Raw genomic sequence first — 113430 nt, 5'->3', positions numbered from 1 at the left:
TCCCAATGCGCTCGCCACCACACAGACGGCCCCGAAGACCCCGGCCCGTGCCAGACGCACCGCATCGACCGCAGAGACGGGGACACCAGACGGCTGGCGCCGGGCCCCGTTCGCTCCGGCACCGCTGCGGTGCCTCCGGGAGTACATGGACGATCTCCTCACAACTCAACGCTCTCCATGTCCCCTTACGGTTGACGGGACGCCCGTGTTCACCCTCCACGCTTGGGCATCCGCCCGCTGATCGAAACCCTTGCTGTCACGCGCGGCACGCACGGCAGAGGGTCGACACGAGCGTGGCCGGCGCAGAGTTCGCGAGGGCCGGACGTCGACAACGAGGCCTCGGGACCCGAACCCGCCTGGCGGGACCGCGCCGCACAGCCAACGGTGTGACCGCGCTCGCGCCGGACGCCCGGAACTCCCTCGGGTACCTCCCCGACTGGCCGGAGCAGGATCCGCAAGGGCTCTGGCCCTCGCGTGTCATGCGGCGATGGCGCTGGGGATGGCGGTCATGTTCGCTGTGGCCGCCGGACCTCGGCCGGGCCGCGGGCGCGGGGCGGGAGAACCGTCGGACGGCCGTTTTCCGGGGCTCTGTGTGGGGAGGTAAGGGTGGAGTCGTCCATGGCCTGAGCGCGGTGGCCCGGACAGCGGCAGGGAATCAGGGGGTGAGGCTCCGTGTCCGCAACACTCGGGAGGCGAGTGACCGTCGCGGAGGGTGCATGGCCTTGGGAACAGCCGGTCCTTCCTGCACACAGGTGCACGGCGGTGGGCGAACTCCTGGCCAGGGCATGGTCCTTGTCCGTGCTGGCCACGGTGGTCCTCGTCGCGGGATACGCCTGGCTGGGCTTCTTCGTCGGAGATGCGACGGGGGCTGCGGTCGGGGCCGCCGTGGGGTTGGTGACCAGCGGAGGACTGCACATGGCGGTGAACCGGGCCGTGTCGGGTCCGCGTGGACACCGTCGCCCCGCTCCGGGCCCCAAGCCCCCTGGCGCGTGCTGACACAAGGCCCTCGCGCGCCCGGCCGCCGAGGCCGGAACCCGCCCAGCCGCCGGGCCCGGCACCCGGCGTCAGGCCGCGGCTGTCCGGGCGACCTCGTACCCCGCCTCCACGATGGCCGCGCGCAGCCGGGCGTCATCCAGGTCAGTGCCGTCGACGGACACCGATCCGGCCGCGATGTCGACGTTCACCTCGGCGACACCCGGGACCTGGGAGACCTCCTCGGTGATGCTCGCCGCGCAGTGCTGGCAGCTCATGCCGGTGACGAGGTACTGCTTGCGTGCCATGGCACAACTCCTGGGTTTCGGTGAGGCGTTGGTACACCTCTGGTTACGGATGCACCGGCCTGCCCGTTCATCCGATGCGGTCCCCCACAGAGTCGCCGCGATGCCGGGGCGGGTTCCCGGCCGGGGCACGTGTCACTCGGACGGACCATGACCACTCTCGCCGGAGGCCAGGTCGTCTTCGCGCGACCGCGCGGCACCCGCCGGGCCGGGCCGCAGGAACGGCCCGGCCCAGGGGGGCCGGTCAGCCCGCGGGGGTGGCGGAGCCGGCCATGCGGCGGCTCCGGAGCGCGCCCAGGGCCAGGTCGACGACGAGGAAGCCGGCCAGCGGGATGCCGAACAGGGGTATCACCCAGCCCACCGCGGCGACCACGACTATGCCGACGGCGACGGCCCAGGACGGCAGGGAGCGCCAGGCACCGCGGGCGGGCGGCGCACCGAGCGGCGCACGGCGGTCGGCGCGGGTGGGGCGGCGCTGCCACCACATGCGGTATCCCCACAGGATCACGCAGATCAGGCCGAGGGCCAGGGCGGCGAGGAGAATCTGGTTGACCAGGCCGAAGAGGGTGCCCATGTGGGCGTTGATGCCCCAGCGAGTGAGTTTGGCCATGACCGGCCAGTCGGCGAAGGCGACCTTGTCGGTCACGCGCTCGGTGGCGGCGTCGACGGCGACGCTGTCACGTCCCACCGGCCAGAGGTTGCGGGTCTGCGTCACGGTCCAGGCGGAGGAGTCGTCCGCGGGCACGGCGATCTCCACCGGGCCACCCACCCCGTCGGCTCGGGCAGCCTTGAGGACGCCATCTATCGCGGCCGGATCGACGCTCTTGGCCGCGCTCTTCGCGGCGCCGGACCCCTCCGTGCCGCTCGTCAGGGTGGCGGCCACGGAGGGTGTGTGGGAGTGCAGCGCGTCCAGCGCCTCGCCGAAGTTGGCGCCGGCGTAGCGCGACCACGTCAGGCCGGTGGCGGAGAGGCCCAGCAGGCCGACGGCGAGCCAGACTCCGGTCGCGGCATGCCAGCTGCGGGTGCGCCGTACGCCCTGTTTCGCGGCCCGGTCCGGCAGCAGCAGGCGTCGCGCGGTCCGTTTGCCGTGGCGGCGGCGCCACCACAGGAAGAGACCGCCGAGGACGAGAACCCACAGCCAACTGGCCGCCGTCTCCGAGTAGTAGCGGCCGGCGGTCCCGAGGTTGAGGTTGCGGTGCAGGGCGTCGAGCCACGTGGTGAGCGGGGTCTCGGCGTACCAGGTGGTCAGCTGTCCCCTGGTCTTGCCCGTGTACGGGTCGACGTAGACGGTGTGGGTCTTCTCGCCGAGTTCGGGCAGGGCGAAGTCCACCTGGGTGGTGTCGTCGCCGCTTCCCGGGCGTACGGCGGTCAGCGTGCCCGCCGGATGCTCGGCGCGGGCGGCGGCGACCTGCCCGGACAGGGGCACGGCGCTGCCCCCGGTGTGGGCGACGTGGAGTTCCTGGCCGTAGACGAGCGAGTCGAGTTGGGGCGTGAAGGTGTAGAGCAGGCCGGTGACGGCCGCGACGAGCAGGAACGGCGCCACCAGGATCCCGGCGTAGAAGTGCAGCCGTGCCAGCAGCGGGCCGAGGCCTTCCGCCTTCCGGGCCGGCGCGGCCGTCGCCCGTGTCACGGCCGTCGTGGTGGCCGTTGCCTCGGCGCCCGCACCCGGTTCGGGCAGGGCGGGTTCTTCGGAGTCGACAGTCGTCATCTTCACCTCGTGCTGGGTCGGCGGTGCACCGGACACCGGATCCGTGCAGGACACTCGACGTCCGACAGATGGATCGCCGCGACGCCGCTCCAGGGGCCGCATTCGGCCGCTGTCCTGAACTAGTCGGACCGAGGGGCGCCCCAGTTCCCGGGAATCCGCACGAATTCCACCGACGCCGACACCGGACGCCGCCGGCCACGAGCCGCGGTACGGGATGACACAGACATGGCCCGGCCCGACCGCACGTCCCGCTGGGGCGGCGGTCGCAGCCGGGCATACGCCGACGACGCGGCCGGGGTTCCGCTCGGAGGTCGTGGGCCGGCTGCCACTGGGCTTCGGGGCGCGGGGATCGCTGCCCTACCCCCGCACCAGACTGCGACTCCGTACACGGGACCGGAGATCCAGGCAACCGGCTGCCGCTCGCTTCCGGTCGGTTCCGCGCGGGTGTCGTGGTGTCGATGAGGGCGGTTTGTCCGGCAGGAAGACCGGCATCAGACGACCACACCGCCCCGGAAGAGCGATCAGAGCGATCGCATCCCCGGGCCCATGGCGCAGCGGCGTCCCACAGACGAGGGGGCTATGCCACTTCGCTGCGTGAGAGGGCGTCCTGACGCACCGACGGGCCGATGAAGTACGGGGGCGGGAGCGGGTTCCGACGGGGCAGGGGAGGCACGGTGCTTGGCCGGGACGCCACCGGGACTCGGACCGGTCGCGCCACCATGGCCGCCGGGCCGGTGGCGCTTACGGCGGGCGGCCGGTCCACTCGGCCGGTCTGCCATCTCCAGCCGTCCGGCATCCCTGGCCGTTGGTCTCGGGGGCACAACGGCCCGGCCCGGGGCGTGGGTCTTCGATCGTGCGCCGTTGGGTCAGGGGGTCACTATGCCGTCCAGTTTCCCGGCCTTCGCCTCCTCCACCAGCGAGCCGAACTGGTCGACGCTCATCTGGACACGCTGTCCGAAGTCGTCGGTGAGCAGGATGCGGCGCTCCGCGGGCGCGTTGGGGTCGACGAAGAGCTGCGGGCACCCGCAGTTGCACTCTCCGCAGAAGGTCGCCAGGGGCTCCAGAGCGGTGATGTCGTCCATCGTGCACTGCCTTTCAACGGAAGGAGGGGGGTGGACGAGGCATACCCCCGTGCGCACGACGACACGCGCCGGCGTACGCACGGGCCGAGGCACATCGAAACGCGCCCGTGCGCCGTTTCACACCCGGTGCCCCAGGTGACTCACCTCCGGCGGGAACCAGATCGAAAGGCTGCACGACTACATGGGAGGGCTTGAAGCGCCGCGTTCCAAAAGCGTCGTCAGGAAGGCGCCTATCGCCCGTGGCACCCCGCGCCAGGGTGTGGCCAGGGACGCCCCCTTGACCATCGGTGTGCTGCTCTTCGACGACGTCGAGGAACTCGACGTCGTCGGCCCGTGGGAGGTGCTCGACGGTCAGGCCGGTGGTGTTGCCGCCCGCGTCCTGGAGGAGCGCGGCGGTACGACGGGCCGCAGCCCGGGGGGACAGTTCCCAGAGCAGTAGACCGCCCGCAACAGGGTTGACTTTCCGCTGCCGTTGGGACCGACGAGGCCGACGATGTCGCCCTTGCGGGCCTCAAGGCTCACCTCGCGCAGGATCGAGGTGCGGTCCAGGGTGAGGTGGAGCCGGTCGACAACGAGTTTCATACGGTCAGTCCAAACCCTAGTTGCGGCGCAGCAGCCACACGAAGAAGGGGGACGCCGAGCAGGGCGGAGAGGATGCCCAGCGGCAGTTCGTTGGGGCGGTTGAGGGTGCGGGAAAGCAGGTCGACCAGGACCAGGTAGACCGCGCCCAGCAGGCCGGGCAGGGGCAGCAGGCGGCGGTGCTCGGCGCCGATGGTCAGCCGTACCAGGTGCGGGATCGTCAGGCCGACGAAGCCGATGCCGCCCGCGACCGCGATGACGGTCCCGGTCAGCAGCGCGCTGAGGACCAGCAGGACGGCCCGCAGCCGGTTGACGTCGACGCCGAGCGCGGTGGCGGACTCGTCGCCGGCCAGCAGGACGTTGAAGCGGCGGCCGAACAAGGACAGCAGGGCGGTCGTGACCGGCACGACCGCGGCGACCTGGTCCCATTTGGCCCCGGCCACGCTGCCCAGCATCCAGAACATGACCGTCCGCAACTCGGGCGGCGTCGCCTGGAGTTGAACGAAGCTGGTCGTGGAAAGGAAGACGTAGCCGATGGCCACGCCCGCCAGCACCAGCCGGACCGGCGCCAGCCGTCCCCGCCGCTGACCGAGGGCGAAGACCAGCGCGCCCGCGGCGCCCGCGCCGAGGAAGGCCGCGGCCGACACCCCGAGCCCGGCGAGGACTGCGCCCCCGCCGAGGGTGATGACGACGACCGGGGCCAGTTCGGGATGGCCGTGGGGGTCATGCCAGGGCGTCGTCGAGGACACCCCGGAAGAATCCACTTGGCCCCGTTCTGGAGCGGGTGACGCCGCGCTCCTCCCCCAGGCTCCGGCATCCGTTCCACGTGCTCGATGGAGTCCGCGCCGTGCGTGCTTCTGATCGCCGCGAAGGCACTCTCTATCCCTGGTGTCATGCAGGCCCCTCCTGGCCACTGCCGCCGTGGTCGGCTGACGAGCCGGTGTCGCAGTAGTAGTCGGGGGAACAAGCCGGGAGTTCCCGCGATGTTCCATCAATTCTTCAGAGCGGCAGGGGACTTGGACCCGCCGCCGGTCGCGAGGGCGAACGGCGTGCGCCGGGGCGGTCGGGCACCCACCCACCCGTCGGTCGCACAGGGCGGTGAGCGCCGAGTCCTCGGTCGCCATCAGGAGGGTCACCGGCAGTTCGGCGAGCAGGAGCACAAGAGCCTCGCGGTCGTCCGGTTCCAGTCCTTCGGCGGGTTCGTCGGCCGGCAGCACACCAGCTCCCGCCGACATACAGCCGATGACCCGGGCCTAATGCAGGCGCTGAATCTCGCCCGGTGTGAGGCTGTGCAGGGAGCGGCCCGTCAGCCTGGCGACGCCCAGCAGATCAGCGGCGAAGGCCGCCGCTGCCGGGTGTGCGCTCCGGGCCAGTACATCGGCTGCCCGCGCCTGCGAGCGGACCGGGACGGGACGCCGGGGGAGCCAGGCGCAGGCCCTGGCGCGCCACGCCCGCTCGGCGGGAGTGCGGCTGCCCCGGCCGCCCTCCGTGATCTGCCCGCCGGCCACCGGGTTCAGCCCGGCCAGGGCGCGCAGCAGCGCCGTGGCCGTCGCCCCGTCCCAGCTGCTCATTCGCCGGCCGCGATGTCCAGGGACAGCTCCTGGGCGGCTGCGAAGGTCACGGCCCTCAGTCCTACGGTCCAGTGCGAGCGGATCGGCCGCGAGCGGCCACAACCGCGGTACCGGAGGGTGGGATCGCTCGCTGGTGACTGTCACGTCCCGGTGGTCACCCGCCCGTGCCGTCGAGTTCCCGGCGGCGCGGCCCGCTTCCCGGGACCGCGCCGCCGGGGTAAGTGACCCGGGGTCAGGCCGTGAGGGCGCTCGGCGCCTCGGCTTCCCGCAGCAGCAGCTCCAGGGTGGCTCGGGCACGGTTGACCCGGGAGCGGACCGTGCCGACGGGGCAGCCGACGAACCCGGCCGTCTCCTCGTACGACAGCCCGACCACCTGGGTCAGCACGAACACCTCCCGGCGTTCGTCGGGCAGGCTCTCCAGCAGGTCGAGCAGGGCCACACCCTCGTCGAAGCCCGGCAGGCCGCGCGGCTGGGAGCGTTCCACCGCCGTCTGCCAGTCGACGGCGTCCGCGATCCGGGGACGGACCGCGGCACGGCGCAGGTCGTCGGCGACCGCGCGCCGGGCGATCGACAGCAGCCAGGTACGGGCCGAGGCGCGGCCCTCGTAACGGTGCAGGCTGCCGAACGCCCGCGCGAAGGTGTCCTGGGTCAGGTCGTGGGCGGTCTGGGGGTCACCGCTGAGGTGAGCCACGTAGCGCAGCACGTCGGCGTGCAGGGCGCGGACGAAGTGGTCGGCCGCGTCGAGGTCGCCACCGCGGGCAGCCAGTGCCCAGGCAGTCGCCGACGCGTCCGCGGCAGCGCGATCCGCGCGGGGAGCGGGCAGGACAGAGATCATCACGTGATGTCCTTCTCAGGTCTTCCGGGGCCGGGCCCGTACGAAGGCACGGCTCACCGGCACATGGGGTGCGTCCGTACGCGAGAGGTACGGCGATGCCCGGGGCCGGTGAGGGACCGCCTGCCCGCGGCGGCACGTGAGCGGGTCACAGTGAGAAGACCGTCGGCAGGCCTGCGCGCGAGTGGGCCGCAGGACGACGCAAGGGGCAGGGGTGGGCCCCGGGTGGTGGATCCGGCTGTCTCAGAGGACAGCGGCACCCGCGGGCGGACCACGGAAGGTGAGAGAACAGCACAGCAGCAGCCGCACCGGAGCCGGACAGGCGAAGTCACGGCGCCTGCGCAGGGACGGGCGGCCCAGTGGGGCGGGCGGGGCCGCCAGCAGCAGTCGCAGCGGGGCCGCCAGCCAGGCCGCCGCGGCCCTGAGGACGCGGAACACTGCGCACTCGCCATGGGCCAGCCACAGCCCGCACAGGACCGCGGCCAGCAGGTGCGCGGCGAACATGCCGACCGAGGCCGTACCGCTCATGCCGGCCATGCCGTGCATGTCGTGCACGCGTTCAAGGCCGGTCATGCCGTGCACCGCGTGCACGGTGGACCCCATGTCCATGCCGCCCATGGAACCCATGTCCATCGATCCCGTCGGGCCCATGTCCATGGTGCTCGTGCCCGTCGGGCCCCCGGCGCCGGGCATGACGGCCGGCTCCGGCGCCGACGCGAGCTTCTGCGCCTGGGTGAACGTCTCGTGGAGCACCGCCTGCGCGGCGGTCACGAACGCGACGATCAGGGCGCGACCGCGCTCCCGGCCGGCCAGCAGCCAGCCGGCCGCGCCGGTGCCGGCCGCACCCGCGGCCATGGCCCACCAGGGCACGGGGATCCCCGACATGGCCGTGTGTCCGAAGCCGGCGAGCAGCACGCAGACGGCGGCGAACACGCCGGCCCGCACCGTGCGGCACCCTCCTCGGACAGCCATAGCCCGCCCATCCTCGCACCCGGCGTCTGATCGTCATCAGTGGGTACGTACGAGCCCCCACCCTCCGACTCACCGGCCGGAAGGTGACTCAAGTCACCACACATGTACGGGAACTCGGGGCCCCGTGGCAACGACTACTGCAACGGGACCGAACCGGGCCGGACCACCACGGCCAGTACCTTGACCCGGCCGCTGCGCCGGAATTCCAGGGTGAACGGCACGAGATCACCCGACCGCCACCCGGCCGAGGGCACGGGCACCATCAGGTCCAAAGGTCCACCCCATTGGGTGACATGGTGAGGCTGTCGCCCGCCGCGACGGAGACTGAGTCGATCGTGGACCGGTAGGCCGCGTTGCCCTGCTGCATGCGGTGCCGGGAGAGCGCTATCTCACCGGGGACGTCACGTGCCGTGATCCGGATCAGGGTGTCGGCCGAGCCGCCCTCGTTGGCGATGTGGAAGAACGCCGCCGTCTCCGGGACTCCGTCGGACGGCAGCAGCACTTTCCCCGCGGTGACCCGGATGGCCGCAGGGCTGCCGGCCAGCGCCACACTGCACGCCGCGACGGGTACGAGAGCGGCGAGCGCCCCGTCCCACAGCCGCCGCCGGTCCGGGCGCTTCAGCGAGGACAGCGGGTACGTGATCCGCTTCATCGGGCACCGGCCTTCGCGCGCCGCGTCCCGGGATGGCTCCGACCGCGGGCGGGAGAGGGCTGCCAGCCGCGTAGCCGCAGGCTGTTGGCGACCACCAGCACGGAACTCACCGACATCGCCGCGGCGGCGAACATCGGATCGAGCAGGCCGGCCATGGCCAGCGGCACGGTGACGACGTTGTAGCCGAACGCCCACACCAGGTTGGCCCGGATCGTTCCCAGCGTGCGCCGGGCCAGCAGGACGGCGTCGACGAGCGCCTCGATGTCCCCGCGCGCCAGGGTGAGGTCGGCGGCGCCGATGGCCACGTCGGTGCCGCTGCCCATGGCGATGCCCAGATCGGCTTCGGCGAGTGCGGCGGCGTCGTTCACGCCGTCGCCGACCACCGCGACCCGGGCACCCTCCTCCTTCAACTGCCGTACGAGGGCGGCCTTGTCCTCGGGGGTGCAGCGGGCGCGCACCTCGTCGATGTTCAGGGCTGCGGCGACCGCTTGGGCGGGCGCCGTGCGGTCCCCGGTGGCGAGCACCGGGCGGATACCGAGCCGGCGCAGCCGCTCCACGGCCCGGTAGCTGCCGGGGCGCACCAGGTCACCGACCGCGATCAGCGCTTTGGCCCGGCCGTCGACCGTCACCAGGACCGGAGTGTGCGCGGCCTCCTCCGCCTCGGCCAGCGCCTTGGCCAGCGCGCGCGGCAGCTTGCCGTCCGGCGCAACCACCTCCACCAGGACGCCGTCCACCCGGCCGCTCACGCCGTGTCCCGGCACCGCGGCGAAGTCCGTCACCTCCGGCAGCGGTCCGGGCGCCTGTGTGCGGTCCGCGTACGCGGTGACCGCCCGCCCGATCGGATGCTCGGAGCCGCGCTCCACCGCCCCGGCCAGCCGCATCACCGCGTCCTGCCCAAGTGAGCCAGGCAGCACGGTGACCTTGGCCACCGTCATGTGACCGGTGGTCAGCGTGCCGGTCTTGTCCAGCACGACCGTGTCCACATGCTGAAGCGCCTCCAGCGTCTGCGGCCCGCTCACCAGCACGCCCAGCTGGGCCCCCCGCCCGGTGGCCGCCATCAGGGCGGTCGGCGTCGCCAGCCCCAGCGCGCACGGGCAGGCCACGACGAGCACGGCCACACAGGCGGTGAGCGCCGCCTGCGGATCGGCACCGGCGCCCAGCCAGAACCCGAGCACGGTCACCGCGATCGCCAGCACCACGGGGACGAACACGCCCGCGACCGCGTCGGCCAGCCGCTGCGCCCGCGCCTTGCCCGCCTGCGCCTCCGTCACCAGCCGCGTGATGCGAGCCAGCTGCGTGTCCGCGCCGACCGCCGTGGCCTCGACCAGCAGCAGCCCGCCGGCGTTGACGGCCCCACCGACCAGGGCCGAGCCGGGAGACACCTCCACGGGCTGACTTTCGCCGGTGACCAGGGACAGGTCAACGGCCGAACTGCCCTCCGTGACGCGCCCGTCGGTGGCGACCCGCTCACCGGGACGCACCACGAAGACCTGCCCCACCCGCAACTGCTCGATAGAGACCGACCGCTCACCGTGCTCGTCGCGGACGGACACCTTCTTGGCGGCCAGTTCTGCCAGCGACCGCAGCGCCGCCCCGGTCCCCCGCCGCGCCCGCGCCTCCAGGAACCGCCCGGTCAGCACGAACAGCGGCACACTGACAGCGGCTTCGAGATACAGGTGCGCCATGCCCTCCGAGGCGGACGGCACCAGACTGAACGACATCCGCATCCCGGGCTCGCCCGCGCCCCCGAGGAACAGCGCGTACACCGACCAGGAGAACGACGCCGCGACGCCGAGCGAGACGAGGGTGTCCATGGTGGCCGTGGAGTGCCGCAGTCCCCGCAGCGCCCTGATGTGAAAGGGCCAGGCGCTCCACACAGCCACCGGGGCGGCCAGCATGAAACACAGCCACTGCCAGTTGCGGAACTGCCACGCCGGCACCATCGACAGCACCAGGACCGGTACCGCCAGCAGAGCGGTGACCACGAGCCGTTCCCGCTCGCGGCGGGCCTCGTCGCTCGCGGCCTTGTCCGCTTCCTCGGTCGGCTCCTCGTCCTCACGCACGGGCAGGGCGGCCTGGTATCCGGCCTGCTCGACCGCGGTGACGAGATCCTCGGGCGCGACGGCGGCCGGGTGGCTGACCCGCGCGAGCCCCGTGGCCAGGTTGACCGTGGCCGTGACGCCCTCCAGCTTGGCGAGCTTCTTCTCCACCCTCCGGACGCAGGCCGCGCAGGTCATCCCGCCCACGGTGACGTCCGTGACCACGAGGCTCGCCATCGGTTCGGCCGCCATCACTCACCGCTCCCATGGCCCATCCCCGGCATGTCGTCCATACCGCCGCCACTCCCGCCGCCCCCGTCACTCCCGCCGTTCCCACCACTGCTCCCGGTTCTCCCGGTTCCGTGCATGCCTGGCGCCACCGGTCCCGCCGCCGACCCGACGGCGTAGGACACCGAGAACACCAGCGCCAGCAGAAGCAGGAACCCGCACAGCGCGGGAGCCGGCAGCAGTCTGCGGGCGGCCCCGCCGACGGAGGGGGGTGACAAGGGAATATCGGCCATGCCCGACCTTCCTGGTCGCATCGAACCGTCCTGCGAAAGACGGCGGTTGTAGCCGTAGCACTCCAGTAGTCGAGTCGGCAGAGCGTCGAGTTCCGGCAGTTAATCGTGATGTACGTCACATGTAAAACGGGCGAGGGTCTGGTTCCCGGAGCGGTCCTGCGCGTGCGCCGCATATGAGTCGACCGCTCGACGAGCTGTGCCCTGCCGACCGCTCGCCATCGGCAGGGCACCCCGCCTCACTCGGGCCGGGAACCGCCGGAGCGGCCACGCACGACGGCGAAGGCCGCCGCGGCCAGGCCCAGTACGCCCACGACCAGCCCGGCGACCCCGAGACCGCGGGCGGTGGAGTCGCTGCCGCCGGAGGCGGCGGACACGGATGCCTTCGAGGGGGACGCGGAGGCGGTCGGCACGCCGGCTTCGTCCGATGCGTTCTTCGCGGTCAGCTTGAGGACCGGGGCCGGGTTCTCCGGCTCCTCGTCGCCCTGCGCCGCCTCCTCGATCCAGCGGACGGTCTTGCCGTCGGAGTAGGTCTGGAGCGTCTTGAAGGTCAGTTCGTCGGTGTCCTCGGGCAGCTGACCGAAGGCGACGTCGAAGTCCTCGTAGTGCCCGGGGTCGATCTTGCCGCCGGTCCAGGTGACCTCGGAGACGGCGTCGGTGATGGTGCCGTCGTCGGTCTTGACCGGCGTCTTGAGCTTCGTGTTCGTGACCTTGGCGCTCCAGCCGTCGCGCGGGGAGACGAGGACGCCGAGGACGGGGTGGTCGGTGGGCAGGAAGACCTGGACCTTGGTGGTGGAGGCGGTGTCCTCCTCGTTGGGGACACGGAAGGTCAGGACTCCGTCGGTGGCGCCCTTGGCGTAGCTGTCGGGGTGGACGGTGACGTGCGCGGAGGCGATGCCCGCGGCGGCGAGGACTCCGGCCGCGGCGAGAGCGGTGACGGCGCCGACGCGGCGCAGCGTGATGCGTACTCGGTACATGGGTGGGTCGATCTCCGTACTGGAAGGGCGTGTCGGGGTCAGATCGGGGACGCGCTCCCAGGCGGCGGCCCGCGCCTCTGCACCGCGTGCCGCAGCAGGAGGCGTCCGAGCAGGCGCGGCCCGTCGGCCCACCGGCACGGTCCTACCACGTCCCGTGCGTCCGGCACCAGCCGTACCCCACCGCTCACCCGCCACCAGGCCACCAGACCCGGCACCAGCGCGGCGGCCCGGCGCAGCAGCGACCACAGCGCGGCTTCCCCGCGCCGCAGCCACCAGGTCAGTACCAGGGCCGCGGCGACGTGAGCGGCGGTGGCGTGCGGGGTCACGGCGTGCACGTGGGACATGCGCCCGCCGTGCATGCCGATCGTGGCGTGCGGCCGTGCGGCGCCGAACGCAAGGTGCAGTGCGCCCTGGGCGGTGACCGTGCCGGCGCCGATGGCCGCCAGCGACCGCTCCCGGCCGCCCAGCAGGTACCCGGCGCCGAAGACCGGCACGAACCCGGCGGCCTGCACCCAGATGGGCGGTGCCGTACCGGTCGCCAGCGCGTGCCCCCCAGCGGCGAGCAGCACGCACAGCGCGGCGAACACCGCCGCGCGCAGGCTCCGTACCGCCGGGGACGCGCTCATGCCCCGATGCTGCCATGCGCCCGCCGGTTCTCCTCTCCCGCCCGGGCAGGAACACCACCACCGCGTCCGGTCCGGCACGGCCCGCCTTCGTTTGAGCAGTCGGACCTGGATCCCGTCCTGTTCACGGCTCTGGCACCATGCCCGGGGTGTCAGCCGCCCTCGGCGCAACGGGCGGCCCACCTCTGCTCCACCTTGGCCAGCCGCCAGTACACCAGCGCCGCCGCCCACACGAGCACGAACAGGCCGACGATGATGTAGCCGACGTTGCCCAGGTCCAGGCCGGCGATCCAGCCGGTCACCTCGTCGCGCAGACCGAGCTTCTCGTGCAGCACCCCGACCAGTTCGATGGTGCCGATCAGGAAGGCGACCGCGATGGACAGGCCGGTGATGGCGAGGTTGTAGAACACCTTGCGCACCGGGTTGGAGAACGCCCACTGGTAGGCGAAGTTCATGAACGTCCCGTCGAGGGTGTCGAACAGGCTCATCCCCGCGGCGAACAGCAGCGGCAGGCACAGGATCGCGTACCACGGCAGCCCGGCCGCGGCACCGCTGCCCGCCATCACCATCAGCGCGACCTCGGTCGCCGTGTCGAAGCCCAGCCCGAACAGGAAACCGATCGGGTACATCTGGCCGGGCCGGGTGATGGACTTCGTCAGGCGGCCGAGGATCCGGTTCATGAACCCGCGTGAGTCCAGGTGCTGTTCGAGCTCCTTCTCGTCGAACCTGCCTGCCCGCATGGCACGGAACACCTTCAGGATGCCCATGAGGGCGACCAGGTTGAGCGCGGCGATGATGTAGAGGAAGGACCCGGAGACGGTCGTACCGATGACGCCCAGTGTCTGGTGGGTGCTGGAGTCGTCGTTGACCAGCGTGCCGGCGATGGCGGCGCCACCCGCCACCAGCGCCGCCATCGCGACCACCACGCTGGAGTGACCGAGCGCGAACCAGAAGCCCACCGACACCGGCCGCTTGCCGTCGGCCATCAGCTTGCGGGTGGTGTTGTCGATCGCGGCGATGTGATCGGCGTCGAACGCGTGCCGCATCCCGAGCGTGTAGGCGGTGACGCCGAGCCCGATCCCGTACGCCTTGGAGCCGATCTCGTAGTGCCCGGGGACGACGAGCAGGAAGAGGATGCCGAAGGCGACGACATGCAGGGCCGCGATCACCGCCATCAGCCCCACCGTCTTGACAGTGTCCTCGCGTCGCCAGTGGAAGGCGGCGGTCTTCGTTTCGGGCAGGCTCATCAGGTCACGCTCCAGCACCTCGTGGATCACTTCGTGAGATGCCGTGGCCGGTCTCCTGGCTTACGGGTGCCGCGTGTCCGTCCCGGCCTTCCCGTCCGCCAGCCGACGGACAGTGACCTACAACCCGTGGGACGGGAACTCCCCGATCACAGTGGCGGGGGCCGCTTCGGCCTGGGCCCCTCACCGTACGAAGGGCCGTCACCGGTCTTCCCGAGCACCACGGCCCGCCAACGGTACGGGGACCGCATGCTCCTTGCATACCTGCGCAGCCACGCAGGTATGCAAGATCACATCGGAGCACCTGGGAAGATGACCCTCATGCACCTCGTCCCCGCCGACCGTGCCGACCGCCGCACCATCGACGGCCACCGGGTCTGCGACGCGATCGCCGCCATCGGTGATCCCGACCACGTCCGCGCCTGGGCCGAGCGGTTCTCCCTGCTCGCCGACCCCGGACGCCTCGCCCTCCTCCTGGCCCTCCACCACACGGGCCCGCTCGCCGTCTCCGACCTCGCCGTCGCGACCGGCATGAACGACCCCGCCGTCTCCCAGGCCCTGCGCCTGCTGCGCGCCGCCGGCGTCGTGGCGGGCGAGAAGGAGGGACGTGTGGTGCGCTACCGGATCGTCGACCCCGTCACCAGCGGGCTGCTGGGACAGTGCACCACCGCCGACACCGACTGAGCGTCCGCGACCGCGCCGAAGGACACAACCAGCCGCGGATGTGGGGCTAATGGGCTCTGCGGTGGAGGAGGCCCACACCGCGCAGGATCTCGCGGTACACGAGGAAGCCCGCCGCCCCTGCCACCGACCCGGGCTGCAGCGGGACATGTGAAACAACCCCGCACATCCGGAGCCACGTGTCCCGGATCCTGGACACCGCAGCAGGAGCAGACCAGACCCACAGGCACTACTGCATATCATTCGCAAGTGCTTGACTATCGCATCCAGACAGCCACGCCCGCGGACCTCGGCGAAGCGCGGGCGGTGATGCTCGACACCGTCTACCGCGACTTCGGCACCGGGTACGTCCCGCGCTGGCACGCCGACATCGTCGACCCCGAGTCCTTCTATGTCGTTCCGCCCCGGCACACCCTGCTGGTCGCGGTGGACGAGCGCGACGGGACGGTGGCCGCCACGGCCGCGCTCGACGCGCGTGGGCCGGCGCATCCGCCGAACCCGCGGTGGCTGGCGGAGCGGTACCCGTCGGGCGGGACCGCCCAGCTGCGACGGGTGTACGTGCGGCCGGAGCACCGCCGCCGCGGACTGGCCCGGCGACTGGTGGACGGGCTGCTGGACTTTGCCCGGGCGGACGGCGGCTACCGGGCCGTGTATCTGCACACGTATCCGCACTCGCCCGGCGCGATGGGGCTGTGGCAGACGCTCGGGAAGGTCGTCTGCGACGAGCGGGAGGAGGTGCCCGGCGGCGGCAGTGGTGTTGTGCACTTCGAGATCCCCTTTACCAAATGAAAACCATATTCATATGATGCCGGTCGGTGCCGACCACCACGTCCCACCCCGAAAGACAGAACGAGGACCATGAGAACTCCCCGCCCACGCCTGATAGCCGGCCTGCTGCTCACACCCCTGCTCGCCGGCTGCTTCTCCTCCTCCGGCAACGACTCGTCCTCGGACTCCTCCGGCTCCGGTTCCGGCGGACGTCTGAGCGTCGCGCTCGCCTTCCCGCCCGCGGAGAACTACTCCCCCTACGGCCAGGACGCCTTCGACCTGTCCCGGCTCGGCGTCGCCGAGGGACTGACCCGGCTCGACGCCAACGGCACCGCGGTACCCGCGCTCGCCGAGTCCTGGAGCAGCGAACAGGGCGGCAAGAACTGGGTGTTCACGCTGCGGGACGCGAAGTTCCAGGACGGCACCGACGTCACCGCGAAGGCTGTCTCCGCCGCCCTCACCCGCGCCGCCGCGGCCGATCCCGCACCCGCCGCCCTCTCCGGTGTGAAGCTGACCGCCCAGGCCGTCGGCGAGGACCAGGTCAGGGTCGCCACCGCGACCGCGGACCCGGTGCTGCCGCTGCGACTGACCAACCCGAGCCTCGCGGTGTTCTCCCCCAAGGCGTACGGCAAGGACGGCAAGGTGAACCCGGTCGGCACCGCCACCGGTCCCTTCGAACTCACCAGGATCAGCGGCGATACGGCGGCCACCCTGGACCGCTTCGACGACTACTGGGGCGGCCGTGCCCAGGCGTCCGGCATCGACGCCAAGTTCGTCTCCGACGGCACCGCCCGCGCCAACGCCCTGCGCACCGGCGACGTCGACATCGCCGAGGCCGTCCCCGTCGCCCAGGTCGCCACCCTCAAGAAGACCACCGTCCACGAGATCAACACCGCCCGCAACACCAGCCTGTTCCTCAACACCCAGGCCGGCGTGTTCAAGGATGCCGGGCTGCGCGCCGCCGCTCGGGAGGCGATCGACACCTCGGCCGTCGCCAAGGGCGTCTTCGAGGGGTACGCCGAGCCCGCCCAGGGCATCTACGGTCCTGCCCTGACCTGGGCCTCCGGCAAACGGACCGAGCCGACCGGCCGGGCGAAGGCCACCAGCCCCAAGGGCAAGAGCATCACCATCGCCACCTACAGTGACCGGCCCGAGCTGCCGGAGACCGCCCAGGTGCTCCAGCAGCAGCTTCAGAAGGCGGGGTTCACGGTCAAGCTGGAGGTGCGTACCTACGCCCGGCTCGAAAGCGACCTGCTGGCCAAGAAGTTCGACGCGGCCGTGGTCTCCCGCAACATGATGCTCGACACCGGCGACCCGGTCACCGTCCTCGGCAGCGACTTCACCTGCGACGGCTCCTACAACCTGGCGTTCCTGTGCGACAAGAACGTGGACAGGCTGGTCTCCGCCGCCGGGGCCGAGTCCGACCCGGGCAAGCGGCAGGACGCGGCGATGAAGGCGGAGGCCGCGATTCTCGGCACCGACGCGGTGATCCCGCTCGTGCACCTGAAGGTCGTCACGGGCATCGGAACGTCGGTCAAGGGTGCTGTCCTCGACCCGTACGAGCGGGAGTTCGTCGGCACTGGGACCCGGCGCTGACCGCCCTGGCCAGGTCCGCCGCCGCCCTGCGCCGAGCGGCGCGGGGCGGCGGCCCCACGCTGCTGTGGCGGGCGGTGCTCACGGCCTCTCTCGTCTGCGCGATCGGTCTGCTGCCGTGGCTCTCGCGCACCGACCCGGCGCTGACCGTGCTCAAGGCCCGCTCCGCCGAGCGCACCCCGACACCCGAGACCCTGCGCGCCATCCGGAACGAACTCGGCCTGGACGAGGGCCCGTTCCACCTGCTCGGGCAGTGGCTCGGCGGGTTGCTGCGCGGGGACGCGGGCCAGTCCTGGGTGTCCGACACCGACGTCCTGCCCGCCGTCACCCAGGCCCTCGGAGCCTCCCTGCTGCTGATGGCCGGCGCCGTCGTCGTCGCCGTGCTGACCGCCGGGGCCGTGTGCGCCCGCACGCTGTACCTGGGCGCGCGGCGCCGGCTCGGCGCGCGCGGAGCGGGCGGCACCGGATCGGCGGTGCTGGCCGCGCTGCCCGAGTTCCTCGTCGCCTCCGTGCTGGCGTCCGTCATCGGCGTACAGCTCGGGTGGCTGCCCGCGCTCGGCTGGTACGGCCCACGATGGATGATCCTGCCCGCACTCGCCCTCGGCCTGCCCGCCGGGGCGGTCCTCGGGCGGATGCTGGACGACCTGCTTCCGGCCGCGTTCGCCGAGCCGTGGGCGCTGGCCGCCGCCGCCCGCGGGATTCCGCCGGCGTCCGTGGCCCGGAAGGCACTGCGCCGCTGCGTGCCCGGACTGCTGCCCAACCTGGGTCTGTTCGTGGTCGGCCTGACCGGCGGAGCGGTCGCCGTCGAGCAGATCTTCGACATCCCCGGCCTCGGACGGCTCACCCTGCGCGCCGCCCTCGCCCAGGACCTGCCCGTCCTGCAGACCGGCACCCTCGCCCTCGTCGCCCTCGCGGCGCTGGCCGCCCTGCTGGCCAGGCTCGGGGTGCGCCGACTGACCGGGCCGGCGCTGCGCGACGGCGCCCTGCACTCCCTGCACCGGCCCACCCCGCCCGCGCCCCGTGTCGTACCCCTCCTGTACGGGCTGCTGCTCGCCGCCGTCATCGCGCTCGGCCTGCCCCGCGACCCGCTCGCGCTGGACACCACCGCCCGCCTCCAGGCCCCCTCCGCCGCGCACCCGTTCGGCACCGACGCCCTCGGCCGGGACGTGCTGGCGCGGATCGCGCACGGCGCGCTCAGCACCCTCGGCACCGCTCTCGCGGTGAGTGCCGCCGTCCTGCTGGCCGGAGTCCTGCTGGGGCTGCTGCCCCGGCTGTCCGGACCGCTGGTCGACACCGTCAACGCCGTACCGCCCGTACTGGCCGCGCTCCTGGTCACCGGCATCGCGGGCAGCGGACCGTGGACCCCGGCGCTCGCCGTGGCCGTCGTGGCCTGGTCCCCGCTGGCCACCCACACCTCCGCCCTGCTCCGGCAGGAACGCGCCACCCTGCACCTGACCGCGACCCGCGCCCTCGGCGCCGGACCCGGGTACCTGCTCCGGCACGAACTGCTCCCCGCCGTCCTGCCGCCCGTCGTCCGCCACGCCCTGCTCCGGCTGCCCGGGATCGCCCTGAGCCTGGCCGCCCTCGGCTTCCTCGGCCTGGGCGCCCAGCCGCCGTCCCCCGAGTGGGGCCTGCTGCTGGCCGAGAACCAGCCCTACATTGAACGCGCCCCCTGGGCCGTCCTGGCCCCAGCCACAGTCCTTGCCCTGCTCGGCGCACTGGCCGTCACCGCCGCGGGCGGCACCCGGCTGCCCCGGCGCAGGCGGAAGCGGTCAGCCGTGGTGGTACGGCCCGAGAGTCCGCCACCCGAACCCACCCCGCACTCCGTCCTTGCCACCGTCCCCGCCGACTCCCCCTGACGGATCCGATCCCCTGATGAGTGACGTGTTCTCCCGCCTCCTGTCCAGACGCGACGCCACCGGCCCGAAACCCGCGCGCGAACACACCTGGCGGAACCTCTCCCCGCTGCTGCGCCTGCTGATCCTGACCCAGCTCGCCTTCAACATCGGCTTCTTCGCCGTCCTGCCGTTCCTCGCCGAGCACCTCGGCACGGCGATCGGCATGGCGGGCTGGCTGGTCGGCTTCGTCCTGGGGCTGCGGACGTTCAGCCAGCAGGGACTCTTCGTGATCGGAGGCTGGCTCGTCGACCGGTACGGGGTACGGCCCGTCGTCCTGGTGGGCTGTGTCCTGCGGATCGCCGGGTTCGCCTGGCTGGGTTTCGCCGAACAGACGTGGGCCGTGATCGGCTCGGTGCTGCTGATCGGCTTCGCCGCCGCACTGTTCTCCCCGGCCGTGGAGTCGGAGGTGGCCCGCCAGGCGGTCGTGTGGGAGGCGGACGGCCACGGCTCCCGCACCCGGGTGCTGGCCCTGTTCTCCGCCGCCGGGCAGGCCGGCGCCTTCGTCGGACCGCTGCTCGGCGCCCTGCTCCTCGCCGTGGACTTCCGCACCGCCTGCCTCGCCGGGGCCGCGGTGTTCGTACTCGTCCTCGCCGGACACGCCTGGCTGATGCCCCGCCACATCCCCGGCCGGGCGCGGGTCCAGGCCGGAGGCGGGATGCGCGAACTGCTGCGCAACCGCCGGTTCCTGGCCCTGTGCTGCGCCTACGGCAGCTACCTGCTCGCCTACAACCAGCTCTACCTCGCCCTGCCCGACGAGGTGGAACGCGCGACGGGATCCCAGGCAGCGCTGTCCTGGCTGTTCGCCCTGTCGTCCCTGCTCGTGGTGTTCGCGCAGCTCCCGGTCACCCGGTGGGCGGGCGACCGGCTCGACCTGCGCCGCTCCATGGCCGCCGGGCTCCTGCTGGTCGCCGCCGGGTTCACGGTCGTCGCGGTGGCACGTCCGGCGGGCTGGACGGGCCTGGCGGGTCTGCTGCCCGCCGCCGGGTACGTCGTCCTGCTGACCCTCGGCCAGATGCTGATCGTGCCCGCCGCCCGCGCCTGGGTGCCCGACCTCGCCGCGGAGGGGCGCATCGGCCTCTACACGGGCGCGCTGTCCTCCGTCTCCGGCGTGATCGTGCTCATCGGCAGCTCCGCCACCGGGTCCCTGCTCGACGCGGGACTTCCGGCGGCTGTCCCCTGGGCGCTCCTCGCCGCCCTGCCCGTGCTCGCGGTGATCCTGCTGCCGCGCAGGGCCTCGACGGACACGCAGACACAGGCCGCGTAGATCCGGGCTGCAGGAGGCAGCGGCACGCGGCACGCCGTGGACGGTCTACGCCGTCTTCGCGGCCAGCCGGGATTACCGGTTGCCCCACGGAAGGGACGCCGCCAACGGCAGAAGGGCTCCCGCAAGCATCCGGCCTGCGGGAGCCCTTCGTCCTACCGCCTGCAAGTGAAGGTTGAGAAGACGATCACGAGCAGGACGTCTGTGGTGACGTGGTTACGGCGTCACGGCCGCAGCAGCAGGCTGTCGCCGCGCTCCTTGGCGGCGGCGTAGCGCTTGGCCACGTCCTGCCAGTTGACGACGGCCCACATCGCGTCGATGAAGTCGACCTTCTGGTTCTTGTACTGGAGGTAGAAGGCGTGCTCCCAGGCGTCGAAGACGAGGATCGGGGTGGATCCCTGGCCGACGTTGCCCTGGTGGTCGTAGACCTGCTCGACGATCAGGTGACCGGAGAGCGGCTCGTAGGCGAGGACGCCCCAGCCTGAACCCTGGGTGGTCGCGGCGGCCTTGGTCAGCTGCGCCTTGAAGCCCGCGTAGGACCCGAAGGACTCGGCGATCGCGTCCGCCAGGTCACCGACGCCGTCGGCGGCCAGCGGCTCGCCGCCGCCGTCACCGGTCATGTTGTGCCAGTAGATCGAGTGCAGGATGTGCCCGGAGAGGTGGAAGGCCAGGTTCTTCTCCAGGCCGTTGATCGAGCCCCACTGCTCCTTGTCACGGGCCTCCGCGAGCTGCTCCAGCGTGTCGTTCGCGCCCTTCACGTACGCCGCGTGGTGCTTGTCGTGGTGCAGCTCGACGATCTGCGGGTTGATGACCGGTTCGAGCGCCGCGTAGTCGTAGGGAAGCTCCGGGAGCGTGTAAACCGCCATGTCCAACGTCCTCCGACATTATTGCCACTGATGTGCAGTTGCACGCTAGCAGCAACGCACCTTACTGGCCGCTCCGGCATTGGTCCTAGGACCGGAGGCGGGTCGCGACGGACTCATGGGACCTCTTTTGCTGTTGCAAGAGGCTCGCAATAACCTTTGTGCGGCATTCTGGTGTCATTCGGCAGTCGATGGGCCGCGCCCTGGCCGTTCGTGCGCGCAGGCCCCGGCCCGAGAGAGGCAGCAGCGTGAGCGTGGCCCTGCAGACGGAGCACGACCGTACGGCGACACCGGACGAACCACGGGTTCGGCTGAGGCGTCACGGGCTGCGGTGCACTCCGGGTCGACTTCAGATGCTGCGACTGCTCATTGCTTCCGGGCGTCACCTGTCCATCACGGAAGCCTGGGAAGAACTCGCACGGTCCGAGAGCGCCATCCATCCCGCCACGGTCTACCGCACGCTGGAAACCCTGACCGCCGCCGGACTGGTGCACGTCGTGCACGGTCCCGGGCCCGCGCGCTACGGCATCACCGGAGAACCGCACCACCACACCGTGTGCCGGCAGTGCGGTCACGTCGAGGGCCTGGCGAGCCGACACCTCACGGAAGCGGCGGAAAAGATCGAGGAGCTGACGGGGCTACAGCCCGACTCCTCGGGATCGCTGCTCGTCTACGGCCGGTGCGCCGACTGCGGCGACTGACAGACGGCCGACCGGGTGCGGGGCGCCGTCATGGAACGGACGCTGTCAGGCGGGACGACGCCCCGCACCTGGTCTGTGTCGGCAGGGTCCATGGGATTCGACCGCCGCACACTTATTGCAACCTACTCGTTATTGCCAACTGCTCGCAATAGCGTCCAGTGCCGTCATCCGTCGCCTTCGAGGTCTCCCTCCGTCTCCAGGTACACCTGCCGCAGCGCGTCCAGCACCGCCGCGTCCGGCTTCTCCCACATACCTCGCGATTCCGCCTCCAGCAGCCGCTCGGCGATGCCGTGCAGGGCCCAGGGGTTGGCCTGCTGGAGGAACTCGCGGTTGACGGGGTCCAGGACGTAGGTCTCGGTGAGCTTGTCGTACATCCAGTCGGCGATCACACCGGTGGTGGCGTCGTAGCCGAACAGGTAGTCCACGGTGGCGGCGAGTTCGAAGGCGCCCTTGTAGCCGTGGCGGCGCATCGCCTCGATCCACCTGGGGTTGACCACGCGGGCGCGGAAGACGCGGGAGGTCTCCTCGACGAGGGTGCGGGTGCGGACGGTCTCGGGGCGGGTGGAGTCGCCGATGTACGCCTCGGGCGCGGTGCCGCGCAGGGCGCGGACGGTGGCGACCATTCCGCCGTGGTACTGGAAGTAGTCGTCCGAGTCGGCGATGTCGTGTTCGCGGGTGTCCGTGTTCTTGGCCGCCACCGCGATCCTCTTGTACGCCGTCTCCATCTCCTCGCGGGCCGGGCGGCCGTCGAGTTCGCGGCCGTAGGCGTAGCCGCCCCAGACGGTGTAGACCTCGGCGAGGTCGGCGTCGGTGCGCCAGTCGCGGGAGTCGATGAGCTGGAGCAGTCCGGCGCCGTAGGTGCCGGGGCGGGAGCCGAAGATGCGGGTGGTGGCCCGGCGTTCGTCGCCGTGGGCCGCCAGGTCGGCCTGGACGTGCGCGCGTACGTGGTTCACCGAGGCCGGTTCGTCCAGGGAGGCGGCCAGGCGTACGGCGTCGTCCAGCAGCCCGATCGTGTGTGGGAAGGCGTCCCGGAAGAAGCCCGAGATGCGCAGGGTGACGTCGATGCGCGGGCGGCCCAACTCCTCGTACGGGATGGGCTCCAGGCCGGTCACCCGGCGGGAGGCGTCGTCCCAGACCGGGCGGACACCGAGCAGCGCGAGGGCCTCGGCCACGTCGTCGCCGGCCGTGCGCATCGCGCTCGTGCCCCACAGCGACAGGCCCACGGAGGTGGGCCACTCGCCGTTGTCCGCGCGGTAGCGCTCCACCAGCGAGTCCGCGAGGGCCTGGCCGGTCTCCCAGGCCAGGCGGGAGGGGACGGCCTTGGGGTCGACCGAGTAGAAGTTGCGGCCGGTCGGCAGCACGTTGACCAGGCCGCGCAGAGGCGAGCCGGAGGGGCCCGCGGGGACGAAGCCACCGGCCAACGCATGCACAGCGTGGTCGAGTTCGGCGGTCGTGGCCGACAGACGCGGGACCACCTCACGAGCCGCGAACTCCAGGATGGCGGCCACCTGTTCGCCGTGCGAGGCGGGCACGGCGGCCAGGTCCCAGTCCGCGTCCTCCATCAACTGGACCAGGGCGCGGGCCTGTTCCTCCGCCGCGTCGGCCGTCGTGCGGGTCGCGGCGGACTCGTCGAGGCCGAGGGCCTCGCGCAGGCCGGGCAGGGCGGTGGTGCCGCCCCAGATCTGGCGGGCGCGGAGGATGGCGAGGACGAGGTTGACGCGGTCGGCGCCGGCGGGCGGGTTGCCCAGGACGTGGAGGCCGTCGCGGATCTGGGCGTCCTTGACCTCGCAGAGCCAGCCGTCGACGTGGAGGAGGAAGTCGTCGAAGCCGTCGTCCTCGGGGCGGTCGTCGAGGCCGAGGTCGTGGTCGAGCTTGGCGGCCTGGATGAGGGTCCAGATCTGGGCGCGGATCGCCGGGAGCTTGGCCGGGTCCATGGCGGCGATCTGGGCGTGCTCGTCGAGGAGTTGCTCCAGGCGCGCGATGTCGCCGTAGGAGTCGGCGCGTGCCATGGGAGGGACAAGGTGGTCGACGAGGGTGGCGTGGACGCGGCGCTTGGCCTGGGTGCCCTCGCCGGGGTCGTTGACCAGGAACGGGTAGATCAGGGGCAGGTCACCGAGGGCCGCATCGGGGCCGCAGGCGGCGGACAGACCGGCGTTCTTGCCGGGCAGCCACTCCAGGTTGCCGTGCTTGCCGAGGTGGATCATCGCGTCGGCGCCGAACCCGCCGTCCTCGGCCCGGGCAGCGATCCAGCGGTAGGCTGCCAAGTAGTGGTGGGAGGGCGGCAGATCGGGGTCGTGGTAGATCGCGATCGGGTTCTCGCCGAAGCCGCGCGGGGGCTGGATGAGGATCAGCAGGTTGCCGAAGCGGAGGGCGGCGAGCACGATGTCGCCCTCCTTGTTGCGGCTGCGGTCGACGAACATCTCGCCGGGCGCCGGGCCCCAGTGCTCCTCGACGGCCGTGCGCAGTTCGGCGGGAAGGGTGGCGAACCAGCGCCGGTAGTCCGCCGCCGGAATGCGCGCCGGGTTGCGGGCCAGCTGCTCCTCGGTGAGCCAGTCCTGGTCGTGGCCGCCGGCCTCGATGAGCGCACGGATCAGCTCGTCGCCGTCGCCGGACTCCATGCCGGGCACGTCCCCGAAGACATAGCCCTCCGCCCGCAGCCTGCGCAACAGGGCGATCGCGCTGGCAGGCGTGTCCAGACCGACCGCGTTGCCGATCCGGGAGTGCTTGGTCGGGTACGCGGACAGGACGAGGGCCACACGCTTCTCGGCGGCCGGGATGTGCCGAAGTCGTGCATGGCGTACGGCGATTCCGGCGACGCGGGCCGCGCGCTCGGGGTCGGCGACATAGGCGGGAAGGCCGTCCTCGTCGATCTCCTTGAAGGAAAACGGCACGGTGATCAGACGGCCGTCGAACTCCGGCACGGCGATCTGGCTGGCGGCGTCCAGCGGCGAGACGCCCTCGTCGCTCTCCTCCCAGGCGCTGCGCGAGCCGGTCAGGCACAGGGCCTGGAGGATCGGTACGTCGAGGGAAGTCAGGGCGCCCGCGTTCCAGGACTCGTCGTCACCGCCGGCGGACACCTCGGCGGGCTTGGTGCCGCCCGCGGCGAGGACGGTGGTGACGATGGCGTCGGCGACGCCGAGCGCGGAGATCAGCTCGGGCTCGGGAGCCCGTAGCGAGGCGACGTACAGCGGCAGCGCCCGGCCGCCCGCGTCCTCGATCGCGTCGCACAAGGCGCCCACGAACGCCGTGTTGCCGCTCATGTGGTGGGCGCGGTAATAGAGCACGGCGACCGTCGGGCCGTCCGCGGGCCGGGACTCTCGTGCCAGCGGGCCCCAACTCGGCGCGGGCGCCGGTGCGTCGAAGCCGTGACCGGTCAGCAGGACCGTGTCGGACAGGAAGCGGGCGAGTTGCTCCAGGTTGGCGGGACCGCCGTGGGCGAGGTAGGCGTGCGCCTCGGCGGCGATGCCGACGGGGACCGTGGAGGCGGCCATCAGCTGGGCGTCCGGGGCCTGCTCGCCGGTGAGGACGACGACCGGGCGGCCGTCGGCAAGAAGCAGATCGAGGCCGTCCTGCCAGGCGCGCAACCCGCCGAGAAGGCGTACGACGACCAAGTCGGCGCCGTCGAGAAGCGCGGACAGGTCGTCGAGCGGGAGCCGGGACGGGTTGGCGAAGCGGTAGGGCACCGGGCCGGTCGCCGCGCGGGCGCTGAGCAGGTCGGTGTCGGACGTCGACAGCAGAAGGATCATGCGGCGTCGGCCTTCCTCGGGGTGTCCGCGCCCCGGGCGGTGTCGGACGGCGGGAGTTCCTGACTCGCCCGGCCCTCGCGGGACGGGCTCACAGTGGCGGGACCGCGCCGGACTCGCACCGGCTTCCTCCCCTGTCGCCGTCGTGGCGTCGGCGGACCTGATGATCCACCGAGAAGCATAGTAAGGGCCGCCGCAAGGGGCAGGGGCATACACATCGCGAGCCGATAGGTATGCTCGCGGCCGTGTCCACGCCGTCCTTCCGTCCGTCGTCCCAGGCCACAGCGGCCTCACGGGACCGCGATGACGCCTGTCCGGGCGCGCTGCGGCTGCACACGGCGGACGACGGCGCGCTCGCCCGGATCCGGATCCCCGGCGGCGTATTGCGGGTCGATCAGGCCCAGGCACTCGGCCGTGCCGCACGAGATCTCGGGGACGGTGAACTCCACCTCACTTCCCGGGGCAACGTGCAATTGCGAGGACTGGAGTCGGGCTGCGGCGCCGAGTTGGCGCAGCGGCTCAGTAATGCCGGGCTGTTGCCCTCCTGGCGGCACGAGCGCGTGCGCAACGTCGTCGCCTCACCCTTGTCCGGGCTCGACGGACGCGGCTTCGTCGACGTACAGCCGTGGCTGCGGGAACTGGACGCCCTGGTGTGCGCGAGCGAGGCCGCGGCCCGGCTGTCCGGGCGGTTCCTCTTCGCCCTGGACGACGGGCGCGGAGACGTTGCCACACTCGGCGCCGACGTGACGGTACGGGCGGCACCTGGCGGAGGCGCGTGGCTGCGCGTCGGAGCATCGGATGCCGTGGTGTCCGTGAGATTCGAGGAAGCGCCCAGGGCAGCGCTCCTGGCCGCAGAGGTCTTCCTGGAGGCCGCCGACGGCCGTGCGTGGCGGATGTCCGAACTCACCGGTCAGACGAGCGTTCTGGTGTCCGAGACCGTACGGCGACTTCAGGCAGCAGAGCCGACGGCCACACCGGCCTGGCGCGTAACCGCCGAACCGCCGTCCGGACCCGTCACCGCCGCGAACGGCACGACGAGCCTGTCCGTCCTCGCTCCTCTGGGCCGCCTCACAGCTCCCCAGTGGTCCGAACTCACCGCATCCGCTGTACACGAACTGCGCCTGACCCCCTGGCGGGGCGTGATCCTTCCCACAGCCCCGACGTCACGTCTCTCACATCTGGCAGCCGCGGGACTGATCACAGACCCGGCCTCCCCATGGGCCGGGGTCGGAGCCTGCATCGGGCGGCCCGGTTGTGCCAAGTCGCACGCGGACGTGCGGGCGGACGCGGCCACGGCCCTCGGGCCGACCGGCGGACTCCCTGTGTACTGGTCCGGGTGCGAGCGCCGCTGCGGCCGCCCGCGCGGCGACCACGTGGACGTCGTCGCCGAACAGGGCGGCGGCCACCAGGTGTCCGTCGTACGCGACGGCCTCGCACAGGCCATGCCCCGCAACCCCTCACAGCTTGCCGCCACCGTGGCGGCGGCCCGCACGCAGGACCACTCCCATGACCAGTAGGAGCACGGTGTTCGAGTACGAGAAGGACGGCGCAGCGATCTACCGCCAGTCCTTTGCCACCATCCGCGCGGAGGCGGACCTCGCGGGACTGCCCGCCGACGTCAGCCGGGTCGCGGTCCGGATGATCCACGCCTGCGGGATGGTCGACCTCGTCCGGGACCTGTCCTACACGCCCGCCGTGGTGGCCCGCGCCCGCGAGGCCCTGCGCGCCGGAGCGCCCGTCCTCACCGACGTCCAGATGGTGGCCAGCGGGGTGACCCGCAAGCGGCTGCCCGCCGACAACGACGTGCTGTGCACCCTGTCCGACCCGGCGGTTCCGGAACTGGCGGCGAAGCTGGGCACGACGCGCAGTGCCGCCGCCCTGGAGCTGTGGCGGGACCGGCTGGAGGGCGCGGTGGTGGCGGTCGGCAACGCGCCCACCGCACTCTTCCGCCTCCTGGAGATGATCGAGGACGGCGCGCCCCGCCCGGCCGCCGTCATCGGCGTCCCCGTGGGCTTCGTGGGCGCCGCCGAGTCGAAGGACGCACTCGCGGCGCACCCTTCCGGCCTTGAGCACCTGGTCGTCCGCGGCCGACGCGGTGGCAGCGCCCTCGCCGCCGCCGCGCTCAACGCGATCGCGAGCGAGGAAGAGTGAACGGGAAGCTGTACGGCGTCGGGCTGGGCCCAGGCGACCCGTCCCTGATGACCCTGCGAGCCGTCGAGGTCATCGCCGAGGCGGATGTGGTCGCGTACCACAGCGCACGTCACGGCCGGTCCATCGCCCGTTCCATCGCGGCGAAGCACATCCGCGCCGACCACATCGAGGAGCCGCTGGTCTACCCCGTCACAACGGAGACCACCGACCACCCCGGCGGCTACAAGGGCGCCATGGAGGAGTTCTACGCCGAGGCGTCCGCCCGACTCGCCGAACACCTCGACGCCGGCCGCACGGTCGCCGTGCTCGCCGAGGGCGACCCGCTCTTCTACGGCTCCTACATGCACATGCACAAGCGGCTCACCGACCGCTATGACACCGAGGTCATCCCCGGTGTCACGTCCGTGTCGGCCGCCGCGGCCCGCCTCGGCACCCCACTCGCCGAGGGCGAGGAGGTGCTGACGATCCTGCCGGGCACCCTGCCCGAGGAGGAGCTGACCGCCCGGCTCGCCGCCACGGACGCCGCCGTGGTGATGAAGCTGGGCCGCACCTTCACCAAGGTCCGCAGCGCGCTGGAGAGTTCGGGACGGCTGGGCGAGGCGCGGTATGTCGAGCGGGCCACCATGGCGGGCGAGCGACTGGCCGAACTGGCCGACGTGGACGCGGAGTCGGTGCCGTACTTCTCCGTCGCGGTGCTGCCCAGCCGGGTGGACGCCGAGCCGGTCCCGCGCGAACGGGGTGAGGTCGTGGTCGTCGGCACCGGACCGGCCGGGCCGCTGTGGCTGACGCCTGAATCGCGGGGTGCGCTGGCCGCCGCCGACGACCTGGTCGGCTATACGACCTACCTGGACCGCGTCCCCGTACGCCCGGGGCAGCTTCGCCACGGCTCGGACAACCGGGTCGAGGCCGAGCGTGCCGAGTTCGCGCTGCAACTCGCCCGGAAGGGGCGGCGGGTGGCCGTGGTGTCCGGGGGCGATCCCGGCATCTTCGCGATGGCCACCGCCGTACTGGAGGCCGCCTCGCAGGAGGAGTACAAGGATGTGCCCGTGCGGGTGCTGCCCGGGGTGACGGCGGCCAATGCGGCGGCAGCTCGGGCGGGTGCCCCGCTCGGCCACGACTACGCGACCATCTCGCTCTCCGACCGGCTCAAGCCCTGGGAGGTCATCGCCGAGCGGCTGCGCGCGGCAGCCTCCGCGGATCTGGTCCTCGCCCTGTACAACCCCGGCTCACGCAGCCGCACCTGGCAAGTGGGCAAAGCGCGCGAGCTGCTGCTGGAGCTACGGGCACCGGAGACACCGGTCGTGGTAGCACGGGACGTCGGCGGCCCGGAGGAGCACGTACGGATCGTCCACCTGGCCGACCTCGACCCGGCTGAGGTCGACATGCGCACCATCCTGTTGGTCGGCTCGTCACAGACCCGGACCGTACGGCGCGGCGACGGCGAGGAGATCGTCTGGACGCCGCGCCGGTATCCAGAGGCGTGACGTCCTCTGGTCACAAGTGCGACGTGCGGGGCGTCGGAGGATTCACCGCACGCCCCCGCCAGGACGGCGGAACCGCCACCGCGTCTCAGCCGGCTCGGCCGAGTCGCTCCCTGATCCAGCGGGCCGCCTCCTCGGGGCCGGACACGGCCGCGACGCCCTCGGGCACCGGTGGTCTGCGTACCACGACCACCGGTACCCCGGCCTCGCGGGCGGCCGTCAGTTTCGGTGCGGTGGCCGTTCCCCCGCTGTCCTTCGTGACGACGACGTCGATGCGGTGGCGGCGCAGCAGCTCGCGCTCGCCGTCGAGGGTGAAGGGGCCCCGGTCGAGCAGCACCTCCATCCGGGCGGGATGCGGAGACCCGGGCGCGTCGACGGACCGGACCAGGAACCACATCTCGTCCAGGTGTGCGAAGGCGGCCAGGCCCGTCCGCCCGGTGGTCAGAAACGCCCGCCGGCCGTACAAGGGCAGCAATTCCGCCGCCGCCTCCAACGAGTCCGCCTGGTACCACTGGTCGCCCGGGACGGGGGCCCAGCCCGGTCGGCGCAGGGCGAGCAGGGGAACCTGGGCGGTGGTTGCGGCCCACGCCGCGTGGAAGCTCATGCTTCCGGCGAACGGGTGGGTGGCGTCGACGAGCGCGTCGACCGCGTGCTCGCGCAGCCAGGCGGTCAGTCCCTCGGCCCCGCCGAAGCCGCCGACGCGCACACCGCCCGGGGGCAGCCGGGGGCCGGCCACTCGTCCGGCGAGGGAGCTGGTCAGGTCGAGGCCGGGGGTGGCGTACAGCAATTCAGCCAGGCGGCGGGCCTCCGTGGTTCCGCCGAGTATCAGTACGTGCATGGAGGTCCGGGTCCGTTCATGAGCAGTGAGAATCGGTCGTCGGTCAGCGGCGAGCCACGGGGCGGGCGCGGCGCCCAACTCAAGCACACCGGCCTGCGACCCGGCTGGACCACGGGGGCCTGTGCGACGGCGGCCACGACCGCGGCGTACACCGCGCTGTTGACCGGGTCCTTTCCCGACCCGGTGACCATCACGCTGCCCCGGGGGCAGACGCCGTCGTTCGCGCTCGCGGCCGAGGAGCTGACCGGCGGGACCGCGATGGCGGGGATCGTGAAGGACGCCGGCGACGACCCGGACGTCACGCACGGCGCACTGGTGCGGACCACGGTCCGGCGGCTGCCGGCCGGCGCCGGAGTGGTGTTCCGGGCAGGCCCCGGCGTGGGCACGATCACCCGTCCCGGCCTGCCGCTGCCCGTCGGCGAGCCGGCCATCAACCCGGTCCCCCGGCAGATGATGCGCGACCACGTGGCGGGCATCGCCGCGCGGCACGGCGGCAGCGGGGATGTCGAGATCACCGTCTCCGTGGACCACGGCGAGGAGATCGCCCGCTCCACCTGGAATCCGCGCCTCGGCATCCTCGGCGGACTGTCCGTCCTCGGCACCACGGGCATCGTCGTGCCGTACTCCTGCTCGGCGTGGATCGACTCGATCAGGAGGGGCGTGGACGTGGCGCGGGCTGCCGGTCGGACCCATGTCGCCGGGTGCACCGGGTCGACCTCGGAGCGGACCGTCGTCGCCGAGTACGGCCTGCCCGAGGACGCCCTGCTCGACATGGGGGACTTCGCCGGCGCGGTGTTGAAGTACGTCCGCCGCCACCCCGTCGACCGGCTGACGATCTGCGGCGGCTTCGCCAAGCTGTCGAAGCTGGCGGCCGGACATCTTGACCTGCACTCCGCCCGCTCCCAGGTGGACAAGCACTTCCTGGCCGCGCTGGCCCGGCGCGGCGGAGCCGACGGAACCCTCACGGACCAGATCGTCCACGCCAACACGGGCCTGGCGGCGCTCCAGCTGTGCCTGGCCGTCGGCGTCCCACTGGGCGATCTGGTGGCGGTGGCCGCACGCGACGAAGCGCTGAGCGTGCTGCGCGGCGCGCCGGTGGTCGTGGATGTCATCTGCATTGACCGGGCGGGCACGGTCGTGGGCCGCAGCCCGGTCCGCTAGCGGCGGACGCACGGGAGTGTTCCGCGGTTGCGCGGCTGCCGCAATTTGCGGAAAGTTGGTTGTTGCATTATCTGTGCAACAAGGACCATGGGTGTGCGCAACGGCCAGAATCAGCCGACCACCGCGCTCTCGTCCTCACACCGGGTGGAACGATGCACATACCTGACGGATACCTCAGCCCCCAGACCTGCGCGGTCGGGTACGCGGTCTCCGTGCCGGTCCTGGCCGTCGCGGCCGTGCGCGTCAAGCGCGTGGTCCGCAACCGTCATGTCCCGACACTGGCGGTGTTCTCGGCGGTGTCGTTCCTGGCCATGATGTTCAACGTGCCGATCCCGGACGGGACGACCGCCCACGCGGTCGGTGCAGCGGTGATCGCCATCGTGCTCGGTCCCTGGGCGGCGGTACTGGCCGTCAGCGTGGCGCTGGCCTTCCAGGCACTGCTGTTCGGCGACGGCGGTGTCCTCTCCTACGGCGCCAATGTCTTCAACATGGCGATCGTCCTGCCCTTCACCGCCCTCGTGGTGTACCGCCTGATCGCCGGGCGGAGCGAGCTGACCAGCGGGCGCCGGGTCGCTGCCGCCGCCATCGGCGGATACGTCGGCATCAACCTGGCCGCACTTGCCGCGGCGATCGAGTTCGGGATCCAGCCGTCCCTGTTCCACGACGCCTCCGGCACCCCGCTGTACGCGCCCTACCACCTCAGTCAGACCATCCCGGCGATGGCCCTGGCCCACCTCACCGTCGCGGGGGCCGCCGAGGCGATCCTCACCGGCGGGGTCGTCGCCTACCTCCAGCGCGCCAACCTGCCGCTGCTGCGCCTGAACCACCCGGGCGTCCCGGAGACGGCCGAGGAGAGCGCCACCGCAGGCCGTAAGCTCCGGCCGGCCACGGTCGCCACCGCTGCCGTGGGCCTGATGGTGGTCCTCACCCCGCTCGGCCTGCTGGCTCCCGGCGGTGCCTTCGGCGAGGACGCCCCCGGCGACCTCGACCTGTCCAAGGTCCACCTGGGCGCCGTGCCGACCGGACTGAACAAGTACGCCGGCTGGTGGCACCACGCGATCTTCGACGGCTATGACTTCAGCAACGACGCCCACCCCTGGGTCGGCTACATCATCTCCGCTGTCGTCGGCATCGCGGCCATCGGCATCGCGATCTTCCTGATCGGTCTGGCCGTCCAGCGGCTGTCCCGTCGCGGGACGGACGGCGCCGACGAAACGGGCGACCGGCCAGGGGCTGGATCCTCCGCGGTGAGCACCCCGTGAGCCAGATCACCGGACAGGACGCCCCGCTCCGCACCCCGCAGTGGCTGCTCCAGGGCGAACTGGCCATGTGTCCCTGCGGCTGCATAGGGAAGCGGACCAAAGGCAGCTATCTGCGCAAGACCATCACGTCCGGCGCGCAGTTGCTGCAACAAGTCATGTTCACCGAGGACACCGCCGCCCGCGCGGGCCTGCTCCAGCGGATCGACCCCCGGGCGAAGGTGGTCGGCACGGTGATGCTGCTCGTCGCAGCGTCGCTCCTGCGCACCGTCCCGGCCCTGCTGCTCCTCTACGTCGCCACGCTCGCCGTCGCCACGGCATCCGCCCTGCCCCTGGGATTCTTCGTCAAACGGGTCTGGCTGTTCGTACCCATCTTCACCGGCATCATGGTGCTGCCCGCGACCCTCTCCGTGGTCACCCACGGAGAGGTCGTGTGGACGCTGTGGCACTGGAACGGCCATCCCGAGGGCTTCACCCGGCAGGGTCTGCTCGGCGCCGCCCTGGTGGTCAGCCGGGTCGCGGTCTCCATCTCGCTGGTGGTGCTGCTGACCCTGACCACACCGTGGGTGCGGTTGCTGGCCGCGCTGAGGGGCCTCGGCGTGCCGAAGATGTTCATCATGATCATCGGGATGGCCTACCGCTACATCTTCCTGCTCCTCAACGGCGTCACCGAGATGTACCAGGCCCGCACCGCCCGCACCCTGGGCTCGGCCCGCCACGACCGGAGCGCCCGCGCCTTCCTCGCCGCCTCGGCCGGGGCGCTGATCGGACGCTCGCACCAGCTGTCGGAAGAGGTGCACCAGGCCATGACCGCGCGCGGCTACACCGGCGACGCCAAGGTCCTGCACCGCTTCACCCTGCGCCCGGCCGACGGCCTCTACCTCGCGGCCGCCGTCGCGGTGTCCGCCCTCGTCGTCACGGGAGAACGTCTCCTTGTCCACTGAAGCCCACGACCACTGCGGCCACGATGCGGCCGACTCGCCGGACGCGCTGCTGGTCTGCAAGGACCTGCACTACTCCTACATGGAGCGCTACCCGGCCCTGGACGGAGTCTCACTGACCGTGCGCAAGGGCGAACGCATCGCCCTGCTCGGCGCCAACGGCTGCGGCAAGTCCACCCTGCTGAAGGTGCTCGCCGGTCTGGTCTTCCCGGACCGGGGCAGCTACCTGGCCTTCGGACACCCGGTCACCGAGGACACCCTGGAGGACGAACAGATGAACCGGGGCTTCCGCTCCCGGCTCGGCATCGTCATGCAGAACTCCGACGCCCAGGTCTTCTCCCCCAGCGTCCGCGAGGAAATCGCCTTCGGCCCCCTCCAACTCGACCTCGACCGCGACCAGGCGGCTGCCCGGGTGGACGAGGTCATGGCGCTGCTCGGCATCGCCGACCTCGCCGACCGGGCGCCGTTCCAGCTGTCCGGCGGCCAGAAGAAGAAGGTCGCCATCGCCAGTGTGCTGTCAATGAACCCCGAGGTCCTGCTCTTCGACGAGCCGACCGCGGCCCTCGACCCACGCACCCAGGTCTGGCTGATGGAGCTGATCGAGGAGCTCGGCAGGGCGGGCAAGACCATCGTGCACGCCACCCACGACCTGGACAGTCTCGACCGGCTGGCCGACCGCTGCGTGGTGTTCGGCGAGGACCACACCCTGGTCGCCGACGGAACCCCGCACGAGGTGCTCGCCCGCCGCGACCTGCTCCTGGACGTCAACCTCATCCACGCCCGCAGCCGCCTGCCCCTCCCGCACGACGCGTCCGCGTGACCCGGTCGGAACATCGGGAAGCCCGAAGTACCGGGGTCTCAGGACACCGTGACCTGTTGCGGGCAGAAGGCATGAAGCCCGTCGACACGGCGACCGGATCGGAGGGTCTCCACAGGTGCGGGTCCCGCACGCCGGGGGCCGGTCTCCGGCTCCCGGCATCACCGCGCGCGAAGCCGGTGACCGGGCACGGCCCGCTCCGCCGGGAGCCGCGCCGCCCCCGCGTTCAGCAGACGTGCCGTTCCCGCTCCGCCGAGTACAGATGGCTGTCGCCGAACTGCTCCGCGCCCAGCGTCCGGCCCACCATGATCACGGCCGTGCGCAGCACACCCGCCTCCTTCACCTTCCCGGCGATCTCGTCGAGGGTGCCGCGGATGATCAGTTCGTCCGGACGGGAGGCGTAGGCGACGACTGCGGCCGGACAGTCGGCGCCGTAGTGCGGCAGCAGCTCGTCCACCACGCGGTTCACGTACTTGACGGCGAGGTGCAGCACGATCAGCGCGCCGCTGCGGCCGAGCGTGGCCAGGTCCTCGCCCTCGGGCATGGCGGTAGCGCGGTTGGCGACGCGGGTGAGGATGACGGTCTGGCCGACGGTCGGCACGGTCAGCTCCCGCTTCAGGGAAGCCGCGGCGGCCGCGAAGGCCGGCACACCGGGCACCACCTCGTACGGCACCCCGGCAGCGTCCAGCCGCCGCATCTGCTCGGCGATGGCACTGAACACGGACGGGTCGCCCGAGTGCAGCCGGGCCACATCGTGCCCCTCCTCGTGCGCGCGGACCAACTCGGCCGTGATCTCGTCGAGGTTGAGCTGCGCGGTGTCCACCAGCCGAGCGTCCGGCGGGCATTCGGCGAGCAGCTCACGCGGCACCAGACTGCCCGCGTACAGGCAGACCTGGCAGGCGGCGAGCGTCCGGGCGCCGCGCACCGTGATCAGGTCGGCGGCACCGGGGCCGGCGCCGATGAAGGACACGGTCATCTGTCGTCTCCTGGAAGGGGGTTGGGTGCTTTCTCCACTGCCCACTGGGTGACCGGCATCGCCTGCCGCCACCCCGTGAAGGCGCCGACCGGCACGGCGTGCGCCACCGCGAGCTTCACCAGCTCGCCGCCGAGGCGCCGGTGGGCGTCGGCGAGCAGGGCCTCGGACTCCAGCGTCACGGTGTTGGCGACCAGGCGGCCACCGTCCGGCAGTGCGGCCCAGCAGGCGTCGAGAAGGCCCGGCGCGGTGAGTCCACCGCCGATGAACACGGCATCGGGAGAAGGGAGTTCGGCCAGTACGGCGGGCGCCGCGCCGGTGATCACCCGCAGGCCCGGGACGCCCAGCCGCTCGGCGTTGCGCACGATGCGTTCCGCGCGCACCGCAGCCCGCTCGACGGTGACCGCCCGGCACGACGGGTGCGTCCGCATCCACTCGATCGCGATCGAACCAGAGCCACCGCCGATGTCCCACAGCAGCTCGCCCGGCGCAGGTGCAAGGACACCCAGTGTGGCGGCGCGGATGTGGCGTTTGGTGAGCTGTCCGTCATGTTCGTACGCGTTGTCGGGGAGTCCCGGTACGGCGCCGAGCCGCGGGGCATCCGGAGCGCGGCGGCACTCGACGGTGACGATGTTGAGGGGGTCGCCGGGCGGCCGGGTCCAGTCGGCGGCGCCGGTCTCGTCACTGGCGCGTTCCTGCGGGCCGCCGAGTTGTTCGAGCACCCGCATCCGGCTCGGACCGAATCCCCGGTCCCGCAGCAGGGCGGCCACCTCTCCGGGCGTGGCGGCGTCCGCGCTGAGCACGAGGAGCCGCCGGCCGTGGTGCAGGACGGCGGCGAGGCGGGCGGCGGGTCTGCCGACGAGCGTGACCACCTCCACGTCCTCCAGCGGCCAGCCGAGACGGGCGGCGGCGTAGGAGACGGAGGAGGGGTGGGGAAGGACGGACAAGGCCGCGGTTTCCTCGGCGAGGGCGCGTCCGATGCCGTAGAACATCGGGTCCCCGCTGGCCAGGACAGCGATCCGACGGCCGGCGTGGGCGGCGAGCAGCCCGGCAACGGCGGGCCGCAGCGGCGAAGGCCAGGTGACCCGTAGCCCCGCGCACTCTCCCGACAGCAGTTCCAGCTGGCGGGGGCCGCCGATCAGGACCTGGGCGTCCCGCAGTGCGCTGCGGGAGGTGTCCGTAAGCCCCGCCCAGCCGTCGGCTCCGATCCCGACGACGGTGACGGAGTGGTGCGGTCCTGGTCGTGCGGGGGCCACTGCTGGGTACCTCGGGTTTCGGAACGGGTGTCGGGGCGACGGGGGCGCACTTTACCGGGCGCCGACCTGGACGTTCGGACGCGGGTGGTCACGGCTGGGAGGAAGACATGCCAGCGCCGGCACCCACCGGGTCGGGGCCGCCGGTCCGTGCCGGAGCCTCTCCGACGGGCTTGTGCGGATCTCGTACGGATCACCTATCAGGCGGTGACACGGCGGGCCGCTTCGGCGGCGCGGGCATCCTCACCGGCCCGGCAGTGTATCGGTCATGAATGCTTCCGGTGACGGGCCGAGAGGTCAGGCGTCGTTTTTGGTCTCCAGTCGCTTACGAGCCCGGTAGGCGGCCACGTTGGCCCGTGTGGCGCAGCGTTCGGAGCAGTAACGGCGGGACCGGTTGGTCGAGCAGTCCACGTAGGCGTTGCGGCACGGCACGGCTTCGCACACTCCGAGCCGGTCGGGACCGAACTTGGTCAGATGAAAGGCGAGACCCATCGCGGACATGGCGGCGTAACCCGCGGTGGCGTTGGACGGGTGCTCGGCGAGATGCATGTGCCACCGGGGCCGCCCCTCCTCGTCCAGGTAGTCGTGGCCAGAGATCCGGGGGCTGACCGGGAACTCCATCAGCAGCGAGTTCAGCAGGTCCACCGTCAGGGTGTGATCTCCCTCGTCCGCGGCGGTGAACACCGCGCGCAACCTGGACCGCACCGACCGGAACCGGGTCACGTCGGCGTCCGTCACCCGCCGGGCCGCTCTGGAGGCTTCACCGAAGAGGGCACGGACCGACTCGACGGAGGTGAGCCGGTCCATGTCGCGGGCCGACTGTTCGGTGTTGACCAGACGCACGGCGTAGTCGGAGTACTCGGCCAGTTCCACGAGCGGTCCTCATTCCGGCGCACTGGGACAAGCGAAAGCGGTAGGTGAGCAATACGTGACCACCGAGCCTATGACGGACGTGGCGTGAGCATGAAGCCCCCCGGGCGCAGCCCTGCCCCGCGGCCAGCCGCGGCGCTGCTTCACGACTGCAGGACGTCGGGCCCGCGCAGTGTGCCCGGACAGGCTGACGATCCGCCTCACCTCTTGCACACATCATGCAGATACATGCTAATGGCAGGATCGGACATCGCGACCACGCACCGCCCCAGGCATCCGCCTCACCCACCTTGCCGCACCGGTCGCGCGACGGCAGCCGCGGCCCGGGTTCCTCGACCATGACGCGAAAGGCAGGCTCGTGACCACGATTGCGACACCGGACCTACCAGCACTGCTTCGACACCACGGCCTGCGCTGCACGCCAAGCCGGCTGAGCGCCCTGAAGTTGCTTTCCGTTTCCGGCAGCCATCTCTCCAGCGCCGAGGTCTCCGCGGAACTGAAGCGACTCGGCCTGCCCATCGACCAGACAACCGTCTACCGGACCCTGGAAACCCTCACCGAGACCGGGCTGGCCCACGCGATCCACGGCCCGGGACCCAAGCGATACGGCGTGAGCTCCGAGCCGCACCACCACACCGTCTGCGAGACGTGCGGCCAGGTGGGCGAGCTACCAGTCGAACAACTGAGGGAGGCCGTGGCACGAATCGCGGAACTCGCCGGGCTGCACGCCGACGCATCCGCCTCGCTGCTGATCTACGGCCGGTGCACCCGCTGCAGCACATGACCGACAGGAGCCACCGGAGAGAAAGGGCCCGTCACCCCCTTCAGCGCCACCCACGAGCGTGAACCCGACTTCACACGCCACGCCTCCCTATTGCACACTTCTCGCAATAACGTATGTGTCGCAGGAAGGCGGGCCATGGTTTCTCCGATCGTGCTGGGCATCGAGTCGTCCTGTGACGAGACCGGCGCCGGGCTGGTCCAGGACGGGCGACTGCTGGGCCACGTGGTGGCGTCGAGCATGGAGGAGCATGCCCGTTACGGCGGTGTCGTGCCCGAGATCGCCTCCAGGGCGCACCTGCACGCGCTGCGCCCTGCGGTCCGGCAGGCGCTGGACGAGGCCGGGTTGCGACTGGCCGACATCGGCGCGGTGGCGGTGACCACCGGTCCGGGTCTGTCGGGCGCCCTCCAGGTGGGGCTGGCGGGAGCGAAGGGGATCGCCTACGCGCTGGGCGTCCCGCTCCACGGGGTCCATCACCTCGCCGGTCATGTCGCCGCCGACACCCTGGAGCACGGCCCGCTGCCGAACCCGTGCATGGTGCTGATCGTCTCCGGCGGACACACCTCCCTCCTCCTCGTCCGGGATCTCGCCCGCGATCCGATCCTCCATCTCGGCGACACCCTCGACGACGCGGCCGGGGAGTGCTTCGACAAGGTCGCGCGGGTCTTCGGGCTGCCCTATCCGGGCGGTCCTGCCATCGACCGGGTGGCGCGCGAGGGGAATCCACGCGCTGTCGCCTTCCCGCGCCCGCTCCCGGGGTCGTACGACTTCTCCTTCTCGGGCCTGAAGACTGCGGCTGCGCGCTGGGCGGAGGGGCACGTGGGCCGGGAGCTGCCCGTGGCCGACGGGGCCGCGTCCCTCCAGGAGGCCGTGGCCGACGTACTGACCCGCAAGGCCGTCGCGGCCTGCCGTGAGCACGGCGTCGGCACGCTGGTCGTTGTCGGCGGGGTCGCCGCCAACTCACGCGTGCGCTCGCTGGCGGAGGAACGCTGCCGGGCTGCCGGGATCGAGCTGCGCGTACCGCCGCTCAGGCTGTGCACAGACAACGGCGCGATGATCGCCGCCGTGGGCGACCTCCTCGTACGGGCCGGCGCCGAACCGGCACCCCTGGACGTGTCGATCGACCCGTCGGCGCCCCTGGAGTACGCGGCCCTGCACCCGGTCGGGGCCGGAGCGGTGGCGGCCTGATGGACATACGGATCCTCAGAGGCGACGCCCTGCTCGCCCATACAGCTGCCCTGCACTCCGTGTACGTGGACGCGTTCTGCGCACCGCCCTGGAACGAGGACGAGGAGCGGGCGGTCGAGTTCGCGGGACGGCTGCCGGGGAACGTGCGGCGGCCCGGTTTCACGGCCGCGCTGGCCTTCACTGGAGAGGACCTCGTCGGGTTCGCGACCGCGTGGACGACGCTCGCCCCGTTCCCCACCGACCGCTGCTACCCACAGGCGGCGGCCGGACTGGGACCGGACCGCACCGTGGAGTGGCTGTGCGGTGCCCGCGAGATCGACGAACTCGCCGTCGCCCCCGCGGCTCGGGGCACGGGGCTGGCCGGGGAACTGCTGGAGGCGGTCACCGCGGACGCCCCCGACGGCCGCTCCTGGCTGCTGACCTCGGTGCGGTCGGGCCGGGCCATGTCCTTCTACCGCGGTCAGGACTGGACCCAGGCCACCCATCCCTCTCCCGACGGCAAGGGAATCGTCGTCTTCCTCGGTCCCCGCCACCCCGCCCGCGCCCTGGCCGCCCAACCTCTGTGAGCCCCCGTTGCGTACCTCCGAGATCCGCCGCCGCTTCCTCGACTTCTTCGCCGAACGCGGCCACACCGTCGTCCCCAGCGCCCCGCTGCCCACCCCCGACCCGACGCTGCTGTTCGTCAACGCCGGGATGGTGCCCTTCAAGCCGTATCTGACGGGGGAGGCCCAGGCGCCGTGGCCGCGGGCGACCAGCGTGCAGAAGTGCGTGCGCACCCTGGACATCGAGGAGGTCGGCCGCACCACCCGGCACGGCTCCTTCTTCCAGATGAACGGCAACTTCTCCCTCGGCGACTACTTCAAAGAGGAGGCCATCGCCTTCGCCTGGGAGCTGTCCACCGCACCGGTCGCGGACGGCGGCTACGGCCTGGACGCGGACCGTATCTGGGTGACCGTGCACCACACCGACGACGAGGCCCGCGCCCTGTGGCGGCGGATCTCCGGCCTGCCCGACGAGCGGATCGTGGCGCGTGGCAACGAGGACAACTTCTGGTCGATGGGCGTGCCCGGCCCGTGCGGTCCGTGCTCGGAGCTGTACTACGACCGTGGCCCGGCCCTCGGCCGGGCGGGCGGTCCCGCGGTCGACGAGGACCGCTACATGGAGTTCTGGAACCTGGTGTTCATGCAGTACGAGCGCGGTGAGGGCCCGGGCAAGTCCGGCTACCCGATCCTCGGCGACCTGCCCCGCCGCAACATCGACACCGGCATGGGCCTGGAGCGGATGGCCACCCTGCTCCAGGACGTCGACAACCTCTACGAGATCGACGAGACCCGCCCAGTCCTGGACCGCGCGGCCGAGCTCGCAGGCGTCCGCTACGGCGCCGACGCGGAGGCCGACGTCCGACTGCGCGTGGTCGCCGACCACGTCCGCACCGCCCTGATGCTGCTCGCCGACGGCACCGCCCCCGGCAACGAGGGCCGAGGGTACGTGCTGCGCCGCATCCTGCGCCGCTCCGTCCGCTCGATGCGCCAACTCGGCTACTCCGACCCAGCGTTGCCGGACCTCCTCGCGGTCGCCCGGGACTCCATGGCCCCCAGCTACCCGGAGGTCGCCGAGTCCTACGGCCGTGTCGTCGACCAGGCAGCCGGCGAGGAGGACGCCTTCCGTGCCACGCTGCGCCAGGGCACCACCGTCCTGGACACCGCGGTCGCCGGGGTCAAGGCGGACGGCGGGAGCCGGCTCCCGGGCGCGCAGGCATTCCTGCTGCACGACACGTACGGCTTCCCCATCGACCTGACGCTGGAGATGGCCGCCGAACAGGGCGTCGAGGTCGACCGCGAGGGCTTCACGGCACTGATGCGCGAGCAGCGTGAGCGGGCCCGCGCCGACGCCCGTGCCCGCAAGTCCGGCGGTACGTCGGACACTTCGGCCCTGTGTCCGGTCCTCGACGAGCACGGCCCCACCGACTGGCGTGCCTGGGACACCGTGACGACCGACTCCCGCGTCCTGGCCCTGCTCGGCCCGGCGGGCCCCGTCCCGGTGGTCCGGGAGGGCGGGATCGCCACGGTCGTCCTGGACCGCACCCCGTTCTACGCCGAGTCCGGCGGCCAGGAGAGCGACACCGGGCGTCTCACCGGCACCTCGGTGGAGGCAGACGTCCTCGATGTGCAGCGGCCGTTGCCCGGACTGGTCACCCACCAGGTCAGAGTCACCTCCGGCGATCTGGCGGTCGGTGACGCGGTGCATGCCGCGGTCGACCCCGAGTGGCGGCTCGGCGCCCGCCAGGCCCACTCCGGAACCCACGTCCTGCACGCGGCCCTGCGCCAGATCCTCGGCCCGAACGCCCTCCAGTCCGGCTCCTACAACCGCCCCGGCCACCTCCGCCTGGACTTCCCCTGGCGCGGCGCCCTCTCCGCCACGGCCCGCAGCGAGATCGAGGAGGCCGCCAACCAGGCCCTGCGCCGCGACCTCCCCGTCGGCGTGCGCTGGATGACGCTCCCCGAAGCCAAGGAACTGGGCGCCCTCGCCCTGTTCGACGAGACGTACGGCGAGAAGGTCCGCGTCGTCGAGATCGGCGGCGCCTGGTCACGGGAGCTGTGCGGCGGCACCCATGTCGAGCACGCGGCCCAGATCGGTGTCCTCGGGCTCACCGCGGAATCGTCGGTCGGCGCGGGCATGCGCCGACTGGAGGCCGCGGTCGGAGCGGAGGGCTTCGGCCACCTCGCCCGCGAGCGCGATCTGGTGACCCGGATCGCCGAGCAACTCCAGGCCCCTCGCGCCGAACTCCCCGACCGGATCGGCGCGTTGCTCGACCGGCTCAGGGAGACCGATCGCGAGAACCAGCGGCTGCGGCAGCAGGCCACCCTCGCCCGGGCGGCGGTACTGGCCGCCGAAGCCCAGGACGCGGCCGGTGTCCGCGTCGTCACCGCGACGACGGACGGCGGAGCGGACGGAGCGAGGGCCCTCGCCGTCGCCGTACGGGATCTCCTGCCCGCCGACCGTCCGGGCGTGGTCGTGGTCGGCGCGGAGTCCGAGGGACGTGCCGTCCTCGTGGCAGCCGTCAACAGCGCGGGCCCGACAGCGGCACAGGACGCCTCCGCTCTGGTCAAACGGCTGCTGAACGGTCGTGGCGGCGGTTCACCCGAACTGGCACAGGGCGGCGGCCTGCCCGCCGCCCAACTCCCGGAGACCCTGCGGTCCGTGCCCGGAATCGTCGCCGGCGGGTAGGACGGTCCGCTGATCCAAAGGGAGGAATGTCTGCCTGCGTGTGCCATCACCAAGCCGAGTAAGGGGAGAAATACGCACATGACCGTTACAGCACAGATCGACAGCTCCCGTGCGGTGGCCACGCTCATCAACGTCTTCACCGTCTCCCCGGAACGCCAGGACGAGCTGGTCACCCTGCTCGCCCGCGCCACGGAGGAGACGATGAAGCGCCAACCCGGCTTCATCTGCGCCAACTTCCACGTCTCCCAGGACGGCGAGCGGGTCGTCAACTACGCCCAGTGGGAGTCCGAGGAGCACTACCGGGCCATGCTCGCCAACCCCGAGGCCCGCGTCCACATGGACCATGCGGCCACCATCGCGACCGACGTGCAGCCCCGCCTGTTCCGGGTCCGGTCCGCACACGGCAGGTAGGCGTCCGTGCCCCCACCGCAGACAGGTGACGGCGACCGGCGCGGCCGGCATCCCGACTTCGGCCGCCTGATCCGTGACGAGAACGCGGACACCGTGCTCTGCCATGTCTGCGGCAGGGGCTTCCGCTCCCTCGGGGCACACGTGCGCGTGCACGACATGACCGCGGCGGAGTACCGGGAGGAGTTCGGACTGCTGCGCAGCTGGCCGCTCAGCGCGCACTCCTTGGGACAGGAGCAGTCCCATGCCCGGCGCGACAGATACCGCGCCTCGGAGACGACGCAGGCACACCTCGCGGCGGGCCGGGCCATGGCCCGCTCCGGGGAACTGACCCGGAGGCGCTGGAGCGGCACGGACGAAGGCAGCCCCCGGGACGAACTGCTGAAGGTGCGGCGGGAAAGCCTCGACGCGGGCCGCCGCACCCAGTCCCGCGGCGCGGACGAGCGCCTGGCGGACGCGCTGCGAGCCGGCGGCTTCACCGACCTGGAACAGGCCCTTCGGGCCGTGTACGTCGACGGCCAAAAGAGCATCGAGGAGACAGCACGCGTCCTCGCCGTCGGCCGGAACCGGCTACGGCGCCTGCTTACCGCTCACGGCATCGACATCCGCCCGGCCGGCCAGAACTCCGACATCGGACGGCGGGCCCGGATCCGGCTCAACGACCGGGCCGCCGCCCAGCGTGTAGGCGCCCAGGACATCACGGTGTGGCTGCGCGAGAGGGCCGCCCAGGGCGCCACTCTGCGGGAGTTGGCGACGGCCACCGACCGCAGCATCCCCTGGGTGGCGGCCCGGATCGGCCCCCGTTAGACGTTGCGGCCCCGTCGCCTAGGCGACTGCCGTCATGGTGGCGAACACCACCACGTTGTTGGGGTAGTAGTGCCGGTCGGCATCGAACTCGCCGCCACAGGTGACCAGTCGGAGCCCCGCGTGGTCGAGGTTTTTGTAGACCTCCAGCGTGGGGAACTTCGCCTTCTCGTACTCCTCGACACGGTCGACGGTGAATGTGACGGTCTTGCCGTCCTCCCGGACAACCTCGACCGTGTCACCGGCCTCCATCGACTTCAGCCCCTTGAACACCGCGTCGGCACCGTTCCAGGTGACGTGCCCGGCGATCACCGCAGGGCCTTCCGAACCGGGGGTGGGCCCTGGTTCGTACCAGCCCGCCAGATCCGGGTCCCTCGGCGTCGTCATCGCCCCGTCGGCGTTCTGCGACAGCGTCTCCAACGTGCTCGACACACCGAGGGCCGGGATGGTGACCTTCGTCGGCACCGACCTGTCCAGGGCGGCGACGGTCTGACCGGCCCCGGTGCCCGTCGCCGGTGTCCCGCTGCCGGCCGTAGCCAGGGGCGCGCTCTGCCCAGGCGAGCTCTGCGAGGCGCTCGTGTCCTGGCCCGCGCAGGCGGTGAGCAGCAGGGCGGCGGTGGCCGTGGCGATCACAGCCGCGAAGGCACGACGGGCGCCGGTCCGGGTGCGCTCGGCGGTACGGTTCACGAAGCACCCCCGGCCTTCACCGCCACCCGACGGCGTACGACGATCAGCGCGCCGGCCGCCACGGCCGAGGCGGCACCGGCCACGCCGATCAGCGCCCCCGGGGACACGCCGTTCCCGGTGGCTCCGCCGCCGGTCTCGATCCCGCCGACCGGCACGGAGCCGACCGCGGCGCCCTTGACCTCCCCGCAGTTGGTCGGCGCGGTCGCCTCCTGCGGGAGGGCCGGGTCGAGTTCGCTCTTGCCGGCACCCTCGAAGTCGTACTTGTCGTTGTTGTTGGGGTCGATGCCGTGCTGCACGACGTGCAGGTCCTTGATGTGGTCGATCACGTCCTGGGAGACCGGGATGGTCCGCTTGTAGGCGATCTTGCCTTCCTTGTCGGCCACCGGCATCCGGTCCACCGCAAGGCCGCTGGTCGCCGCGTCGGTGTCCCCCGAGACGGTCAGCGCGATGTTGATGTCTCCGTAGTGGACGGTGGCCTCGGTGTTGTTGAGGATGCCGTCGCCGTTGGTGTCGGCGCTGTCGTCCGGGCACACGAAGTCGTGGCCCTCGGTGGAACCGTGCAGGTGCTGCGCAGACGGCTGACCGGGGACCATGCCCTCGGACTTGATCCACACCGTTAGGTCCGTGCCGCGGGCGCTCAGCAGGACCGTCCCCTTGGAGCCGGAGTCGTTCAGCTGCTCCAGGTCGATCTGGTAGGCCGGGGTCTCCTCCTCCGCGAACACCGGTGCCGAGCCCGCGACGGCGAGCAGGGCGACCGGGAGAGCGGTGAGTGCCGCGAGGCGGCCAACACGCTTGGATGTCACGTTCATTCCCCTTATTGCAAATGAGTCGCAGTTACTTATAGAACGCAAGAAGCGGCGCGGGTGTTCAGCGACCGAGCGATCCGCCCGCGGCACCGGGTGAGATCCCGGAAACGACCCGTTCACCACACATGCACCTCCCGGGAAACAAGCGGTTTCTAGCGTGTCCGCTCATGGATTCGAAGCTGTATACGCAGCCGGACACCCCCCTGGATCCGGCTGCGACGCCCACGCCCTCACTCCGCGAGACGGTCTACGCGCAGTTGCGCACGGCCGTTCTCGACGGCGAGTTCGGCCCGCGTGAACGCCTGGCCGAGATGCGGCTGGCCGCCCGGTTCGGGGTGTCGCGGACCCCCGTACGCGAGGCGCTGGCACGGCTGCTGGCGGACGGGCTGATCGAGCGCGGCGACGGCGGCTTCTTCGTCACGATCCCCAACCTGACCCAGCTGAAGGACTTCTACGAACTACGGGTCACCCTGGAACTGCGCGGCATCGCCCGGTCGATCGAGGACCCCGCCGTCCGCCACGACCCGACCGTCATAGCGGCCGAGTTGGAACGCTGGTACGCCATGCGCGAGAACCCGCCCGAGCCGGACCCGCGCTTCGTCGTCCAGGACGAGCTCTTCCACGCCGAACTCTCCCGCGCCTCGGGCAATCCCGCGCTGACCGACGCCCTCGTGACGGTCAGCGAACGCATCCGCCGAGTCCGCATGTACGACTTCCTCACCCGGGACCGGGTAGAGACGACCATCGCCGAGCACATCGAGATCATGGAGCTCGTCCGCGACGGACGGCTCGACGAGGGCTACCGGGCCCTGCACGCCCATGTCGGCGACTCGATGGCCGTGGTGCTGGAACGCGCCCAGCGCGCGATGACACAGATGGCCCTGCACGCCCACCGCCTCTGACGCGGACCGACCGCGCCTGAACCCGCGGGCAATCGGCCCGCCCCTCGACTCCCCGGCCGTCGACGCCGCCGCCGGGGGTGCCCCACCGCTCTCCCCTCCCCCGCTCGCACCCCCGAAGGGCATTCCATGAGTACCACCCAGTCACCGCAGACAGCGACAACACCGGATACCCCGACGGACCAGGCGACGAAGGAGACGCTGGAGGACTACACCCTCCGCTTCGCGCCCCGCAGTTACCGCCGCTGGACCCCCATGGTCGTCGCCACCACGGCACTCGGCGGCATCGCCTACATGGCCGACTTCTCCATCGGCGCCGGCATCGGCCTCGCCCACGGCACCGGCAACGCGCTGGTGGCGATCGCGGTCGCGGCCGTCGTCATCTTCGTCACCGGCTTCCCCCTCGCCTACTACGGCGCCCGCTACAACATCGACCTCGATCTGATCACCCGCGGCTCCGGCTTCGGCTACTACGGCTCGGTCCTCACCAGCGTCATCTTCGCCAGCTTCACCTTCATCTTCTTCGCCCTCGAAGGCTCGATCATGGCCCAGGGACTGAAGCTGGGCCTCGGACTGCCGTTGTGGCTGGGCTACTTGGTGTCCACGCTGATGGTCATCCCGCTGGTGATCTACGGCATGAAGGCGCTCAGCAAGCTCCAGGTCTGGACGACCCCGATCTGGCTGCTGCTGATGGTCGGCCCGCTGGTCTACCTGATCTCCACCGACCCGGGCACGGTCGACCGCTTCCTCGCCTACGCCGGCACCGACGGCGAGGGCGGCGTCAACACCGCCTCCGTGCTGCTGGGCGCGGGCGTATGTCTGTCCCTCATCGCGCAGATCGGCGAGCAGATCGACTACCTGCGCTTCATGCCGCCCAAGACCGAGGCGAACAAGCGCAGTTGGTGGACCGCCGTCATCATGGCCGGACCCGGCTGGGTGGTGCTCGGCGCGCTCAAGCAGGCCATCGGTGTCTTCCTCGCCGTGTACATCCTCGCCAAGGTCGGCCCGGACGTGGCGCCCGAGCCGATCCAGCAGTTCAAGGGCGCCTTCGACGCGATGATGCCGTCCTGGATGGTCCTCCCGCTGGCCGTGGCGCTCGTCGTGATCAGCCAGATCAAGATCAACGTGACCAACGCCTACTCCGGCTCCCTCGCCTGGACCAACTCCTTCACCCGGGTCACCAAGCACTACCCGGGCCGCATGGTCTTCGTCCTGGTCAACCTGGGCTTCGCGCTCGCCCTGATGGAGGCCGACATGTTCAGCTTCCTCAACGACATCCTCGGCTTCTACTCGAACTGCGCCATCGCCTGGGTCGTCACCGTCGCCACCGACATCGGCATCAACAAGTACCTGCTCAAACTCTCCCCGCTCCAGCCCGAATTCCGCCGCGGCATGCTGCACGCCGTGAACCCGGTCGGCGTGGTCGCCTTCGTCGCCGCCTCCGGGCTCTCCATCGCCATGTACTTCCACGCCCTCGGCGACACCCTCCAGCCGTACTCCCCCGTCGCCGCCGCCCTCATCGCCTTCGTCCTCACCCCGCTGATGGCGATCGTCACCAAGGGCCGCTACTACCTGCGCCGCACAGACGACGGCATCGACGAGCCGCTGCTCGACACCGACGGCAACCCCAGCGCGCTCACCCTCGACTGCCACGTGTGCCGTCAGCCCTACGAGCGCCCGGACCTCGCCGCCTGCGCCACCCACGACGCGGTGGTCTGCTCGCTCTGCCTCAGCACGGACAAGACCGGCGACCACGTCCTGCCCGCCACCGCGTAACCCCCTTCGCCTCAGTACTGCGGGAAGCCTCGCCGATGTCCCGCAGTACGGCCCGTTCCTGAGGAGCTGCCGTCGTGTTCGACACCCTGCTCGTCGCCAACCGCGGAGAGATCGCCTGCCGCATCATCCGCTCCGCGTCCGCGCTGGGACTGCGGACCGTGGCGGTGTACTCCGACGCCGACCGCGCCGCACCCCACGTACGGATGGCCGACACAGCCGTGCGGCTGGGCCCCGCACCGGCCGCCGAGAGCTATCTGCGGGCCGACCTGGTCCTGGCCGCCGCCCGCGACACGGGCGCCGGGGCGATCCATCCCGGCTACGGCTTCCTGTCCGAGAACGCCGCGTTCGCCGCTGACGTGGAGGCGGCGGGCCTGGCCTTCGTCGGCCCGACACCCCGCCAGCTGGAGGTCTTCGGCAGCAAGCACACCGCGCGCGCCGCGGCCGAGGCGGCCGGGGTCCCCCTGCTCGCCGGCACGGTACTCCTCGCCGACCTGGACGACGCCCTGCGCGCCGCCGAGGAGATCGGCTACCCGGTGATGCTCAAGGCGACCGGCGGCGGAGGCGGCATCGGCATGCGGGCCTGCGCCGGTCCGGACGAGCTGCGCGAGGCGTACGCCCAGGTCACCCGCCTCGCCCGGGGCAACTTCGGCGACGGCGGGACCTTCCTGGAACGGTTCGTCTCCCGCGCCCGCCATGTCGAGGTGCAGGTCTTCGGCGACGGCACCGGTCGGGTCGTCAGCCTCGGCGACCGGGACTGCTCCCTCCAGCGCCGCCACCAGAAGGTCCTGGAGGAGGCCCCGGCGCCCGGCCTCCCGGCCGCGCTGCGCGAGGAACTGCACCGCAGCGCACGGGAGTTGTGCGCCTCGGTCGGCTACCGTTCCGCCGGCACGGTGGAGTTCGTCTACGACGCCGAGCGCGAGGAGGCCGCCTTCCTGGAGGTCAACACCCGTCTCCAGGTGGAGCATCCGGTCACCGAGGAGATCACGGGTGTCGACCTGGTCGGCTGGATGCTGTGCCTGGCCCGCGGAGAGAAGGACATCCTCGACGGCATCGGCCCCGACGGGCCTCCCGTGCGTGGTCACGCCGTCGAGGCCCGCGTCTACGCCGAGGACCCGGGCCAGGACCACCGGCCCAGCGCCGGCCTCCTCACCCGCGTCCAGCTCCCGGACGGCGTACGCGTGGACGGCTGGGCCGAGACCGGCCAGGAGATCTCCACCGCCTACGACCCGATGCTCGCCAAGGTCATCGCCACCGGCCGCGACCGCGACGAGGCGTTCGCCAGGCTGGCCGAGGCCCTGGAGCGGACCCGGATCGACGGCGTGGAGACCAACCTCGGCCTCCTGCGCGCCGCCTGCCGCACCGACGAGATCCTCGCCGCCCGCCACACCACGAGCACCCTGGCCTCCGTCACGGACCCGCGCCCCCGCATCGACGTCGTACGCGGCGGCACCCTGACCACCGTGCAGGACTGGCCCGGCCGCACCGGCTACTGGGAGGTGGGTATCCCGCCCGGCGGCCCGATGGACGACTTCTCCTTCCGCCTGGGCAACACCGCCGTCGGCAACCCCGAGGGCGCCCCCGGCCTGGAGTGCACCCTGGAGGGCCCGGCCCTGCGCTTCTCCCGCCCGGCCGTCGTCTGCGTCACCGGCGCCCCGGCCCGCGTCACGGTCGACGGCACACCCGCCTCCCAATGGGAGCCCCTCGACCTGCCCGCCGGGGCCCTGCTGGAGGTCGGCACCCCCGAGGGCTCCGGCATGCGCACGTACGTCCTCATCCGCGGCGGCCTCGACCTGCCCGCCTATCTCGGCAGCACCGCCACCTTCACGCTCGGCGGCTTCGGCGGCCACGCCGGACGCGCCCTGCGCACCGGCGACGTCCTCCGTCCTGCCGAACCCGCCTCCGGATCGCCGGCACCGACCGCCGTACCGCCCACCGAACGCCCGCATTTCACCGCCCACTGGCGGATCGCGGTCAGCGAAGGTCCGCACCCCGCCCCCGACTTCCTCACCCCGCGCGGCCTGAAGACGATGTACTCGGCTGAGTGGAAGGTCTCCGCCCAGTCCGCCCGCACCGGCGTACGACTCGTCGGCCCCCGCCCCGAGTGGGCCCGCCCCGACGGCGGCGAGGCCGGGCTGCACCCCTCCAACGTCCACGACACCGCGTACTCCGTCGGCGCCGTCAACCTCACCGGCGACACCCCCGCGATCCTCGGCCCCGACGGCCCCAGTCTCGGCGGCTTCGCCTGCCCCGTCACCGTCGTCGCAGCCGAACGCTGGAAGGCGGGCCAGCTGCGCCCCGGTGACACCGTGCGCTTCGTCCCCGTCACGGAAGCCCGCGCGGACGACCTGCGCCGCTCACCGGCCCTGCTCACCCTCCCCACCGAGGGCCCCGACCCCGACCACGGTGTCCTCGCCCGGCGGCCCGCCACCGACACCACCCCCGAGGTCGTCTACCGGCGCGGCGCGGATGACAACATCCTCGTCGAGTACGGTCCGATGACCCTCGACCTCGCCCTGCGGATGCGGGTGCACGCCCTGGCCGAACACCTCACCGCCCACCGCCCCGCCGGACTGATCGACCTCACCCCCGGCGTCCGTTCCCTGCATCTGCACACCGACCCCGACACGCTCCCCCTGCGCACCCTGCTCCGTCTGCTCCAGGAGGCCGAGGACCACCTTCCCACCGCGCACGAACTCACCGTGCCGAGCCGAGAGGTCCACCTCCCCCTGTCATGGGACGACCCGACCGTCGACGAGGCGATATCCCGCTACCGCACCTCGGTGCGCGACGACGCCCCCTGGAACCCGTCCAACATCGAGTTCATCCGCCGTATCAACGGCCTGGACTCGGTGGACGACGTCCGCCGCATCGTCTTCGACGCCCAGTACCTCGTCCTCGGCCTCGGCGACGTCTACCTCGGCGCCCCCGCCGCCACCCCGCTCGACCCCCGCCACCGCCTGGTCACCACCAAGTACAACCCGGCGCGCACCTGGACCGCCGAGGCGGGCGTCGGCATCGGCGGCTCCTACCTGTGCGTCTACGGCATGGAAAGCCCCGGCGGCTACCAGCTCATCGGCCGCACGGTCCCCATCTGGGGCGGCCTGCGCCCCGGCCGTTCCTTCGCCGACGGCATCCCCTGGCTGCTGCGCTTCTTCGACCGGATCGTCTGGCACCCGGTCTCCCCCGCCGAACTCCTGGACATCCGGGCCGACCTGGACTCCGGCCGCACCGGCCTCGACATCCGGCCCGGCACGTTCTCCCTTGCCGGGCATCAGCGCTTCCTGCGGGAGAACGCCGACAGCATCGCCGCCTTCCGCACCCGCCAGGCAGCCACCTTCGGCGCCGAGCGAGAGGCGTGGGAGGCGTCGGGCGAACTCGCCGAGCGTGCCGAGGCCGCCCCCGTACCTGCCACCGGACCCGTCTCCCTGCCGCCCGGCGGCAGTCTGGTCGACGCACCGCTCAGCTCCAGCGTGTGGAAGGTGGCCGCCGCACCCGGTACCCGAGTCCAGGCCGGGCAGCCGCTCGTCGTCCTGGAGGCGATGAAGATGGAGGTCGTCGTCCGAGCCCCGGCCGACGGCGTCGTCGCCGACGTCCTCGTCACCCCCGGCCAGCAGATCGACGCCGGCACCCCGTTGACCGTCATCCTCCGAGAGGAAGCAGCGTGAACCAGACCCCCACCGCCCCCGTCACGGCCGAGGAGCGCGTGGCCGCCGCCTACGAGCGGATCGACAAGGCCGAACGGCCGGAGATCTGGATCGCCCTGCGCCCCTACGAGGACGTCCTGGCCGAAGCCCGCGTCCTCGACGCCCGTGTGACGGCCGGTGAACTCCTGCCGCTGGCGGGCCTGTTGTTCGCCGTCAAGGACAACATCGACGTCGCGGACCTGCCCACCACCGCGGCCTGCCCCGCCTACGCCTACCGTCCGGACGTCTCGGCCACCGCCGTACGACGGCTGACGGACGCGGGCGCGATCGTCCTCGGCAAGACGAACATGGACCAGTTCGCCACCGGCCTGGTCGGCACCCGCAGCCCGCACGGCCCCGTCCGCAGCGCAGGCCACCCGGAGAAGATCTCCGGCGGCTCCAGCTCGGGCTCCGCCGTCGCCGTGGCCCTGGGTATCGCGGACTTCGCGCTGGGCACGGACACCGCGGGTTCGGGCCGCGTCCCGGCGGCGTTCAACGACATCGTCGGCATCAAGCCCACCCTCGGCCTGGTCCCCAACACCGGCGTCGTCCCCGCCGCCCGTTCCTACGACACCGTCACCGTCTTCGCCCGCACCCTCACCGAAGCCCAGCAGGCGCTCGCCGTCATGACCGGCCCCGACGAGGCCGACCCCCGCAGCCGCACCTGGCCCGACGCCGTACGGCTGGCAGCGCCCGAACGGCCCCGCATCGCCCTCCCCCGCGACGAGGACCTCGCGCCCCTCTCCGACGAAGCCCGAGCCGCCTTCCAGGCAGCCGCCGGACAACTCCGGGAGACCGGCGCCGAAACGGCCGTCATCGACGTGACACCACTGCTGGAAGCCGCCCGGCTGCTCTACGACGGCGCCCTGGTCGCCGAACGCTACGCCGCCGTAGGCGAGTTCATCGCCCGCGACCCCGAAGCCGCGGACCCCACCGTCGCCGGCATCATTCTCGCCGCAGCAGCCCTGCCCGCCCACGCCCTGGCCGGCGACCAGGAACACCTCGACCACTTCAGGACAGCCGCCGCCCGCCTCCTCTCCGGCTTCGACGCACTGCTCCTGCCCACCACCACCGAGCACCCCACCATCGCCGCCGTCCAGGACGACCCCGTCGGCATCAACAAACGGCTCGGCACCTACACCAACTTCGTCAACCTGCTCGACATGGCCGCCGTCGCCGTCCCGGCCGGCGGGGCCGACGGCAGCCCCTTCGGCGTCAGCATCGTCACCCGGGCCTTCGACGACCAAGTGGGCCTCGACCTCGCCGCCCGCCTCATCGGTACGACGGGTGAGGCCGGTGAACAGACCCCGTCTCCCGTCCCCGGCACAGGAATCGACCTGGCCGTCTTCGGCGCCCACCGGCGCGGCCAGCCGCTCAACCACCAGCTCACCGGGCTGGGCGCACGCTACGCCGGCGAGGTACGAACGGCCTCCGCCTACCAGTTGACCGCCCTGGCCACCGAACCTCCCAAGCCCGGTCTGGTCCACGTGGGCCCCGACCACGGGGGAACGATCAGCGGCGAGCGCTGGATCCTCTCACCCGCCGCTCTCGGCCGCTTCCTCGCCGAACTGCCCGCACCCATGTCCCTCGGCCGCATCCGACTCGACGACGACTCCTGGGTCCTGGGCTTCCAGTGCAACTCCCACACCGCAGCCGCAGGAACCGACATCACCCACCACGGGGACTGGCTCACCTATCTGGCCACGGTCTGAGATAGCCGCAGGGCTCCCGCGAGTCGCATCCGCGCGAGAGCCCTGCGTCCATCCGGTTGGCGAGGGCCTACTGGGCACCGATGAAGTCGACCTTCTGGTTCATGTACTACAGGTACATGAGGTAAGCCGTGCCTTGAACCCCGTGAACAACCACCAGGACTCGGCGACGACGGCAACGTGTCTCCGCACGCCGCACTGCGGGTGCACCATCAGTGCGCCAATATCCCCCGAGCCTGCCGACAAGCAGACACCTCGTACATGTACTTCCAAGTGCCCTGGTGCCGAGATGTCTGCTCCCGAGCGGCACCGGACCGCACTCGACACCCGGAATGCCCGGATATGCCGCATGGGCGACGGACAGGAATGACGATACCTACGGGTCGAATTCGCCCCGGATTCGACCCTGAGTGTTTGTTTAGCGAGTAAACATGGCCTCTGACCTGCGGAAATAAAGAGCGGCAGACGAGTCAGGCTGTACGCCGGGTTCTGTTCCCAGGGTTCCTCGCGGCGCCCCGGGCGACGGCCATCCATCTAGGGCCGGCGTTGCCGTCGGCCTCGTGCGGTCTACCCGGGGACTCGGGCGGGCAGCCCTCGAACGTCCCCGCAGGAGCACCCCTTTTTCAAGAGGCGCTCCCTTTTGACCTTGCTCCGGGTGGGGTTTACCTAGCTGCCCAGGTCGCCCTGGGCACTGGTGGTCTCTTACACCACCGTTTCACCCTTACCCGGCGCCGAAGCGCCGGGCGGTTTGTTTTCTGTGGCACTGTCCCGCGGGTCACCCCGGGTGGCCGTTAGCCATCACCCTGCCCTGTGGAGCCCGGACGTTCCTCGGGAAGCCCCCTGTCAGGAGGACTCCACGCGGCCGTCCGCCCGGCTCGTCTGCCGTGTCGACCATGCTACCCGGCGGGTGCCTTCGCCTTGACCAACAGGACCAGAGCCAGTACCAGAGCCAGTACCAGGGCCGGTGCCCGCGCCCGGTCCCGCCGTCGCCAGGATCGAGCCCGCCAGGATCAGGGTGAACGCCGCTCCGATGCCCAGCGTCAGGTCCTCTCCCAGGAACAAGGCCCCCGCCGCCACCGCCACCGCCGGGTTGACGTACGTGAAGACCGTCGCCCGTGTCGGGCCTACCTCCTTGATCAGCTCCAGGAAGGCCACGAAGGCCAGCGCCGTGCAGATTACGCCCAAGCCGATCAACGCCACCAGGACTGATGTCGACGGCATCTCCGTCGGCCAGCTGGCCCCCGCCGCCGGCGCGTACACCAGGGCTGCGAGTGCCAGGCACGGCGCCGTCAGTTGCAGCGTCGGTACGTTCTTCAGCCAGCGCGCCGCTATCAGCGGGGCCGTGGCATAGCCCAGGACCGTCAGCATGACCTCGCCCAGGGAGCGGGCGTCTCCTCCCGTCAGGTGCGGGACGGTCAGGACCCCCACCCCCGCCAGGCCCAGCGCCAGGCCCGTCACCCTTCGCGCGCTCAGGTGCTCCACGTTGCCGAAGAAGCGGGACAGGATCACGCCCACGATCGGGACGCCCGCGATCAGCAGGCCCGCCGTCGAGCTGGACAGGTTGCGTTCCGCGTCCGTCAGCGTGAACCAGGGGCCGACGATCTCTATGCACGCGAAGCCCAGCATCGGCAGCCAGTGCCCCCGGACCATCCTGACCAGCCCGCCCCGGCGTATCGCGAAGGGGAGGAGCAGGAGTGCTCCCAGGGCGCAGCGTGTGAACACCACCATGGAGGGGGACAAAGGAGCGTCCACCGCCACCTTGATCATCAGGTAGGGGATGCCCCAGACGACTCCCATCAGGGAGAACAGGAACCAGCCGCGTGCAGTCATACGGAGAGCTTCAGCCGACGTGCCATCCGCCGTCTTGAACGCTGTTGCGGTACGCCGCCGGCGTGACCCCGAGCACCCGGCGGAACCAGCGCGTCAGGTGCGCCTGGTCCGCGAAGCCGACCAGGGACGCCACCTCGGCCGGGCGCAGGCCCGTGTCCAGCAGGCGGCGGGCCCTGGTCACCCGGTACTGCGCCAGCCAGGCGTACGGCGGTAGACCCATCGTCGTACGGAAGGCCCGGAGGAGCTGGTAGCGGGACAGGTTCAGGTCCGCCGCGAGCGAAGCGAGGGACGGGGGGTCCAGCAGTTCGTCCGCCAGGCGGTCTCGTACGGCCCGGGCGATGCGGTCCGCGCCCGGGATCGCGTCCGGCGTCGGGCGGGACGCCGAGTGGCGGCGGGCCAGGGCCGTCAGCAGCCAGGGGAGGCGGGACTCGGCCTCCAGCGGGTCGGGGCACTCCCGCAGGTCCGTGTGCGTGCGGAGGATCGCGGCTGCCAGTTCCGGGTCGTCGATCAAGGGTTCGCGGAAGTGGGGCAGGCCGTCCGTGAAGACCCCGTCCGTGAGGAGAGTGGGCGCGGCGTACAGCGCCCGGTACGCGTAGCCGTCCGTCGCGTTGCCGGGGCCGCCCGTGTGCATCTCGCCCGGGGCCAGGACCACGATCGAGCCCGGGCCCGTGCGGATGTGGCCGCCCCGGTAGTCGATGATCTCGGAGCCGTCGACGCAGACGCCGATCGTGAACTCCTCGTGCGCGTGCGGGGCGTAGACGTGCTTGTCGAAGCGGGCCGTCAGGAGGTCCAGCGCCGGGCCGCAACGGCCCAGCCGCGCCCTCGTCCACAATGCCTGTTCCATCCGTCGCCACCCCCTTCCGTCGTCCCAGGGTGCAACGCCGGAGGGCTCGGAGAAAGTCCGCGGTCCCCAGGTCGGAGGCGTGGGGTGAGGGGAGAGGGGCCAGGGGAGGGGGGTGGGCGGAGAATGAGCCGCCAGGCCCGCTTCTCGGTCGGGCCTGGCCCTGGTGGAGGTCGCCTCCAGGTCCATCGCGGCACCGTCACAGGGCGTCCCGGAGCGAGCGGCTCGTGGGCCGTGGCGGGCGTGTGGCGCCCCTCCTTCGGTCGCTCGCCGGCCTGGGGCATCGAAGGATCACCCGTTCGAGAGACCGGGACCGTTGCCTCGACCGTGGCGCACGGCCACCGCCCTCCGTGGCGCACGGCCACCGCCCTCCGTGGCGCACGGCCACCGCCCTCGACAGGCGGCGCCGCTCCGCTTGACCCTGCCGCGACGTCAGCCTCTCTACTGGTCCCATGCGGATCGGAGAACTCGCCGCCGCCGTCGGTGTCACCACGCGGACGGTGCGGCACTACCACCACCAGGGCCTGCTGCCCGAGCCCGAGCGGCTCGCCAACGGCTACCGGGACTACACGCTGCGGCACGCCGTCGTGCTCGCCCGGATCCGCCGGCTCACCGAGCTGGGGCTCGGGCTCGCCGAGGTGCGGGACGTGCTCGCCGACGACGCCGGCAAGGACCTCGCCGAGGTGCTCACCGAGCTCGACGAGGATCTGGCGCGGCAGGAGGCGGCCCTCCGGGAGCGCCGGGCGCGGCTGCGCGCCCTGCTGGAGGCCGCCGACGGCATCCCCGCCGAGGGGCCCGTCTCGCCCCGGCTCAGCGCCCTCTTCCACGACCTGGCGCACGTCGCCGCCCGCTCCCCCATGGCCGCCAAGGACCGCGAGTTGCTCGCCCTCGTCGAGACCGCCACCGCACCCGAGGAGCGCGAGCGGCTGAGCGCCGTGCTGGGCGCCGCCTTCGAAGCCCCGGAATCGGTCGCACAGGCCACCCGGGCCTACGCCCTCCTCGACGGCCTCGCCGACGCCGACCCGTCCGACCCCCGCGTCGAGGAGGCGGCTCGCGCCATCGCCGCCTGGATCCCCGCCGACATGCTGCCCGCGGACATGCTCCCCTCGGACATGGGCGACGAGCGGGACAGTTTCCTGCGCGCCTTCTACGCCGACTTCGCCCCGGCCCAGGCGGAGGCCGTCCGCCGCACCGTGCGGATCCTCAAGGGAGAACTGCCATGAGAACGGCCCTCGTTCTCCTCCACCGGCTGCTCCGCCACGAACTCCGGCTCCTCCACAGCCTCGTCCTCTGGCTCACCCGCCGCACGCACGGCACGCAGGGCGGGCAGGCCTTCGGCTACGCCCGCGGCCAGAGCCTCACCCTGTTCGGGTTCGCGTTCGTGTGCGTCGTCGAGACTCTGACCATGTCCGTCCTGCTGCGCGACTACCCCACCGCGCACTGGATCGTCCTCGTCCTCGACGTCTACACCGTCCTGTTCGTCCTCGGGCTGCACGCCGCCTCCGTCGTACGCCCGCACCTGCTCGGCCCCGACACCCTGCGCATCCGGCGCGCCGTCCACGTCGACCTGCGCATACCCGTCCGCCACATCACCGCCGTGCGGCGCGAGTCGCGCATCACCCCGGACGGCGGGCGTCCCGAGGGCGAACTCGACCTCCCCATCGGGTCGCAGACCACCCTCACCCTCGAACTCGCCCAGCCCGTAGCCCACTTCACCTTCCTCGGACGGCGACGCGACGTCCGCCTCGTGCGCTTCCACGCCGACGACGCCGACACCCTCGTACGGGCCGTCCGGCAGGTCGTCACGCAGGCGCGAACCGCACCTTCGCCGCTCCCGGGTCAGCCTGCGTGAGCCGCACCCGCAACCGCTCCCCCAGCGGCAGATCCCCGGCCCCGCCCTCGATCCGGCCGATGACCGCCGGGGAGTCCAACTGCACCTTTCCCACGGTGGGTCGGTGGTCCTCGATCTCCACCACGCAGCCGTCGAACAACTCCCCCACCCGGTCCTGGAGCAGCGCCGCCTCCACGATGTCGACGCACTCCCGCTCGACCGTGCCCGCGCGCCGGGCGCCGTCCGCCATCTCGTGCGGGAGCGCGTCCAGCGCGGCCCCCACCCACTCCGGCAGGGCCTCGCCCGCGACCGCCGCGAGGCAGATCTCCGTGGCGTACCGGTCCGCGAGGCGCCGGATCGGGGCCGTGCAGTGGGCGTAGGGCGCCGCCACCGCGGCGTGCGTGGTGATCTCCGGCAATTGCCCGTCCCGGAAGACCGTGTAACCCGCGCCCCGCAGCAGCGTCGTGCACTCCTGGAGGAACGCCGCGTGATGGGGCTGGTGCGGGTCCAGGGAACGGATCAGCCGGGCGTAGGAGACGTGGTGCGGCCAGTCGATGCGCAGGGCGTGCGCGGTCCGGCGGAGGCGGCCGACCGCGCCGTCCGGGGCCGCGGGCAGGGTCCGCAGCACACCCGTGCCGGCCGCCACCATCAGGTCCGCGGCCGCCATCCCGGTCAGCAGCGAGAGCTGCGCGTTCCAGCCGTCGGCGGGCAGCGGGGCGCGGAAGCTCAGCTCGTAGGCGTGGTTCCGCTGGACGATCTCCTGCTCGGGGACGTTCAGCGAGATCCCGCCCCGCTCCACCTCCAGCCGCTCGCGCGCCTCCCCGATCTCCTTGAGCAGGGCCAGCGGCTCCTCCGCCGTCCCGCCGTCGATCTGCTTCTGCACGGTGGCGTAGTCGAGGCGGGCCCGGCTGCGGACCATCGCGCGGCGGACGCCGGTCGCGACCGTACGGCCCTCCGCGTCGAGGTCGATCGTCCACAGCGCGGCCGGGCGGGTCTCGCCGGGGAGCAGGCTGGCCGCGCCCTCACCGAGCACCGCCGGGTGCAGCGGGACCCTCCCGTCCGGGAAGTACAGGGTGGTCGCCCGCCGGTGGGCCTCCGCGTCCACCTCTCCTCCGGGGACGACGAAGGCGGCGACGTCGGCGATGGCGTAGTGGACGCGGTAGCCGGTGCCCCGGCGGGACAGGTGCATCGCCTGGTCCAGGTCCAGGGAGGTCGGCGGGTCGACCGTGAACAGCGGAACGTCCGTGGCGTCGTACGACGGAAGAGCCGGAGCCTTCGCGGTCCGTTCGGCTTCCGCCGCCACCAGGGGCGGGAAGCTCTCGGGGACGCCGAGTTCGGTGCGCAGGGCGGTGAGGGCGGCCCGGAGGGGGGCTTCGGGGGCGCCGGTCACGCGGATGTGGCGGCGGGGCATACAGCGAGGGTAGGGGGATCGGGGCCCGTACGCTGTCCGGGAGCTCAAACAGAAGGAGATCTTCCGTGCTGGTCCTGCTGCCGCCCTCCGAAGGCAAGGCGACCTCCGGGCGTGGCGCCCCGCTGAAGCTGGAGTCGCTGTCGCTGCCCGGGCTGACCGAGGCCCGCCAGGCCGTACTCGGCGAGCTGGTCGAGCTGTGCGCCGGGGACGAGGAGAAGGCGCGCGAGGTGCTCGGGCTGAGCGAGGGGCTGCGCGGCGAGATCGCCAAGAACGCCGAGCTGCCGGTCGCCGGGGCCCGGCCCGCCGGGGAGATCTACACCGGTGTCCTCTACGACGCCCTCGGCCTGGCCTCGCTCGACGCGGCGGCCAAGCGGCGCGCCACCCGCTCCCTGCTCGTCTTCTCCGGGCTGTGGGGCGCGGTCCGCGTCAACGACCGCATCCCCTCCTACCGCTGCTCGATGGGCGTGAAGCTGCCCGGCCTCGGCGCGCTGGGCGCGCACTGGCGGGCGCCGATGGCAGGCGTGCTGCCCGAGGCCGCCGGGGACGGGCTCGTGCTGGACCTGCGCTCCTCCGCCTACGCCGCCGCCTGGAGGCCGAAGGGCGAGCTCGCCGGGCTCACGGCGAGCGTACGCGTGCTCCACGCTCCGACGCGCAAGGTGGTCAGCCACTTCAACAAGGCGACGAAGGGGCGGATCGTACGGAGCCTGCTGACGGCCGGCGCTGCGCCCAAGGACCCGGCCGAGCTGGTGACGGCGCTGCGCGACCTCGGTCACGCCGTCGAGGTGGAGCCTCCGAAGGGGAACGGGACGGCCTGGATGCTGGACGTGTTGGTCGACGAGGTGCACTGACCTGCTCCGATGCCGGCCGCAGTTGCATTCCGCGCAATGGTCTTTGCACAGGGTGCACGCCTCGGGGCACGATGAGGTCATGACCTCGCAGCCCGCCTCCCTGCCCGCCTCCGTTCTCGATCTGGCGCCCGTCATCCCCGTCGTCGTGCTCGACGACGTCGCCGACGCGGTGCCGCTCGCGCAGGCCCTCGTGGCGGGCGGGCTCCCCGCGATCGAGGTGACGCTGCGCACGCCGGCCGCGCTCGGTGCCCTCCGCGCGATCGCCGGCGCGGTGCCGGAGGCCGTGGTCGGAGCCGGGACCGTGATCACGCCGGAACAGGTGCGGGAGTCGGTGGACGCAGGGTCGCGCTTCCTGGTCAGCCCGGGCTGGACCGACCTGCTGCTGGACGCGATGCAGGCGTCCGGGGTGCCGTACCTGCCCGGGGTGTCCACCACCTCCGAGGTCGTCACGCTGCTGGAGCGCGGGGTGCGGGAGCTGAAGTTCTTCCCGGCGCAGGCCGCGGGTGGGGCCCCGTATCTGAGGTCTCTCGCCGGGCCGCTGCCGCAGGCCCGCTTCTGCCCCACCGGCGGGATCGGCGCCGAGAACGCGCCCGACTACCTCCGGCTGCCCAACGTGGCCTGCGTGGGCGGGACGTGGATGATCCCCGCGGATGCCGTCGCCGCCGGGGACTGGGGCCGCATCGAGACGCTGGCGCGCGAGGCCGCCCAGCTCAGGACAGACGGATGACCACCTTGCCGAAGGCCGCGCCGGTCGCGTAGTAGCGATAGGCCGCGTGTACGTCCTCGTACGGGAACACCCGGTCCACGACCGGGCGCAGGCCGTGGAAGGCGATCGCGCGGTTCATCCGCTCGAAGTGGGCACGGCTGCCGACGAAGATCCGCCGCAGGGTCACCAGGCTCGACGCGAGGGCGTCGGTGGAGATCTCCAGGCTGTGCCGGTGCGGGCTGTTGGCGGCGATCAGGACGATGCGGCCGTAGAGGGCGGTCGCCCGGACCGACTGCTCGACGGTGTCCGGGCCGCCGGTCTCGACGACGAGGTCCGCGCCCCGGCCGCCGGTCCACTCGCGCACGGACGCGGCCCACTCCGGGTGCTCGACGTAGTTCAGTACGTGGTCGGCGCCGAGTTCCCTGAGGCGTGCGGCCTTCGCTCCGCCGGACGTCGTGGCGACGACCCGCGCGCCGAGCGTCTTGGCGAACTGGACGGCGAACAGGGCCAGCGCGCCGGTGCCCAGGGTCAGGACCGTCTCACCGGGGAGGACCGCCTCGGCACCGGTCAGGGCGTTCCAGGCGGTGACGCCCGCGCAGGGCAGACAGGCCGCCTCCTCCCAGGTCAGGTGGTCGGGCGCTCGTACGGCGGCGTTCTCGTCGAGACGGACGTACTCGGCGAGCATGCCGGGCAGGGTCGCGCCCGGCTGGTCGATCAGGGCCGGGCTGATCCGGCCGTCCAGCCAGCGCGGGAAGTAGGTGCTGGTGACGCGGTCGCCCACGGCGAAGCGCGTGACCTCCTCCCCCACCGCGACCACCTCCCCCGCGCCGTCGCTGACCGGGATCACGCCGGGGGCCGCCCTGAGGGGGTAACTGCCCTCCAGGATCAGCAGGTCGCGCTTGTTGAGGGAGACGGCGTGGATGCGGACGAGGAGGTCGCGGGGGCCGGGGGCGGGTGGGCCGCCGGCGGTGTCCCGGGGGACTATGCCGTCGACCGAGCCGGGGGTCTCCAGATGGTAGGTGCGGTAGGTGGTCATGCGGTCATGCTGGTCGGCGGGCGTGCACGCCTCAATTCCCGCTCGGGTATGAGGGTGAATGGAGGAGGCCGTTGTCGTACCCCTGACGTACAACTGAACCCATGACCACCCACGCCGTCGACCCCCCGCCCTTCGCCCGCGAACTGCTGCGCCGGCGCACCAGCCGGCGGATCAGTCAGCTGGAGCTCGCCTCGCGGGCGGGGACGACGCAGAGATACGTCAGCTTCATCGAGCGGGGGCGGTCCGTGCCGGGGCGGGCGGTCGTGATCCGGCTCGCCGAGTCGCTGGATCTGACGCTCCGCGAGCGCAACGCACTGCTGCTGGCCGCCGGTTACGCGCCCGCCTTCGCCGAGTCCTCGCTGGACGCGGCCGAACTCAAGCCCGTACGGGAGGCGTTGGACGGCATCCTGGACGGTCATCTGCCGTATCCGGCCGTGGTGGCCGGGCCGCGCGGCGACCTCGTCGCGGCCAACGCGGCGTTCGACGTGCTCACCGAAGGAGCGGCACCCGGCCTCCTCAAGGCGCCGGTCAACGTCCTGCGGCTGGCCCTGCATCCGGACGGGATGGCCTCACGCGTGGTGAACCTGGACGCGTGGGGGCGGCACATCATCGAGAATCTGCGGGCGCGGTCGCTCCGCAGTCCCGACCCCGCACTGGACGAGCTGGCGGACGAGCTGGCCGGCTACGTACCGCCGCTCGGCGAGCCGGGCGACGACTATCTCGGGTTCGCCGTACCGCTCCGGCTCCGTTGCCCGGAGGGCGAGTTGCGGCTGCTGACCACGCTCACGTCCTTCGCCACCGCCGTCGACGTCACGCTCGCCGAGCTGCACCTCGAAGCGTTCCTGCCGGCCGACGCGGAGACCGCGGAGATACTCCAGGGACGCGCCGCTCAGCGCAGATGAGACGTGTCGTTGAACAGCCGCACGCTCGCGTTCCCGTCCGCGTAGTACGCCACCGCCGACAGTGCGGCCGCCGACAGCTCCATGCGGAACAGGGCCTCGGGCGGTGCGCCCAAAGCGAGTTGGACGAACGTCTTGATGGGGGTGACGTGCGAGACGAGCAGGACGGTGCGGCCCGCGTACGCCGCCACCAGCTTCTCCCGGGTGGCCTCGATACGCGTCCCGGTGGCGGCGAAGCTCTCGCCGCCACCGGTCGGCTCCACCGTCGGGTCGGCCAGCCACCGGTTCATGTCGTCCGGGTAGCGCTCGCGCACCTCGCCGAACGTCAGGCCCTCCCAGGCGCCGAAGTCCGTCTCGCGCAGACCCTCTTCGATGGTCACCTCAAGGCCGAGGTGCCGGGCCACGATGCCGGCGGTCTCGCGGGTGCGGGCCAGCGGCGAGGCGACGATCGCCTGGATCGTCCCGCGCCGGGCCAGTGCGGCTCCCGCGCGCTCGGCCTGGTCCCGTCCGACCTCGGACAGGGACGGGTTCGTCCCGCCGCTCCCGGAGAACCGCTTCTGCGGAGTCAGCGGCGTCTCACCGTGCCGCAGCAGCACGAAGGTCGCGGGCGCGCCCAGGTCGGCCGGCGCCCACCCGGGGCCGGACACGGCCTTGGCCGCCCGTACGTCGGCCTCGGCCTTCGCGGCCGCGGCCTCCAGCTCGGCCGTCGACTGTGCCGCCGACCACTGCTCGCCGCGCCGGCCCGCGTCCATCGCCTCGTTCGCCAGCCGGTCCGCGTGCTTGTTCTGCTCGCGCGGGATCCACTCGTAGGTCACCCGCTCCGGCGGGAAGACCCGTGCCGCCTCCATGGCCAGCGGCTTCATGTCCGGGTGCTTGATCTTCCAGCGGCCGGACATCTGCTCGACCACGAGCTTGGAGTCCATGCGGACGTGGACGACGGCCGTGGGGTCGAGCTCGTGCGCCGCGCGCAGGCCCGCCAGCAGCCCCCGGTACTCGGCGACGTTGTTCGTGGCGACGCCGAGGTACTCGGCCGCCTCGGCCAGCGTCTGCCCCGTCGTCGCGTCGAGCACGACGGAGCCGTAGCCCGCGGGCCCCGGGTTCCCCCGTGACCCGCCGTCCGCCTCGACGATGAACTCCCGCACGGCACAAGCCCCTTACAGACGTCCGCAACGACCGGATCTACAGTCCGGACTCGGCCGTACGCACCAGGATGCGGCGGCAGTTCTCGCAGCGCACCACCGTGTCGGGGGCGGCCGCGCGGATCTCGTTGATGTCGGTGATGGCCAGCTCCTGGCGGCAGCCCTGGCAGGTGCGCTGGTACAGCTTGGCCGCGCCGATGCCGCCCTGCTGCTCGCGCAGCTTGTCGTAGAGCTTGAGCAGGTCGGCGGGGATGGTGCCGGCGACGACCTCGCGCTCCTTGGTCACCGTGGCCACCTCGCCGTCGATCTCCTCGAAGGCGGCGTCGCGGCGGGCGGTCGCGTCGTCGACCTTCGACTGGACGGAGGAGACCCGCTCGGTGAGCTCGGCGACCCGCTCCTGCACGGACTCGATGCGCTCCATGACCTCCAGGACGACGTCCTCGAGGTCGCTCTGCCGCTTGGCGAGGGAGGCGATCTCGCGCTGGAGGTTCTCCAGGTCCTTGGGCGAGGTCACGGCACCGGAGTCCAGGCGCTGCTGGTCGCGGGCGGCGCGCTGGCGCACCTGGTCCACGTCCTGCTCGGCCTTGGTCTGCTCGCGGGCGGTGTCGCTCTGCTCGGTCTGTGCGGCCACCAGCAGGTCGCGCAGCTGGGCGTGGTCCTTGTGCAGCGACTCGATCTCGGCGTGCTCGGGCAGCGACTTCCGCCGGTGGGCGAGCTGCTGGAGGCGGACGTCGAGTGCCTGGACGTCGAGGAGTCGGATCTGGTCGGCGGGCGCGGCGTTCAGTTGGGGGCTCCTGCAGTCGAATCAGGGGAGGCCGCGTGGGCCGTCCAGGGGTCGGTGACCGTCGTGGAGACGTGGACGCGGAGGTCCCATCCGTGGCGGTCGGAAATTTCGTCGAGCTGGGTTGCGGCCAGCTCGCACCAGGGCCACTCGGTGGCCCAGTGCGCCGCGTCGAGCAGCGCGAGGGGGCTGTGGAGGACGGCCTCGGAGGCCGGGTGGTGGCGCAGGTCGGCGGTGAGGAAGGCGTCGACGCCGGCGGCGCGCACGTCGTCGAAGAGGCTGTCGCCGGAGCCGCCGCTGACGGCGACCGTGCGGATCACGGCCCCGGGGTCGCCGGCCACGCGGATGCCCTGCGCGGTCGCGGGCAGACGCTCGGCGGCCCGCGCGGCGAAGTCGCGCAGCGCGAGCGGGTGGTCCAGTTCGCAGACGCGGCCCAGGCCGCGGCGGCCGTCCCGGTCCGTCGGGTCCGGCACGAGCGGCCCCACGACCCGAAGATCGAGGGCGCCGGCCAGCGCGTCGCTGACGCCCGGATCGGCCGTGTCCGCGTTCGTGTGGGCGACGTGCAGCGCGATGTCGTTCTTGATCAGTGTGTGCACGACCCGGCCCTTGAAGTGGCCGGCCGCGACCGTCGTCGTACCGCGCAGATAGAGCGGGTGGTGGGTGACGAGCAGGTCGGCGCCGAGCTTGAGGACCTCGTCGACGATCTCCTGGACCGGGTCGACGGCGAACAGGACCCGGGTGACCTCCTGGTCGGGGTCGCCCACGACCGTGCCGACCGCGTCCCAGGACTCGGCCCGCGCGGCGGGCCACAGGTTCTCCAGCGCGGCGATGACTTCAGACAGACGGGGCACGGACAAAAGGCTACCTGCCTGATCTGCGCCACTGAACCGAAGCCCGCGTCCGTCCTGCCCGCGGACCGAATCCGTCCTTCCGGCGGCCTGTTTCCGTCCCCACCGCGAACGCGGCGGCGCCGGAGCCTCGGTCTCCGCCTCCGGCCCCGCTCAGCACACCCGCGCCCGTTCCCTCAGGCGAATCGTTCCTGGGCCACCCTTATGTGTGAAGCACAAGCTCCGGCGTCCCACGCGTGTGCGTGCGAAAACTAGTTTCGTCGCCGGAGGTGACCAGACCATGACGGCTTGTGCGATCGAGCCCGAGGCTGCCCCCGGGGACGGCGCCCCGCTCTCGGGCTGCACCATCACCGCGAACGGCGCCTACGCCGCCCGTCTCGCCCGGGACGGCGACGCGGGGGGTGACTCCTGGTTCCCGGAGCGCTGGACGCTGGACGGCCCGGAGCCGTACGCCGTGCCGCTGCCCGCGCACCAGCCCGAGGAGGCGGACGCCGAGGTGCAGCCGATGGGCGACGGGCGGGTGCTGATCAGCCGGCCGACGGCCGGGCGGCACGTGTTCTCCCTGCTCTATCCGACCGGCCCGGACACCGGCGAGGTCGTGATCGGCGCGGTCGAGTGCCCGGACGACGGCACCCGGCTACGGCTGCTGCCGCCCGCGCCGGGCGGTGAGAAGGCCTACGCCCTCGCCGCGGGCCGGCACTCCAGCGCGGTGTGGCAGGTGGCGGGCGGCGCGTGCGGACCCGTGCACGTGGCGCAGATCCCGGGGCGCTGCTCGGGCGGGGTGTGGCTGGACCACGCGGGGCGGATGCTGGCGCTCGACCGGGAGACCGGCGGTCGGACCAAGGCGGTCGTGGTCGATCTGGAGCGGGGCGGGGAGACCTCTCCGCTGCTGCAGATCGCCGACGACAGCGACGACCGGCTGCTGCTCGCCGATCCGGACAGCGGTCTGCTGCTGATCGGCTCCGACGCGCCCTCGCCGGGCGAGGAGCGGCTGGGCTGGGGCGTGCTGGGCAGCACGCTGCCGGTGCGCTTCCCGGAGTTCCTGCGGGTGCCGGAGTGCGGCGTCACGCCGTTCGCCATCCAGCCGGGGCAGGTGCTGACCCCGGAGAACTGCTCGGTGGCGCTGCGCGTCGACGGGCCCGTCGGCAGCTGGGTCGGGCTGTGGCGCCCGGACCGGCGGCAGATCCAGCATCGGGCGGCACCCGCGGGCTGGCTGGCGGGTGCCGGGTTCTGGACCAGGGACGGGGTGCTGCATCTGCCCTACGCCACGGCGGAGGTGCCGTGCGGTGTGGCGCGGCTGACGGCGCCCACGGGGGACGCGGAGGCGACGGGGGACGCGGAGGCGACGGGAGACGCGGAGGCGACGGGAGACGCGGAGGCGACGGGAGACGGGGGTCCCCAGGGTGCGGTACGGAGTGGTACGGACGCCCAGGCGCCCGCGGGAGGGGGCTCCCCCGCGCCGGGCGCGCCGCCGAATCCGGATCCCCCGGCGCGTGTCGCACCGCGCCCCGTGCCGTTGCAGGAGGCGCCGCTGGGGCGTCTTGTAACGAAGTAGTGCCGATGGGCGTGCCCGTGTGGATTCGAACAACGGGGGGATGGTTATGCTCGCCGGGCTGTAGGAAAGATCAGTTTTCGACGGGGTGAATACGTCCGATGAGCGACACCAGCACGACGGAGCAGCTGTCCGCCGACTCCCGGGAGGACGCCGGCCACGGCCGGCACCGGGGCCCGGTCTCGGCCCAGGAGAGCGAGTCCGCTCCGCACGGCCGGCACCGCAAGCCGGCCGGGGAGAACGCCGAGGCGGCTGCCTGACGGTTGTTTGCAGACAGGAGGGGGCTGCCCGACGGGCAGCCCCCTCCTTCGTGCGCTCAGCCCCGTTTGAGTCCCAGTACCTCGGCCGCCGCGAACGTCTCCCCCTCCGGCCGCTCCGCGTAGTGCGCGGTGAGCAGCGCGTCGAGTTCGTCGTAGGTGAACGTCTCCTGCTTGCTGTCGAACTGCGCCCGTACGCGCGGACGTTCGACGACCGCGACCATGCCGCCGTGCACGACGAGCAGCTGGCCGTTGACCCGGGAGGCGGCGGGTGAGGCCAGGTAGCCGACGAGCGGGGCGACGTGTTCCGGGGCGAGCGGGTCGAGGGCGTCGGCGGGGCTCTCGAAGCCGGCGAAGACGTCCTCGGTCATCCGGGTTCGGGCGCGCGGGCAGATCGCGTTGGCCGTGACGCCGTACTTGGCCAGCGCGAGGGCGGTGGAGGTGGTCAGGCCGACGATTCCGCCCTTGGCGGCGGCGTAGTTGGGCTGGCCTGCCGAGCCGGCGAGGAACGCCTCGGACGACGTGTTCACGATCCGGCCGTGGACCGGGCCGCCCGCCGCCTTGGACCGCTCGCGCCAGTGCGCGGCGGCGAAGTGGGTGGTGTTGAAGTGGCCCTTGAGGTGGACGCGGATCACCGAGTCCCACTCGTCCTCGGTCATGGAGAAGACCATGCGGTCGCGCAGGATGCCCGCGTTGTTGACGAGGATGTCCAGCTTGCCGAACTCGGAGATGGCCAAGTCGACCAGTTCCCGGGCCTGTTGGAAGTCGGCGACGTCACCGGTGTGTGCCACCGCCCTGCCGCCCGCGGCCCGGATCCCGGCGGCGGCCTCCTCGGCGGGAGTCGCGGAGGCCGCCCCCGAGCCGTCGCGGCCCGGTCGGCCGTAGTCATTGACGACGACGGCCGCGCCGAGCCGGGCGAGTTCGAGCGCCTCGGCGCGGCCGAGCCCTCGGCCGGCGCCGGTGACGATCGCGGACAGTCCCTCGAGTGGCAGTGACACGGACACTCCCGTCGGATTCCCGGTGCGGATCAGATCTCGATGCAGGTGCGCAGGGCCGTTCCCGAACGCATCTGGTCCAGCGCCTCGTTGATGCCGGCCAGCGGCACCCGGTGGGTGATCAGGCCCTCCAGGTCGATGCGGCCCGCCCGCCACAGCGCGATGGTGCGCTCGTAGGAGCGCAGGACGTCGCCGCCGCCGTACATCGAGGGCAGGATGCGCTTCTCGTCGAAGAACAGCTCGAACATATTGAGCTGGAGGAAGTCGTCCATGGCGCCCGCGCCGACGACGACGAGGGTGCCGCCGCGCCGGGTGTTCTCGTACGCGGTGCGGGCGGTGGCGGACCTGCCGACGACCTCGAAGACGTAGTCGAAGCCCTCGCCTGCGGTGACCTGCTGCTTGGCGTCGGCCAGTTCGTCGGGCGAGACGGCCTTCGTGGCGCCGAACCTGAGAGCGGACTCGCGGCGCGAGGCGACCGGGTCGACGGCGACGATCTCGGCGGCGCCCTTGAGCCGCGCGCCCTGGATCGCCGAGATGCCGACGCCGCCGCAGCCGATGACGGCGACGGACGAACCGGCTTCCAGGTCGGCGGTGTTGAGGGCGGCGCCGAGGCCCGTCGTCACTCCGCAGCCGATGAGGGCGGCGATGTCGAAGGGCACGTCGTCGGGGATCGGCACCGCGCAGCCCGCGTCGACGACGACCTCCTCGGTGAAGGTGCCGGTGCCGGCGAAGCCGAAGAGGTCGCCGCCGGGGCGCTTGAAGTTGGGGGTGCCGGCGTTCACGAACCCGGCCAGGCACAGTTCGGTCTGACCGCGTCGGCAGGCGGGGCACGCGCCGCAGGCCGGCAGCCAGCACACGACCACGCGGTCACCGGCCGCCAAGCCCCGTACGTCGTCGCCGACTTCGACGATCTCGCCCGCGCCCTCGTGTCCGGGAACGAACGGCGCGGGCTGCGGCAGCACTCCGCTCATCGCCGACAGGTCCGAGTGGCACAGCCCGGTGGCCCGTACCCGGATCCTCACCTTGCCGGGCCCGAAGCCCGTCGCCTCGACGTCGTCGAGGATCTCCAGCTTGTCCTGGCCGATCTCGTGCAGTACGGCTGCGCGCATGCTGCGGCTCCCCTCAACTGCCATCTACATCAATGGTGTTCGACGATCGTGTCGGCGAGGACGGGCGCGTCGTCCCGCTCGGCGGCGCCGACGGCCACCCGCACCCGCCCCTCCTGCGGCCACATGCGGATGCGCAGGGTCTCGCCCGGGAAGACGACACCCGCGAACCGGGTGGCGTAGGACCGCACCCGGGTCACGTCGCCGCCGAGCAGCGTGTCGACGACCGCCTTCAGCGTCATGCCGTAGGTGCACAGGCCGTGCAGGATGGGCCGCTCGAATCCGGCGAGCTTGGCGAAGTCGGGGTCGGCGTGCAGCGGGTTCCAGTCTCCGGAGAGGCGGTAGAGCAGGGCCTGGTCCTCGCGGATCGGGCGCTCGACGGTCCGGCCCGGCTCGCCCTCGGGTGGGTCCAGGCGGGTGGAGGGGCCGCGGTCGCCGCCCCAGCCGCCCTCTCCGCGTACGAAGATCTGGGCGTCGTTGGTCCACAGCGGGCCGTCGGCGTCGGCGACCTCGGTGCGCATGACCAGGACGGCCGCCTTGCCCTTGTCGTGGACGGCGGCGATCCGGCCGGTGGCGGTGGCGGTGCCCGCGACCGGGATCGGGCGGTGCAGGGTCAGCGACTGGCCGCCGTGCAGCACCCTGGCGAGGTCGACCTCGACGCCCGGCATGGACAGTCCGCTGATCACGCCGGGGGAGCCGGCGCCCGCGACGGTGGCGAAGCTCGGCAGGACGTGCAGCCGGGACTCCAGGGTGTAGCGCAGCTCGTCGGGGTCCGTGGCGGGGACGCCCGCGCCGATACCGAGGTGGTAGAGCTGGACGTCCTTGCGGTCCCAGCTGATCTCGCCGGTGTGCGGCGGGGCGGCGAGGGCCTTCGCTGCGTCGATGGGCATACGGCTCCTGTTCGCTCGGGCGGCGGACGTCGTGCGGCCGCGCACAGGGTGCGGCAAGACCCCGGCGCGGCCGTCCGCACCGTCGGCCGCACCGAGGTCGCTACGGGCCGATCTAGAACGCGTTCCAGTCCGGCGCCCTAGGTATAACCCAGCGCCCGGTACTTGTGAAGTCTCCTGACGGCATGTCAGATATGGTCCGAAGGCGGGCCGTGACATTTGTCCTGCCCGAGTCCGTACAAGCGCATCTGCCTGCCGGGCACCCCGTTTCCGTAGCGTCGTCCCCATGATGAAAACGACGGGGACGACCGGGGCACCACCCGCCGTGTCCTTCACGGGGGCGGTCAAGAACTTCGGCGCCGTGCGGGCCGTGCGGGGCGTGGACCTGCGGATCGGGGCGGGCGAGACGGTCGCGCTGCTCGGCCGCAACGGCGCGGGCAAGTCGACGGCCATCTCGCTGCTGCTGGGCCTGAACGAGCCCGACGAGGGCACCGTCCGGCTGTTCGGCGCACCCCCGGAGCGGGCGGTGCGCGCCGGCAGGGTCGGCGCCATGCTCCAGGAGGGGCGCGCGGTCCCCCGGGTCACCGTGCGGGAGCTGGTCTCCTTCGTGGCCCGCCGCTACCCCGCGCCGATGCCCGTCGCGCGGGCGCTGCGGCTGGCCGGCATCACCGAGCTGGCCGGGCGGCGCGTGGACCGGCTCTCCGGCGGCCAGACGCAGCGCGTGCGGTTCGCCGTCGCGCTCGCCGGGAACCCCTCGCTGATCGTCCTGGACGAGCCCACCGCCGCCCTGGACGTGGAGGCGCGGCACGCCTTCTGGACCTCCATGCGCTCCTACGCCCGCCTCGGCCACACCGTGCTGTTCTCCACCCACCACCTGGAGGAGGCGGACGCCCACGCCGACCGCATCCTCGTCATCGACCGGGGCAGGATCGTCGCCGACGGCTCCGGTGACCAGCTCAAACGGGCCGTCGGCGGCAGCCTGGTCGCCTTCGACCTGGCGGGCCGCGCCACGGCGGGCCTGGAGCTGCTGCCCGGCGTACGGTCGGTGGAGGTGCGCGGGGACCGGGCGCGGCTGCGCAGCGACGACCCGGACGCGACGGTGATCGCCCTGGCGGAGCTGAACGCGATACGCGGCCTGGAGGTCGTACCGGCGTCGCTCGACGACGCGTTCCTGGCCCTGACGGCGGCACCGGTGAAGGAGGCGGCGTGATGTTCGACTACCTGCGGCTCGAGGTGCGCCGGACGGTGCGCGACGTCGGTTTCGTCGTCGGCGGGATCGCGATGCCGGTGCTGATGTATCTGCTGTTCACCAACCTCGGGGCGAGCGACGGCAGCTGGAGGACCGGCGCGATGGTCGGCATGGCCGGCTACGGCGCCGTCGGCTGCGCCCTGAACACCGGCGGCGGCGTGGCCGAGGACCGGGCCATCGGCTGGCTGCGGCAGCTGCGGGTGACCCCGATGACCTCGCGCCAGGTCGTGGTCGGCCGGACCCTGACCGGCTCGGTGACCGTGCTGCCGGCCATCCTCGCGGTGCTCGCCGCGGGCGGCCTGGTCAACGGCGTACGGCTGGCGGTCTGGCAGTGGGCGGCGATCGCGGCGCTGCTGTGGCTGGGCTCGGTGCCCTTCACCCTGCTGGGCCTCGGCAACGGCTACCGGCTGACCGGGCAGACCACCGGCGTCGCGAACATGGCCTGCAACCTGGGCCTGGCGGTGCTCGGCGGCCTGTGGTTCCCGATCACCCTGTTCCCCGGCTGGCTGCGCTCGCTGTCCGCGTACACGCCCACGAACCGCTTCGCCGAGCTCGGCACGTCGGTCGCCGAGGGCCACGCGCCCGCCGTCGGGGCGGTCACCGTCCTGGCCCTCTGGTTGCTGGCCTTCGGTTCGTACGCTGTGCTGTCGTACCGGCGGTCCGGCCGGACCGTCTGAACGGGGGGAGTGAGGACGTGTCCTTGATGCGAGGGGTGAGCTGCCAGGTGCGCCAGTGGCGGCAGGCGCGGGCGCGGTGGCGCGCGGACATGCAGCGTTTCAAGGCCGCGCAGAAGGAGGCCCGCAGGACCGGCGGGAAGATGCCCGAGAACCCGGGCCCGCCGCCCAGCGGCTTCGCTCTGCTGCCCTGGCTGCTGATGGGGATGGGCGCCTTCTCCAACCTCTGGCAGGGCAAGACCGCGAACCCCTGGATCGGGGCGATCGGCCTCCTCGCCTTCAACTCCCTCTACATCTACGTCACCTTCCGCGCCTTCGCGAAGGTGACCCGGGAGGCGACCGCGACCAAGGCGGCCCTGGCCCTGATGACCGTGCTCACGGTGGGGCTCGCCCTCGGCTACGGCGGCAGCTGGCTGTACTTCTTCCCGCTGCTGGGCCTCGCCACCGGCGCGGTGCTGCGCGGGCCCTGGCTCGGCCAGATCGGCCTCGGCCTGACCGCGCTCGCGGCGGCGGTCTCCGTGTACCGGGCGGGCTGGGACGCCGTGAACGTCGCCTACGGCACCTTCCTGTCGACGATGGTGACGGCCGCGATCCTGTCCCTGTCCGAGGCCGTACGGGAGTTGCGCGAGGCCCGCGAGGAACTGGCCCGCCAGGCGGTCGAGAAGGAGCGCCTGCGCTTCTCCCGCGACCTGCACGACCTGCTCGGGCACACCATGTCGGTCATCGTGGTGAAGTCGGAGGCGGCCCGGCGCCTCGCGTCCCGGGACATGGACGCGGCGATCGCCCAGATCACCGACATCGAGTCCGTCGGCCGGCAGGCGCTCACCGAGATCCGGGAGGCGGTCACCGGCTACCGCGAGGGCAGCCTGGCCACCGAACTCGACCGCGCGCGTTCGGTGTTGACCGCGGCCTCGGTCGAGCCGGCCGTCGTCCGCTCGGGCACACCGCTGGCCCCGCAGACCGAGGTGCTGCTCGGGTGGGTGGTGCGCGAGGCGGTCACCAACGTCGTACGGCATGCCGGTGCGACCCGCTGCGAGATCACCGTCGACAGCACGTCCGAGCAGGTCCGGCTCACGGTCACCGACAACGGCGGCGCGGACGCCGAACCCTCCTCCCCTTCCCCGGGCTCCGGCGGCACCGGACTGAAGGGCCTGACCGAGCGCCTCGCGGCGGCGGGCGGCTCCCTGCGGGCCGGCCCGTCGCCGCGCGGCGGTTTCACCGTCACCGCCGAACTCCCGGCGGAGGTGGGCGACTTGGCGGACGTCGTGCTGGCTACGGCGCCCAGGGCGGGCTGACCACCCAGCTCACGTCGTCCGCCCAGGACGTCGCGCTGTCGAAGGCGTTGGAGCCGCCGTCGCTCGCCACGTAGACGGTGAGGTCGTAGTGGCGCAGGAATCTCGTCGGGTAGTTGTACGACGCGAACGAGGTCCCCGTGCCGCTCTTGCCGGTGGTCGGGCAGAATGTCGCGTCGGATCTGAACAGCGCGCTGCCGTCCATGGGCTGGCGGTAGAGCCGGAAGTTGGAGTGGCGCAGGAAGTCGCCGGGGTAGTTGCGCGACTCGAAGGAGACGCAGGAGCCGCTCGCCAGGCCCCGGCGCACGATCCAGGTGGCGTCGTTCTTGTCGAGCGCCGAACTGCCCGACGTGATCGCCGAGACGACCGCGTTGTCGTTCTGGTGGCGGATGTAGTCGGCGGTGCAGCAGGCGGTGGTGGCGCGCAGCGAGATCTCCGAGCCCGGGGTGAGGGAACCGGTGGAGCCGGTCGGGCCGCCGTAGCCGACGGAGACGATGTCGGACTGCACGGCGTTGTCGGCGGCGTCGGTCGGGATGCCGGAGGTCATGACGCCCTCGAAGAAGGACCCGATGGAGCCGTTGCTGTTGTCGCCGCCGGTGCCGAGGACGATCGCGCCCTCCTGGTGCATGGGCGAGTAGCCGCTCGTGGTGGGTTCACCGCCGGAATAGGTCGTGGTGAGCCCGCCCGACTGCGCGTTGCCGTATTTCAGCGCGAAATGGTCCTGACCGTTGTTCTTGAGCAGAGCGGTCACGAACGGCATGGGTCCGGTGCCGGTGTTCGAGGTGTTCCTGCTGTAGCCGGCGTCGGACTGGAACAGGCCGTTCTCCAGGTCGGCCTGCACCCAGGGGCCGCCGCCGTAGCAGGGCGAGAACCAGCATTCCGTACCGAAGTTGATCGCGTCCATGTGGCCGTTTCCGGTGTCCTTGTTGTTCGTCTCGGCGTTGCCGTAGTCGAAGCAGCAGCGGCCGTTGACGTGTGTGCCGGAGGTGACCATGTACATCCCCTCGGCCTGGCCGTCGACCGCCACGCCGGAGGTGGAGTTGTCCCGGTAGCCCATGCCCGCCGAGATCTCCAGGCCGTAGACCTGGTGGCCGCCGGCGGTGACCGGCAGGGCGTCCGCGGGCGCGCCGACGTCGGCGGCTCCGGCGCCGCCGGCCCCTTCGACCGTGAGGTCGTTGTGGCGCGGGGACTGGTCGTAGATCTTGGTGATGATGCAGGTGGTGCCGTTGCAGAAGGAGTCCTGGGCGGCCGCGTCGGCGTAGCCGCCGGCGGTCAGCGGCCCGATGTTCCTGGTGGCGCTGTCGGAGGCCCGCTGCACCTGGTAGAGCGAGCCGTCGTAGGAGGAGTAGAGCGCGCGGGCGAGGCTGTGCGCGGCGACGCAGGGGGTGCCGGCGGCGGCGTAGATGTCACAGGGCAGTGAGCCCGCGGCCTGGGCGGCCTGCGGGACGCCCAACGCCAGTGCGAGGACGGTGACGAGCACGGAGAGCGCGGCCAGGGTCGCCGTTCTGAGCCGGGAGAACACGGTGGACCTCCTTGAATGTCCGACATACCGAACGACGTTCGACCGAAATACCGAACTGAGCCGAACCTATTTCCCGATCGAAATGCCGAACAATTGCGGGTGGGGGCAGAGGCGCAGAAATCACACGGGAGATGAATGGGGAACTCCCAATGCAGAGGCGATTGTTGGGGTGTTCCCGGGGACCGTCAAGACGTGCGGAAGGGAACCGTGACAAGTCTTTGGACGCACCCTGGCTCTACGCTGTTGCCGTGAACGAGATGCCCCGGGAGCACCGGCCGTCGAAGAGTGTGCGGGTCCTGCTCGCCGAGGACCAGGGAATGATGCGGGGCGCACTCGCCCTCCTGCTGGGCATGGAGGACGACCTGGAGGTCGTCGCCCAGGTCGCGCGGGGTGACGCGATCGTGGACGCCGCTCTGCACCACCGGCCCGACGTGGCCCTGCTGGACATCGAACTGCCCGGCATGAGCGGCCTGGACGCGGCGGCCGAACTACGCGAACAGGCCCCCAACTGCCGGGTGTTGATCCTCACCACCTTCGGCCGTCCCGGCTACCTGCGCCGCGCGATGGAGGCGGGAGCCGCCGGCTTCCTCGTCAAGGACGGCCCGGTCGAGGACCTGGCCGCCGCCATCCGCCGCGTCCTGACCGGTGAGACGGTCATCGACCCCGCCCTCGCCGCGGCGGCCCTCAGCGCGGGCCCCAGCCCGCTCACCGCCCGCGAGTGCGACGTCCTGAAGGCGTCGGTGGACGGGGCGACGGTCTCCGACATCGCGACCACGCTCCACCTGTCCGAGTCGACCGTCCGCAACTACCTGTCGTCGGCGATCGGCAAGACGGGGACGCGGAACCGGATGGAGGCGGTGCGGGAGGCCCGGCAGCAGGGGTGGCTGTGAGGAGGAGGGCGGATCGGGGGGCCGGTCACCGCCCGGACGGCCTCCGTGGCAGCCAGGCCAGCATCAGCACCACGCCCGCCACCAGCACCACCGCGCCGACCCGGAACACCAGCGCGTAGCCCTCCGTCAGGGCCCGCGGTGTGGCGCTCCCGTCCGTGCGGGCCGCCGCGATCGTCGACATGACGGCGAGGCCGAGTGAACCGCCCATCGTGCGGGAGGTGTTGACGAGCCCGGACACCAGGCCGGCCTCTCCCGGGGCCGCTCCCGAGGTGGCGAGGGCGGCCAGGGGCGTCGCCATCAGGCCGGCGCCGAGCATCATCAGGATGCCGGGGACCATGATCTCGGTGAGGTAGTCGCCCTCCGGCGTCATCGCCGACTGCAGGCCGAAGCCCGCCGCCGCGACGAGCGCGCCGAGCACGGCCACGTTGCGGGCGCCCAGCGGGGGCATCAGGCGGGGCGCCGACTTGGAGCCGAGCAGCACCGCGAGCGAACTCGGCACCAGCGCGAGGCCCGCCTCCAGCGGGGAGTAGCCGAGCACGTTCTGCGCGTACAGCGTCATGAAGTACCACATGCAGAACATCGCGGAGCCGCTCAGGAACATCGCCGCGTTCGCGGCCGACACCGACCGCGCGCGGAACAGTCCGAGCGGCATCAGCGGCGCCGCCGTACGGGATTCGACGAGCAGGAACAGCGCGATCAGCGCGAGCCCGGCGGCCAGGGGCACGAGCGTGGCGGCGGCCGTCCAGCCCCGCGCCTCCGTCTGCGAGATCCCGTACGCCAGCGTCGCGAGCCCCGCGGTCACCAGCACCGCGCCCGGCAGATCCAGCCGCCGCCCGCCGCCGTTGCGGCTCTCCACCAGCCGGCGCATCGAGCCGGCCAGCACCACCGCTCCGATCGGCACGTTGATCAGCAGCACCCAGCGCCACGACAACCCGTCCACGAGCGCCCCGCCGACGAGCCCGCCCGCGGCTCCCCCACCTGCCCCCACCGCGGTCCAGGTCGCGATCGCCCGCGCCCGGGCCGCCCCCTCGGGGACGGCCGACGTCAGAATCGTCAGGGTCGACGGCGCGAGCACCGCGGCCCCCAGCCCCTGCACGGCCCGTGCCACCAGCAGCTGGCCGCCCTCCTGCGCGAGCCCGCCGCCGAGCGACGCCAGCGTGAACAGGGCGAGCCCCACCACGAACATCCGCTTGCGCCCGTACAGGTCGCCGGCCCGCCCGCCGAGCAGCATGAAACCGGCGAAGGCGATCGCGTACGCGTTCACCACCCACTGGAGCCCCTGCGCGCTCAGCCCCAGGTCCGTCCGCATCGACGGCAGCGCCACGTTGACGACCGACACGTCGAGCACGACCAGGAACTGTCCGGCACAGGCGAGTGCCACGACCAGCCAGGTGGGCGGCGCGCCACGGCGGGATATCGGGGTGACGTCGGTGGCCTCGGCTTCCAGCATGCCGGTCATGCTCTCAACCGGGTTGCACTCCTTGCATCGGGATTTCGCCCGACGAACGCTTCGGCCGCGAGACCTAGGCCGGCAGCGCGGCCAGGCGCCCGAGCCGGGCTGCGCGTCACCGCGCGGACACAGACCCCGACGACGGCCGGGGGGGGATCAGCCGAGTCCGGCGGGGGCCGCCCGCACCACCGTCACCACCGCCGCCCCGCCCAGCCCGATGTTGTGCGCGAGCCCGACCCGTGCGCCCGGCACCTGCCGCTCCCCCGCCTCCCCCCTGACCTGCCACACCAGCTCGGCGACCTGGGCGATCCCGGTGGCCCCCAGCGGATGCCCCTTGGAGATCAGCCCGCCGGAGGGGTTGACCACCCAGCGCCCGCCGTACGTCGTCGCGCCCGACTCCACGAGCTTGCCGGACTCCCCGGCCGCGCACATGCCGAGCGCCTCGTACGTCAGCAGTTCGTTGATCGAGAAGCAGTCGTGCAGCTCGACGACGTCCACGTCCTCGATGCCGAGTCCGGACCGCTCGTAGACCTGCCGGGCCGCCTCCCGGGACATGGGCTGCCCGACGACGTCGACGCACGAGCCGGAGGCGAAGGACTCCTCGGTGTCGGTCGTCATGGCCTGCGCGACGATCTCCACCGCCCCCGTCACGCCCCGCCGCTCGGCGAACCGCTGCGACACCACCACCGCGGCCGCCGCCCCGTCCGAGGTCGGCGAGCACTGGAGCTTGGTCAGCGGCCGGTGGACGGTACGGGCCGCGAGGACGTCGGCCACCTCGTACACCTCGCGGAACTGCGCGTACGGGTTGCGCGCCGAGTGCCGGTGGTTCTTGGCGGCCACGGCGGCGAGCTGCGCCTCGGTCGTGCCGTACCTCTCCATGTGCTCGCGGGCCGCGTCGCCGAAGATCTGCGCGGTGGGCGGCGTCATCTCGAAGCCGTGCCGGGCGGCCATCACGCCGTAGTGCCGGGCCACGGGGGAGGCCGAGAAGTCCCCGCCGTCGGCTCCCCCGCCCAGCGCGCCCTTCTTCATCTTCTCGAAGCCCAGCGCCAGCACGCAGTCGGCCGACCCGCCCTCGACGAGCTGCCGGGCGAGCATCAGGGCGGTCGAGCCGGTCGCGCAGTTGTTGTTGACGTTGTAGACGGGGACGCCGGTCAGGCCGAGCTCGTAGGCGGCGCGCTGGCCGGCGGTGGAGGGCTGGAAGCAGTAGCCGGCGGAAACCTGTTCCACATCCGCGTACGCCACCCCGGCGTCGGCGAGCGCCGCACCGCCCGCCTCCCGCGCCATGTCCCAGTACTGCCCCGCACGCGTCTCGGGCTTCTCGAATCGGGTCATGCCGACACCGGCGACGTAGGCCTTCATGGCGCGCAGATTAGAACACGTTCCAGTTGTCCACCAGACCTGATCGCGGGTCAGATTCCCAACAGGAGGTCAAGAAATGATTAGAGTCCCGAAGCAACGGAATAGTTGCCTGTGCATACGAGGTTTACCCAGCACTTATCCAACGGGAGGCCTCACGCCATGACACACACGACGACTGAACAGCCCGGCCGGAGAGCGAGCGGGACCGTCGTCCCGGTGCTCGCCTTCGCGGGCATCGTTGTCGCGGTGATGCAGACCCTGCTCGTCCCCGTCATCAAGGACCTGCCGCAGCTGCTGGGCACCGCACCCAGCAACGCCACCTGGGTGCTGACCTCGACCCTGCTGTCGGGCGCGGTGGCCACCCCGATCATGGGCCGGCTCGGCGACCTGTACGGCAAGCGGCGCATGCTGATCCTCAGCCTCGCCGTGATGGTGGTCGGCGCGCTGATCAGCGCCCTCACCAGCGATCTGCTCACGATGATCGCCGGCCGCACCCTCCAGGGCTTCGCCATGGGCGCGATCCCGCTCGGCATCGGCCTGATGCGCGACATGCTGCCGCGCGAGAAGCTCGGCTCGGCCATGGCGCTGATGAGCTCCTCCATCGGCGTCGGCGGCGGCCTCGCCCTGCCGCTGGCGGCCCTGGTCGCCCAGCACGCCGACTGGCACGCGCTCTTCTACGGCGCCGCCGGCCTCGGCGTCCTGTCCATCGTGCTCACCCTCGCCGTCGTACCGGAGTCCCCGGTGCGCGCCCAGGGCTCCTTCGACCTGCTGGGCGCGCTCGGCCTCTCCGCCGGCCTCGTCCTCTTCCTGCTGCCGATCACCAAGGGCAGCGACTGGGGCTGGACCTCGGGCACCACGCTCGGCCTGTTCGGCGCCTCCGCGCTCGTCCTGCTCCTGTGGGGCGTGATGGAGCTGCGCAGGACCGCCCCCCTGGTCGACCTGCGCACCACGGCCCGCCCGGCGGTCCTGTTCACCAACCTGGCCTCGATCATGGTCGGTGTCTCCTTCTACGTCGTCTCCCTCGTCCTCCCGCAGCTGCTCCAGCTCCCGAAGGCCACCGGATACGGCCTCGGCCAGTCGATGGTCGTCGCGGGCCTGCTGGTCGCGCCGCTGGGCCTGACGATGATGTTCACGGCGCCGGTCTACGCCCGGCTGTCCGCGAGGTACGGCCCCAAGGTCACCCTCATCCTCGGCATGCTGATCATCGGCATCGGCTACGGCGCCGGTCTCGGCCTGATGAGCGCGCCGTGGCAGAGCGCCGTCATCGCGGTGATCCTGGGTGCGGGCATCGGACTCGCCTACTCCTCGCTGCCCGCGCTGATCGTGGGCGCGGTACCGGCGTCGGAGACGGGCGCGGCGAACGGTCTCAACACCCTGATGCGATCCATCGGTACGTCGGTGTCGAGTGCCGTCATCGGCATGGTGCTGGCGAACACCGCGCACACCGTGGGCGGCGTGGCGATCCCGACCATGCACGGGTTCCACCTCTCCTTCCTGATCGCGACCGCGGCCGTCGCCGTCGGCCTGCTGATGGCGCTGCTCCTGCCCCGGCCGAACCGTGCGCCTCGGCTGCGGATCAGCAGCGAGGAGGAGGCGGGGATCGCTCGCGCGCAGGCGGCTCTGCGGGGCTTTCGCGGGCGAGTCCTCGGCGCTGACGGCGCTCCCGTCGCCCGGGCCAAGGTCACGCTGATCGACCGGCGGGGGCGGCAGGCCGGGGCGACGCTCTCCGAGGAGGACGGCAGTTACGTGATCGCCGTGCCGGCCCAGGGCGCGTATGTGCTGGCCGCACGGGCGGACGGGCACGGGCCGTCGGCTTCTTCCGCGACGCATTCCGGTGCGGAGCGGGCGGAGGATCTGGATCTTTCGTTGCCCGGGGAGTCGGTGTCCGCGTGACGCCCGGTGCGGTGCCGCGACCCGTCGTACGGCGGGTGCGGCGGTGCCGTGGCCGGCCGCGCGGCTCCCCGCACCCCTCGAAGCAGAAGGCGTGCCGCCCGCACCCCCGGTCGAAGCCTCGGCCGGGGGTGCGGCAGCATGGGGCGCCGAGACGCACGTACGACCGACTGGCACGACCGGAAGGACCCCCATGAGCGCGGCCGTTCCCCAGCCCGAGATCCTGGCCGCGTTCGAGGCGGCGAAGGGGTTCATGCCCGCGGACGAGGGACTGGCGCTGCATGCGGCGGCCGTGGAGGCGGGGGCGCTCGGGCTGCCGCTGCTGGAGGTCGGGACGTACTGCGGCCGCTCCACGATCCTGCTCGCGGACGCCGCCCGTGCGGCCGGGGTCCTGGCGCTGACCGTCGACCACCACCGCGGGAGCGAGGAGCAGCAGCCGGGGTGGGACTACCACGATCCGGAGACGGTCGACCCGGAGACCGGCCTGATGGACACGCTGCCGTCCTTCCGGCGGACGCTGCACGGGGCCGGACTGGAGGAGCACGTGGTCGCGCTGGTCGGGCGCTCGCCCCAGGTGGCGTCGGTGTGGGGCTCCCCGCTGGGGCTCGTCTTCATCGACGGCGGCCACACCGACGAGCACGCCACCGCCGACTACGAGGGCTGGGCGCCGCACGTGGCCGAGGGCGGGCTGCTGCTCATCCACGACGTCTTCCCGGACCCGAAGGACGAGTTCACCGGGCAGGCGCCGTACCACGTCTACCTCCGGGCCCTTCGGTCCGGTGCCTTCACCGAGGTCTCGGTGACCGACTCGCTGCGCGTCCTGCGGCGAACGGGCACAGGGATCTGAGGGCCCGGTTAGAGTCGCAGACGTGTCGTACGTAGGCCCGGACTTCGATCCTCCCCAGCCCCGCCGTCCCCGTCGCGGTCCCGTGACCGTCGCGATCGCCGCGCTCGTACCCGGCGCCCTGCTCGGGTGGCTCGTGTACGAGGCAGTGGGCGGAACGGGCGGCGGCAACGACAAGGCGACCGTGCGGACGTCCACGTCCACGTCCACGCCCGCGTCCGGGTCCGCGTCCGGGTCGGCGGGCTCCCGTGCGCCCGGCTCCGCCGCCACCGCCGACGACAAGCAGCCGAGCGCGTCGGCCACCCACGCCCCGCCCGGTACCTCGGCACCCGCCGCGACCGGCTCCCTCAAGGGCATGGTCGTCGTCATCGACCCCGGCCACAACCCCGGCAACTTCCGGCACACGGCAGAGATCAACCGCCAGGTGGACATCGGCACGAACCGCAAGGAGTGCGACACCACGGGCACGTCCACCAACGCGGGTTACACGGAAGCCCAGTTCACGCTGGACGTCTCGCACCGGCTGAAGGCGCTGCTGGAGAAGCAGGGCGCCACGGTGAAGCTGACCCATGACGACGGCTCCCCGGCCTGGGGCCCCTGTGTCGACCAGCGGGCCGCGATCGGCAACAAGGCCCACGCCGACGCGGCGATCTCCATCCACGCGGACGGCTCCGCCGCCGGCAACCGCGGCTTCCACGTCATCCTGCCGGGCTTCGTCGACGCGGGCGCGGCCGACACCCGCAAGATCGTCGGCCCGTCCGCCGACCTCGGCGCGCACATCGCCGGCAACTTCGTCCGCGTGACGGGCAGTGCGCCGTCCAACTACATCGGCGACGGCACCGGACTCGTCACACGTAAGGACCTGGGCGGTCTCAATCTGTCAACGGTTCCCAAGGTCTTCATCGAGTGCGGCAACATGCGCGATAGCAAGGACGCGGCGCTACTCACCAGCGGCACGTGGCGCCAGAAGGCGGCGCAAGGGATCTCTGAGGGAATCGTGAGTTTCCTGCACGCTTCGTGACAGGCGGGCAGATCCCGGCGGACACCCTGGTCGGGGGACGATAGTGTCTACCGACGACGAGACGACCTACGAAGGACCTGAAGTGAATATCCGCTCCCTCACTCGAGGCGACGGCGTGGTGATCGGAGCAGCGGTATTGCTGTTCATCGCGTCGTTCCTCAAGTTCTACTCGGCCGACGGGTTCAACCTGGACGCGAACGCGTGGGACAACCTCGGTACTGGCCTGGGTCTTTACATGGGCGGAGTGATCGGCGCCGCTCTCATCGTCGTCAACCGTTGCCTGCCCCAACCGCGCAAGGTCGCCGGTCTGGACCTGGGAACGGTGGGCGTGGCGTTCACAATCCTCGCCGCATGGGCCTTGTTCTGGACCTTGGTGGACATCCCGACCGGAGGCAGCGCCGCCGCGGGTCTCATCCTCGGCTTCATCGCCTCCCTGGTGTTGGCCGGCGCCGCAGTCGCGACGCCCATGGTCCCTCCTCTGCAGGCCGCTCTCATGCCGGCTCCCAAGCCCGCCGCCCCCCAGCCCTACGGCGGCCAGCCCCAGGGTGGTTATGGGTACCCGGGCGCTCAGCAGCCTCCGTACGGCGGGCAGCCGCAGCCGGGGCAGTCCTATGGCAGCCAGCCGCAGGCGGGCGCGCCGCAGCCGGGGCAGCCGCAGCCCCAGCCGCAGACCGCCGGTGGGGACTTCTCGCCGTTCTGGTTCGCGGTGCCCGTCGCGCGGCCGCTGTTCGCCGAGGACGGGTCGCCGACGCCGATCGCCGAACTGGCGCCCGGCACCTGGTACCTGGCCGTCGAGCAGCGTGGTCCGAGTCTGGTCGCGCAGACCCAGGACGGCCGCCGCGGTGTCCTCCAGGACACGTCCGGCATCCAGCGCGGCTGAGCCCGCCCGCAGCACGCCGCACGGCCCCTCGCCCTTCCGGGCGGGGGGCCGTTGTCGTACAGTCGCAGCTCACAGCCCTGTGACTGACGACCCGTCAGGAGGCGTCGATGCGACTCGGTCTCGCCCTCGGCTACTGGGGCCGCGGCCCCTCCGCGGAGCACGTGCCGCTCGCCCAGGAGGCCGAGCGGCTCGGCTACGACTCCGTGTGGACCGCCGAGTCCTGGGGGTCCGACGTCTTCACCCCCCTCACCTGGATCGCGGCGCGGACCTCCACGATCAAGCTCGGTACCGCCGTCGCGCAGATGGCCGCCCGCTCGCCGACCACCACCGCGATGCACGCGCTCACCCTCGACCACCTCTCCGGCGGGCGGATGATGCTCGGGCTGGGGCTGTCGGGGCCGCAGGTGGTGGAGGGTTGGTACGGGCGGCCGTTCCCCACGTCACCGCTGACCGCCACACGGGAGTACGTCGACGTCGTGCGGCAGGTGCTGCGGCGGCAGGCGCCGGTCGCGCTGGAGGGGCGGTTCCACTCGCATCCCTACCGCGGCGAGGACGGCACGGGGCTCGGCAAGCCGCTCAAGCCCATCACCCACCCCCTGCGCCCCGACCTCCCCGTCCTGCTCGGTGCCGAGGGGCCGAAGAACGTGGCGCAGACGACCCGTATCGCCGACGGGTGGCTGCCGCTGTACTGGTCGCCCTCGCGTCCGGACGCCTACGGACCGGCCCTCTCCGAGCTGCCGCCCGGATTCCTCGTCGCTCCGCTGGTGCGTGTCCAGGTCTGCGAAGACGTCGCGGAGGGGCTCCTGCCCGTGAAGACCATGCTCGGCTTCTACATCGGCGGCATGGGCCACGCCACCCGCAACTTCCACGCCGACCTGATGGCACGCATGGGGTACGAGGAGCAGGCGCGGCGCATCCAGCGGCTGTTCCTGGAGGGGCGGCGCGAGGAGGCCGTGCTCGCCGTCCCGGACGCCTTCGCCGACGAGATCTCCCTGGTCGGCCCGCGCGAGCGGATCGCGGAGCGGCTGGAGATGTGGCGCAAGGGGCCGGTCACGGACCTGCTCGCCCTCTCCCCGGACCGGGAGTCGCTGCGCGTGCTGGCCGAGCTCAACGCCTAGGGCCTGCGACGAAGACCCGGTCGGCCCGGGGATCGTAGGCGCGTTTCAACCACTCGGGTTTGCCGGAGGTTTCGGCGGCAACCCGTGAGGCATGTCCCCTCGATATCGCAACGGTGCGAACCAGGCCGGAACGGTCATCGCCGTCGTCGCCGACATCATGGCCCTCATCCTGGGCCTGTGGATCCTGATGTACTTGCTGGACGCGAACCGCGCGAACGAGTTCGTGCAGTTCATCCACAACACGGCGCTGTGGCTGGCGGGTTGGTCGCACGACCTGTTCACGTTCGACGCGGCATGGGCCCGGGTGGTCGCCGGCTACGGTCTCGCGGCCGTGGTCTACCTGTTCATCGGCCACGCCATCGCCAACCGCGTCCACCGTCACTGACGCCACGCCTGCCGCCCGGGGCTCAGCAGCAGTCCGGGTCGAGCCCTCGCGGCAGGCTCTGCCCCCCGAACACCGAGCACGTCGCCTCGTGGCCCCCGAGGGCCGCGACCGCGAGAAGGAGGGAGCCGGCGGTCCACGTGGTCAGCTCCCGGGGCCAGATGGCCCCGTCCTCGAAGACGTAGCCCGTCCAGTACAGGCCGGTGTCCGCATCGCGCAGGTGCTGGATCGACTTCAGAATGTCCAGTGCGTGGTCGGACTCGCCCATCGCCCAGAGCGCGAGGGCGAGTTCGGCCGATTCCCCGCCCGTGACCCACGGGTTGGGGACGACGCAGCGCACGCCGAGGCCGGGCACGACGAAACGCTCCCAGCCCTCCTCCATACGGGACTTGGCCTCCGCGTCCGTCAGCGCGCCGCCCAGGACGGGGTAGTACCAGTCCATCGAGTAGCGGTCCTTGTCGAGGAACCGCTCGGGGTGGCGGCGGATCGCGTGCCGCAGGGCTCCGACGGCCAACTCCCAGTCGGGCTGCGGCTCTTCACGCTGTTCGGCGATGGCGAGCGCGCAGCGCAGGGCGTGGTGGATGGAGGAGGAGCCGGTGAGCAGCGCGTCGGTGGTGAAGGTGCCGTCGTCCTCGCCCTTCCAGCCGATCTGCCCGCCGGGCTGCTGGAGCCCGAGGACGTACTCGATCGCCGCGTGGACGGACGGCCACATGCGGTCCAGGAAGGTGTCGTCGCCGGTCGACAGGTAGTGGTGCCACACACCGACCGCGATGTAGGCGACGAAGTTCGTCTCCCGGCCGCGGTCGGTGACGTCCGCGAAGTCCCCGTCGGCGTAGGCCGCGTACCAGGAGCCGTCGGCGTTCTGGTGCCGGGCGAGCCAGTCGTAGGCCCGCTCGGCGGCGTCGTGCTCGCCCGCCGTGTCGAGTGCCATCGCGGCCTCGGTGTGGTCCCAGGGGTCCAGATGGTGCCCGCGGAACCACGGGATGGCGCCGTCCTCCCGCTGCTCGGCGAGGACGCCCTGCACGGTGGCGGCGGCCTGCCCGGCGGTGAGGACCCCGGGCAGGACGAGGTGTTCTGTCCGGGGCGTGGTCACCGGGCGTCCACCGCCGGCAGGTGCGGCTTGGTCGCGTAGGCCACGAAGCTCTTGCCGATCAGCGGGTTCAGCGCCTGCTCGGCGACCCGGGTGGCCAGCGGCTTCTTCATGATGTCCCAGACCAGCAGCTTGTGGTACGCCTTCACCGGCAGCGCCTGGTCGTTGTCGACGCCGAACGCGCACTTCAGCCACCAGTAGGGCGCGTGCAGCGCGTGCGCGTGGTGGGTGCCGTACGGCTTGAGGCCCGCCTCACGGATCTTGCCGAGGAGTTCGTCCGCCCGGTAGATGCGGATGTGGCCGCCCTCGACCTCGTGGTAGGCGTCGGACAGCGCCCAGCAGACCTTCTCGGGGCCGTAGCGTGGGACGGTGACGGCGATCCGGCCGCCGGGCCTGAGCACCCGGACCATCTCGGCGAGCACGCCCTTGTCGTCCGGGATGTGCTCCATCACCTCGGAGATGATGACGACGTCGAAGGACTCGTCGGGGAAGGGCAGGGCGAGGGCGTCGCCCTGCATGGCGGTGGCGCTCGCGCCCTCGGGCGCCTCGCCGGCCTCCTTCATCGCGGCGAACCACTTGGCGACCTCGCGGATCTCCTCGGCGTTCTGGTCGAGCGCCACGACCCGCGCGCCGCGCCGGTAGCACTCGAACGCGTGCCGGCCGGCCCCGCAGCCGAGGTCCAGGACGCGGTCGCCCGGCGCGAGCGGGAACCGGGAGAAGTCGACGGTCAGCACGTGGCCCTGCTTTCGGGGTTGGATACGGCTAGTTCTGGTGCGGACCCCGCTCCGCCGGCCTCGGTGCTCCGCGGGGCCGCCGAGCGGCCGGGGGGTCTGCCGGCGGCGCCGGCCATGGCGTCGCGGTAGTGGGACACCGTGCCCTGCGCGGCGCGGGCCCAGGTGAAGCGGGACAGGACCCGTTCGCGCCCCGCCCGGCCGAGCCGCTCCCGCAGTTCGGGGTTGCCCAGCAGGCGGTTCAGGGCGGCGGCGAGCGCTCCCGGGTCGCCCGCGGGCACCGCGAGGCAGGTCTCGCCGTCGGGTCCGGCGACTTCCGGGATCGCTCCGCCGGTGGTCGCGACGAGGGGGGTGCCGGTGGCCATCGCCTCGGCCGCCGGGAGGGAGAAGCCCTCGTAGAGGGAGGGGACGCACGCGACGTCCGCCGAGCGGACCAGGTCGACGAGTTCGGCGTCCGAGATGCCCTTCACGAACTCGACGGCGCCTTCGAGGCCGTAGCGCTCGACGGCCTGGGCGACCGGGCCCTCGGTGGGGCGCTTGCCCACGACGACGAGGTGGGCGTGGGGGTGCTCGGTGCGGACCTTGGCGAGTGCCTCGACGAGGAAGACCAGTCCCTTGAGGGGGACGTCCGCGCTGGACGTCGTCACGATCCGGCCCGGCACGACGGGCACGGACGGGTCGGGCGAGAACAGGTCGGTGTCCGCGCCGATGTGCACCACATGGACACGGTCCTCGCGCACGCCCAGGTGGTCGACGATCTCGGCGCGGGAGGTGCCCGAGACGGTGAGCACCGAGGGCAGGCGGCGCGCGACGCGCTTCTGCATGCGGGTGAAGGCGTACCACCGCCGCTTGGACAGCCTCTGCAGCCGGCCCACCGCCGCGTCCAGTTCCAGCCGGCGGTCGACGGTGATGGGGTGGTGGACGGTGGTGACGAGCGGTGCGCCGACGTCGCCCAACAGGCCGTAGCCGAGCGTCTGGTTGTCGTGCACGACGTCGAACTCGCCGCGCCGGGCGCGCAGATGGCGGCGGGCGCGCAGGGAGAAGGTCAGCGGTTCGGGGAAGCCGCCGGTCCACATCGTCGCCACTTCGAGGGCGTCGATCCAGTCGCGGTACTCGTCGCGCCCCGGGGTGCGGAAGGGGTCGGGCGAGCGGTAGAGGTCGAGGCTCGGCAGCTCGGTGAGGCGGAGGCGGCCCGCGTGGTCCCCGCCCTCGTCGAGGACCGGGTAGGGCTGGGAGCCGATGACCTCGACGCGGTGCCCGAGACGGGCCAGCTCGCGGGAGAGGTGGCGGACGTAGACGCCCTGGCCGCCGCAGAACGGGTTCCCTTTGTAGGTGAGGAGCGCGATGTGGAGCGGTCGCTCGCCGTCGGCGGCCGGGTCCTCCTGGGGCCCTGCCGGACTGGCCTCAGCGGTCACTCTGGGCCCCCTTCTGCATGCACTGTCCCGCGAGATTACGCCGGGACGCTAATCTAGAACAAGTTTCAGACTTGATCGTCCAGGAGGCACTGAATCTACCGGCAGGTAGGGGAGCTGTGAGCAGTGGATCAGGTGATTCGCGCCACGGCGGACACCCTGTCATGCTCGGTGCGATCACCCGCCCTCACCGACTGTCACGGAACGGGACCCATGCCTGCGGAAGCCAAGGAGGCCAAGGTGGAAGCCAGTACCTCGCAGCCGGCCTCCCCGCCCCTCACGGAGCGGCAGGAGGCGCGTCGCCGGCGCATCCTGCACGCGAGCGCGCAGCTGGCCAGCCGGGGCGGTTTCGACGCGGTGCAGATGCGTGAGGTCGCGGAGTCCTCGCAGGTCGCCCTGGGCACGCTGTACCGGTACTTCCCGTCGAAGATCCATCTGCTGGTGGCCACGATGCAGGACCAGCTGGAGCACATGCACGGCACGCTGCGCAAGAAGCCGCCGACGGGCGACACGGCGGCGGAGCGCGTCGCGGAGACGCTGATGCGGGCCTTCCGCGCACTGCAGCGCGAGCCGCATCTGGCGGACGCGATGGTCCGCGCGCTCACCTTCGCCGACCGCAGCGTCTCGCCGGAGGTCGACCAGGTCTCCCGCCAGACCACGGTGATCATCCTGGACGCGATGGGCCTGGAGAACCCCACTCCGCAGCAGCTCTCCGCGGTCCGCGTCATCGAGCACACCTGGCACTCGGCCCTGATCACCTGGCTGTCGGGCCGTGCCTCGATCGCCCAGGTCAAGATCGACATCGAGACGGTGTGCCGGCTGATCGACCTGACGGACCCGGACGGGCCCGGGCGCGGGTGACGCGTCGCTGAAATCTCCTGGCCGGCGGCGGCATCCGGCCCGGACAATCGCTCCATGTCGATCATCCACCGCACCACCGTGACGCCCACCAAGCTGGAACTCCTCCGCGGGTGGCTGCCCACCCGCCCCTGGTACCGCGGGTCTGCCGAGCCGGACCTGGCGAAGGCCGGCGGCTTCCGGCTGGACGACCCCGAGGGACAGGTCGGGATCGAGTTCATGGTGGTCGGGGAGGCGTCGTCGGGCGCGTACCTGGTGCCGCTGACCTACCGCGGCGCCCCGCTCGAGGGCGCCGGGCACGCGCTCGTCGGCACCATGGAGCACGGCGTGCTCGGTCCGCGCTGGGCCTACGACGGCTGCCACGACCCCGTGCTGACCGCCCAGTTGCTCGCCCTCGTCGAGGGACGCGTCCCCGCGCACGCGCAGAGCACGAGCGACGCCCTCGACCGCGAGGTCGTTCGCTCCTACGCCGGCGAGGGGCCGATCGGCGCTCTCGGTGCCCCCGAGGACACCGCGGACGGCACCGAGTTCACCGTGGCGGGCGGCCTGGTGCTGCGGCTGCACCGCGTGCCGGCGCCGGTGGCGAGCGACGGGCCTCCACCGGGCGCCCTCGGCCATGTCTCCGCCGTGTGGGCCCAGCCCGACGGCACCCGCGCCAGGACCCTGGTCGCCGCCCTCGAGGCCGTCTAGGACAGCTCTAGTCCTCCGGCGGGAACACCGGTTCCCCGCTTCCCAGCAGTGAGATCGCGATCGCCTCGACCGGGCAGTTCTCCGCGGCGTCCAGGATGCGTTCGTTGGCGTCGGTGTCCGGTTCCACGGGGTGGGACTGCATGGCGGAGTCGAGGCGGAAGGCACCTTCGGCCCGGTGGGTGCACTGGGCCGAGCCGATGCAGAGGGAGCGGTCGACCTCGACGTGCCAGCGGTCGCCCATGGTGCTCATCCCTCCCAGCCGGCCGGCAGGTGGATCATCTTGTGTTCGAGGTACTCGCCGTAGCCCTCGGGCCCGAACTCCCGCCCCAGACCGGAGTTCTTGTAGCCGCCGAAGGGGCCGAGCATGTCCAGGCTGAAGGTGTTCACCGAGTACGTGCCCGTACGGACCTGCCGCGCCACGTCGATGCCGTGGGCGACGTCCGCCGTCCACACGCTGCCGCTCAGCCCGTAGTCGGAGTCGTTCGCGATCTTCACGGCCTCGGACTCGTCGCCGTAGGGAAGCAGGCAGATGACGGGGCCGAAGATCTCCTCCCGGGCGATGCGCATCGAGTTGTCGACGTCGCCGAAGAGGGTCGGCTCGACGTACCAGCCGCGCTCCAGGCCCGGCGGACGGCCGCCCCCGGTGAGGATCTTGGCGCCCTCCTCCTGGCCGATGCGGATGTAGTCGAGGTTGCGCTGCTGCTGCCGCCTGGCGACCAGCGGGCCGACCTGGGTGGCCGCGTCCAGCGGGTCGCCGACCACGAGCGCGCCCGCCGCGGCGGCGAAGGCGTCGGCGAACTCGTCGTAGCGCGTGCGGGGCACGAGGATGCGGGTCTGGGCCACGCACGCCTGCCCGTTGTTCATCCACGCGGCCGGGACGACTCCCGCCACGGTGGCCTCCACCTCCGCGTCCGGCAGGACGACCGCCGCCGACTTGCCGCCCAACTCCAGTGTCACGCGGGTGAGATGGCGGGAGGCGACCTCCATCACGCGCTTGCCCGCCGGCACCGAGCCGGTGAAGGAGACCTTGTCCACGCCCGGGTGCCCCACCAGGTACTCGCTCACCTCGCGGTCGGCGGGCAGGACGGACAGCACCCCCTCCGGCAGCCCGGCCTCGCGGGTGATCTCGGCGAGGATGTAGGCGTCCAGCGGCGACTCGGGCGACGGTTTGAGGATCGCCGTGCAGCCGGTCAGCAGGGCGGGCGCGAGCTTGGCGGCGGCGACGAACTGCGGGACGTTCCACGGCACCACGGCCGCCACGACCCCGACCGGTTCGCGGCGCACCAGGATCTTCCCCAGCACGCCGTCGCGGGTCTCCTCGTAGGTGTGGCTGCGGGCGACGGTGATCGCCGCGTCCCACACCATCATCGCGCCGAGGGCCTGCGCGAGGACGCTCCAGGAGTAGGGCGAGCCGTTCTCGGAGGAGATCACACGGGCGATCTCCTCGTGCCGTACGGCGATCGCGTCCTTGATCCGGGTGACGACCTCGATCCGCTCCTCCAGCGGCGTCCGCGGCCAGGGTCCCTCGTCGAAGGCGCGCCGCGCGGCCTCGACGGCCCGGTCCACGTCGGCCGCCGAGGCGTGCGGCACCCGGCCGATGACCTCCTCGGTGTGCGGGGAGACCACCTCGATGACGTCCTTGCCGAGGGGATCGGTCAACTCCCCGCCGATGAACAGCTGTCCGTGTTCCACGAGCTCGGTCATGACCGACTGCCTCCCCGGAGCTGGCTCTGACGGTTCATCAGATACGGGAACTGATACCAGTTCCCCCCGGAGGAGTCCACAGCGCAGCAAAAGGTGACCCGGGCTCTCATTGGAACCGGTTCTAGTTATAGTGACGGGAACGCGGCGACAGGGGAATTCATGGCACAGGTCACCGACCACGGTGGAGGCGTACGGTCCGTCCGGGTACCCATCCCGGACAACCCGCTCGGGCACACGCTCGTGTACGTCGTCGACACCGACCGCGGACCGGTCCTGGTCGACACCGGATGGGACGACCCGGACTCCTGGCAGACCCTGGCGGAGGGACTGGCCGCCTGCGGCACCTCGGTGGGCGAGATCCACGGTGTGGTGATCACCCACCACCACCCCGACCACCACGGCCTGTCCGGCAAGGTGCGCGAGGCGTCCGGCGCCTGGATCGCCATGCACGCCGCGGACACCGCGATCGTACGGCGCACCCGCGACACCCGGCCCGGCCGCTGGTTCTCCTACATGGCGGCCAAGCTCACCGCGGCCGGCGCGCCCGAGGAGCACGTGGCGCCCCTGCGCGAGGCCGGTCCGCGCCCGGCCTTCCCGGGCTTCTCCCCCGCCCTGCCCGACCGCGAGATCGTGCCCGGCGAACTCCTCGACCTGCCCGGCAGGCGGTTGCGCGCGATCTGGACCCCGGGCCACACACCCGGCCACGTCTGCCTGCACCTGGAGGAGGAGCACCCCGCCGGGTTCCCGGACCGGCTCCCGGGCCACGGGCGCCTGTTCTCCGGCGACCATCTGCTGCCCGAGATCACCCCGCACATCGGCCTGTACGAGGATCCCGACGACGCCACCGTCACCGACCCCCTCGGCGACTACCTCGACTCCCTCGAACGCGTGGGCCGGCTCGCCCCCGCCGAGGTGCTCCCGGCCCACCAGCACGTCTTCACCGACGCGGCCGCGCGCGTACGGGAGTTGCTGGACCACCACGAGGAACGGCTCACCGGTCTGCAGGCCCTGCTGGCCGAACCGCTCACGCCCTGGCAGCTCGCCGAGCGCATGGAGTGGAACCGCCCCTGGGCCCAGATCCCCTACGGATCCCGGAACATCGCCGTCTCGGAGGCCGAGGCGCACGTGCGGCGGCTGGTGAAGCTGGGGCGGGCGGAGGCGGTGGCGGGGAGCGATCCGGTGGCGTACACGGCCGTCGGGCACGTATGAATGCCTCTCTATGGAACCCATGGAGCGACTTCTCGCCGAACGTGCCTGCGAACGCCTGATCCTCGACTTCGTCCACCGCCTCGACCTCGGCGAACCCGCCTCCGTGGCCGAGCTGTTCACCGAGGACGGCGTGTGGGAGTGGCCCCCTCCGGGGGACGGACGGCGCGTCCGGGGCCGGGAGGCGCTGCGCGCGTACTTCGGGTCCCGCCCCGACGACCGCCTCTCGCGCCGCACCATGTCCAACGTCCTGGTGACGGTGGCCTCCCGCGACACGGCCTCGGCGACCTCGTACTTCACCACGTACCGCGTCGACGGGCACCGCGGCGGCATGCTGCCCGCCGGTCCGCCGTTCCAGGTCGGCCACTACGAGGACACCTTCCGCCGTGGGCCCGACGGCGGGTGGCGGCTCGCCACCCGCACCCTGGTCCTGCCCTTCGGCGGCGGCCCGCGGGGAGTGCGCACGGACGCGGCCCCCTTCATCCCCTTCCCCGACGGCACCGAGCCCCCGCTCTCCCAGGGCGTGCGCACCGGCCCGTACCTCTTCACCTCCGGGCAGGGCCCGCTGGACCCCGCGACCGGTGACATGCCGGCCGGCTTCGCCGCGCAGGCGCAGCAGGTCCTCACCCACGTCGAGGCCGTCGTGGCGGCCGCGGGCGGCGACCGGCACGCGATCGTCCGCTGCACCTGCTACCTGGCCGACCGCGCCCACTTCGGCGACTTCAACCGCGTCTACCGCGACTTCTTCGCCGACTGCGCACCGCTGCCGGCCCGTACGACGGTGGTGGTGCGTCCGGTGCGCGAAGGAGTGCTGGTGGAGGTGGACGCGGTGGCCGTGGTGGGGTGACGGGTCAGGCGTCGCCGGTCAGGGCGTAGTCGAGGCCCTCGTCGTACGTCATCGCCGTCCCCTCCTCGTACGCCCGCTCGTAGGCCTCGTCGCCGAGACGGTCGCGCAGGGTCCGTTCCCGGGCGCGGCGGGCCTCGATCTGCTGCGGCGAGTCCATCTGGGCACGCCCGAGGAGCTCCCAGATGCGCTCGCCCACGCCCTGGACGCGGGCGGCGAACCGGCCGTCGCCGCCCGCCGCCTCGGCCTGGGCCAGGACGTCGAGGGTGAAGGCCAGGCCGAGTGTGTTGTGCAGCGACCGGTGTCCGGCCAGCGCGTCGCGGCAGTTGCGGCGCGCCGCCTCGGTGTCGCCGCGGGCGACGTCCAGTTGGGCGAGGATCGCGTCGACGAAGGCCCGCGACCAGCGTTCACCGCACTGCGCACTGCTCGCCCTCGTCGCGCGGGCCGCCTCGCGTGCCCGGTCGAGGTCGCCGCTGTAGAGGTGGCTGTAGGTGACCCCCAGGCTGTTCATCACCAGGGCTGATCCCCGCCAGTCCGTCCCGATGCGCACCCGGGGATCGGGCGCCAGCGCGTCGACCGCCTCGGGCAGCCGCCCGACGAGGGCCAGATACCCGCCGGTGAGGTAGGCGGAGGCCCGGATCAGGGCGGGGTCGCCGAGGTCCCGCGCCACGTCGGCGCACCGCACGCCCCACTCGCGCACCACGTCGAGGTCGCCCTGGTTCATCGCCACCGCACCGCGCGCCCACAGCGCCAGCACGAGGTCCGGCCCCGGCGCGTGCCCCTCGGCCAGAACCCGGTCCAGGCACAGCTGCGCGTCGCGCGGCATCCCGCAGTTGCGCCACAGGAAGCCGGCGCTGCCCGCCATCTCCAGCGCGACCGGGCTGCCCGGGTCGGCCAGCGCGCAGTCCACCGCGGCCCGCAGATCGGCGTGTTCGGCGACGACGCGGTCGCACCACGCCACCTGCCGGCCGGTGTTCCAGTCGGAGCACGCCTCTTGGGCGAACCGCCGGTAGTGGTCGCGGTGGCGCAGCCGGACCGCCTCCTCCTCCCCCAGCTCGCGCAGCCAGTCCGCGCCGTACTCGCGGATGGTGTCCAGGAGCCGGAAGCGGTCCGGGTCGGCGGGGTCGCGCAGCACGATCGACCGCTGCACCAGCCGCAGCAGCAGGCCCCGGACCTGGTCGGCGACCAGCGGCCCTCCCGCGCACACCCAGGTGGCGGCGGCGCCGGTGAACGTGCCGGCGAAGACCGACAGCCGGGCCCACAGCAGCCGCTCCAGCGGCGCGCACAGCTCATGGCTCCACCCGATGGTGGTGCGCAGGGTCCAGTGGCGCGGCGGCCCCGCGCCGTCGCACTCCTCCGTCTCCAGGAGCCCGAGGCGGGAGCGCAGGCGGTCGGTGAGCAGTCCGTGCAGCGCGCCGAGACTGTGGGTGGCCAGCCGGGCGGCGGCGAGTTCGAGCGCGAGCGGGATGCCGTCGAGGGCACGGCAGATGTCGCCCACCTCACGGCGGGTCCGCTCGTCGAGCACGAATCCGGGGGCGACGCGTGCGGCCCGCTGTGTGAACAGCGTCTCGGCGTCGGCCTGCTGATCGGCGTCCGGGCCGCCGACCGGCAGCGGGTCGACCGCGAGGACCCGCTCCCCCGGCAGTCCGAGCCGTTCCCGGCTGGTGGCGAGGACGCGCAGCCCCGGTGCGGCGATCAGCAGATCGGCGACCAGGTTCGCGCAGTCCGCCAGCAGGTGCTCGCAGGAGTCGAGGACGAGCAGCAGCTGCTTGTCCTGCGCCCATGCGCACAGCGCGTCCGTCACCGGGCCGGTCGACTGGTCGGCGAGCCTCAGCGCCTCCATCACGGCGAGCGGCACCTGGCCCGGGGTGCGCAGCGCGGACAGCTCCACCAGCCACACGCCGTCGGCGTAGCCCTTCGACGCCCGCTCCGCCGCCCGCAGCGCCAGCCGCGTCTTGCCGACGCCGCCCACCCCGAGGAGCGTCAGCAGGCGCCCGTCCCCGCCCGGCCCCAACTCGTCCTCCAGGGAGTCGAGTTCACCCAGTCTGCCGACGAACGCACGGCCGTCGGCGGGCAGGTTCCCTGGCCTGTGCGCACCATTCTTCCGAGACACGCACACCAGTCTCGCCGCCTCGGACGAACCCCTGCATCTCATGGCCAAGCACGACAGAAAGATCACGGGAATTGGACAGTTCGCGGCATATTCCGACGAGATGCGCTCAAGTCCATGTCGGCGCGCGACGGAAGGGAGATATTCGGACATCGTCGTGCGGGGACAGCAGAGAGGGTGGCAAGGGCAACGCGATGAATGCCATGCACACACTTCCGATCGCACCGATCCTGATCGGAGCGCTTCTCGCCGTCCTCTGGCTGAACGTCAGGCGCACCCTGCTCGCCCTGGAGGCGGCCCTCGCCCAGGCCCGGGACGTGGCCCGGAGCACCCAGCACCTGATCCTGCGCCCCCTCTCCCGCGACCTGGCCGGCACGCACGTGTGCACCCGCTACCACTGCGCCGGCTCCGAGTCGGCCATCGGCGGCGATCTGTACGACGTGGCGGTGACGCCGTACGGCCTCCGGCTCCTGGTCGGCGACGTGCGCGGGCACGGGCTGGAGGCCCTGCGGCTGACCGCGGCGACGATCGCCGCCTTCCGCGAACTGGCCTACACCGCACCCGACCTGCCCACGCTCGTCACCCACCTCGACCGGCGGCTCGCCCCGGAGCTCGAACCCGAGGACTTCGTCACCGCGGTGCTCGCCGAGTTCGCCCCCGGCGAGGTCCGCCTGGTCAACTGCGGACACCCGGCCCCGCTGCGCGCCGGGCAGCGCGTGGAGCTGCTCGAACCCCGGGTGCCGGTGCCGCCGTTGGGGCTGGACCCCGACCCGCGCCAGTACCGCTTCCACCTCCAGCCCGGCGACCGGCTGCTCCTCTACACCGACGGGCTCACCGACGCCCGCTCCGCCGACGGCACCCCCTTCCCGTTCCTGCCCGAGGTCACCCGCGCGCTGCGCGAGCCGCTGCCCGACGACGCGCTCGACTCCCTCTACGCCCGGGTCGTCGCGCACGCCGGTGTCCGCCGCGCCGACGACCTGGCCCTGGTCCTGTGCCAGCCGGCCGAGGCACCGGCCCGGATCATGACGGTGACCCGCCGGACGATCTGAGGCCGGCTTCGCCGGCCTGCCACGCCGCCCGTCCACAGGCGGCTCTCAGCCCTGTTCGACGGGCCGGTAGAGTGGCCGGGTCGCCATCACACCCGTACGGGGGGAAGCCGGTGCAATTCCGGCGCTGACCCTCCCCCAGTGCCTTGAGGGCCTGGGAGGTACCCCCACCGTGAACCGCCCGCCCAGGGCGGCCGGCCGGACTGCTCCGTACGGTCGTGACCGGCTCACCTGTGTCGGCAGCCCGCCGGCGCACCGCACCGTCGAGGCATACGGAGCCGAGCCGCCCGGGGTGTCCCCGTGCCGCCCGCTCCCGCAGGAGAGGCACCCGCCGATCATGAACGTCGTCCGCCGCAGCGCAGCGGCCCTGGCCGCCATCGCCGTGATCGGCGCGGCCGCGCCCGCCGTCGCCGCATCCCCCTCGCCGTCGCCGTCGGCCGCGCTGCCCGCCGGTCTGTACGGCACCGCCGACCCGCAGTACGACGGCGTCTGGCGCCAGTCGCTGGCGCTGCTCGCCCAGCACGAGGTGGGTGTGACACCGGCGGCGAAGGCCGTGGACTGGCTGGCGGGGCAGCAGTGCGCCGACGGGTCGTTCGCGCCGTTCCGCGCGGACCCCACCGCGGCCTGCGACGCCAAGGTCATGGCGGACACCAACAGCACGGCCGCCGCCGTCCAGGCCCTCGCCGCGCTCGGCGGCCACGGCGCCGCCACCGGCGAGGCGGTCACCTGGCTGAAGTCCGTGCAGAACAAGGACGGCGGCTGGGGCTACTCGGCGGCCGGGCCGAGCGACGCCAACTCGACCGCCGTCGTCATCGGCGCGCTCGCCGCCGCCGGCGAGAAGCCCACGCAGGTCAGCAAGGGCGGCAAGTCCCCCTACGACGCCCTGCTGACGTTCGCGCTCCCCTGCGACGGCAAGGACGCGGGCGCCTTCGCGTTCCAGCCGGACAAGAAGGGCAAGCTCGCCGCCAACGCCGACGCGACCGCGGCGGCCGTGGTCGGGGCGGTCGGCAAGGGCCTGACCGGGTCGCCCGAGATGCCGGCCGGAGCCGCCGCGTCGTGCAAGGCCGCCGGCACCCCCGGACAGGCCGCGCAGAACGGCGCCGCGTACCTCACCAGGGCCCTGGCCGGGAACCACCACCTGACCACGGCGCTGCCCGGCGCCAAGCCCCAGCCCGACTACGGCAACACGGCCGACGCCGTCCTCGCCCTGGCGACCGTCGGCCAGGGTCACGAGGCGGCCGGTGCCGTGCGCTGGCTGGAGGCGAACGCCGGGCCGTGGGCCAGGCAGGCCGGACCGGCCGCGTACGCCGAACTGATCCTCGCCGCCAAGGCGTACGGCGCCGACGTGCACGACTTCGGCGGCCAGGACCTGGTGCGCCTCCTCGACGCGACGGGCCCGAAGCCGGCCGCCACCGCCGTCCCCAGCGCCACGCCCGCCTCCGGCAAGGCCTCGGACCAGCAGGACGACGCGGGCTCCAACTCCGGCTTCGGCGCCTGGTGGATCGTCGGCGTCTTCCTCGTCGCCGGGATCGGCTTCGGCTTCCTGCTCAGCGCCCGCAACAAGAGGTGACGGCCGTGCTCCGCCGCTGCGCCGTCCTGCTCGCCGCGCTGCTGCCGGTGCTGACCGCCACCGGCCAGGCCCACGCCACCGGCTACCGCTACTGGTCCTTCTGGGACCTCACCGCCGGCCGCTGGACCTACGCCACCCAGGGCCCCGCCACCGCCCGCCCCTCCGACGGCGACGTCCAGGGCTTCCGCTTCTCGGTGAGCGAGGACTCGGGCGACGGGTCGAAGCCGCGCGGGACGACGTCGTTCCCGGCGATCTGCGCGCGGACACCGGCTCAGGAGGGCACGAAGCGCGTGGCGCTCGTCCTCGACTTCGGCACGACGGCGGACGCCCCGTCCGGCGAGACGCCGCCGGCCGGGCGCACGGCCTGCGCGCGGATACCGGCCGACGGCACGACGGCCGACGCCCTGGCCGCGGTGGCCAAGCCGCTGCGCTACGACAGCAACGCCCTGCTGTGCGCGATCGCCGGGTATCCGCGGACGGGGTGCGGCGAGCAGGTCGGGAGCGACAGTCAGCCGTCTGCCGCCCCCACGACGACGCGGCAGGCGGCGAAGGGCGACGGCGGCCCGTCCGTGGGCCTGTTCGCCGGCGCGGGCGCGGTCGCGCTGCTGGGCGCGGCGGCGGTGTGGCAGGCACGGCGACGCCGAAATGGCTAGGGCCTGTTTCGACAGGAGCGTCGTCCGCCCGCAGGGCGGGCCCGGCGGCGTCCTGTGCCTGCGATCGCACGGCGGAGAGCCGCCCCGACACCGGATGGATCGGGGTGATGCCGACCACGCGGCGAGCGAGCGTGCCAGGCGCGGCCGGGCGGGCGGGACCTTCGACACACGCCCTGGCCGGCCGGCGGCGCTGCACCCGGGTGCCTGGTGGCTCTGGGCGCTCGGTCTCGGCACCGCGGCCACCCGCACCACCAACCCCCTGGTGCTCGCCCTGCTCACCGCGACGTCCGCCTACGTCGTGGTCACCTGCCGCTCCCGCGCCCCCTGGGCCCGTTCCTACGCCGCGTTCCTCAAGCTCGCCCTCGCCGTCCTCGTCGTCCGCCTCTTCTTCGCGGTGGCCCTCGGCTCCCCCGTCCCCGGCACGCACGTCCTGCTCACCCTCCCCGAAATCCCCCTCCCGCACTGGGCGCAGGGCATCCGCCTGGGCGGACGGGTCACCGCCGAGTCGCTCGTCTTCGCCCTCTACGACGGCCTGAAGCTGGCCACGCTCCTGATCTGCGTCGGCGCCGCGAACTCCCTCGCCAACCCCTCCCGTCTGCTGAAGTCCCTGCCGGGCGCGCTGTACGAGACCGGCGTCGCCGTCGTCGTCGCCCTCACCTTCGCCCCGCACCTGATCGCCGACGTCCAGCGCCTGCGTGCCGCCCGCCGGCTGCGCGGCCGGCCCGACAGCGGCGTGCGCGGCCTGCTGCACGTGGGACTGCCGGTCCTGGAGGGCGCGTTGGAGCGTTCGGTCGCGCTGGCCGCCGCGATGGACGCCCGCGGCTACGGCCGCACCGCCGACGTCCCGCCCGCCGTCCGCCGCACCACCGCCGCCCTCACCCTCGGCGGCCTGCTCGGCGTCTGCGCGGGAACGTACGGGCTGCTCACCGCCGAAGGCGGCACCTACGGCCTGCCCCTGCTGCTGGCCGGGGTCGCCGCGGCCCTGGCCGGCCTGCGGCTGGGCGGCCGCCGCAGCCTGCGCACGCGCTACCGCCCGGACCGCTGGGACGCCCGCGCCTGGCTGGTCGCCGGCTCCGGCGGCGCGGTCGCCGCGCTGCTCACCCTCGCCGCGGCGGACGACCCGGCGCTGCACCCGGGCGTCGTCCCGCTCACCGCCCCCGCCCTCCCGCTGTGGCCGGCCGCGGCCGTCCTCCTCGGTCTGCTGCCCGCCCTCGTCGCCCCCAAGGAGCCGTCGTGATCCGCTTCGAGGATGTCTCCGTGACGTACGACGGCGCGGCCGAAGCCACCGTGCGGGGCGTCGACCTCGAGGTCCCCGAGGGCGAACTCGTGCTCCTGGTCGGCCCGTCGGGAGTCGGCAAGTCCACGGTCCTGGGCACGGTCAGCGGCCTGGTGCCGCACTTCACGGGCGGCACCCTGCGCGGGCGCGTCACGGTCGCGGGCCGCGACACCCGTACGCACAAGCCGCGCGAACTCGCCGACGTCGTGGGCACGGTGGGCCAGGACCCGCTCTCCCACTTCGTGACGGACACGGTCGAGGACGAACTCGCCTACGGCATGGAGTCGCTGGGCCTCGCGCCGGACGTGATGCGCCGCCGTGTCGAGGAGACCCTCGATCTGCTGGGCCTGGCCGACCTGCGCCACCGCTCCCTCGGCACCCTCTCCGGCGGCCAGCAGCAGCGGGTGGCGATCGGCTCGGTCCTCACCCCGCACCCCAGGGTCCTGGTCCTCGACGAACCGACGTCCGCCCTGGACCCGGCCGCCGCGGAAGAGGTCCTCGCCGTCCTGCAGCGCCTGGTCCACGACCTGGGCACGACGATCCTGATGGCCGAGCACCGCCTGGAACGGGTCGTCCAGTACGCGGACCGGGTCGCCCTGATGCCGTCGCCGGGAGCGCCGCCCCGGCTCGGCACCCCGGCCGAGATGATGGCCGTGTCACCGGTGTTCCCGCCGGTGGTGGCCCTGGGCCGGCTGGCCGGCTGGTCCCCGCTGCCCCTGACGGTCCGGGACGCGCGCCGCCGGGCCGGCGCCTTCCGCGAGCGCCTGTCCGGGCTGACCGCGGCACCCCGCGAACCCGCCGCCGCGGTACGGCCCCCCGCTCCCGCCCCCTCCCCGCGCCGCTTCCGCAGGAAGACGCCGGTGGGCCCGGCCGCGCGGTTCGCGGCCGAGGTCCGCTCCCTCTCGGTCCGCCGTTTCGCCGTGCAGGCCCTGCGCGACGTGGACCTCACCGTCGCCCCCGGCGAGACCGTCGCCCTCATGGGCCGCAACGGCGCCGGCAAATCCACCCTGCTCAACACCCTCGTGGGCCTGGTCGCCCCCACCACCGGCGCGGTCCTGGCCGCCGGCGTCACCCCCCACCGCACGGCCCCCAAGGATCTCGTACGCCGCGTGGGCCTCGTCCCCCAGGAGCCCCGCGACCTGCTCTGCGCGGACACCGTCGCAGCCGAATGCGCCGCCGCCGACCGCGACGCCCGGGCCGCACCCGGCACCTGCCGCGCCCTGGTGTCGAAGCTGCTCCCCGGCATCCCCGACGGCACGCATCCGCGCGACCTCTCCGAGGGCCAGCGCCTCACCCTCGCACTCGCGGTCGTCCTCACGGCGAGCCCGCCGCTGCTCCTCCTCGACGAACCGACGCGCGGCCTGGACTACGCGGCCAAGGCCCGCCTCGTCGCGCTGCTGCGTGCCCTCGCCGCCGACGGCCACGCGATCGTCCTCGCCACGCACGACGTGGAACTGGCCGCCGAACTCGCCCACCGGGTGGTCCTGCTCGCGGAGGGCGAGGTGATCGCCGACGGCCCCACCGCCGAGGTCGTCGTCTCCTCCCCCTCCTTCGCGCCGCAGGTCACCAAGATCCTCGCCCCGCAGGAGTGGCTCACCGTCGCACAGGTGCGGGAGGCACTGGCATGACCACGCAGGCCGACGACGCCGTCCACGCCGGGACGGCGGCCACCCGGGCCAGGGCCGTCCGCCTCGGCCCCCGCTCCGTCGCCGCCCTCGCCCTCGTGGGCGCCATCGGCGTCGCGGCCTTCGGCTGGCCCTTCCTCGCCCCGCCCACCTCGACGCTCGGCGCCCACGCCCAGGACGCGCCCTGGCTCTTCGCCGGCCTGCTGGTCCTGCTGGTCGCCGTCGTGGCGGCGACCATCGCCGAGTCGGGGCTGGGCCCGAAGGCCGTCGCCATGCTCGGCGTGCTCGCGGCGGCCGGCGCCGCCCTGCGCCCGATCGGTGCCGGGACCGCGGGCATCGAGCCGATGTTCTTCCTGATGGTGCTGAGCGGCCGGGTCCTGGGCCCGGGCTTCGGCTTCACCCTGGGCTCGCTCACGATGTTCGCCTCGTCCCTGCTGACGGGCGGGGTCGGCCCGTGGATGCCGTTCCAGATGCTGGCGATGGGCTGGTTCACCATGGGCGCGGGCCTGCTGCCGGGCCCGGACCGGCTGCGCGGACGCGGTGAGATCGGGCTGCTCGCCGTCTACGGCTTCGTGGCCGCGTTCGCCTACGGCACGGTCATGAACCTGGCCGGCTGGCCCTTCATGGGCGCCCTCGCCTCCGGGATCGCCTTCGACCCGCATGCGGCCGTCCCCGCCAACCTGGCCCGTTTCGTCGCGTACTGCGCGGCCACCTCGCTGGGCTGGGACCTGGGCCGGGCCCTGGTCACGGTGGTGCTGACCCTCGCGCTGGGCCCCGCCGTGCTCAAGGCGCTCCGCAGAGCCACCCGCCGGGCCGCCTTCGAGACCGCGGTCACATTCGAACCCCGTTGAACGGTGAACCGCCCCACATGACTCACGTCACTCACTATTCTCCCTAGTAGTGCATTTCGGACGCCATGCTCACGCCAAAATAGCCTCCGACCTGCACCTTGAGAGTCAGATCACACGAACCTCAGCACCCCCAGATGCGACCACAACTAGTAAAAGGGGGCATTGCGGACGCCTGCCGAGCCTGTTTCTCTGGACGACGTCGCACGGCGCCGACGTGCCCCCTGGGCCTCGGCGCCGCCGCATGCTCCGGCGTGCGGGCGACACCCTGTCCCCGAAGAAAAGGTTCCTCGTGACTGTGTCCCGCATCGTCCGCCCGTTCTCGTCCCCGAAGAAGGCCCTCGCCTCCGCCGCCGTGGCCGCCGCCACCGCCGGCCTGGTGCTGACCGCGGCTCCCGCCCACGCCGCGACCGCCAACTCGGCCACCGAGGCCAGGTCGATCGCGCACCAGCTGATCCCGAGCGCCGCGCAGTACAACGCCTTCAGCAAGATCGTCGAGCATGAGAGCGGCTGGAACGTCACCGCGACCAACTCCTCCTCCGGCGCCTACGGCCTGGTCCAGGCCCTGCCGGGCTCGAAGATGGCCAGCGCCGGTTCGGACTGGAAGACCAACGCCAAGACCCAGATCAAGTGGGGTCTGAACTACATGAACTCCCGCTACGGCAGCCCGGTCGGCGCCTGGTCCTTCTGGCAGGCCCACGGCTGGTACTGATCGGCCCACCCGGCCGGAGAACCGCACCACCCGCGGCGCCGGCACGGCGAGCGAACCGAAGTGGTCCACGTCCCCCTGGCCCACCACGCGCACCCTCACCCCGCACGGGGCGAGGGTGCGCCCGCACGTCCGGGCGTCGCCAGTGGGCCCGCCGGTGCCCGTGCGGCGTCGTGGTCGGCCACCGGGGTGACAGAGCCCCCGCCGCGCCTGCCAACTGATCCCGCCTTCCGGGCATGTGGGTGTCCCGCCGCTCCTGCCGTGGACGCCGCGTACGCGACCCGCGCGCCGACGTCCGAACGTCCCCCGCCCGCGTGGTGGACTGGGGCGCACCGCGTCCCTACCGCCCACCGGAGTGGCCATGGCCGAGCAGAGCACCGACGCCCGTGCGGGCGATCCGGGGCGGGAGGCACGCGGACTGCGGCTGGTGGTCGTCCTGTTGGGGCTGACCGTGGTCAGCGGGCTGATCGACGCGGTGAGTTACCTCGGGCTCAGGCACGTCTTCACCGCCAACATGACCGGCAACGTGGTGGTGCTGGGCTTCGCCGCGGCCGGCGCCCCGGGCTTCACGGTGCGGCACACCGCGACCTCGCTGCTGTGCTTCCTGCTGGGCGCGGCGACGGGCGGACGGTTCGGGCGCCTGCGGGCCGAGGGCTCGCGGCGCACCTGGGCGCGGTCCGTCCTCGCCGCGGAGGCGCTCCTGGTCGGGGGCGCCTCCGCCGTCGCCTTCGCCGCCCCGCACGCCGCGGCCACGGTCTACGCCCTGATCGCCCTCACCGCCTTCGCGATGGGCCTGCGCAACGCCACGGTCCGCAAGCTGGGCGTCGCCGATCTGACGACCACGGTCCTGACCATGACGCTGACCGGCCTCGCCGCCGACTCCCGCGCCGGCGGCGGCTCGGGAGGCCGCTCGCCCCGCCGCTCGGCCTCCGTGGTCGCGATGGCGGCGGGCGCCGGACTGGGCGCGTGGCTGGTGCTCCACCACGGCCTCGGCATCCCGCTGCTCGTCGCGGCCGGGGCGGCGGGGCTGTTCGCGGTGCTGGCCTCGGGCCGCGAGTGAGCGGCGCCCCCGTGTGCTGCACGGTGCGGCCTCAGCCGAGTTGGACCGCGATCCGGTGGTCCGGCCCGCCGTCCCCGGCCAGGTTCCGGTGGCCGTCGGCGACCGCCCGGCAGAGCAGTGTCCCGCTGCCGCCGCGCACGTCGTCGAGCGTCCACACCCGGCCGCTCTTCGAGCGTGTGACGGCCGACCCCGACGCCCTCGCGGAACTGCCCGCCGTGCGGGCGGCGGCGGCCGAGTGGCTGGAGCTGGAGTGCGAGGAGGTGCTCGGCATCGCGTGGAGCGCGCACCTGACGGCGACCGGCGAGCAGCTGCCCGCCGCCGCCTTCAGCGTCAGCTACCCGCCGCTGGACCCGGCCTGGTCCTTCGACTTCCACGACTCCGGCGAGATGACCCGCCGGCTGCCCCGCCTGGCCGCGCTCCACACCGGGTGACCGGTACGCCGGAGATCCGGCGCGCCGGGCAGCCGGTCCTACGCCCGCTGTGCGGCGCCGCCTTCCTTCGCCGCTCTGCGGGATCTCCACTCCTTGCGGAAGACGTAGGCGCGCAGCGCGCCGACCGCGAGGAACAGCAGGCCGATGCCGGCCCGGCCCAGGCCTCCTGCCGTGAAGAACCAGTAGAAGGCCAGGCCGGAGAAGAAGGCGCAGATCGCGAGGATCAGCGGTTCGCGGATGTGGAAGGGCAGGGCGCGGAGGATGACGTTGATCAGCATGGGGCAAGTTGATCAGTTCGCGTCAAGCCCGACAAGTGGTCACTGCAGCCGCTGGAGGATCGTGCCCGTCGCCAGGCCGCCGCCCGCGCACATCGTGATGAGCGCGAACTCCTTGTCGCCGCGCTCCAGTTCGTGCAGGGCGGTGGTGATCAGTCGGGCTCCCGTCGCACCCACCGGATGCCCGAGGGCGATCGCGCCGCCGTTAACGTTGACCTTCTCCAGGTCCTGCCCGAAGACCTGCGCCCAGCTCAGCACCACCGAGGCGAAGGCCTCGTTGATCTCGACGACGTCGATGTCCTTGAGCGACATCCCGGCCTTGCCGAGCACCGCGCGCGTCGCGTCGATCGGGCCGTCCAGATGGAAGTGCGGGTCGGCGCCCACCAGCGCCTGGGCCACGATCCGCGCCCGCGGCTTCAGCCTCAGCGCACGCGCCATCCGTTTCGACGCCCACATGATGGCGGCCGCGCCGTCGCTGATCTGCGAGGAGTTGCCCGCCGTGTGCACGGCGGTGGGCATGACCGGCTTCAGTCGCGCGAGGCCCTCCATCGTCGTGTCGCGCAGCCCCTCGTCGCGGTCGACGAGCCGCCACATGCCCTGGCCGGCCCGCTGCTCGTCCTCGGTGGTCGGCACCTGGACGGCGAAGGTCTCCTTCTTGAACCGCTCCTCGGCCCAGGCCACGGCGGCCCGTTCCTGCGAGATCAGGCCGAGGGAGTCGACGTTCTCCCTGCTCAGGTGGCGGTGGCGGGCGATGCGCTCGGCCGCCTCGAACTGGTTGGGCAGGTCGACGTTCCACTCGTCGGGGAACGGCTTGCCGGGACCGTGCTTGGACCCCGACCCCAGCGGCACCCGCGACATCGCCTCGACGCCGCAGCTGATCCCGACGTCGATGACCCCCGCCGCGATCATGTTGGCGGTCATGTGCGCGGCCTGCTGCGAGGACCCGCACTGGCAGTCGACCGTCGTCGCGGCGGTCTCGTACGGCAGCCCCATGGTGAGCCAGGCCGTGCGCGCGGGGTTCATGGACTGCTCGCCGGCGTGGGTCACCGTGCCGCCGACGATCTGCTCGACCGCGTCGGCGGGGATGCCGGTGCGGCCGAGGAGTTCACGGTAGGTCTCACCCAGGAGATAGGCGGGATGCAGGTTGGCGAGCGCTCCACCGCGCTTGCCGACGGGGGTGCGTACGGCTTCGACGATCACGGGTTCCGCGGCCATGGTGGGGGATCCTCTCCTCCGGTACCCGCGCGGCGCGGGGGCGTCCCGGCCGGCCCCGCCACGCTGAACTAGTACGTGTTCTAGTTCTGCATGCAGTCTGCTGACCTCACGCCCACAACCGCAAGGGTCGTGCATGCAATTCGGGGCGACGCACCCCTTGCCTCTTGTAGAACCCGTTATTACCTTCACGGCAAACCTGATGGAGCGTCAGAACACAGGCTGGAGTCGCCCATGCCCTGTCCAGCACTCCCCGAAGGGTTCGACTTCACCGATCCCGACCTGCTGCACCATCGCGTGCCCCTGCCGGAGTTCGCCGAGCTGCGGCGGGCCGAACCGGTCCGCTGGATCCCTCAGCCGGGCAACGTCGCCGGCTTCCGGGACGAGGGGTACTGGGCCGTCACCCGGCACGCGGACGTCAAGTACGTGTCCACGCACCCCGAGTTGTTCTCGTCGTGGCAGAACACGGCGATCATCCGCTTCAACGAGCACATCGAGCGCGACGCGATCGACATGCAGCGGCTGATCCTGCTCAACATGGACCCGCCGGAGCACACCCGCGTCCGCCAGATCGTGCAGCGCGTCTTCACCCCGCGCTCCATCAGGGCACTGGAGGAACGGCTGCGCGACCGCGCCCACGCCATCGCGCGCAACGCCCGCGCCCAGGACGGCACCTTCGACTTCGTCACCGAGGTCGCCTGCGAACTGCCCCTGCAGGCCATCGCCGAGCTCATCGGCATCCCGCAGGACGACCGGGCCAAGATCTTCGACTGGTCCAACAAGATGATCTCCTACGACGATCCGGAGTACGCGATCACCGAGGAGGTCGGCGCCGAGTCGGCCACCGAACTCATCGCCTACGCCATGAACATGGCCGCCGACCGCAAGCGGTGCCCGGCCAAGGACATCGTGACGACGCTGGTGGCGGCGGAGGACGAAGGCAACCTGAACTCCGACGAGTTCGGCTTCTTCGTGCTGATGCTCTCGGTCGCGGGCAACGAGACCACCCGCAACGCCATCACCCACGGCATGCACGCCTTCCTGACCCACCCCGGCCAGTGGGAGCTGTACAAGCGGGAGCGGCCGCAGACGGCGGCCGAGGAGATCGTCCGGTGGGCGACCCCCGTCAACGCCTTCCAGCGCACCGCCACCCAGGACCTCGAACTCGGCGGCAAGCGGATCAAGAAGGGCGACCGGGTGGGCATCTTCTACGCCGCCGCCAACCACGACCCCGAGGTCTTCACCGATCCCGGCACCTTCGACGTCCTCCGCGACCCCAACCCCCACCTCGGCTTCGGCGGCGGCGGCCCGCACTACTGCCTCGGCAAGTCCCTGGCCGTCCTGGAGATCGACCTGATCTTCAACGCCATCGCCGACGCGCTGCCCGGCCTCACCCTGACCGGCGACCCCGACCGCCTGCGGTCCGCCTGGATCAACGGCGTCAAGCACCTTCAGGTCCAGGCCGGTTGACGAACTCGGGCCGGCGGCATCCCGGAGCCGCCGGCCCGTCGCGCGCTGTCGCGGGCCTCACCCGGACGACGAACGGTCGTGCGCGTCAAGGGGCGTTGTCCCGGCGGGAGCCGGCCGCTGCGTCGCACGCGCCACCAGATGCCGTACGACGTGCTCCGCGTCCCGGCCCACGCCCTGGATCATCGACGAGGCCATCGCGTACTGGAAGAGCCGGCCGACGAAGTACAGGCCCGGCTGCCCCTCCAGCACGCCGCGCTGCTGGGCCGGTTCGCCGTCCGGGCCGAAGACGGGCAGGTCGATCCACGAGGTGTTCGGCCGGAAGCCCGTGCACCACACCACGTTGGCGACGTCCGGCGCCGTGCCGTCGGCGAGCACCGGGCGCCCGTCGCGCACGCCGGTCGTACGCGCCACGCGCTCGACGCCCGCCGCCGTCAGGTCGGCGGACTTCACACGGATCAGCGGCGCGCTGTGCGCGAGGACCTTCGGCCGGAGCTTGCGGCCGACGGGCGTGCGGACGGTGAACACGCGGCGGAAGAGGAAGAAGAGGACGGGGGCCAGGACGCGGGAGGGGCGCCGGTCGATGTGCCAGGGGAGCTGTCCCGGGTGCGGGCCGGAGAGCAGCACGCGGTGGGTGCGGGCGAGTTCGAGCGCGATGTCCGCGCCCGAGTTGCCGGCGCCGACGACCAGCGCGGGACCGTCCTGGAGCTGGTCCGGGTTGCGGTAGTCGACCGCGTGCACCTGGCGGATGTCCGGCGCGAGCCGGCCGGCGTACTCGGGTGTCTTCGGCAGCCGGTCGTAACCGGCCGCGATCACGACGTTCTCGGCCTCGTAGCGCAGGTCGCCGTCCGTCTCGACGACGTAGCGGCCGCCTTCGCACGACACTCGCCGCACCGCGGTCCGGGTCCGCACCGGGAGTTCCGCCCAGGCCGCGTACGCCTGGAGGTAGTCGGCGAACTCGTCGCGGGTCGGGAAGGCCCAGCCGGGGCCGGGATACGGCAGGCCGGGCAGGCCGTCGAACTTCGCCGGGCTGAACAGCCGCAACGAGTCCCAGCGGGCGCGCCAGGCGTCGCCGACGCGCTCGCCCGCGTCCAGGATCACGAACGGGCGGCCCCGCCGGGTCAGGTGGTACCCGGTCGCGAGTCCCGCCTGACCGCCGCCGACGACGACGGTCTCGATGCGCTCGGTGCTCATGACAGCTCCTCGGTGGTGCGGTGGTGAACGGCAGGTGTCCCGCGGTCGGCCTCGTAGATCTCCAGCGCCTGCCGCAGCAGCCGCTCGGCCTCGGCGTACTCCCCCAGCAGCCGCAGCAGGGTGCCGAGGTCGGCGGCGCTGTCGGCGAGCCGGAGCCGTGCGCTGCGGACCTGCTCGCGCAGGCTGTGCGGGGTCTGGTCGTCGGACACGTGTCGATGCTCGGCCCGGGGCGGCCCCGGACGCATCGACAGGAATGCCCAACCGCGCGGCGGGCGCATGGGTGGTTCTACGCAGGCACGGCTCCAGGCCCGCTAGGCCGAAGCGTCGCGCTCCACCAGTCCGTGCTCGAAGGCGTACGCCGCGGCCGCCGTGCGGGAGGTGACGTCGAGCTTGGCGAAGATGTTGCTGATGTGACGGGCGACGGTCTTCTCGCTGAGGACCAGTTCGGCGGCGATGGCGTGGTTGCTGCGGCCGCGGGCGACCAGCCGGACGACCTCCAGTTCGCGGGGGGAGAGGGGGGAGAGCGATGCCCCGTCGGTGCCCGCGGCGAGGCGCCGGACCCGGGTGGCGTCCGGACCCGCGCCCAGCCGCTCGAACGCCTGCCGGGCCGCGTCCAGCTCCAGCCCCGCCGACCCCTCGTCGCCGAGTGCCCGGCAGGCGAGGCCCACCAGCACCCCGACCCGCGCGGCCTCGTACGGCACGTCCAGCTCCCGCCACAGCCGCCCGGCCTCCCGCAGCGGCGGCAGCGCCTCCCGGGCCGCGCCGCCGGCGAGCCGTACGGCGCCGGCCGCCTGCCCGGCCATGGCCCGCAGGGCCACGGTTGCGCGGTCGGCGGCGATCACGCGCAGCTCGTCGGCGGTCGGCTCCGCCCCGCGCGGGCCCTCCGCGGGATCCGCCAGCAGGATCTCCACCGCGGCCGGCAGCAGCCGCGCCCGCCGCATCGGCTCCCTCGTCTCCGCCAGGGCCCGCCGGATCGCCGCCGTCGCCTCCTCGCGCCGGCCGCGGGCCAGCCAGAGCAGCGCGAGGCCCGGCTGGGCGTCCCAGCCGTGGTGCAGGGTGTCGCGGTAGGCCTGCTCGGCCTCGCCGAACTCGCCGCGCAGCCGGTGCAGTTCGGCCAGCTGGTAGAAGGCGCCGCCCGCCGCGCCCTGGCCGTAGCCGGCGGTCAGCTGGGCGCAGGCCAGACGGGCCTCGCGGACCGCGTCCGGCCAGGCGCCGCCCAGCTGGAGCAGGGCGACCCGGTGCACCCGGCACAGTCCGCGGTAGGCGCCGGTGAAGTCGGGCTGGGCGGCGCACCACTCGGCCAGCGCCTCGGTCCACTCCTGGGCGCGGCGCAGTTCCTGCAGCTCCTGGCAGGCTCCGATGACCACGCAGTAGATCATCCCGGTGCAGCGTGCGGAGACGTCGCCCTCGGCGACCGTCATCATGGCGTCGTCGAGCTCGGCGAGCCCGGCGGCGACGTCGCCGTTGCTGACGAGCGCGAGGCCGCGCGTCATCGTCGCCCCGGCCGCGAGGTCGCGGTCCGTGCCGGAGCACGCCGCCTCGGGCAGACGCTTCAGGGCCTCCAGCATCTGCGTGAACTCGCCTGCCCGCAGGTGGAGTTCGACCTCCAGCAGCACCACGTACGCGCATTCCGGGCAGCCGGGTTCCGTCGCCGCCAGCCGCCGCGCGCGGGCCAGCCAGGCGCCCGACTGCGCGAACTCGCCGCTCCAGGCCAGCGCCTTGCACAGCCAGTAGCCGCAGCGCAGCGCCTGCCCGACGGCCCCGGACTCCGCGTGTGCGAGGTAGGCGCGCCGCAGCAGCGCCACCGCGTCGCCGCAGCGGCCCAGCATGTCCGCGGCCTCGGCGAGCAGCTCCAGGTCGGCGGTCGCCAGCGGCCGCTCGGCGTCGGCCGCGCCCAGTGTCTCGTAGGCGTCGGTCCAGGCCAGCGCGCGGGCGGCCGCCCGCCCTCGTACGACCCGTGCGTCCCAGTCCATGGCGCCTCCGCTCACATTTCACCGCAAGCGGGGCACCCTTGTCAGCTCGGTGTCGGTTGCTTCTCGGCCGCGGCCTCCCGGCGTGCGGCCGTCGCCGTGGCGAGTCTCGCCCGCGGGCCCTGGAACAGGTAGGAGAGGCCGAAGCCCGCGCCCACGACCGCCGCGCCGCCCACCGCGTCCAGCACCCAGTGGTTGCCGGTGGCCACGATCGCCGAGACCGTGAAGAAGGGGTGCAGCAGGCCGAGCGCCTTCATCCACCACCTGGGCGCGATGACGGCGATCACCACCCCGCACCACAGCGCCCAGCCGAAGTGCAGCGAGGGCATCGCCGCGTACTGGTTGGTGAGCGCGGTGAGGGTGCCGTAGTCGGGCTTGGAGAAGTCCTGGACGCCGTGGACCGTGTCGATGATGCCGAGGCCGGGCAGCAGGCGCGGCGGGGCCAGCGGGTAGAGCCAGAAGCCGACCAGGGCCAGCAGGGTGGCGAAGCCGAGGGACGAGCGGGCCCAGCGGTAGTCGACCGGGCGGCGCCAGTACAGGACGGCGAGCACGGTCAGCGGGACGACGAAGTGGAAGGACTCGTAGTAGAAGTCGAAGAAGCCGCGCAGCCAGTCGACCTTGACCACGGCGTGGTTGACCCAGTGCTCGATGTCGAGGTGCAGGGCGCGCTCGATGTCGAGGATCTGGTGGCCGTGGTGCTCGGCGCGCGCCCGCCCGGCCTCGTTGGAGCCGCCGGTCGCCGCGAGCCTGACCTGCTGGTAGGCGGCGTAGGTGACACGGATGAGCAGCAGCTCCAGCAGCAGGTTCGGGCGGGTGAGGACCCGGCGCAGGAACGGCAGCAGCGGGACGCGTCTCCAGCGCGCGGGCACCGGGGCGGCGTAGTCGGTCGGGACCGGCGAGCGGTAGTACGGCGAGGTCCGGGACAGGAACGGCACGGCGGTCGCCGCGAGGAGGGCGGCGAGCAGGACGATGTCGTCGCGCAGGGTGTACAGCGCCGACATGTTCGGCAGGATCATCTTCGCGGGCAGCGTCATCACCAGCACGACGGCCACCGGCCACACGTACCGGTCCGAGGCCCGCCGGCCGACCCGCCCGACGACCGCGAGCAGCACCCACAGCAGCTGGTGCTGCCAGGTGGTCGGGGAGACGGCGATCGCGGCGCAGCCGGTGAGGGCGACGGCGAGGAGGAGCTGTCCGTCGCGCGCGTAGCGCACGGCGCGGCGCAGTCCGAGGACGGCGACCGCGGCGGCGAGCGTGAAGAAGAGGGCGATCTCCAGCGGGCCGGTCAGGCCCAGCCGCAGCAGGCCGCCGTGCAGGGACTGGTTGGCGAGGTCGTCGGCCGGTCCGCCCAGGCCGGTGCCCGCCATGTGGTGCACCCAGTAGGTGTACGAGTCGTCCGGCATCGCGGCCCACGCGAGCGCGGTGCACGCGGCGGCCGTGACGGCGGCGGAGACGGCGGCCCGGCGGCGGCCGGTGAACCACAGCAGCGGCGCGAAGAGCAGCACGGGCGGCTGCAGGGCGGCGGCGACGCCGATGAGCAGGCCGCTGGTGCGCTCCCCGCGGACGATGAAGCAGCCGACCAGGACGAGCAGCACCGGCAGGATGCTGATCTGGCCGAGCCAGAGCGCGTTGCGCACGGGCAGCGACAGCATCAGCAGGCTGACGGCGACCGGCGCGGCCAGCAGCGAGGTCCGCCGGCTCACCGGCTGCGGCAGCGCACGGGCCGCGACCAGGCCGAGCGCGACGACCAGCAGCAGCGTGCCGAAGGTCCAGCCCCAGCCGAGGGCCTGTTCGGCGGCGCGGGTGAGGGGCTTGAGGACGAGGCCCGCGAACGGTGTGCCGGTGAACTGCGTGGAGTCGTAGAGCGACCCCTTCACATGCAGGACGCCGTGCGGTCCGACCCAGGTCTCCAGGTCGGTCAGCCGCTCGGCTCTCGGGGTGCTGAGGACGACGGCCACCTGGCGCACGGCGAGGACCGCCGCGACCAGCCACAGGCCCAGGCGCGCCGCGCGCAGGCGGCCTCTGACGCCGCCCACGGCCGTCGCTCCGAAGGCTTCCGCCGGTCGCCCGCTGTGCTCCACGTTCGCCACGCCCCGTCGGCCTCCCGCCCCGCTCTTCTCCGTGCCCTCTGAGGCAGACGCAGGCTACCCCTGCTTCACCTGGCGTCCGTCCTGCTTTTGTCGGAAAGACGATAGTGCGCCGGGGGGTCGGTTGCCCCGTCCGGACGCGAGAAGGATCACAGCCCGGACACGGGGGCACTGATCGGCACCTGGGTGTATGGGCCTGTAGCAGGGCGTTTACGTGCACTGCGCAACAACGTGTGTGCGACCCGTAAGGGCGACAGTAGCCGACCGGGCGCGCGCCTCCCGGCCGCGCGCCCCGCTCACCGCGCCTCCGCGATCACGCCCCGGCCACCCCCGCCCCCGGCGTCCGGAGACCGGCCCGCGCCCCGACCGCACCGGCGCCCGCCCACCGGCACGCTCGACCCGCCGCGCCTCGCCTCCGCCTCCGGCGGCCCCGTCCGTCCGACGCGCCTGTCCCCGCCGGGCCGCTGACCGTCATCGGCCCGCCCGCGGCCCTGGTGACGGGCCTGGCCGGGTTCGCGCCGCGCCGCCG

General features: G+C 72.5%; 100 protein-coding genes, 1 other RNA gene, 4 pseudogenes and 2 riboswitches (1 of these 107 running past the window's edge). Of the genes and pseudogenes, 55 read left to right on the top strand and 50 right to left on the bottom strand.

Annotation, left to right across the window (positions count from 1 at the left end; translation table 11 throughout):
• From ACIRPX_RS06820 to ACIRPX_RS06750, 15 genes and pseudogenes are all read right to left on the bottom strand, one after another.
• Positions 1-60, bottom strand: partial view of a hypothetical protein gene (locus ACIRPX_RS06820; RefSeq protein WP_404189236.1) — the start only. Its footprint begins 681 nt before the window's first position; 60 of the gene's 741 nt are visible here — the first part of the coding sequence; the start codon lies at positions 58-60; the stop codon falls past the left edge of the window.
• Between the two features lie 1004 nt (positions 61-1064).
• Positions 1065-1280 carry a heavy-metal-associated domain-containing protein gene (locus ACIRPX_RS06815; protein WP_404189234.1) on the bottom strand — a complete coding sequence of 72 codons (216 nt, stop codon included), beginning with the start codon at positions 1278-1280 and terminating at the stop codon, positions 1065-1067.
• A 241-nt stretch (positions 1281-1521) separates the two neighbouring features.
• Positions 1522-2985 (bottom strand): PepSY-associated TM helix domain-containing protein, encoded by a 1464-nt coding sequence (locus tag ACIRPX_RS06810; RefSeq protein ID WP_404189231.1) that lies wholly within the window; start codon positions 2983-2985, stop codon positions 1522-1524.
• Between the two features lie 866 nt (positions 2986-3851).
• Positions 3852-4067: a hypothetical protein gene (locus tag ACIRPX_RS06805; protein ID WP_404189228.1), complete on the bottom strand. Its 216-nt coding sequence runs from the start codon at positions 4065-4067 to the stop codon at positions 3852-3854.
• 337 nt (positions 4068-4404) lie between these two features.
• Positions 4405-4649 (bottom strand): annotated as a pseudogene (locus ACIRPX_RS06800) (ATP-binding cassette domain-containing protein); the annotation flags it as partial.
• 16 nt (positions 4650-4665) lie between these two features.
• A pseudogene (locus ACIRPX_RS06795) lies at positions 4666-5350 on the bottom strand (FecCD family ABC transporter permease); the annotation flags it as partial.
• Positions 5351-5899: 549 nt separating this feature from the next.
• Entirely contained in the window at positions 5900-6217 is a 318-nt protein-coding gene (locus tag ACIRPX_RS06790) for a hypothetical protein (RefSeq protein ID WP_404189225.1), read from the bottom strand.
• Between the two features lie 232 nt (positions 6218-6449).
• Positions 6450-7052: a sigma-70 family RNA polymerase sigma factor gene (locus ACIRPX_RS06785; protein ID WP_404189301.1), complete on the bottom strand. Its 603-nt coding sequence runs from the start codon at positions 7050-7052 to the stop codon at positions 6450-6452.
• Between the two features lie 240 nt (positions 7053-7292).
• Positions 7293-8021, bottom strand: a complete 729-nt coding sequence (locus tag ACIRPX_RS06780; protein WP_404189222.1) for a hypothetical protein — start codon at positions 8019-8021, stop codon at positions 7293-7295.
• A 262-nt stretch (positions 8022-8283) separates the two neighbouring features.
• Complete coding sequence (locus tag ACIRPX_RS06775; RefSeq protein WP_404189220.1) at positions 8284-8673, bottom strand: copper chaperone PCu(A)C; 390 nt, start codon at positions 8671-8673, stop codon at positions 8284-8286.
• A complete protein-coding gene (locus ACIRPX_RS06770) occupies positions 8670-10964 on the bottom strand; it encodes a heavy metal translocating P-type ATPase (protein ID WP_404189217.1) in 2295 nt (764 codons plus the stop codon). The genes ACIRPX_RS06775 and ACIRPX_RS06770 overlap by 4 nt, the downstream gene beginning before the upstream one ends.
• The gene (locus tag ACIRPX_RS06765) at positions 10964-11233 is read right to left on the bottom strand and encodes a hypothetical protein (RefSeq protein ID WP_404189214.1); all 270 of its coding nucleotides are present in this window, start codon (positions 11231-11233) and stop codon (positions 10964-10966) included. Before ACIRPX_RS06765 ends, ACIRPX_RS06770 begins: the two co-directional genes overlap by 1 nt.
• 236 nt (positions 11234-11469) lie before the next feature.
• On the bottom strand, positions 11470-12207 hold the full coding sequence (locus ACIRPX_RS06760; protein WP_404189212.1) for a YcnI family protein: 738 nt from the start codon (positions 12205-12207) through the stop codon (positions 11470-11472).
• A 38-nt stretch (positions 12208-12245) separates the two neighbouring features.
• The gene (locus ACIRPX_RS06755; RefSeq protein WP_404189209.1) at positions 12246-12833 is read right to left on the bottom strand and encodes a hypothetical protein; all 588 of its coding nucleotides are present in this window, start codon (positions 12831-12833) and stop codon (positions 12246-12248) included.
• Positions 12834-12982: 149 nt separating this feature from the next.
• Positions 12983-14077 carry a HoxN/HupN/NixA family nickel/cobalt transporter gene (locus ACIRPX_RS06750; protein ID WP_404189207.1) on the bottom strand — a complete coding sequence of 365 codons (1095 nt, stop codon included), beginning with the start codon at positions 14075-14077 and terminating at the stop codon, positions 12983-12985.
• Between the two features lie 27 nt (positions 14078-14104).
• Positions 14105-14339: riboswitch (cobalamin riboswitch) on the bottom strand.
• A gap of 56 nt (positions 14340-14395) precedes the next feature.
• On the opposite strand from ACIRPX_RS06750, the gene ACIRPX_RS06745 reads away from it, so the two are divergent.
• The 5 genes from ACIRPX_RS06745 (at position 14396) to ACIRPX_RS06725 (ending at position 20278) form a co-directional block, all read left to right on the top strand.
• Entirely contained in the window at positions 14396-14758 is a 363-nt protein-coding gene (locus tag ACIRPX_RS06745) for an ArsR/SmtB family transcription factor (RefSeq protein ID WP_404189298.1), read from the top strand.
• 246 nt (positions 14759-15004) lie between these two features.
• Positions 15005-15544: a GNAT family N-acetyltransferase gene (locus ACIRPX_RS06740; RefSeq protein ID WP_404189204.1), complete on the top strand. Its 540-nt coding sequence runs from the start codon at positions 15005-15007 to the stop codon at positions 15542-15544.
• 69 nt (positions 15545-15613) lie between these two features.
• Positions 15614-17119 carry an ABC transporter substrate-binding protein gene (locus ACIRPX_RS06735; RefSeq protein WP_404189201.1) on the top strand — a complete coding sequence of 502 codons (1506 nt, stop codon included), beginning with the start codon at positions 15614-15616 and terminating at the stop codon, positions 17117-17119.
• Between the two features lie 74 nt (positions 17120-17193).
• Entirely contained in the window at positions 17194-18975 is a 1782-nt protein-coding gene (locus tag ACIRPX_RS06730) for an ABC transporter permease subunit (protein WP_404189198.1), read from the top strand.
• Positions 18976-18991: 16 nt separating this feature from the next.
• Positions 18992-20278 carry an MDR family MFS transporter gene (locus tag ACIRPX_RS06725; RefSeq protein ID WP_404189195.1) on the top strand — a complete coding sequence of 429 codons (1287 nt, stop codon included), beginning with the start codon at positions 18992-18994 and terminating at the stop codon, positions 20276-20278.
• A gap of 221 nt (positions 20279-20499) precedes the next feature.
• On the opposite strand, the gene ACIRPX_RS06720 is transcribed toward ACIRPX_RS06725, so the two are convergent.
• On the bottom strand, positions 20500-21141 hold the full coding sequence (locus tag ACIRPX_RS06720; RefSeq protein WP_171144945.1) for a superoxide dismutase: 642 nt from the start codon (positions 21139-21141) through the stop codon (positions 20500-20502).
• Between the two features lie 188 nt (positions 21142-21329).
• Here ACIRPX_RS06720 and ACIRPX_RS06715 point away from each other — a divergent pair, with 188 nt between their 5' ends.
• Positions 21330-21839, top strand: coding sequence for a Fur family transcriptional regulator (locus ACIRPX_RS06715; protein ID WP_404189192.1), 510 nt, complete (start codon positions 21330-21332; stop codon positions 21837-21839).
• 164 nt (positions 21840-22003) lie between these two features.
• Here ACIRPX_RS06715 and cobN read toward each other — a convergent pair whose 3' ends face one another.
• On the bottom strand, positions 22004-25585 hold the full coding sequence (cobN, locus tag ACIRPX_RS06710; protein ID WP_404189189.1) for a cobaltochelatase subunit CobN: 3582 nt from the start codon (positions 25583-25585) through the stop codon (positions 22004-22006).
• 53 nt (positions 25586-25638) lie between these two features.
• Positions 25639-25714: riboswitch (cobalamin riboswitch) on the bottom strand.
• Between the two features lie 101 nt (positions 25715-25815).
• On the opposite strand from cobN, the gene cobG reads away from it, so the two are divergent.
• From cobG to ACIRPX_RS06695, 3 genes are read left to right on the top strand one after another with little or no spacing between them, the layout of a single operon-like run.
• The gene (cobG, locus tag ACIRPX_RS06705) at positions 25816-27099 is read left to right on the top strand and encodes a precorrin-3B synthase (RefSeq protein ID WP_404189187.1); all 1284 of its coding nucleotides are present in this window, start codon (positions 25816-25818) and stop codon (positions 27097-27099) included.
• On the top strand, positions 27089-27733 hold the full coding sequence (locus ACIRPX_RS06700) for a precorrin-8X methylmutase (protein ID WP_404189184.1): 645 nt from the start codon (positions 27089-27091) through the stop codon (positions 27731-27733). The genes cobG and ACIRPX_RS06700 overlap by 11 nt, the downstream gene beginning before the upstream one ends.
• A complete protein-coding gene (locus ACIRPX_RS06695; RefSeq protein WP_404189182.1) occupies positions 27730-29217 on the top strand; it encodes a precorrin-2 C(20)-methyltransferase in 1488 nt (495 codons plus the stop codon). Before ACIRPX_RS06700 ends, ACIRPX_RS06695 begins: the two co-directional genes overlap by 4 nt.
• 85 nt (positions 29218-29302) lie before the next feature.
• Here ACIRPX_RS06695 and ACIRPX_RS06690 read toward each other — a convergent pair whose 3' ends face one another.
• On the bottom strand, positions 29303-30052 hold the full coding sequence (locus tag ACIRPX_RS06690; protein ID WP_404189180.1) for a cobalt-precorrin-6A reductase: 750 nt from the start codon (positions 30050-30052) through the stop codon (positions 29303-29305).
• Between the two features lie 18 nt (positions 30053-30070).
• Between ACIRPX_RS06690 and ACIRPX_RS06685 the strand changes: the two genes are divergently transcribed.
• From ACIRPX_RS06685 to ACIRPX_RS06670, 4 genes are all read left to right on the top strand, one after another.
• Complete coding sequence (locus ACIRPX_RS06685) at positions 30071-31213, top strand: cobalt-precorrin-5B (C(1))-methyltransferase (protein ID WP_171144938.1); 1143 nt, start codon at positions 30071-30073, stop codon at positions 31211-31213.
• A 152-nt stretch (positions 31214-31365) separates the two neighbouring features.
• On the top strand, positions 31366-32475 hold the full coding sequence (cbiM, locus tag ACIRPX_RS06680) for a cobalt transporter CbiM (RefSeq protein ID WP_171144937.1): 1110 nt from the start codon (positions 31366-31368) through the stop codon (positions 32473-32475).
• Positions 32472-33416 (top strand): cobalt ECF transporter T component CbiQ, encoded by a 945-nt coding sequence (cbiQ, locus tag ACIRPX_RS06675; protein WP_404189176.1) that lies wholly within the window; start codon positions 32472-32474, stop codon positions 33414-33416. Before cbiM ends, cbiQ begins: the two co-directional genes overlap by 4 nt.
• Entirely contained in the window at positions 33406-34233 is an 828-nt protein-coding gene (locus tag ACIRPX_RS06670) for an energy-coupling factor ABC transporter ATP-binding protein (protein WP_404189173.1), read from the top strand. The genes cbiQ and ACIRPX_RS06670 overlap by 11 nt, the downstream gene beginning before the upstream one ends.
• A gap of 223 nt (positions 34234-34456) precedes the next feature.
• On the opposite strand, the gene cobM is transcribed toward ACIRPX_RS06670, so the two are convergent.
• The 3 genes from cobM to ACIRPX_RS06655 all read right to left on the bottom strand — a co-directional run bounded on the left by cobM (position 34457) and on the right by ACIRPX_RS06655 (position 37329).
• Positions 34457-35206, bottom strand: coding sequence for a precorrin-4 C(11)-methyltransferase (gene cobM, locus ACIRPX_RS06665; protein ID WP_404189171.1), 750 nt, complete (start codon positions 35204-35206; stop codon positions 34457-34459).
• Positions 35203-36459, bottom strand: coding sequence for a precorrin-6y C5,15-methyltransferase (decarboxylating) subunit CbiE (cbiE, locus tag ACIRPX_RS06660; protein WP_404189169.1), 1257 nt, complete (start codon positions 36457-36459; stop codon positions 35203-35205). Before cbiE ends, cobM begins: the two co-directional genes overlap by 4 nt.
• Before the next feature lie 294 nt (positions 36460-36753).
• Positions 36754-37329, bottom strand: a complete 576-nt coding sequence (locus tag ACIRPX_RS06655) for a CGNR zinc finger domain-containing protein (RefSeq protein WP_404189166.1) — start codon at positions 37327-37329, stop codon at positions 36754-36756.
• A 355-nt stretch (positions 37330-37684) separates the two neighbouring features.
• Between ACIRPX_RS06655 and ACIRPX_RS06650 the strand changes: the two genes are divergently transcribed.
• From ACIRPX_RS06650 to ACIRPX_RS06625, 6 genes are all read left to right on the top strand, one after another.
• Entirely contained in the window at positions 37685-38110 is a 426-nt protein-coding gene (locus ACIRPX_RS06650) for a Fur family transcriptional regulator (RefSeq protein WP_404189163.1), read from the top strand.
• A gap of 135 nt (positions 38111-38245) precedes the next feature.
• Complete coding sequence (gene tsaD, locus ACIRPX_RS06645; RefSeq protein ID WP_404189160.1) at positions 38246-39295, top strand: tRNA (adenosine(37)-N6)-threonylcarbamoyltransferase complex transferase subunit TsaD; 1050 nt, start codon at positions 38246-38248, stop codon at positions 39293-39295.
• On the top strand, positions 39295-39861 hold the full coding sequence (locus ACIRPX_RS06640) for a GNAT family N-acetyltransferase (protein WP_404189157.1): 567 nt from the start codon (positions 39295-39297) through the stop codon (positions 39859-39861). Before tsaD ends, ACIRPX_RS06640 begins: the two co-directional genes overlap by 1 nt.
• Positions 39862-39868: 7 nt before the next feature.
• On the top strand, positions 39869-42523 hold the full coding sequence (alaS, locus tag ACIRPX_RS06635; RefSeq protein WP_404189155.1) for an alanine--tRNA ligase: 2655 nt from the start codon (positions 39869-39871) through the stop codon (positions 42521-42523).
• 78 nt (positions 42524-42601) lie between these two features.
• On the top strand, positions 42602-42934 hold the full coding sequence (locus ACIRPX_RS06630; protein ID WP_404189152.1) for an antibiotic biosynthesis monooxygenase family protein: 333 nt from the start codon (positions 42602-42604) through the stop codon (positions 42932-42934).
• A 6-nt stretch (positions 42935-42940) separates the two neighbouring features.
• Complete coding sequence (locus tag ACIRPX_RS06625) at positions 42941-43738, top strand: MucR family transcriptional regulator (RefSeq protein WP_404189149.1); 798 nt, start codon at positions 42941-42943, stop codon at positions 43736-43738.
• A gap of 18 nt (positions 43739-43756) precedes the next feature.
• Here the strand turns inward: ACIRPX_RS06625 and ACIRPX_RS06620 are convergent, their stop codons facing one another.
• On the bottom strand, positions 43757-44422 hold the full coding sequence (locus tag ACIRPX_RS06620) for a class F sortase (RefSeq protein ID WP_404189146.1): 666 nt from the start codon (positions 44420-44422) through the stop codon (positions 43757-43759).
• Positions 44419-45225 carry a hypothetical protein gene (locus ACIRPX_RS06615; protein ID WP_404189143.1) on the bottom strand — a complete coding sequence of 269 codons (807 nt, stop codon included), beginning with the start codon at positions 45223-45225 and terminating at the stop codon, positions 44419-44421. Before ACIRPX_RS06615 ends, ACIRPX_RS06620 begins: the two co-directional genes overlap by 4 nt.
• Positions 45226-45395: 170 nt before the next feature.
• Between ACIRPX_RS06615 and ACIRPX_RS06610 the strand changes: the two genes are divergently transcribed.
• The 4 genes from ACIRPX_RS06610 (at position 45396) to atzF (ending at position 53298) form a co-directional block, all read left to right on the top strand.
• The gene (locus ACIRPX_RS06610) at positions 45396-46130 is read left to right on the top strand and encodes a GntR family transcriptional regulator (protein ID WP_404189141.1); all 735 of its coding nucleotides are present in this window, start codon (positions 45396-45398) and stop codon (positions 46128-46130) included.
• Between the two features lie 126 nt (positions 46131-46256).
• Positions 46257-47903 (top strand): purine-cytosine permease family protein, encoded by a 1647-nt coding sequence (locus ACIRPX_RS06605; protein WP_404189138.1) that lies wholly within the window; start codon positions 46257-46259, stop codon positions 47901-47903.
• A 74-nt stretch (positions 47904-47977) separates the two neighbouring features.
• Positions 47978-51568: an urea carboxylase gene (uca, locus tag ACIRPX_RS06600; protein ID WP_404189136.1), complete on the top strand. Its 3591-nt coding sequence runs from the start codon at positions 47978-47980 to the stop codon at positions 51566-51568.
• Complete coding sequence (gene atzF / locus ACIRPX_RS06595; protein WP_404189133.1) at positions 51565-53298, top strand: allophanate hydrolase; 1734 nt, start codon at positions 51565-51567, stop codon at positions 53296-53298. The genes uca and atzF overlap by 4 nt, the downstream gene beginning before the upstream one ends.
• A 459-nt stretch (positions 53299-53757) precedes the next feature.
• Here the strand turns inward: atzF and rnpB are convergent.
• The 3 genes and pseudogenes from rnpB to ACIRPX_RS06580 form a co-directional block, all read right to left on the bottom strand.
• Positions 53758-54173, bottom strand: an RNA gene (gene rnpB, locus ACIRPX_RS06590) — RNase P RNA component class A.
• Positions 54174-54342: 169 nt separating this feature from the next.
• A pseudogene (locus tag ACIRPX_RS06585) lies at positions 54343-55062 on the bottom strand (DMT family transporter); the annotation flags it as partial.
• A gap of 73 nt (positions 55063-55135) precedes the next feature.
• The gene (locus tag ACIRPX_RS06580; RefSeq protein WP_404189131.1) at positions 55136-55969 is read right to left on the bottom strand and encodes a helix-turn-helix domain-containing protein; all 834 of its coding nucleotides are present in this window, start codon (positions 55967-55969) and stop codon (positions 55136-55138) included.
• A gap of 449 nt (positions 55970-56418) precedes the next feature.
• Between ACIRPX_RS06580 and ACIRPX_RS06575 the strand changes: the two genes are divergently transcribed.
• Entirely contained in the window at positions 56419-57189 is a 771-nt protein-coding gene (locus ACIRPX_RS06575; RefSeq protein WP_404189128.1) for a MerR family transcriptional regulator, read from the top strand.
• Positions 57186-57818, top strand: coding sequence for a hypothetical protein (locus ACIRPX_RS06570; protein WP_404189126.1), 633 nt, complete (start codon positions 57186-57188; stop codon positions 57816-57818). The genes ACIRPX_RS06575 and ACIRPX_RS06570 overlap by 4 nt, the downstream gene beginning before the upstream one ends.
• Here ACIRPX_RS06570 and ACIRPX_RS06565 read toward each other — a convergent pair.
• Complete coding sequence (locus tag ACIRPX_RS06565; protein ID WP_404189123.1) at positions 57769-59208, bottom strand: RNB domain-containing ribonuclease; 1440 nt, start codon at positions 59206-59208, stop codon at positions 57769-57771. The two genes, ACIRPX_RS06570 and ACIRPX_RS06565, sit on opposite strands and share 50 nt — an antisense overlap.
• Before the next feature lie 65 nt (positions 59209-59273).
• On the opposite strand from ACIRPX_RS06565, the gene yaaA reads away from it, so the two are divergent.
• Both yaaA and ACIRPX_RS06555 read left to right on the top strand, forming a co-directional pair.
• Entirely contained in the window at positions 59274-60056 is a 783-nt protein-coding gene (gene yaaA / locus ACIRPX_RS06560) for a peroxide stress protein YaaA (RefSeq protein WP_404189120.1), read from the top strand.
• A 79-nt stretch (positions 60057-60135) separates the two neighbouring features.
• Entirely contained in the window at positions 60136-60783 is a 648-nt protein-coding gene (locus ACIRPX_RS06555) for a bifunctional 4-hydroxy-2-oxoglutarate aldolase/2-dehydro-3-deoxy-phosphogluconate aldolase (RefSeq protein WP_404189118.1), read from the top strand.
• Here ACIRPX_RS06555 and ACIRPX_RS06550 read toward each other — a convergent pair.
• Complete coding sequence (locus tag ACIRPX_RS06550; RefSeq protein ID WP_404189115.1) at positions 60767-61798, bottom strand: NAD(P)-dependent alcohol dehydrogenase; 1032 nt, start codon at positions 61796-61798, stop codon at positions 60767-60769. The two genes, ACIRPX_RS06555 and ACIRPX_RS06550, sit on opposite strands and share 17 nt — an antisense overlap.
• Positions 61799-61899: 101 nt before the next feature.
• On the opposite strand from ACIRPX_RS06550, the gene ACIRPX_RS06545 reads away from it, so the two are divergent.
• The gene (locus ACIRPX_RS06545) at positions 61900-62700 is read left to right on the top strand and encodes a helix-turn-helix domain-containing protein (protein WP_404189112.1); all 801 of its coding nucleotides are present in this window, start codon (positions 61900-61902) and stop codon (positions 62698-62700) included.
• On the opposite strand, the gene ACIRPX_RS06540 is transcribed toward ACIRPX_RS06545, so the two are convergent.
• From ACIRPX_RS06540 to ACIRPX_RS06530, 3 genes are read right to left on the bottom strand one after another with little or no spacing between them, the layout of a single operon-like run.
• Positions 62688-63839 carry a bifunctional RNase H/acid phosphatase gene (locus ACIRPX_RS06540; RefSeq protein ID WP_404189109.1) on the bottom strand — a complete coding sequence of 384 codons (1152 nt, stop codon included), beginning with the start codon at positions 63837-63839 and terminating at the stop codon, positions 62688-62690. The two genes, ACIRPX_RS06545 and ACIRPX_RS06540, sit on opposite strands and share 13 nt — an antisense overlap.
• Before the next feature lie 37 nt (positions 63840-63876).
• Positions 63877-64620 (bottom strand): zinc ribbon domain-containing protein, encoded by a 744-nt coding sequence (locus ACIRPX_RS06535; RefSeq protein WP_404189295.1) that lies wholly within the window; start codon positions 64618-64620, stop codon positions 63877-63879.
• Positions 64617-65468, bottom strand: a complete 852-nt coding sequence (locus ACIRPX_RS06530; protein ID WP_404189106.1) for a Nif3-like dinuclear metal center hexameric protein — start codon at positions 65466-65468, stop codon at positions 64617-64619. The genes ACIRPX_RS06535 and ACIRPX_RS06530 overlap by 4 nt, the downstream gene beginning before the upstream one ends.
• Positions 65469-65745: 277 nt before the next feature.
• Between ACIRPX_RS06530 and ACIRPX_RS06525 the strand changes: the two genes are divergently transcribed.
• Both ACIRPX_RS06525 and ACIRPX_RS06520 read left to right on the top strand, forming a co-directional pair.
• On the top strand, positions 65746-67020 hold the full coding sequence (locus ACIRPX_RS06525; RefSeq protein ID WP_404189103.1) for a hypothetical protein: 1275 nt from the start codon (positions 65746-65748) through the stop codon (positions 67018-67020).
• A 98-nt stretch (positions 67021-67118) separates the two neighbouring features.
• The gene (locus tag ACIRPX_RS06520; RefSeq protein WP_404189102.1) at positions 67119-67277 is read left to right on the top strand and encodes a hypothetical protein; all 159 of its coding nucleotides are present in this window, start codon (positions 67119-67121) and stop codon (positions 67275-67277) included.
• Between the two features lie 56 nt (positions 67278-67333).
• Here the strand turns inward: ACIRPX_RS06520 and ACIRPX_RS06515 are convergent, their stop codons facing one another.
• The 3 genes from ACIRPX_RS06515 to ACIRPX_RS06505 are packed head-to-tail and all read right to left on the bottom strand — an operon-like array spanning position 67334 to position 70265.
• Positions 67334-68272 (bottom strand): 3-oxoacyl-ACP reductase, encoded by a 939-nt coding sequence (locus ACIRPX_RS06515; RefSeq protein ID WP_404189100.1) that lies wholly within the window; start codon positions 68270-68272, stop codon positions 67334-67336.
• Positions 68273-68301: 29 nt separating this feature from the next.
• Entirely contained in the window at positions 68302-69378 is a 1077-nt protein-coding gene (locus ACIRPX_RS06510) for a Zn-dependent alcohol dehydrogenase (protein WP_404189097.1), read from the bottom strand.
• A 29-nt stretch (positions 69379-69407) separates the two neighbouring features.
• A complete protein-coding gene (locus ACIRPX_RS06505) occupies positions 69408-70265 on the bottom strand; it encodes a MaoC/PaaZ C-terminal domain-containing protein (protein WP_404189094.1) in 858 nt (285 codons plus the stop codon).
• Between the two features lie 283 nt (positions 70266-70548).
• Between ACIRPX_RS06505 and ACIRPX_RS06500 the strand changes: the two genes are divergently transcribed.
• From ACIRPX_RS06500 to ACIRPX_RS06490, 3 genes are read left to right on the top strand one after another with little or no spacing between them, the layout of a single operon-like run.
• Complete coding sequence (locus ACIRPX_RS06500; RefSeq protein ID WP_404189091.1) at positions 70549-71472, top strand: ABC transporter ATP-binding protein; 924 nt, start codon at positions 70549-70551, stop codon at positions 71470-71472.
• Positions 71472-72188, top strand: a complete 717-nt coding sequence (locus ACIRPX_RS06495) for an ABC transporter permease (RefSeq protein ID WP_404189292.1) — start codon at positions 71472-71474, stop codon at positions 72186-72188. The genes ACIRPX_RS06500 and ACIRPX_RS06495 overlap by 1 nt, the downstream gene beginning before the upstream one ends.
• Before the next feature lie 17 nt (positions 72189-72205).
• The gene (locus ACIRPX_RS06490) at positions 72206-73480 is read left to right on the top strand and encodes a sensor histidine kinase (RefSeq protein WP_404189089.1); all 1275 of its coding nucleotides are present in this window, start codon (positions 72206-72208) and stop codon (positions 73478-73480) included.
• Here ACIRPX_RS06490 and ACIRPX_RS06485 read toward each other — a convergent pair.
• The gene (locus ACIRPX_RS06485) at positions 73458-74999 is read right to left on the bottom strand and encodes an alpha-L-arabinofuranosidase B (RefSeq protein ID WP_404189086.1); all 1542 of its coding nucleotides are present in this window, start codon (positions 74997-74999) and stop codon (positions 73458-73460) included. The genes ACIRPX_RS06490 and ACIRPX_RS06485 overlap by 23 nt on opposite strands.
• A 257-nt stretch (positions 75000-75256) precedes the next feature.
• Here ACIRPX_RS06485 and ACIRPX_RS06480 point away from each other — a divergent pair, with 257 nt between their 5' ends.
• The gene (locus ACIRPX_RS06480; RefSeq protein WP_404189289.1) at positions 75257-75889 is read left to right on the top strand and encodes a response regulator; all 633 of its coding nucleotides are present in this window, start codon (positions 75257-75259) and stop codon (positions 75887-75889) included.
• A gap of 25 nt (positions 75890-75914) precedes the next feature.
• Here ACIRPX_RS06480 and ACIRPX_RS06475 read toward each other — a convergent pair whose 3' ends face one another.
• Together ACIRPX_RS06475 and ACIRPX_RS06470 are read right to left on the bottom strand one after the other, a co-directional pair.
• On the bottom strand, positions 75915-77348 hold the full coding sequence (locus tag ACIRPX_RS06475) for an MFS transporter (protein WP_404189084.1): 1434 nt from the start codon (positions 77346-77348) through the stop codon (positions 75915-75917).
• A 147-nt stretch (positions 77349-77495) separates the two neighbouring features.
• A complete protein-coding gene (locus ACIRPX_RS06470; protein WP_404189081.1) occupies positions 77496-78698 on the bottom strand; it encodes a thiolase C-terminal domain-containing protein in 1203 nt (400 codons plus the stop codon).
• Between the two features lie 159 nt (positions 78699-78857).
• Here ACIRPX_RS06470 and ACIRPX_RS06465 point away from each other — a divergent pair, with 159 nt between their 5' ends.
• The 6 genes from ACIRPX_RS06465 (at position 78858) to ACIRPX_RS06440 (ending at position 84836) form a co-directional block, all read left to right on the top strand.
• On the top strand, positions 78858-80591 hold the full coding sequence (locus ACIRPX_RS06465) for an MFS transporter (RefSeq protein WP_404189078.1): 1734 nt from the start codon (positions 78858-78860) through the stop codon (positions 80589-80591).
• A gap of 190 nt (positions 80592-80781) precedes the next feature.
• Positions 80782-81435, top strand: a complete 654-nt coding sequence (locus tag ACIRPX_RS06460) for a class I SAM-dependent methyltransferase (RefSeq protein WP_404189076.1) — start codon at positions 80782-80784, stop codon at positions 81433-81435.
• Positions 81436-81457: 22 nt separating this feature from the next.
• On the top strand, positions 81458-82453 hold the full coding sequence (locus tag ACIRPX_RS06455) for an N-acetylmuramoyl-L-alanine amidase (protein WP_404189074.1): 996 nt from the start codon (positions 81458-81460) through the stop codon (positions 82451-82453).
• An 82-nt stretch (positions 82454-82535) separates the two neighbouring features.
• Positions 82536-83333, top strand: a complete 798-nt coding sequence (locus tag ACIRPX_RS06450; protein WP_404189286.1) for a DUF5336 domain-containing protein — start codon at positions 82536-82538, stop codon at positions 83331-83333.
• A gap of 107 nt (positions 83334-83440) precedes the next feature.
• A complete protein-coding gene (locus ACIRPX_RS06445; RefSeq protein ID WP_404189071.1) occupies positions 83441-84451 on the top strand; it encodes an LLM class F420-dependent oxidoreductase in 1011 nt (336 codons plus the stop codon).
• 91 nt (positions 84452-84542) lie between these two features.
• Entirely contained in the window at positions 84543-84836 is a 294-nt protein-coding gene (locus ACIRPX_RS06440) for a hypothetical protein (RefSeq protein WP_404189068.1), read from the top strand.
• Between the two features lie 22 nt (positions 84837-84858).
• Here ACIRPX_RS06440 and ACIRPX_RS06435 read toward each other — a convergent pair whose 3' ends face one another.
• Genes ACIRPX_RS06435 through ACIRPX_RS06425 form a run of 3 tightly spaced genes read right to left on the bottom strand, consistent with a single transcriptional unit; the run spans position 84859 to position 88069 of the window.
• Positions 84859-85926, bottom strand: a complete 1068-nt coding sequence (locus ACIRPX_RS06435; RefSeq protein WP_404189066.1) for a prenyltransferase/squalene oxidase repeat-containing protein — start codon at positions 85924-85926, stop codon at positions 84859-84861.
• The gene (locus ACIRPX_RS06430) at positions 85923-86657 is read right to left on the bottom strand and encodes a class I SAM-dependent methyltransferase (protein WP_404189063.1); all 735 of its coding nucleotides are present in this window, start codon (positions 86655-86657) and stop codon (positions 85923-85925) included. The genes ACIRPX_RS06435 and ACIRPX_RS06430 overlap by 4 nt, the downstream gene beginning before the upstream one ends.
• Positions 86651-88069 (bottom strand): glycosyltransferase family 4 protein, encoded by a 1419-nt coding sequence (locus tag ACIRPX_RS06425; protein ID WP_404189060.1) that lies wholly within the window; start codon positions 88067-88069, stop codon positions 86651-86653. The genes ACIRPX_RS06430 and ACIRPX_RS06425 overlap by 7 nt, the downstream gene beginning before the upstream one ends.
• 210 nt (positions 88070-88279) lie before the next feature.
• On the opposite strand from ACIRPX_RS06425, the gene ACIRPX_RS06420 reads away from it, so the two are divergent.
• Together ACIRPX_RS06420 and ACIRPX_RS06415 are read left to right on the top strand one after the other, a co-directional pair.
• A complete protein-coding gene (locus ACIRPX_RS06420; protein ID WP_404189057.1) occupies positions 88280-88927 on the top strand; it encodes a TetR family transcriptional regulator in 648 nt (215 codons plus the stop codon).
• A 54-nt stretch (positions 88928-88981) separates the two neighbouring features.
• The gene (locus tag ACIRPX_RS06415; RefSeq protein WP_404189054.1) at positions 88982-89614 is read left to right on the top strand and encodes a 1,4-alpha-glucan branching protein; all 633 of its coding nucleotides are present in this window, start codon (positions 88982-88984) and stop codon (positions 89612-89614) included.
• A 7-nt stretch (positions 89615-89621) separates the two neighbouring features.
• Here the strand turns inward: ACIRPX_RS06415 and ACIRPX_RS06410 are convergent, their stop codons facing one another.
• A complete protein-coding gene (locus ACIRPX_RS06410; RefSeq protein WP_404189283.1) occupies positions 89622-89855 on the bottom strand; it encodes a ferredoxin in 234 nt (77 codons plus the stop codon).
• Between the two features lie 5 nt (positions 89856-89860).
• Positions 89861-91318 carry an aldehyde dehydrogenase gene (locus ACIRPX_RS06405; RefSeq protein WP_404189052.1) on the bottom strand — a complete coding sequence of 486 codons (1458 nt, stop codon included), beginning with the start codon at positions 91316-91318 and terminating at the stop codon, positions 89861-89863.
• Between the two features lie 159 nt (positions 91319-91477).
• Here ACIRPX_RS06405 and ACIRPX_RS06400 point away from each other — a divergent pair, with 159 nt between their 5' ends.
• The 3 genes and pseudogenes from ACIRPX_RS06400 to ACIRPX_RS06390 all read left to right on the top strand — a co-directional run bounded on the left by ACIRPX_RS06400 (position 91478) and on the right by ACIRPX_RS06390 (position 93371).
• On the top strand, positions 91478-92527 hold the full coding sequence (locus tag ACIRPX_RS06400; RefSeq protein ID WP_404189049.1) for an MBL fold metallo-hydrolase: 1050 nt from the start codon (positions 91478-91480) through the stop codon (positions 92525-92527).
• A 10-nt stretch (positions 92528-92537) separates the two neighbouring features.
• Positions 92538-92969, top strand: a pseudogene (locus ACIRPX_RS06395) (nuclear transport factor 2 family protein); the annotation flags it as partial.
• Between the two features lie 12 nt (positions 92970-92981).
• The gene (locus tag ACIRPX_RS06390; protein ID WP_404189280.1) at positions 92982-93371 is read left to right on the top strand and encodes a RidA family protein; all 390 of its coding nucleotides are present in this window, start codon (positions 92982-92984) and stop codon (positions 93369-93371) included.
• A 4-nt stretch (positions 93372-93375) separates the two neighbouring features.
• On the opposite strand, the gene ACIRPX_RS06385 is transcribed toward ACIRPX_RS06390, so the two are convergent.
• Positions 93376-95481 (bottom strand): ATP-binding protein, encoded by a 2106-nt coding sequence (locus ACIRPX_RS06385; RefSeq protein ID WP_404189047.1) that lies wholly within the window; start codon positions 95479-95481, stop codon positions 93376-93378.
• A gap of 200 nt (positions 95482-95681) precedes the next feature.
• On the opposite strand from ACIRPX_RS06385, the gene ACIRPX_RS06380 reads away from it, so the two are divergent.
• From ACIRPX_RS06380 to ACIRPX_RS06345, 8 genes are all read left to right on the top strand, one after another.
• On the top strand, positions 95682-96527 hold the full coding sequence (locus ACIRPX_RS06380; protein WP_404189044.1) for a PP2C family protein-serine/threonine phosphatase: 846 nt from the start codon (positions 95682-95684) through the stop codon (positions 96525-96527).
• A 334-nt stretch (positions 96528-96861) separates the two neighbouring features.
• Positions 96862-98094 carry a prenyltransferase/squalene oxidase repeat-containing protein gene (locus tag ACIRPX_RS06375; protein WP_404189041.1) on the top strand — a complete coding sequence of 411 codons (1233 nt, stop codon included), beginning with the start codon at positions 96862-96864 and terminating at the stop codon, positions 98092-98094.
• 5 nt (positions 98095-98099) lie between these two features.
• Complete coding sequence (locus ACIRPX_RS06370; RefSeq protein WP_404189038.1) at positions 98100-98747, top strand: SCO2322 family protein; 648 nt, start codon at positions 98100-98102, stop codon at positions 98745-98747.
• A 94-nt stretch (positions 98748-98841) separates the two neighbouring features.
• Positions 98842-99984: an energy-coupling factor transporter transmembrane component T gene (locus tag ACIRPX_RS06365; protein WP_404189035.1), complete on the top strand. Its 1143-nt coding sequence runs from the start codon at positions 98842-98844 to the stop codon at positions 99982-99984.
• Positions 99981-101651, top strand: coding sequence for an ABC transporter ATP-binding protein (locus tag ACIRPX_RS06360; RefSeq protein ID WP_404189032.1), 1671 nt, complete (start codon positions 99981-99983; stop codon positions 101649-101651). The genes ACIRPX_RS06365 and ACIRPX_RS06360 overlap by 4 nt, the downstream gene beginning before the upstream one ends.
• Positions 101648-102499, top strand: a complete 852-nt coding sequence (locus tag ACIRPX_RS06355; protein ID WP_404189030.1) for an ECF transporter S component — start codon at positions 101648-101650, stop codon at positions 102497-102499. Before ACIRPX_RS06360 ends, ACIRPX_RS06355 begins: the two co-directional genes overlap by 4 nt.
• Positions 102500-102788: 289 nt before the next feature.
• Positions 102789-103208: a transglycosylase SLT domain-containing protein gene (locus ACIRPX_RS06350; protein WP_404189027.1), complete on the top strand. Its 420-nt coding sequence runs from the start codon at positions 102789-102791 to the stop codon at positions 103206-103208.
• Positions 103209-103566: 358 nt separating this feature from the next.
• Complete coding sequence (locus ACIRPX_RS06345) at positions 103567-104265, top strand: YoaK family protein (protein WP_404189025.1); 699 nt, start codon at positions 103567-103569, stop codon at positions 104263-104265.
• A gap of 31 nt (positions 104266-104296) precedes the next feature.
• Here the strand turns inward: ACIRPX_RS06345 and ACIRPX_RS06340 are convergent, their stop codons facing one another.
• Positions 104297-104422, bottom strand: a complete 126-nt coding sequence (locus tag ACIRPX_RS06340; RefSeq protein WP_404189022.1) for a hypothetical protein — start codon at positions 104420-104422, stop codon at positions 104297-104299.
• Between the two features lie 19 nt (positions 104423-104441).
• Between ACIRPX_RS06340 and ACIRPX_RS06335 the strand changes: the two genes are divergently transcribed.
• Entirely contained in the window at positions 104442-104696 is a 255-nt protein-coding gene (locus tag ACIRPX_RS06335) for a hypothetical protein (protein ID WP_404189020.1), read from the top strand.
• Between the two features lie 38 nt (positions 104697-104734).
• Here ACIRPX_RS06335 and ACIRPX_RS06330 read toward each other — a convergent pair whose 3' ends face one another.
• Positions 104735-104974: a hypothetical protein gene (locus tag ACIRPX_RS06330; protein WP_404189018.1), complete on the bottom strand. Its 240-nt coding sequence runs from the start codon at positions 104972-104974 to the stop codon at positions 104735-104737.
• Between the two features lie 39 nt (positions 104975-105013).
• Positions 105014-106186, bottom strand: coding sequence for a steroid 3-ketoacyl-CoA thiolase (locus tag ACIRPX_RS06325; protein ID WP_404189015.1), 1173 nt, complete (start codon positions 106184-106186; stop codon positions 105014-105016).
• A gap of 231 nt (positions 106187-106417) precedes the next feature.
• Here ACIRPX_RS06325 and ACIRPX_RS06320 point away from each other — a divergent pair, with 231 nt between their 5' ends.
• Entirely contained in the window at positions 106418-107653 is a 1236-nt protein-coding gene (locus ACIRPX_RS06320) for a cytochrome P450 (protein WP_404189013.1), read from the top strand.
• A gap of 57 nt (positions 107654-107710) precedes the next feature.
• Here the strand turns inward: ACIRPX_RS06320 and ACIRPX_RS06315 are convergent, their stop codons facing one another.
• The 4 genes from ACIRPX_RS06315 to ACIRPX_RS06300 all read right to left on the bottom strand — a co-directional run bounded on the left by ACIRPX_RS06315 (position 107711) and on the right by ACIRPX_RS06300 (position 112904).
• Positions 107711-108844, bottom strand: coding sequence for a flavin-containing monooxygenase (locus tag ACIRPX_RS06315; RefSeq protein WP_404189010.1), 1134 nt, complete (start codon positions 108842-108844; stop codon positions 107711-107713).
• On the bottom strand, positions 108841-109053 hold the full coding sequence (locus ACIRPX_RS06310) for a tetratricopeptide repeat protein (RefSeq protein WP_404189007.1): 213 nt from the start codon (positions 109051-109053) through the stop codon (positions 108841-108843). Before ACIRPX_RS06310 ends, ACIRPX_RS06315 begins: the two co-directional genes overlap by 4 nt.
• A 102-nt stretch (positions 109054-109155) precedes the next feature.
• Complete coding sequence (locus ACIRPX_RS06305; protein ID WP_404189004.1) at positions 109156-110817, bottom strand: LuxR C-terminal-related transcriptional regulator; 1662 nt, start codon at positions 110815-110817, stop codon at positions 109156-109158.
• Between the two features lie 41 nt (positions 110818-110858).
• Positions 110859-112904 carry a bifunctional glycosyltransferase 87/phosphatase PAP2 family protein gene (locus tag ACIRPX_RS06300; RefSeq protein WP_404189001.1) on the bottom strand — a complete coding sequence of 682 codons (2046 nt, stop codon included), beginning with the start codon at positions 112902-112904 and terminating at the stop codon, positions 110859-110861.
• Between the last annotated feature and the right edge of the window lie 526 nt (positions 112905-113430).

This window comes from Streptomyces sp. NPDC101225 (assembly GCF_044767585.1).
Taxonomy (GTDB): domain Bacteria; phylum Actinomycetota; class Actinomycetes; order Streptomycetales; family Streptomycetaceae; genus Streptomyces.
The sequence above is the reverse complement of the archived record's forward strand: the minus strand, read 5'-3'. Positions and strand labels throughout refer to the sequence as shown.

Bases quoted from the DNA above. Each gene is read 5' to 3' on its own strand.
- ACIRPX_RS06570 (WP_404189126.1), top strand. From the start codon at position 57,186: ATGAGAACGGCCCTCGTTCTCCTCCACCGGCTGCTCCGCCACGAACTC.
- ACIRPX_RS06790 (WP_404189225.1), bottom strand. From the start codon at position 6,217: ATGAGCAGCTGGGACGGGGCGACGGCCACGGCGCTGCTGCGCGCCCTG.
- ACIRPX_RS06520 (WP_404189102.1), top strand. From the start codon at position 67,119: ATGAGCGACACCAGCACGACGGAGCAGCTGTCCGCCGACTCCCGGGAG.
- ACIRPX_RS06325 (WP_404189015.1), bottom strand. From the start codon at position 106,186: ATGGCCGCGGAACCCGTGATCGTCGAAGCCGTACGCACCCCCGTCGGC.
- ACIRPX_RS06375 (WP_404189041.1), top strand. From the start codon at position 96,862: ATGAACGTCGTCCGCCGCAGCGCAGCGGCCCTGGCCGCCATCGCCGTG.
- ACIRPX_RS06550 (WP_404189115.1), bottom strand. From the start codon at position 61,798: ATGACCACCTACCGCACCTACCATCTGGAGACCCCCGGCTCGGTCGAC.
- ACIRPX_RS06770 (WP_404189217.1), bottom strand. From the start codon at position 10,964: ATGGCGGCCGAACCGATGGCGAGCCTCGTGGTCACGGACGTCACCGTG.
- ACIRPX_RS06725 (WP_404189195.1), top strand. From the start codon at position 18,992: ATGAGTGACGTGTTCTCCCGCCTCCTGTCCAGACGCGACGCCACCGGC.
- ACIRPX_RS06420 (WP_404189057.1), top strand. From the start codon at position 88,280: ATGCCTGCGGAAGCCAAGGAGGCCAAGGTGGAAGCCAGTACCTCGCAG.
- ACIRPX_RS06810 (WP_404189231.1), bottom strand. From the start codon at position 2,985: ATGACGACTGTCGACTCCGAAGAACCCGCCCTGCCCGAACCGGGTGCG.
- ACIRPX_RS06575 (WP_404189128.1), top strand. From the start codon at position 56,419: ATGCGGATCGGAGAACTCGCCGCCGCCGTCGGTGTCACCACGCGGACG.
- ACIRPX_RS06775 (WP_404189220.1), bottom strand. From the start codon at position 8,673: ATGAAGCGGATCACGTACCCGCTGTCCTCGCTGAAGCGCCCGGACCGG.
- ACIRPX_RS06525 (WP_404189103.1), top strand. From the start codon at position 65,746: ATGACGGCTTGTGCGATCGAGCCCGAGGCTGCCCCCGGGGACGGCGCC.
- ACIRPX_RS06745 (WP_404189298.1), top strand. From the start codon at position 14,396: ATGCACCTCGTCCCCGCCGACCGTGCCGACCGCCGCACCATCGACGGC.
- cobG (WP_404189187.1), top strand. From the start codon at position 25,816: ATGCTCGCGGCCGTGTCCACGCCGTCCTTCCGTCCGTCGTCCCAGGCC.
- ACIRPX_RS06630 (WP_404189152.1), top strand. From the start codon at position 42,602: ATGACCGTTACAGCACAGATCGACAGCTCCCGTGCGGTGGCCACGCTC.
- ACIRPX_RS06355 (WP_404189030.1), top strand. From the start codon at position 101,648: ATGACCACGCAGGCCGACGACGCCGTCCACGCCGGGACGGCGGCCACC.
- ACIRPX_RS06505 (WP_404189094.1), bottom strand. From the start codon at position 70,265: ATGCCCATCGACGCAGCGAAGGCCCTCGCCGCCCCGCCGCACACCGGC.
- ACIRPX_RS06400 (WP_404189049.1), top strand. From the start codon at position 91,478: ATGGCACAGGTCACCGACCACGGTGGAGGCGTACGGTCCGTCCGGGTA.
- ACIRPX_RS06755 (WP_404189209.1), bottom strand. From the start codon at position 12,833: ATGAGCGCGTCCCCGGCGGTACGGAGCCTGCGCGCGGCGGTGTTCGCC.
- ACIRPX_RS06480 (WP_404189289.1), top strand. From the start codon at position 75,257: ATGCCCCGGGAGCACCGGCCGTCGAAGAGTGTGCGGGTCCTGCTCGCC.
- ACIRPX_RS06750 (WP_404189207.1), bottom strand. From the start codon at position 14,077: ATGAGCCTGCCCGAAACGAAGACCGCCGCCTTCCACTGGCGACGCGAG.
- ACIRPX_RS06445 (WP_404189071.1), top strand. From the start codon at position 83,441: ATGCGACTCGGTCTCGCCCTCGGCTACTGGGGCCGCGGCCCCTCCGCG.
- ACIRPX_RS06410 (WP_404189283.1), bottom strand. From the start codon at position 89,855: ATGGGCGACCGCTGGCACGTCGAGGTCGACCGCTCCCTCTGCATCGGC.
- ACIRPX_RS06545 (WP_404189112.1), top strand. From the start codon at position 61,900: ATGACCACCCACGCCGTCGACCCCCCGCCCTTCGCCCGCGAACTGCTG.
- ACIRPX_RS06565 (WP_404189123.1), bottom strand. From the start codon at position 59,208: ATGCCCCGCCGCCACATCCGCGTGACCGGCGCCCCCGAAGCCCCCCTC.
- ACIRPX_RS06785 (WP_404189301.1), bottom strand. From the start codon at position 7,052: ATGATCTCTGTCCTGCCCGCTCCCCGCGCGGATCGCGCTGCCGCGGAC.
- ACIRPX_RS06305 (WP_404189004.1), bottom strand. From the start codon at position 110,817: ATGGACTGGGACGCACGGGTCGTACGAGGGCGGGCGGCCGCCCGCGCG.
- ACIRPX_RS06320 (WP_404189013.1), top strand. From the start codon at position 106,418: ATGCCCTGTCCAGCACTCCCCGAAGGGTTCGACTTCACCGATCCCGAC.
- ACIRPX_RS06805 (WP_404189228.1), bottom strand. From the start codon at position 4,067: ATGGACGACATCACCGCTCTGGAGCCCCTGGCGACCTTCTGCGGAGAG.
- ACIRPX_RS06610 (WP_404189141.1), top strand. From the start codon at position 45,396: ATGGATTCGAAGCTGTATACGCAGCCGGACACCCCCCTGGATCCGGCT.
- ACIRPX_RS06765 (WP_404189214.1), bottom strand. From the start codon at position 11,233: ATGGCCGATATTCCCTTGTCACCCCCCTCCGTCGGCGGGGCCGCCCGC.
- ACIRPX_RS06415 (WP_404189054.1), top strand. From the start codon at position 88,982: ATGTCGATCATCCACCGCACCACCGTGACGCCCACCAAGCTGGAACTC.
- ACIRPX_RS06640 (WP_404189157.1), top strand. From the start codon at position 39,295: ATGGACATACGGATCCTCAGAGGCGACGCCCTGCTCGCCCATACAGCT.
- ACIRPX_RS06345 (WP_404189025.1), top strand. From the start codon at position 103,567: ATGGCCGAGCAGAGCACCGACGCCCGTGCGGGCGATCCGGGGCGGGAG.
- ACIRPX_RS06380 (WP_404189044.1), top strand. From the start codon at position 95,682: ATGCACACACTTCCGATCGCACCGATCCTGATCGGAGCGCTTCTCGCC.
- ACIRPX_RS06780 (WP_404189222.1), bottom strand. From the start codon at position 8,021: ATGGCTGTCCGAGGAGGGTGCCGCACGGTGCGGGCCGGCGTGTTCGCC.
- ACIRPX_RS06555 (WP_404189118.1), top strand. From the start codon at position 60,136: ATGACCTCGCAGCCCGCCTCCCTGCCCGCCTCCGTTCTCGATCTGGCG.
- cobN (WP_404189189.1), bottom strand. From the start codon at position 25,585: ATGATCCTTCTGCTGTCGACGTCCGACACCGACCTGCTCAGCGCCCGC.
- ACIRPX_RS06315 (WP_404189010.1), bottom strand. From the start codon at position 108,844: ATGAGCACCGAGCGCATCGAGACCGTCGTCGTCGGCGGCGGTCAGGCG.
- ACIRPX_RS06580 (WP_404189131.1), bottom strand. From the start codon at position 55,969: ATGGAACAGGCATTGTGGACGAGGGCGCGGCTGGGCCGTTGCGGCCCG.
- ACIRPX_RS06700 (WP_404189184.1), top strand. From the start codon at position 27,089: ATGACCAGTAGGAGCACGGTGTTCGAGTACGAGAAGGACGGCGCAGCG.
- ACIRPX_RS06475 (WP_404189084.1), bottom strand. From the start codon at position 77,348: ATGACCGGCATGCTGGAAGCCGAGGCCACCGACGTCACCCCGATATCC.
- ACIRPX_RS06720 (WP_171144945.1), bottom strand. From the start codon at position 21,141: ATGGCGGTTTACACGCTCCCGGAGCTTCCCTACGACTACGCGGCGCTC.
- ACIRPX_RS06330 (WP_404189018.1), bottom strand. From the start codon at position 104,974: ATGCTGATCAACGTCATCCTCCGCGCCCTGCCCTTCCACATCCGCGAA.
- ACIRPX_RS06605 (WP_404189138.1), top strand. From the start codon at position 46,257: ATGAGTACCACCCAGTCACCGCAGACAGCGACAACACCGGATACCCCG.
- ACIRPX_RS06365 (WP_404189035.1), top strand. From the start codon at position 98,842: ATGGATCGGGGTGATGCCGACCACGCGGCGAGCGAGCGTGCCAGGCGC.
- ACIRPX_RS06510 (WP_404189097.1), bottom strand. From the start codon at position 69,378: ATGCGCGCAGCCGTACTGCACGAGATCGGCCAGGACAAGCTGGAGATC.
- ACIRPX_RS06470 (WP_404189081.1), bottom strand. From the start codon at position 78,698: ATGAAGGCCTACGTCGCCGGTGTCGGCATGACCCGATTCGAGAAGCCC.
- ACIRPX_RS06685 (WP_171144938.1), top strand. From the start codon at position 30,071: ATGAGCAGTGAGAATCGGTCGTCGGTCAGCGGCGAGCCACGGGGCGGG.
- ACIRPX_RS06440 (WP_404189068.1), top strand. From the start codon at position 84,543: ATGTCCCCTCGATATCGCAACGGTGCGAACCAGGCCGGAACGGTCATC.
- ACIRPX_RS06715 (WP_404189192.1), top strand. From the start codon at position 21,330: ATGGGCCGCGCCCTGGCCGTTCGTGCGCGCAGGCCCCGGCCCGAGAGA.
- cobM (WP_404189171.1), bottom strand. From the start codon at position 35,206: ATGACCGTGTCCTTCATCGGCGCCGGCCCCGGTGCCGCCGACCTGATC.
- cbiM (WP_171144937.1), top strand. From the start codon at position 31,366: ATGCACATACCTGACGGATACCTCAGCCCCCAGACCTGCGCGGTCGGG.
- tsaD (WP_404189160.1), top strand. From the start codon at position 38,246: ATGGTTTCTCCGATCGTGCTGGGCATCGAGTCGTCCTGTGACGAGACC.
- ACIRPX_RS06500 (WP_404189091.1), top strand. From the start codon at position 70,549: ATGATGAAAACGACGGGGACGACCGGGGCACCACCCGCCGTGTCCTTC.
- ACIRPX_RS06460 (WP_404189076.1), top strand. From the start codon at position 80,782: ATGAGCGCGGCCGTTCCCCAGCCCGAGATCCTGGCCGCGTTCGAGGCG.
- ACIRPX_RS06495 (WP_404189292.1), top strand. From the start codon at position 71,472: ATGTTCGACTACCTGCGGCTCGAGGTGCGCCGGACGGTGCGCGACGTC.
- ACIRPX_RS06405 (WP_404189052.1), bottom strand. From the start codon at position 91,318: ATGACCGAGCTCGTGGAACACGGACAGCTGTTCATCGGCGGGGAGTTG.
- ACIRPX_RS06815 (WP_404189234.1), bottom strand. From the start codon at position 1,280: ATGGCACGCAAGCAGTACCTCGTCACCGGCATGAGCTGCCAGCACTGC.
- ACIRPX_RS06690 (WP_404189180.1), bottom strand. From the start codon at position 30,052: ATGCACGTACTGATACTCGGCGGAACCACGGAGGCCCGCCGCCTGGCT.
- ACIRPX_RS06760 (WP_404189212.1), bottom strand. From the start codon at position 12,207: ATGTACCGAGTACGCATCACGCTGCGCCGCGTCGGCGCCGTCACCGCT.
- ACIRPX_RS06465 (WP_404189078.1), top strand. From the start codon at position 78,858: ATGACACACACGACGACTGAACAGCCCGGCCGGAGAGCGAGCGGGACC.
- ACIRPX_RS06735 (WP_404189201.1), top strand. From the start codon at position 15,614: ATGAGAACTCCCCGCCCACGCCTGATAGCCGGCCTGCTGCTCACACCC.